The following is a 111326-nucleotide window of genomic DNA, read 5'->3' on the forward strand; positions in this document are numbered from 1 at the left end:
ATCAGGCCGGTCAGCCACCAGGCCTGCTCGGGGCCATCGGTGAGCCGGTCGGCCAGCACGGTGACCAGCAGGATGACGGGCGCGTCGTTGAGGCCGCTCTCGACCTCCAGCGCCGCGGCCATGCGGCGCGGCAGCGGGAGCCGGCGGAGGGTGGCGAAGACGGCGGCGGCGTCGGTGGAGCTGACCACCGCCGCGAGCAGCAGGGCCAGCTCCCAGGAGAAGTCGAGCAGCCAGACCGCGATCGCCGCGGTGGCGACGACGCTGACCGCGACGCCGACGGTGGACAGCGCCAGCCCCGGCCCGATCGCCCGGCGGACGTCGGCCCAGCGGGTGGTCAGCCCGCCCTCGGCGAGGATCACCACGAGCGCGGCGACACCGAGCGTCTGCGTCAGGGAGAAGTTCTCGAACGGGACGCCGACGCCGGCCTCCCCCAGGGCCACCCCGAGGGCGAGGTAGAGCAGCAGGCTGGGCAGGCCCAGGCGGTCGGCGAGGCGCAGCGCCACCGCGGCGACGAGGACGACGAGCGCGCCGACGGCGAGCCCGACGGTGACCGTCGTGTTCACCGCGCGCCCCGCCCCATGCGCGCAGTTTTCCGTACCGCGCGCTCCGGCCGGGAACGCACTCAGCCGCGCAGCGCGCCCGCCCACCGCCAGTCGCCGTCCGGACCGAGGAACTCGACCCGCTGCACCTCCGCCTCCCTGTCGTCGTCCCACTCCCCCGACACGGCCCACTCCAGGGCGTCCTCGTGCCGGTCGAACTCCCCCTCGGCCACCACGTCGCCCATGCCGTCGAGGAACCGGTAGCGCGTCACGGCGCGAGGCTAGGCGCCGGCCGACCCCGCCTGCGAGAACCCGGTTGTCGGCTCGGGGACAATGGGGGACGTGAGTGATCCGCGCGCCACCGGCCCCTTCTCGGCCCTCCCTCCGCAGGTCGACCTGCCCGCCCTGGAGCAGGAGATCCTGCAGCGCTGGGAGGCCGACAAGGTCTTCGCCCGGTCGATGGAGAGCACCGCGGGGTCGCCGCAGTGGAACTTCTACGAGGGCCCGCCCACGGCCAACGGCCGGCCGGGCACGCACCACATCGAGGCGCGGGCGTTCAAGGACGTCTTCCCCCGGTTCAAGACCATGCAGGGCTGGCACGTGCCGCGCCGCGCCGGCTGGGACTGCCACGGCCTGCCGGTGGAGATCGCGGTCGAGCAGGAGCTCGGCTTCGCCGGCAAGCCCGACATCGAGCGCTACGGCATCGCGGAGTTCAACGCCCGCTGCCGCGAGTCGGTCGAGCGGCACGTGGACGCGTTCACCGAGCTGACCCGGCGCATGGGCTACTGGGTCGACCTGTCCACCGCCTACTGGACGATGGACCCGGCCTACATCGAGAGCGTCTGGTGGTCGCTCAAGCAGGTGTTCGAGAAGGGCCTCCTGGTCGAGGACCACCGGGTCGCCCCGTACTGCCCGCGCTGCGGCACGGGCCTGTCCGACCACGAGGTCGCCCAGGGCTACGAGTCGATCACCGACCCGTCGGTGTACGTGCGGCTGCCGGTCACCAGCGGCGAGTGGGCCGGCAAGGCCGACCTGCTGATCTGGACGACGACGCCGTGGACGCTGCCGTCGAACACCGCCGTCGCCGTCCACCCGGACGTGACGTACGTGGTGGCGCGGACGGACGCGGGCACCTTCGTCGTCGCCGAGCCGCTGCTGACCGCGGTGCTGGGCGAGGACGCCGAGGTGCTGGCCCGCACGAGCGGCCGCGACTGGGAGCGGGTGCACTACCGGCGGCCGTTCGACGTGGTCGAGTTCCCCGACGGGGACTCCCACTACGTCGTCCTGGCCGACTACGTGACCACCGAGGACGGCACCGGCCTGGTGCACCAGTCCCCCGCGTTCGGCGCCGACGACCTCGCCGTGTGCCGGGCCTACGGGCTGCCGGTGGTCAACCCGATCGACCCGTCGGGGCACTTCCTGCCCGAGGTGGGGCTGGTCGGCGGGCACTTCTTCAAGGCTGCCGACCCGACCCTGCTCGAGGACCTGAAGAAGCGCGGCGTGCTCTTCCGGGAACAGCGCTACGAGCACAGCTATCCGCACTGCTGGCGCTGCCACACGCCGCTCATGTACTACGCGCAGCCCTCCTGGTACATCCGGACCAGCGCGGTCAAGGACCAGCTCCTCGCCGAGAACGAGCGCACGCGCTGGTACCCGCAGACCATCCAGTGGGGCCGCTACGGCGACTGGCTGCGCAACAACGTCGACTGGGCGCTCTCCCGCGACCGGTACTGGGGCACCCCGCTGCCGATCTGGCGCAACGACGCCGATCCCTCGCGGGTGGTCGCCGTCGGCTCGCTCACCGAGCTCTCGGAGCTGACCGGCCGCGACCTGTCCGACCTCGATCCGCACCGGCCGTTCATCGACGAGATCACCTTCACGCTGCCCGGTGAGGAGGGCACCTTCCGGCGGGTGCCGCAGGTCATCGACGCCTGGTACGACTCCGGGTCGATGCCGTTCGCCCAGTGGGGCGCGCCGTACCGCAACGCCGAGGAGTTCGAGGCGGCCTACCCGGCGCAGTTCATCTGCGAGGCGATCGACCAGACCCGCGGCTGGTTCTACTCGCTCATGGCCGTCGGCACGCTCGTGTTCGGGAAGAGCTCCTACGAGAACGTGCTGTGCCTGGGCCACATCCTCGCCGAGGACGGCCGCAAGATGAGCAAGCACCTCGGCAACATCCTCGAGCCGATCCCCCTGATGGACCGGCACGGCGCCGACGCCGTCCGCTGGTTCATGCTGGCCGGCGGCTCGCCGTGGTCGGCCCGCCGGGTGGGGCACGAGACGCTGTCCGAGGTGGTCCGGAAGGTGCTGCTCACCTATTGGAACACCGCCTCGTTCTTCACCCTCTACGCCGAGACCAACGGGTGGGACCCGGCCGTCTCGCCCGCCCCGCCGCGGGCCGGGCGGCCGCTGCTCGACCGCTGGGCGCTGGCGGAGCTGGCCCGCGTCACGGCCGGCGTGACCGACGCGCTGGAGGACTTCGACACCCAGGGCGCCGGCCGGCTGATCGCGCAGTTCGTCGACGACCTGTCCAACTGGTACGTCCGGCGCTCGCGCCGCCGGTTCTGGGACGGCGACCCGGCCGCGCTGGGCACGCTGCACGAGGTGCTCGACGGGCTGACCCGGCTCATGGCCCCGTTCACCCCCTTCGTCACCGAGGAGGTGTGGACCCGGGCCGTCGCCCCGGGGCTGGCCGACGCGGTGGACTCGGTGCACCTGGCCTCGTGGCCGGCCGTCGACGAGACCGCCCGCGACGAGCGGCTGGTCGAGCAGGTGGCCCTCGTGCGGCGGCTGGTCGAGCTGGGCCGCGCCGCGCGGACCTCGGCGAAGGTGCGCACCCGGCAGCCGCTGGCCCGCGCCGTCGTCGCGGCGCCGGGCTGGCGGGACCTGCCGCGCGACCTGGTGGCCGAGGTGGCCGACGAGCTCAACGTCGCCGAGCTCTCCGAGCTGGCCGCGGTCGGCGGCGACCTGGTCGACGTGAGCGTGAAGATCGACTTCCGCGCCGTCGGCCGGAGGCTCGGCAAGCAGGTCCAGGCGGTCGCGAAGGCGGTTGCCGCCGCCGACCCGGCGTCGCTCGTCGCCGCGTACCGGACGGGGACGGCGGCGGTCGAGGTCGACGGCGCGCCGGTGCCGCTGGAGGAGGGCGACCTGATCGTCACCGAGACCCCGCGCGAGGGCTGGACCGTGGCCAGCGGCGGGGGCCTCACCGTCGCCCTGGACCTCGAGCTGACCCCGGAACTGGAGCGCGCCGGCCTGGTGCGGGAGGCCGTCCGGCTGGTCCAGGAGGGCCGCAAGTCCAGCGGGCTGGCGGTCAGCGACCGGATCGAGCTGTGGTGGACGGCGGAGGGCAGCCTGGCCCAGGCCCTCACCGAGCACGCCGATCAGGTGGCCGGCGAGGTGCTCGCGGTCGCCGTCCACGCCGGCGAGCCCGGCCCTGGAACGGCGCTGGAGGGCCCCGACGGCTCCCGCTTCTGGCTGACCCGGGCCTGACCCCGCTGTCGGGGCTCTCGGTACAGAAAGCCCCGACAGCATCCCGGGCTTTCTGTACCGAAAGCCCGTCAGCTCACGGGGGCGCCGAGGGCGTCGGCGATGCGCGCAACGACCGCCGGCATGTTCCGCAGATCGGCCGCGCTCAGCCGGATGACCCGCCAGCCGGCCTCGATCAGGCGCCGGTACCGCTCGTCGTCGCGCGTGATCTGTACGCCCTCGAAGTGATAGGCGCCCTCGTACTCGACGACCAGCCGCTCGTCGGGCCACGCCAGATCGACCCTGCCGAGAAAGCTGCCGCCGTCCAGCACGACGAACTGCGGCACGGGAGCCGGCAGCCCCGCCCTCGCGCAGGCGACTCGAACCCACGATTCCGGCGGGCTCCCGCTGCGGCCGTCGACCAGCGGCACGACCTTGGCCACCCGCGCGGAACCCCAGCGGCCTCGGCCCGCCTCGGCCGCGCGTGCGAGAGCAGCCGGGTCCAGGTGTCCGGTCCGCACCATCCCGTCCAGCATCCCGACCGCATCCGCCATGGGCTCGAGGGCCGCGATGTCCCACGCCGTCCGGAGAGGGATTGTGCACCGGACGTCGTCGATCGACGTGGACTCACCCGGACGCAGCGCTGTCCTGTGCAGCCGGATCCCGCGAGGACCACGCCAGGTGCAGTCCGGCGGCACCACGACGAGCACGGGGTCGGTGACCGAGGCGAAGGCCGCCCCGAACCAGGTCGCGGCCGAGCGGCCCGCGAGCGCGGCCCCCGGCGGCATGAGGAGTGCGGCGCCGCGGGCAACGAGCTGGTGATCAGCCGCCAGCGAAGGATCCGCGTAGACATTGCGCAGCAATCTGCGATACAGCCCCGACTGGAGTTGCCGCTTCGTCACGAGGCCTTCCGCGACCGCGTGCGAGCCGACGAAGACACCGTGCAGAGACTGGCGACGGGACACCGCGCCAGCCTTGCCGACCGGCCGGTGCGCCGGATCCGTCGTCCACAGCCCACGACCTCGGGCTTTCGGTACAGAACGCCCGAAGGGCGGAGCCGATCCTTCTGTACCGAAAGCCCCGTCAGGCCTTGCGGCGGGCGCGCTCGCGCTCGGCGGTGGTGCGGTCGGGCGAGCAGACGCCGCAGGGGGTGAAGCCGTCGGCGCGGGCCTCGTCGATCGGCAGCGGGATCGCGGTCTGGCCGGCGAGGCGGCGGCAGTCGGCCAGGTGGTAGCGCGGGTGCTCGTCGACGACGAACACCTCGTCCTTGAGGTCGACGACGAGCAGCAGGTCGGTGACCTCGACGTCCTCGACCGGCGGCTCGCCCTTCTCCTCGGTGGCGGGCGCGTGCGGCGGGGCCGCGGGGGCGCGCTCGACGGGTGCCGGCTCGGCGGTTGCCCCGACCTCGCCGTCGGCGTCCCGCCCGGTGGGCGCGGCGGGCGTCTCCCGGGTGCTGCGCGCGACCGCCGCGTCGGAGGCCAGGTCGGCGGGGCGGCGTCCCTGCGCCGGCTCCGCGGACAGGCCGCGCCGGGAGAGCACCAGCAGGACGGCGGCCGCGGCGCAGACCGCCACGGTGGCCCAGTAGAGCACCGTCGTCCCCGTGGCCAGCCCGGCGACGAACAGGCCGACCCCCAGCAGCACGAGCAGACCCGCAGCCAAGATCACCGCTGCACGATAACCGCGGAGAACGACAGCGGCCCCCGGACACCAGGTCCGGGGGCCGCAGCCGTGAGGTCATGGAACGGCCCCGCTGCAGGGTCCCGCCCTGAGCCTGCGAGGGGCAGGGGGCAGCAGGGTCCTTCGTTACGCCCCGGCGTGCTGCGTCTGCCGGCTGTTGATCGCCGGCTCGGCCGAGCCGCGGCTGTCGAGATCGCGCAGGTGCGACTCGAGGTAGGAGCGCAGGCGGGTGCGGTACTCGCGCTCGAAGGTGCGCAGCTCCTCGATCTTGCGCTCGAGGCTGCTGCGCTTCTCCTCGAGCGTGCTGACCGCCTCGGCGTGCCGGCGCTCCGCGTCCTGCTCGAGCGCGGCGGCCTTGGCGCGCGCCTCGCGCTCCATCGTGTCGGCGCGGGTGCGGGCGTCGCTGACCATCGAGTCGGCGCGGTGCTTGGCCTCGCTGACCATCTGCTCGCTCTTGGCCCGCGCGTCGGACATCAGCCGCTCGCTGTTGGTCTTCGCGCTGACCAGCATCTGCTCGGCCTGGGTCTTGGCCTCGTTGACGTACCGGTCGGCGGTCTCGGTGGCCAGCGCCAGCATCCGGGAGGCCCGGGCGCTGTCGTCCTCGCGCGGGGCCGCGGCCGCCGGCGGCGGCGGGGGCGCCTGGACGACGGGGGCCGGCGCCGGCGGCTCGGGGCGCTCCTCGGCCCGCGGCGCGGCGGCACGTCCACCGCTGGCGCGCAGCTCGTTGTTCTCCTCGATCAGCCGGGCGAGCTCGGCCTCCACGACGTCGAGGAAGGCGTCCACCTCGTCCTCGTCGTAGCCCCGCTTGCCGATCGGCGGCTTCTTGAAGACGACGTTGTGCACGTCGGCAGGCGTCAGTGGCATCGGGTCACCTCGGGTCGGACGGCGGGAACAGGGTCGTTCTCGGGCGAGCGGCGGTGGACCACGCACCTGGTGCGGCCTGCGCCCCTGGGCTGTCGTTCGGTCACAGGGGGTTAGCGAGCGACAACGTGAAGCTGCGAAGGATGAGTACGGCGATGAGCAGCACCATAAACCCGAGGTCCAATCGGACCGACCCCAGGTTCAAGGGCGGGATCACCTTGCGGATGGCCTTCAGCGGGGGATCCGTCGTCGAGTAGACGACCTCCAGGCCCGCCGCGACCAGGCCCTGCGGGCGCCAGCTCCGCGCCAGCACCATCACCCAGTCGACGACGAACCGGGCGAACAGCAGCACGAGGAAGACGAGCAGCACCGAGGAGACGATCTGCCAGAAGAGAGCCACGGTCCTCGCTCGTTCGGGGCACCTCGCGTGCCGTTGTGTCCGCCAGCGCCTCAGGACTGGTTGAAGAACCCGCCCTCGCGGATCCGCGCCTTGTCCTCGGCGGTCACGTCGACGTCCCTCGGGCTGAGGAGGAACACCTTGGCCGTGACCCGCTCGATACTACCGCGAAGTCCGAAGATGAGACCCGCGGCGAAGTCGACCAGCCGCTTGGCGTCGGCGTCGTCGAGCTCGGTCAGGTTCATGATCACCGGGCAGCCCTCGCGGAACCGCTCGCCGATCTCACGCGCCTCGTTGTACGTGCGCGGGTGCACGGTCGTGATCCGGTAAGTCTTCGGAGGCGCGGGCGCCGGCTCCGGGGCCGCCACGACCGGCTCGCGGACGGCCAGCCCGGCCGCGCCGGCACCGGAGGACGAGCCGCTCCCGAGGCTGCCGCCGGTGCGGGCGGCGCCGGCGGTGGACCCGGAGGGGGCGAGGCCCAGCGGCGGGCGGGCGGTGCTCGGCCGGCGCACGGTCACCGGCTCGGGCTCACGGGCCGGCGGCAGCTCCTCGGCGTCGACGTCGTCGTCGGCGTAGCCGGCGCCGTAGTGCTCGTCGGCGAAGTTCTTGTCGGCGTACCGGTCGTCGGCGTAGTCGGCGGTCCCGTAGCGGGAGTCCTCGTACCGGCCGTAGCGACGGTCGTCGGCGCGCTCGGGATAGTCGGCCTGGCGGGCGTCGTACCGGCCGTAGGCCCGGGCGTCGTCGTCCTCGACGAGCCCGAGATAGATACCCATCCTGCGCATGGCTCCGGCCATCGGACCTCCCCCTCTACTGGTGTCCTCAGCGTCGCGGTCGTTTCGTCAACTTCGTCCAACGAGGCATCACACTCGTGGGTCGTCCGTGTCCCGTGTGACTGGTGTGACTCGTGTGGTCGGGATCCCCCGATCCTCACCGGAGGGTAGGGGGCGCGCGCCGAAGATCGCGGTTCCGACACGCACGAGCGTCGCGCCGGATGCGATCGCCGCCTCCAGGTCCTCGCTCATGCCGGCCGAGAGCTCGGTCGCCCCCGGGTGGTCGGCCCGCACCCGCTCGGCGAGCGCGGCCAGGCGGTCGAAAGCGGGGCCGGGTTCGGCGCCACGGGGCGCGACGGCCATGAGGCCCCGCAGCCGCAGCCCGCCCATCCCGGCGACCGCGTCGGCCAGGGCCGGGACGTCGGCCGGGTCGGCGCCGCCGCGGGCGGCCTCCTCCCCCGCCGGGCCGCCCAGGTCGACCTGCAGGAGGACGTCGACGGGTCGCCCGCCGGCCTCGCCGGCGCGGGCGAGCGTCTCGGCCAGCGGCAGCCGGTCCACCGAGTGCACGACCGCGCCGAGCCGGGCGACGGCAGCGGCCTTGTTGCGCTGCAGCTGGCCCACGAAGTGCCAGCGCACGGGGACGTCGGTCAGCTCGGCGGCCTTGGCGAGCAGCTCCTGGGCCCGGTTCTCGCCGAAGTCGGCCTGGCCGAGCGCGGCGACCGCGCGGACGTCGTCGGCCGGCCAGGTCTTGCTCACCGCGACCAGCCGCACCCCCGCCGGGTCCCGCCCGGCGGCGCGGGCGGCCGCGGCGATCCGCTCCCGCACGGCGCGCAGGTTCTCCTCGAGGCGGGTCGCGGGCACGGCAGCGATCCTCGCAGCCGGGTCCGCGACCGTGCTCATGACAACCAGACCAGGGCGGCCTGGCGGCCGGTGACGCCGTCGCGGCGGTGGGAGAAGAGGAAGCGGTCCTCGACGGTGCACCGCGGGTCGTGCACGACCTGGCCGACGCCGGCCCGGCCGAGCTGCTCGGCCACGCCGGCCCGCAGGTCGAGACCCGGTGTCCCCTGCCGGGTGCGGACCGCGGCGCCCGGGGCCACCCGCGCCACCTCGGCCTGCATCGCCGCGGGCACCTCGTAGCACCCGCCGCAGACGGCCGGCCCGAGCAGCGCGGTGACGTTACGCGGGCGGGCGCCGAGCCTGCCCATCGCGGCCAGCGCGGCGGGCACCACCTTCTGCCGCAGGCCCTCGCGCCCGGCGTGCACCGCGGCGACCACACCCGCGTCGGCGTCGCTGAGCAGCACCGGCACGCAGTCGGCGACCAGCACGCACAGCACCAGCCCGGGCTCCGCCGTCACCAGCGCGTCGGTGTCGGGCAGCGGCGCCTCCTGCGGCCCGTCGACGACGGCGACGCCGGCGCCGTGCACCTGGGTCATCCAGACCAGCCGCTCCGCCGGCACGCCCAGCTCCCGCGCCAGACGCTCGCGGTTGGCGGCGACGTCCGCCGGCCGGTCGCCGACGTGCGCGCCGAGGTTGAACGAGTCGTACGGGGACGCGGACCGGCCGCCCCGCCGGTCGGTGACGACCTTGCGGGGTCGCACCGAGGGCGAGGCGGCCGGGGACGTGCCGGGAGACTGCGTCATCAGTGGCGCAGGAACTCCGGGATGTCGAGCTCCTCCTCGAAGTCCTCGCTGGACAGCGGCCGCCGGCCGTTGACCGACCCGGAGACCGGCGGCAGCGGCGGGACGGTGAGCGGCGCGGCGGGCCGCGCGGCCACGGCGGGCGCCGGCGGGATGACCGGGGCCGGCGGGGTCACCGGCGCCGCGGCGGCGGCCGAAGCGGTCGCCCCCGAGGTCGTCGGCGAGCCGAGCAGCCGCTCCCCCGTGGCGACGGGAGCGGCGACCGGCGTGACCGGCGCGGCCGGGGTCCGGTGCGGCAGGCCCGGGGTGAAGGCACCCGCGGCGGAGGTGCCGGCCGGCACCGCGGCGACGCCGCCGTCCTTGCGGCTGCTGGGCCGCCCGCCGTCGAAGCCGGCGGCGATGACGGTCACCCGCACCTCGTCACCCAGGGCGTCGTCGATGACGGCGCCGAAGATGATGTTGGCGTCGGAGTGCGCCGCGTCGGAGACCAGCGAGGCGGCCTCGTTGATCTCGAACAGGCCGAGGTCCGAGCCGCCGGAGATCGACAGCAGCACGCCGTGCGCGCCCTCCATGGAGGCCTCGAGCAGCGGGCTGGCGATCGCCTGCTCGGCGGCGAGCAGCGCACGGTTGTCGCCGCGGGCGCTGCCGATGCCCATGAGCGCCGACCCGGCCCCGGACATGACCGACTTGACGTCGGCGAAGTCGAGGTTGATCAGGCCCGGGGTGGTGATCAGGTCGGTGATGCCCTGGACACCGGAGAGCAGCACCTGGTCGGCCGTGCGGAAGGCGTCCATGACGCTGACGTTGCGGTCGCCCAGCTGCAGCAGCCGGTCGTTCGGGATCACGATGAGCGTGTCGCACTCGTTGCGCAGCTCCTCGATGCCCGACTCGGCCTGCACCGCACGCCGCTTGCCCTCGAAGGCGAACGGGCGGGTGACGACGCCGATGGTCAGCGCGCCGAGCTTGCGCGCGATCGAGGCGACGACCGGCGCACCGCCGGTGCCGGTGCCACCGCCCTCGCCCGCGGTCACGAAGACCATGTCGGCGCCCTTGAGCACCTCCTCGATCTCCTCGCGGTGGTCCTCGGCGGCCTGGCGGCCCACGTCGGGCTGCGCTCCGGCGCCGAGGCCGCGGGTGAGCTCGCGGCCGACGTCGAGCTTGACGTCGGCGTCGCTCATCAGCAGCGCCTGGGCGTCGGTGTTGATGGCGATGAACTCGACCCCCTTGAGGCCGACCTCGATCATCCGGTTGACCGCGTTCACCCCGCCGCCGCCGATGCCGACGACCTTGATGACCGCTAGATAGTTGTGCGGAGGTGTCATGCGGCGCTCCCCAACGTGGACCCTCATCCTCAAGTACAGGCTTACAGTTATGTCAACTCGGTCGACGGAGAGGAAGTTAGGCAGGCCGGGGAGGCGGCACAAACACCCTGAGATGGTCGGCGTGTCGGTGGCACGAAACCTCACCGAACTCTCAGGACCCGTTCGTCACATGAGCATCACGAGCTGTGACGACCCGCCCTCGAAACGTCTCATGGCGGGCTCCAGGGTCCGGCGCGGCGTCGTCCGGACGCGTGGCAGATCTCTTCGGGGCCCGGGCGTGTCGCGCGTGTCGAGCGTGTCCCCCGGGGCGGGTGGGACGAACCCTGGATCACGCCTTCGGGATGCGTCCGAGCAGGTAGAACTCCCGGTTCGGCGGGATCGCCGCCCAGTGCGCCAGCCGGTTGGACAGCGCGAAGAGGGCGGCGATCGCGCCGACGTCCCACACGTCGTCCTCGGTGAGCCCGTGGCCGCGCAGCCGGTCCGCGTCCGCGGCGGTCACCGCGGCCGGCTCCACGGCGAGGCGGACCGCCACGTCCAGCACGTCGTGCATGCGCGGCGACAGCGGCGCCTTGCGCCAGTCCACGGCGACCTGGTCGGCGAGGTACGGGTCCCGGGTGCGGATGCGCGCGATGGCGCCGTGCGCGACGACGCAGTACAGGCAGTCGTTGGCCGCGCTGGTGGCGACGACGATCAGCTCGCGGTCGCCCTTGGACAGCCCCGGCGTCTCCTTGTCCATGAGCGCGTCGTGGTAGGCGAAGAACGCGGCGGCCTCGGCCGGGCGCCAGGACAGCGCGCCGAACACGTTCGGCAGGAACCCGGAGCGCTCCTCGACCTCGGCGTAGCGCTCGCGCAGCTCGTCGGGCAGCTGCTCGGTGGGGACGACGGGGAAACGGCTGATCGGCGCGGGATCGGACGGCGCGGCGTCGCTCATGCCGCCATGCTCCGACGGGAGCTAGCGGAGCACCACCGCGTCCGGCGCGCTGACGTCGATGGTGGCGGCCGGCTCGAGAATCCCCGCGGCGAGCTGGTCGAGCAGCGCGGAGAGGACCGCGCCCTTGGCGGCGCTGTCGCCGCCGTCCCCCCAGAGGACCGTCGTCCCGTCGGTCAGGGTGAGCGCGACGTCCTCGCCGCTGGTGGCGCTCGCGCCGACCACGTCGGAGCGGACGTCCCGGGGCAGCGAGGCCAGCGCGGCCAGCCCCGCCTCGGTGGCGCGGTCCCCCGGCCCGGGGTCCGGCACGTCCAGCGGCACCACGCCGGGCGGCGGGTCACCGGTGATGGTGTCGAACAGCACCGCCTCGTCGTCGACCAGGTAGCGCTGCCCGTCGGACTCGACGACGGCGAGGGCCACCCGCTCGGTCACCGTGATCACCACGCTGGAGGGCCAGCCGCGGGTCACCTGCACCGCCGCGACCTGCGGCAGCCGGGCCACGCGGGTGCGGGCGGCGTCGACGTCCACCCGGAGCAGCGGCGTCCCCGTGGTCACCCCCGCGGCGTCGCGGACCTCGGCCGCGGTCAGGGACACCGAGCCGTCCACCTGCACCGTCCGGACGGCGAGCAGCGGGCTGGCCCACAGCACCCAGGCCGCGGTGGCCAGCAGCGGGACCAGGAGCAGCGCCCGCAGCCGGCGCTGACGACGGCTGCGGACCCGGCGGCGGCGGTTGACGGCCGGCGCGGGCCGCTCGCCGCGGCTCGCCTCGGGCCGCGCCGCCGGCGTCCCCCGCGCGCGGTCGCGGGTGGTGGTGCCGGCGCGGTTCACCGCTCGACGTCCGCGGACTCGGGGAGGTCGGCCCGCCGCAGGGCCTCGAGCACCTCCGGTCCCACCATCGACACGTCGCCGGCGCCCATGGTGACCACCAGGTCGCCGGGACGGGCGCGGGCGGCCAGGGCGGGGGCGGCGGCCGACCAGGAGGGCTCGAACAGCACGCGGCCGGGCGGCAGCGGGACGGCGTCGGCGACCAGCGCGCCGGTGATCCCGGGGACGGGGTCCTCCCGGGCGCCGTAGACGTCCATCACCACGACCTCGTCGGCCAGGGCGAGCGCGTCGCCGAAGCCGTCGGCGAACTCGCGGGTCCGGCTGTAGAGGTGCGGCTGGAAGGCGACGACGAGCCGGCCGTCGCCGGCCACCGCGCGGGCCGCGGCGAGCTGGGCGCGGACCTCGGTCGGGTGGTGGGCGTAGTCGTCGTAGACGCGCACGCCGCCGGCCACGCCCTTGAGCTCGAACCGGCGGTGCACGCCGCCGAAGCGGCCGAGCCCCTCGACCAGCCCGGCGACCGGCAGGCCGAGCTCCAGGCCCGCGAGCAGGGCCGCCGCGCTGTTGCGGGCCATGTGCTCACCCGGCACCCGGATGCGCACCCGGCCGAGGTCGGTGCCGTCGAGCACGGCCGTGTAGCTCGTGCCGTCGCCGGCGACGTCGACGTCCACCAGGCGCAGGTCGGCGTCCCCGGCGGTGCCGTAGGTGCGCTTGCGCGCCGTGGCCGGGACCTCGATCAGCCGGGCCGCGCCGGGGTCGTCGGCGCAGAGCACCACGAAGCCGTCGGGGTGCACGGTCTGCACGAACCGGTCGAAGGCGGCCTCGACCGCCGCCAGGTCCCCGTAGTTGTCGAGGTGGTCGGCCTCGACGTTGGTGACGATCGCCGCGTGCGGGGCGAGCAGCAGGAACGACCGGTCGCTCTCGTCCGCCTCGGCGACGAACACGTCGCCGTGCCCCGCGTGCGCGTTGCTGCCGGACTCGTTGAGGTCGCCGCCGATGGCGAAGGACGGGTCGACCCCGCAGGCCTGCACGGCGACGGTGAGCATCGAGGTGGTGCTGGTCTTGCCGTGGGTGCCGGCGACGGCGACGCTGCGCCGCCCGGCCATGACCGCGGCGAGGGCGACGGCGCGCGGCAGCACCCGCAGGCCCCGCTCCCGGGCGGCGGCCAGCTCGGGGTTGTCGTCGCGGATCGCGGTGGACACGACGACGGTGTCGGCGTCGCCGAGGTGCGCCGGGTCGTGGCCCACCTCCACGCGCGCCCCGAGCGCGCGCAGCGCGAGCAGGGTCGGGGTGTCCCGCCGGTCGCTGCCCGACACCGCCACCCCGCGGGCGAGGAGGATCCGCGCGATGCCGCTCATTCCGGCCCCGCCGATCCCGACGAAGTGCACCGCGCCGAGCTCCCCCAGCGCGGGCACCGGCGCGTTCCAGGCGGCGACGTCAGCCGCGGGCACGGGCCACCTCCAGCACGATGTCGGCCAGCCGCTCGCCGGCGTCCGGCGCCCCGGCGGCCCTGGCACCCGCCGCGTACCCCGCCAGCGCGCCGGGATCGGTCAGCAGTGGCGTCAGGTGCTCGGTGATCCAGGCCGGGCTCAGGTCGGCGTCGTCCACCAGCAGCCCTCCCCCGGTCTCGACCAGCGGCAGGGCGTTGCGGCGCTGCTCGCCGTTGCCGATCGGCAGCGGCACGAAGGCCGCCGGCAGCCCGACGGCGGCCAGCTCGGCGACGGTGACCGCGCCGGCCCGGCACAGGGCGAGGTCGGCGGCGGCGTAGGCGAGGTCCATGCGTTCCAGGTAGTCGACCACGACGTACGGCGCGCCGCCCGCCGGGCGCGGGGGCACGGTCACGTCGGTGTTCTTCGGCCCGCGGGCGTGCAGCACCTGCACGCCGGCCGCGGTGAGCGCGTCGGCGGCGCCGACGGCGGCCCGGTTGAGCGAGGCGGCGCCCTGGGACCCCCCGAAGACGAGCAGGGTCGGGCGGTCGGCGTCCAGGCCGAACTGCGCGCGCGCCTCCGCCCGCCGCGCGGCGCGGTCCAGGCCGGTGATCGTGCGCCGCAGCGGCATGCCGACCTGCTCGCCCCGGTGCAGCGGCGTCCCCGGGACGGTGACCGCCACCCGTGCGGCCAGCCGGGCGCCGATCCGGTTGGCCAGGCCGGGCAGGGCGTTCTGCTCGTGCACCACGATCGGGACCTTCGCCCGCCGGGCGGCGAGGTAGGCCGGCAGGGCGACGTAGCCGCCGAAGCCGACGACGACGTCGGCGGCGACCTCGGTCAGCAGCGCCCGGGTCTCGCGGACGGCGCCGGCGACCCGGCCCGGCACCTTCAGCAGCTCCGGGGTCGGCTTGCGCGGCAGCGGGACCGGCGGGATGAGCCGCAGGTCGTAGCCGCGCGCCGGGACCAGCCGGGTCTCCATGCCGCGCGGGGTGCCCAGGCAGGTGAGGCGCAGGCCCTCGTCGCGGCGGCGCAGCGCGTCGGCCAGCGCCAGCATCGGCTCGATGTGCCCGCCGGTGCCGCCGCCGGCCAGCACGATGCTGAAGGGCCCGCTCACCGCGGCCTCCCCGGCCGGCGGGCGGGGCCGGGCACCGCCGGCCCCGGACCGGGCACCGGCCGGCGCGGCGCGGCGCGGCCGCGGTCCTCGGCGGGCGGGCGGGGGCGCGCGGGCCCGGGGACGCCGCGCTCCCTCGGGGCTCCCTCGGTCACCCGCGCCACGGTGCGGCGCCCGGCGACGACCGGACGGCCGGCCCGCTCCCCCGGGTCGGGGCGGCCGCCGCGCTCGCCGGGCGCGGGACGGCGGCGCGGCCGGACCGGGTCCACCGCGGCCGCCGGCACGGGCAGCAGCCAGCGGGCGAGCCGGCCGCGGGAGCGCCGCTGTTGCGACTCGATGGCGGCCGGCTCGGCCCGGGCGAAGCGCGCGAGCAGGCCGATGATGAACAGGGTGAGCACCAGCGACGTCCCCCCGGCGGAGACCAGGGGCAGGGTGACGCCGGTGACCGGCAGCAGCCCGACCACGTAACCCATGTTCATGGTCGCCTGGCCGACCAGCCAGGTGGTGATGGCGATGCTGGCCAGCTGCACGAACCGGTCGGTCGAGCGGCGGGCGATGCGGAAGCCGGCGTAGGCCAGGACCCCGTAGAGCGTCACCACGACCAGGCAGCCGAGGAAGCCGAGCTCCTCGCCGATGATCGCGAAGATGTAGTCCGACTCCCCGTAGGGCAGCAGGCCCCACTTCATCCGGCTGTTGCCGAGGCCGACGCCCCAGAAGCCGCCGGTCGCCAGGGCGTAGAGCCCGCGCACCGCCTGGTAGCCGGAGTTGGAGGCGTCGGCGAACGGGTCGAGGAACGAGGTGACCCGGGCCCACCGGTAGGGCTCGCTGACGAGGTAGGCGATCCCGGCCAGCCCGGCCGCGCCGAGCCCCAGCCAGACCTTGAGCCGGGCGCCGCCGGCCCACAGCAGGGCGACCAGGATGACCGCGAAGGTCATCACGCCGCCGAAGTCGGGCTCGGCCATCAGCAGCAGAGCGATCAGGAGGAAGGCCGGGACGAGGGGCAGCAGCAGCGACTTCGTGGTCAGGTAGCGGTCGCGCGTGGCCAGCATGTGCGCGCCCCAGAGCGCGAAGGCGAGCTTCGCGGGCTCGGAGGGCTGGAAGTGGGCGATCTTGAAGTCGAACCACTGACGGGCGCCGTTCAACTGGACGCCGAGGAAGAGCACGGCGAGCAGCAGCACGAGCATCCCGGCCATGAACCAGCCCGACCACCGGCGCAGGAAGCCCACCGGGATGCGCAGCGCCACGAGCAGGGCCACCGCGCCCAGCCCGGCCCAGGTGAGCTGCTCGACGCCGGGCCGCCAGGCCGACTGCTCGTCGAGGGCCGCCTTGACCGCCGAGGCCGAGAAGACCATCACCAGGCCGATCGCCAGGAGCAGGCCGGCCGCGCCCAGCAGCAGGTGGCAGCTGGTCATCGGGCCGTCCAGCCACGCCGGTCCCTGCAGCCGGCGGACCCGGTAGCGGCGGGCGGTGGAGCCGGCCGTGGACGGGCCGGTGGCGGCGGCGCGGGTGCGGGTGCTCGCGGTCATCGGGCGCTCAGCCCAGCTCGCGCACCGCGTCGGCGAAGGCGCGGCCGCGGTGCGCGTAGTCGGTGAACACGTCCATCGACGCCGCCGCGGGGGCCAGCAGGACGGTGTCGCCGGGGCGGGCCAGCCGGGCGGCCTCCGCCACGGCGAGCCGCATCGTCTCCTCCGCGGTGCGCGCCATCCCGTCATCGTCGCCGCTCGGCACCTCGACCCGCGGAACCGCGGGCGCGTGTCGCGCCAGTGAACGGACCAGTTCGGCCCGGTCACGGCCCAGCAGCACCGCCCCCGCCAGGCGGGGCGCGACCGCGGCGACCAGCGGGTCGACGTCGGCGCCCTTGAGCAGGCCGCCGGCGATCCAGACCACGCGGGGGTAGGCGGCCAGCGAGGCGCCGGCGGCGTGCGGGTTGGTCGCCTTGCTGTCGTCGACGTAGTCCACGCCGGCCACGGTGGCGATCCGCACGTTGCGGTGCGCGCCGCCGCGGAAGCCGGCCAGGCCGCGGCCGACCGCCTCGGCGGGCACCCCCGCGGCCCGCGCCAGCGCGGCGGCGGCCAGCGCGTTCACGGTGTTGTGCGGCCCGGGGACCTGCAGCGCCCCGCGCTCGAGCAGCACCTCCCCCGCCGGGTCGTCGGCGAAGGCACGGTCGACCAGTGCGCCGTCCCGGACGCCGAGCTGGCCGGGCGCCGGCTCCCCGAGGGTCACCGTCACCGGGCGCGGGTGGGCGGCGACCAGCGCGGCGGCGACCGGGTCGCCCGCGTCGGCGACGGCCACCCGCGCGCCGCGGAGGATGCGCGCCTTGGCGTCCCGGTAGGCGGCGAAGGAGCCGTGCCAGTCGGTGTGGTCGTCGGCCACGTTGAGGACGGCGGCCGCCTCGGGGGCCAGCGTGCTCGACCAGTGCAGCTGGAAGCTCGACAGCTCGACCGCGAGCGCGTCGTAGGCGGGGGCGCCGTCCGCGCCGGTCTCGGTCACCACCTCGACCAGGGGGCGGCCGACGTTGCCCGCCGCGACGGCCCGCCGTCCCCCCGCGAGCAGGATCGCCTCGAGCATGGTGACCGTCGTCGTCTTGCCGTTGGTGCCGGTGACCGCCAGCCACGGGGCGGCCGGCTCGACCCGCAGCCGCCAGGCGAGCTCGGGCTCGCCGATCACCTCGATCCCCCGCCGGGCCGCGTCGACCAGCAGCGGCGCGTCGGGCCGCCAGCCGGGCGAGGTGACCACCAGATCGGTGCCGGACGGGGTCTCGGCGAGCGCGCCGAGCCACTCGGCGCCGCCCTCCAGCAGCGGGTCGACCGCGGAGGGACGGGCGGCGTCGGCGAGCAGCACCCGCGCGCCGCGGGCGAGCAGCACCCGGGCCGCCGCGGCCCCGGACACGCCGAGGCCGGCGACGAGCACGGTCCGCCCGGAGAGATCCACCGCCTACAGCCCCACGAACGACAGCCAGTCGGCGTAGAACAGGCCGATCCCGAACGCCACGGCCATGCCGGTGACCAGCCAGAACCGGACGATGACCGTGTTCTCGGTCCAGCCGGCGAGCTCGAAGTGGTGGTGCAGCGGCGCCATCCGGAACACCCGCCGCCGGGTGGCGCGGAAGAACGCCACCTGGATGACCACCGACAGCGTCACCGCCACGAACAGCCCGCCGAGGACGACGAGCAGCAGCTCGGTGCGGGTGACGATGGCCAGCCCGGAGAGGAGCCCGCCGAGCGCGAGCGAGCCGGTGTCGCCCATGAAGATCCGCGCCGGGCTGGTGTTCCACCACAGGAAGCCCAGGCAGGCGCCGAGCGCCGCGGCGGCCACCAGCGTCACGTCGAGGGGGTCGCGGACCGCGTAGCAGCCGTCGACCAGCTCGTTGGTGCAGTCGTGGGTGAACTGCCAGAAGGAGATGAAGACGTAGGCGGCGAAGACCATGGCCGCGCAGCCCGAGGCCAGGCCGTCCAGGCCGTCGGTGAGGTTGACCGCGTTGGAGAAGCCGGCGATGAACAGGTAGGCCAGGATCACGAACCCGACCGCGCCGAGGCCCATCGGCGCGATGTCGCGGACGAAGGAGACGCTGGTCGACGCCGGCGCCATCCCGTCGCTCTCGAAGTTCAGCGCCAGGATCGCGAAGCTGACGCCGACGACGAGCTGCCCGACCAGCTTGGCGGTCTTGTTCAGGCCCAGGCTTCGGCGGAAGCGGATCTTCAGGTAGTCGTCCAGGAAGCCGACGGTGCCCATGCCGACCATGAGGTAGAGCAGCAGGATCCCGCTGGTGGTCACCCCGCGGCCGGGCTGGTCGAGGAGGAACAGGTGGGCGATGAGGTAGCCGCCGACCGTGGCGCCGACGATCACCGTGCCGCCCATCGTGGGCGTGCCCTTCTTGGACAGGTGGCTCTCGGGCCCGTCGTCCCGGATCTCCTGCCCCAGGCCGTGCCGGCGGAACGCGCGGATGGCCAGCGGGGTGAGCAGGATCGACATGATCAGGCCGAAACCGCCGGCGATGAGGACCGACTTCACGCGCCTGCCCCGGCCGTCAGCAGGTCCTCGGCGAGCAGCTCCAGCCCGTACGAGCGGCTGGCCTTCACCAGGACCACGTCCCCGGGGCGCAGCAGCTCCGACAGCAGGTGGCGGGCGGCAGCCCGGTCCGGCACGTGCACCGACTCCTCTCCTGGCCGCCGTCCGGCAGCCGCTGCCCCGCTCGCTATGCCTACCGCATCGGCACCGACGGCGACCACGAGGTCCACCCCCGCCGCCGCGGCGTCGCGGCCGAGCCGCTCGTGCTCGGCACCGCCGCCGGGGCCCAGCTCGGCCATCGCGCCGAGGACGGCGATCCGCCGCTGCCCCGGCAGCGCGGCGAGCGCGGCCAGCGCCGCGCGCATCGACTCGGGGTTGGCGTTGTAGGCGTCGTTGACGACCGTGACGCCGTCCGGACGGCGGGTGACCTCCATGCGCCACCGGCTGCGCGGCTCGGCGGCCGACAGGGCGGCGGCGACGTCGGCCGGCGGCAGGCCGAGCGCGAGCGCGGCGCCGGCGGCCGACAGCGCGTTGGCGACCTGGTGCTCGCCGACCACGCGCAGGGCGACGTCGTGCTCCTCCCCCGCGGCGGCGAGGGTGAACCGGGCCCGGCCGAGCTCGTCCAGGCGTACCCCGGTCGCGCGGACGTCGGCCGGCTCACGGATCCCGGTGGTCACCACGCGGGCGGAGGTGCGCGGGGCCATGCCGATCACCCGCGGGTCGTCGGCGTTGAGGACGGCGGTGCCGTGCTCGGGCAGCGCCTCCACCAGCTCGCCCTTGGCCTGCGCGATGACCTCGGCGGAGCCGAACTCGCCGAGGTGCGCGGAGCCGACGTTGAGGACGACGCCGACCTCGGGCCGGGCGACGCGGCACAGCCGGGCGATGTGCCCAGGCCCGCGCGCGCCCATCTCCAGCACGAGGAAGCGGGTGGCCTCGTCGGCGGACAGGACGGTCAGCGGCAGGCCGATGTCGTTGTTGTAGGACCCCGGCGGGCTGACCGTCGGTCCCGCGGCCGCGAGGACCTGGCCGAGCAGGTCCTTGGTCGAGGTCTTGCCGGAGGAGCCGGTGATGCCGACCGTGCGCAGGCCGGCGTCGGTCAGCCGGGCGTGCACCGCCGCGGCGAGCCGGCCCAGGGCGGCCACCGGGTCGTCGACGACCACGGTCGGCAGCGCCGGGTCCGGCCGGGTGGACAGGGCCGCGGCCGCGCCGGCCTGCGCAGCGGCGCTCACGAAGTCGGCGCCGTCCACCCGCTCGCCCGGCAGGGCGACGAACAGGTCGCCGGGGCCGACGGTGCGGGAGTCGACGGTGACGGTGCCGGTGACGACCGCGTCGGCGCCCGGCGGGACGGCGCCGGAGACCGCCGCGGCGATCTCGGCGAGGGTCAGCGCGATCATGCGGTCCCCGCCGGGGTGCCCAGCGCGGAGAGCGCCTCGCGGAGCACCTCGCGGTCGTCGAAGGGGGTGACCTCGCCGGCCACCTCCTGGCCGCTCTCGTGGCCCTTGCCCGCGACCAGCACGGTGTCCCCGGGCCGGGCGAGGCCGACCGCGGCGGCGATCGCCGCGCGGCGGTCGCCGACCTCGAGCACCTCGGCCCGCTTCTCCTGCGGCACCTCGCGGGTGCCGGCGAGCATCGCGGCCCGGATCGCGGCCGGGTCCTCCGAGCGGGGGTTGTCGTCGGTGACGACGAGGACGTCGCTGCCCTCGGCCGCCGCGGCCCCCATGCCGGCCCGCTTGCCGGGATCGCGGTCGCCGCCGCAGCCGAGCACGGTGATCAGCCGGCCGGAGCCCGCGGCCCGCAGCGCGTCCAGCGCCGTGCGGACGGCCTCGGGGGTGTGTGCGTAGTCGACGACGGCGACGAACGGCTGCCCGGCGTCCACCGGCTCCGTCCGGCCGGGGACGACGGTCCCGGCGAGGCCGTCGAGCGCCGTCCCCGGGTCGATGCCGACCGCGTCGAGAAGCGCGACCGCCAGCACCGCGTTGGCCACGTTGAACGCGCCGGGCAGCCGCAGCCGGGCCGGCCAGGTGCGCCCGCCGGGGCCGCGCAGCGTGAAGGTCGACCCGCCGTCGGGGGCGGTCGCGACGTCGGTGGCCGTCCAGTCGGCGTCCGCGCCGGTGCCCGAGACGGTCACCGTGCCGGCCTTGACCAGCCGCCGGCCGTAGGCGTCGTCGACGTCGACCACCTCGACCGCGGCCCGGCCGTCGAAGAGCAGCGCCTTGGCGCGGAAGTACGCCTCGAGGTCGCCGTGGAAGTCCAGGTGGTCCTGGCTCAGGTTGGTGAACCCGGCGGCGGCGAACCGCAGCCCGCCGACCCGGCCCTGCACGAGCGCGTGGCTGGAGACTTCCATGACCACGGCGGTGACGCCGGCCTCGACCATGCTCGCCAGCAGGGCGTGCAGCACCGGCGCCTCGGGGGTGGTCCGCACGCTCGGCAGGGCGGTGACCGCCTTGCCGCTGCGGGTGCGGGTCTGCACCGTGCCGATCAGCCCGGTGTCCCGGCCGGCCGCGGCGAAGCCGGCCTCGACCAGGTAGCTCGTCGTCGTCTTGCCGTTGGTGCCGGTGATGCCGATGACGGTCAGCCGGCTCCCGGGGTCGCCGTACACGCGGGCGGCGACGTCGCCGAGGACGGCGCGGGGGTCGTCGACGACGCAGACGGGCAGGCCGCTCGCCAGCGCCTCGTCCCGGCCGGTGGGGTCGGTGAGGACGGCGACCGCGCCGCGGGCGACGGCGTCGGGCAGGTAGCGGACGCCGTGGGTGCGCGCACCGGGCAGGGCGGCGTAGAGGTCGCCGGGGCGGACCTCGGCCGACGCGAGGGTCACGCCGCGCACCGCCGTCCCGGCCTCGTCGCCGCCGACGGGCCGGCCGATCAGGTCGGCCAGGTCGGGAAGCGGCACCGGTCGGTTCCCCGCGGGCCGGGGCGCCGACCCGGGATCGGTCGGGGTCACGGGGCTTCAATCTACCGGCGGGCGCTCCGTCACCCGATCATTCGCGCGGATCCGCGCGGGGCGCCGCCGCGATCGGGGCGGCGTCCGCGCAGGTCGGCGGGGCTCAGGGCCACGGCTCCGGACACGGCTCTGGGGGGCGACCTCCCGCTTCAGGAGTGCTGCGGGACTCCGGGAGGGTGAACTCGACCCCGGGAGCGGGCCGAGCTCAGGGCGCGGTGAGCTGGAAGTCCGGCCGCGGCGTGCCCGAGGGCACGATGCCGCCGGAGGTGAGGGCGTAGCGCATGACGTCGGCGAAGACCGGGGCCGCCACCTGCCCGCCCTCCTCGTCGCTCGACGGGCGCTCGAGGTCCACCGCGACGACGTACTGCGGGTCGTCGGCCGGCGCGAACCCGACGAAGGTGGTCACGTAGCCGCCGCCCTCGTAGCCGCCGGTCTCGGGGTTGGGCCGCTGCGCGGTGCCCGTCTTGCCGGCCACGCGGAAGCCCTCGATCTCGCCCAGCGGGGCGGTGCCGCCGGGCCCGACCACGGCCTCGAGCATGTAGGCCATCCGGTCGGCGGTGGACTCGCTGATCACGCGGGTGCCCTCGGGCGCCGCCGAGGTGTGCACGGCGCCGTCGGCGGCGGTGACGGACGCGACCACCCGGGGCGGGATCCGCACGCCGCCGTTGGCGATGGTCTGGTAGATCGAGGCCATCTGCAGGGTGGTCACGGAGACGCCCTGGCCGATCGGGACGTTCGCCGCGCGGCCGGGGTCCCAGTCGGCGGAGTCCTGCAGGATGCCGGCGCTCTCCCCCGGCAGCTCGATCCCGGTCTCGCTGCCGAGGCCGAAGGCGTGCAGGTAGCGCTCGAGCGTCGCGTCCCCGACCTCGCGGGCGAGCATGATCGTGCCGACGTTGCTGGACTTGGCGAGGATGCCGGTCACGGTCCAGTCGATCGGCTCGTGGTCGTGCGCGTCGGTGACGACGCGGTCGCCGGCCTGGATGTGCCCGTTGACGGTGAGCACGGTGTCGGGCGTGGCCACGCCCTCCTCCAGCGCGGCCGACAGGGTCACCGCCTTCATCACCGAGCCGGGCTCGAAGACGTCGGAGACCACCGGGTTGCCCAGCAGGTCGGGGTCGGTCTCGTTGTAGTGCGCGGGGTCGTAGCCGGGGCAGGTGGCCATGGCCCGCACCTGGCCGGTGTGCACGTCGAGGACGACGGCGGAGGCGCGGGTCGTGAAGCCGTCCGCGCACGCCTCGGCCAGCCGCTGCTCGGCCACGTACTGCAGGTCCTGGTCCAGGGTGAGCGTCACCGTGCTGCCGTCGACCGCCGGCGTCGACTCGTCGATGCCCGAGGGGATCGGGTTGCCGCCGCTGCCGACCTCGACCCGCCGCTGGCCGTCCGTGCCCGCGAGCTGCTCGTCGAAGCGCTGCTCGATGCCGGCCAGCCCGTCGCCGTCCCGGTTGACGAAGCCGACCACCTGCCCGCCGACCGTGCCGGCCGGGTAGAGCCGCACCGGGTCGTCCTCGAAGGAGACGCCGGCCAGCCCGAGGTCGTCGATGGCGTCGGTCGTCTGCGGGTCGACCTTGCGGGCCAGGACGACGTAGCGCCCGTCCGCGGACAGTTTGTCGGTGAGCTCGGAGACCGGGACGTCGAGCAGCGTCGTCAGCGCCAGCGCGGTCCGCGCCGGGTCGTCGACCACGGTGGGGTCGGCCACGACGCGGTAGGCGTCGACGGTGTAGGCCAGCGGATTGCCGTCGCGGTCGACGATCGCCCCGCGCAGCGCCGCGATGGGATAGGTGCGCAGCCGGTCCTGCTGGGCGGCGTTGGCGTAGTCGCTGCCGTCGACCCCCTGGACGAACACCAGCTTGATCAGGACGACGACCAGCAGCAGGACGAGCAGGACCAGTCCCACCTTCCCGCGACGGAGGCGCTGGTCGAGGCTCAGGCCGCCGCTGCTGCGCCGGCTGCCCGGCCGGCGGCGGGGCGTGAACGCCCCGGTCCTCGGGGGCGGCGGTGTGGCGCGACGGGCCGGGCCCGGGGGACGCAGAGTGCTCGACACCGTTCAGTTCCCCTCGTCCGGGTCGGGCGCGGCGGGGTCCGCGGCGGGCTGGGGCTCGCCCCGGACCGTCGAGCTGCCGTCCGGCTCGAGCACCAGGTAGGCCGGCGGCCCGGCGGGCACCAGGCCGGCGTCGGCGGCCTCCTGGGCCACCTCGGCCGGCGTGCTGCCGTCGACGACCTGCCGCTCCAGCCGCTGGACGTGCTCCACCCGCTGGGCGTTCTCCGTGCGCAGCTGGGTGGCCTTGAGCGAGTCGACCGCGATGGCCGTGTTGAGGAAGAGCAGCCCGAGCGTGGTGCTCACCAGCAGGCCGACCACGAGCAGCACGAACGGCGCACGGCGGCGCCGGGACGACCGGGGACGGCGGGCCGGCTCGCCGGCGGGCACCAGCCACAGGTCCGGGCGGATCGGCGTGCTGCGCGCGGCACCGGTCGACGGACGGATGTTGCCGGTGCGGATGACCCCGGTGCGGTGCGACCGCACGGACGTCGTCCGGACCGGGCCGGTCCCGGGGCGGCGGGCGGGGTTGGTCATGCCGCCCGCCGGATGCGCTCGGCGGCCCGGACGCGGGCGGAGGCGGCCCGCGGGTTGGCCGCGGTCTCGCTCGCGGACGGCGCCTCGCCGCCGCGGGTGAGCAGGCGCAGGACGGGCTGGTGCTCGGGCAGGGGCACGGGCAGCTCCGGCGGGGTCGAGTCGGTGGCGCCGGCCGCGAGGGTCTGCTTGACGATCCGGTCCTCGAGGGAGTGGAAGGTGATGACGGCGATCCGCCCGCCCACCGCCAGGGCCTCGATCGCCGCCGGGAGCGCGCGGGTGAGCGCCCCCAGCTCGTCGTTGACCTCGATCCGCAGCGCCTGGAAGGTGCGCTTCGCCGGGTGCCCGCCGGTGCGCCGGGTGGCCGCCGGGATCGCGTCACGGACCAGCTCGGCCAGCCTGCCCGTGCTGGTGAACGGCGCACGCGCCCGCTCGCGCTCGATGGCGGCGGCGATGCGCGAGGCGAAGCGCTCCTCGCCGTAGACCCGCAGGACGCGCGCGAGCTCCTTGGCGGAGTAGGTGTTGACGACGTCGGCGGCGGTGCGCGGCGCGGTGGGGTCCATGCGCATGTCCAGCGGGGCGTCGGCGGCGTAGCTGAAGCCGCGCTCGTTGCGGTCCAGCTGGAGCGAGGAGACGCCGAGGTCGAACAGGACGGCCCGGACCTCGGGCAGGCCGAGTGAGTCCAGGACGTCGGGCAGCTCGTCGAAGACGGCGGGGACGACGGTGGCGCGCTCGGCGAACCCGGCGGCCTCGATCCGGCGCGTGGCCTCGGCGCGGGCCTCGGGGTCGCGGTCCAGGCCGACCAGCCGCAGCCCGGGGTGCGCGCCGAGCAGGGCCAGGGAGTGGCCGGCCAGGCCCAGGGTCGCGTCGACCAGGACGGCGCCGTCGGCGGCGCAGGCGGGGCCGAGCAGCTCGGCGACCCGGTCGAGCAGCACGGGCACGTGCACCGGCTGCCCCTGGGGCGGCTCGGTGCGGCTCATCGTCGACTGCCTCTCGAACGGGTCGGACGGCGTCCCCCGATGGTGACGGAGGGACGCGGCGGACTGTGGGAGCCCGGCGGCGAGGCGCGCGGAAGCACCGCGACTGGCGCGGGGGGACGGAGGTGGGGCGGAGTGGGGGATGTGGGGCCGAGTGGAGTGGCGTCCCGGGACGGACGGGACCGGCGTCCCCCGCGGGGCCCGCCTGGCGCCGGGGAAGTGCGTCAGGTGGGACCCCGCGGGGACGGTGCGGTCCGCCGGGCCCCGGTCCTCCGCGCGGATGGACCGAGCCGCGGGGAAGGCGGTTCGGGCCGGTCCTGCTCTCGAGCCGCGGGGAAGACGGCTCGATCGCAGAGCGCGGGGGTCCGGGAAGTGGCGGACGAGGTTCCGGGGGTCACGACAGAGTCGGCATCCCCTCGCTCTCCATGTCGGCGAAGGCGGCCTCCTGCTCGGCCACGTAGGCCTCCCAGGTGGCGGCGTCCCAGATCTCGAAGCGGGTGTCGACGCCGACCACGACCACGTCGCGGTCGAGGTGGGCGTACTCGCGCAGGTTGGCCGGGATGGTGATGCGGCCGGTCTTGTCCGGCTCCACCTCGACCATCGAGCCGAAGCTCATGCGGGCGCGCATGCGCGCGGCGGCGGTGTCGGCGGGGGCCATCTGCTGCAGGGCGGTGCTCTGCTCGGCGACCCGGGCCATGGTGAGGCCGTAGATGCAGCGCTCCTGGCCCTTCTTGATCACCATGCCTCCCGCCACCTGGTCGCGGAAGCGGACAGGAAGGGCGAGCCGGCCTTTCTCGTCGAGCCGCAGCGGATAGCTGCCGACGAACACCGGATCACCCCCGTCACTGGTCCTCCCCCGGTTGCGCAGCTCCCCCTGGACCGGGAACTGCTCCCCACCGGCCGACACAGTAACCCACTGGCCCCCACCGGACACCACTCGTCGCCGTGTCGTGACCTTCCCGTCCCCCCGCAGGGCCCCAGGTCAGCGCGCCGGAGGGCCGGTGGGGAGCAGTGGGGGGCGAGAACGCCCCGAGACGCGCCGGGACACGTACCGTGGGCCGCGTGACGGAGGCGACACGGACCGCCGACGGAACGGCCGGGTCCTCGGTCGACGTCGCAGCGGAAGGGGCACGCATCGCGGCCAACATCAGCCGGGTGATCGAGGGCAAGCCGGACGTCGTCCGTCTCGCACTCGTGGTCCTGCTCGCGGAGGGCCACCTGCTCATCGAGGACGTGCCCGGGGTGGGCAAGACGACGCTGGCCAAGGCCCTCGCCGCATCGATCGACGCCAGCGTTCGGCGGATCCAGTTCACGCCGGACCTGCTGCCGAGCGACGTGACCGGGGTCAGCGTCTACGACCAGGAGACCCGCGAGTTCGAGTTCAAGCCCGGGGCGATCTTCGCCAACCTGGTCGTCGCCGACGAGATCAACCGCGCCTCGCCCAAGACGCAGTCCGCCCTCCTCGAGTGCATGGAGGAACGTCAGGTCACCGTGGACGGCGTCAGCTACGAGCTGGCCCGTCCGTTCCTCGTCATGGCCACGCAGAACCCCATCGAGATGGAGGGCACCTATCCCCTCCCCGAGGCGCAGCGGGACCGGTTCACCGCGCGGGTGTCGATGGGCTATCCCGACCGCGAGGCCGAGCTGGCCATGCTCGACGAGCGGGCCACCGCCGACCCGCTCGCCTCGCTGCCCGCCGTCGCCGACGCCGCGACCGTCCAGGAGCTGATCGGCGCGGTCGGCCGGCTGCACGTCGCCGAGGCGATCCGCCGCTACGTCGTGGCCCTGGTCGACGCCAGCCGCCGCTCCCCCGACCTGCGGGTGGGCGCCTCACCGCGCGCCGGCCTGCAGCTGCTGCGCGCCGCGCGGGCCGCCGCCGCCCTCGCCGGCCGCGACCACGTGCTACCCGACGACGTCCAGGCCCTCGCCGTCCCGGTGCTGGCCCACCGGCTGCTGCTCACCGCCGACGCCACCCTCGCCCGGCGCAGCGCCGAGCAGGTGGTCACGGACCTGCTCGCCACCGTGCCGGTCCCCCGCGGACGCTGACCGCCGTGCGCGGGCGGGTCGGGGCGGCGCTGTCCTCCCTCACGGTGCGCGGCCGGTGCCTGGTCGCGGCGGGCGGCACCCTGCTGTTCCTCGGCGCCCTCGTCGGCGAGCGCGCGCTGGTCCAGCTCGCGGTGTTCGTGCTGGCCCTGCCGCTGCTCTCGGCCGCGGCCGTGGCGCGGGAGCGGTTCCGGCTGGCCTCGCGGCGCACCGTCACGCCGTCCCGGGTGCCCCGGGGGCAGGACGCCGACGTGCTTCTGGAGGTCACCAACGCCGACAGCCGCACCGGCGGGCTGTGGCTGCTCTCCGAGCAGCTGCCGCCCGAGCTCGGCGCCTCGCCGGAGTTCGTGGTGGAGCGGCTGGCCGGCGGGGAGACCGCCGCGCTCGGCTACCGGGTGCACGGCACCCGCCGGGGCCGGCACACCCTCGGCCCGCTGCGGCTGCGCCTGGTCGACCCCTTCGGGCTGGTGCTGCGCACGGCCACGGGCGCGGACACCGTCCCGCTGGTCGTCGTCCCCCGGGTGCGCCCGCTCGGCCCGGGCGGCCCGGCCGGCGGGCACGGCGGCGGGGGCGACGGCAGCCGCCGGTCGATCGCCGTCCACGGTGAGGACGACGTCAGCGTCCGCGAGTACCGCCACGGCGACGATCTGCGCAAGGTGCACTGGCGGACGACGGCCCGCACCGGCGAGCTCATGGTCCGCCTCGAGGAGCGGCCCTGGCGGGCGCAGGCCACCCTCCTGCTCGACACCCGCGCCCGCGCGCACCTGCTGGCCCACCGCGACGCCGCGGCGCGCGGCGCCGTCCTCGCCGCCGGGCCGGCCGGGGACGACAGCCCGCCGCCGGACAGCCTCGAGTGGCTGATCGAGGCGGCGGCGAGCATCGGCGCCGCCCTCGGCCGCCGCGGCGCCACGCTGCGGGTGGTCACCGAGACCGGCGAGCTGGCCACGGCCGGCACGCGCGGCGGGCTGGACCCCGAGGAGCTGCTGGACGCGCTGGCCGGCGTGCGGCCGTCCAAGGCGTCCGGCCTGGGCACCGGCGTGGAGCTGCTCTCGCGGGCCGCGGGCGACGGTCCGGTCGTCTGCCTGCTCGGCGCGGCCGGCGCCGACGAGGCCGCCGACCTGGTGCGCGCGCGGTCGGGCCCGAGCACCGACTTCGCGGTCCTCGTCGACATCGGCAGCTGGGCCGACGCCGGGCTGCAGCGCGGCCGGCGCGCCCCCTCGGCGACCGCCCGCGCCGAGCTGGACCGGCAGCGCGACGACGCCGCCGCGCTCCTGCGCGCCGCCGGCTGGCACGTCGCCGTGGCCCGCGCCGACTCCACGGTCGAGCAGGTGTGGGCCGAGCTGACCGGCCCGGAGGCCGCCTCCCGCTCTGCTGCGGGGGTGCCGGCGTGAACCGCGAGGACATCGGCTCGGCGCTGGCCGCGGCCGCCGCCACACTGCTGGGTGCCTTCGCGCTCGAACCCGTCTACGCGACCGGCGGCTGGTTCGCCCCCGTCCTCGCCACCGTCGTCGTCGTCCTGGCCGGGGGGCTGCTGCTGCGCACCGCCGGCCCGGCGCTGTGGGTGCGGCTGGCCGGCGACCGGCCGGTGCCGTCCCGCCTCGCCGCGTTCGGCGTCCCGCTCGTCCCGATCGGCCAGCTCGCGCTGGTCTGCTGCCTGCTGACGGCGTTGTTCGCGCCCACCGACGCCTTCCTCGGCGTGGTGCCGACGCCGAGCAGCCTCACCGGGCTGTCCGAGGTGCTGGCCGACGGCTCCGCGGAGCTGCTCGAGCAGGCCACGCCGGCCCTGCCGCTGCGCGGCCTGCTGGCGCTGACGGTGATCCTCGTCGGGCTGGTCGCCGTCGCCGTCGACCTGGTCGCCGTGGCCGGCCGGCAACCGGCGCTGGCCGGGCTCGGGCTGCTGGTCCTCTACTGCGTGCCGGTCGGCACGATCATCGGCGGCATCGGCCTGACCGCCATCGCGGCGCCGGCCGCGGGGCTGGCCGTGCTGCTGTGGGCCGACCAGCGCCGCCGGCTCGCGCAGCGCGCCCGCTCCGGCCGCCGCACGCTGCTGGGCACCGGCACCCTGCTCGCGGTGCGCACCGGCGTGTTCGCCCTCGCCGCGGGCCTGGTCCTCGGCGCGCTCGTGCCGACCCTGCGCGAGGGGTCGCTGACCACCGGCCTCGGGGCGGGCAGCGGGAGCGGCAGCTCCACCGGGACGTCGCTGGACCCGGTCGCCGAGCTGCGCGGCGAGCTGACCCTGCCGGAGGCCATCAACCTGCTGCGCGTCGACGCCTCGGTCGAGGACCCCGGCTACCTGCGGGTCGTCTCGCTCGACCAGTACGACGGCGACGAGGGCTGGTCGCTGTCCAACCTCGACGGCGAGCAGTCGATCGCCGACGACGACCGGCTCGCCCCGCTGCCGGACGGCGAACCGGGCCGGCAGATGACCGCGACCATCACCTCGGTCGGGCACTCCGACCGGTTCCTGCCGCTGCTGACCTCACCGCTGACGGTGAGCGTCGCCGGCGACGGCGACCGCAACTGGCGCTTCGACCCGGCCACCGGCACGGTCTTCGGCCGCAACGTCACCACGGCCGGCCTGACCTACCGGGTCACCGCCCGCCAGCCGCAGCCCTCGGCCGAGCTGCTGGCGCAGTCGCCCGCGCTGCCCCGGAACAACCCGGTCCAGGCCCGCTACACCGACCTGCCGCTGCTCAACCCCACGGTCGTCGACCTGGTGCGGCAGCTGACCGCCGACGCGGTCACGCCGTACGAGCGGGTCCGGGCCATCCACGCCTTCCTGACCGACCGGTCCAACGGCTTCGTGTACAGCCTGTCGACCGCACCGGGCACCAGCGGCGACGACCTCGCCGACTTCCTGCGCCTGCGGCGCGGCTACTGCGAGCAGTACGCCGGGGCCATGGCGGTGATGGTGCGGTCGGCCGGCGTGCCCGCCCGCGTGGCCCTGGGCTACACCCCGGGCAGCGCGAACGGCGACGGCACCCGGGTCATCACCAGCGACGACGCACACGCCTGGGTGGAGGTCTACTTCGCCGGCCTCGGCTGGGTGCCGTTCGACCCGACGCCGATCTCCGTCGACCGCCGGGTCGAGCTGCCGTGGGCGCCGCGCGCCGACACCCCGCAGCCCAGCGACCCGGCGGCGAGCGCCTCGGCGCCCCTCCCCTCGGCCCCCGCGGCGCCCACCCGCGAGCTCGACCGCGACGACCAGTTCGTCCCGCTGAACCTGCCGCAGGAGCAGACCGCGCCCTGGCTGCGTCCGGTGCTGATCGGGGGCGGCGTCGCGGTGCTCGTGCTGGCGCTGCTGGCGACGCCGGCGGTGCTGCGCGCCCTGCAGCGGCGCCGGCGACTGGCCGACGGCGCCCCGGCGGCGCTGTGGGACGAGCTGGCGGCCACCGCGCGCGACCTCGGGGTGCCGCTGCACCCGGCGCAGACCCCGCGGCAGACCGCCCGGCAGCTGGCCGGCGTGATCACCCGCTCGGCCGGGGCCGCGGCCGGTCGCGCCGTGCGCCGTCCCGACTCGGCCGCCGAGGCCGAGGCCGCCGACGCCCTCCGGCGGCTGGCGCTGGCCGAGGAGGCCGCCAGCTACGCCCGGCCCGGCAGCGCCGCCGCCGACCCGCAGCTGGCGGCCGCGCTGCGCACCGCGCGGCGCGGGCTGGTCCGGGCGACCCCGCCCCGCGCCCGGCTGTTGGCGCTGCTGTGGCCGGGCTCGCTGCTCACCGGGGCCGGACGGCGCGCCGCGGACGCGGTGAGCCGCCGGGTGGCCACGCTCGTGCGGCGCCGGACGCGGACGGTCTGACCGCCGCTTCCCCGCTGGGATCAGCTGGGCTGATCCCAGCGGCTCCTGGCTCACGGTGGGACGTGAGCCAGGACCCGCTGCGCTGAGCCAGGAGGGCGCCGGCGCGGCCCGGACACGCGAGAGGCCGCCGTCCCTGGGGACGGCGGCCTCTCGACGGGTCTGTCGGGCTACTGGTCGTAGCGGCGGCGGAAGCGCTCCTCGAGGCGGTTCTTCAGCGGCTGGCGACCGCGGCGGCCACCCTTGCCGCGGCCACCGGCCGGGCCGCGGCCACCGCTCGCGGGGGCGCCGGCCTCGACGGCCCCGGTCGCGGACTTGTAGTTCAGGACGCCGAGGGCCGCCCCACCGAACATCACCAGGAAGCCGATGCCCCCGAGGATCACCGAGTGCGCGACCGCGCCGCCCGTCAGGACCGCGAGCCCGACGATGACGAGTGCGGCACCGAGCTGCAGCTTGCGGCGGGCCTTCAGCCGGCGGTCGCCGGTACGGACCGAGGAAGCGAACTTGGGATCGTCATCGACGAGGGCGCGCTCGATCTGCTCCAGCAGTCGCTGCTCGTGCTCGGAGAGCGGCACGTCGACCTCCACGTGGGCCTAGCCAGGTACCGCCGGTCGTTACCGCCGGCGGTGTCACCGAGGATACGAGCCGATTGCAGCGCGCGAAAGGCGAGTCGCCGCCGACCCGCCGGGATCGCTTCGTGATCACTCTCCCGGGTGCCCGGGGGCGGCCGAAGGAGCAGGTCCGAGCGCCGGCAGGCGGCGCCGGGGCCGGTCCGGGCGCGGGATCGGGACGGCGGCGGCCGGCCCGTCGTCGACTCCCCCGCGCCGCCAGCCGTCCCGGTGCAGCAGCGTCGCCGGGCGGACCGCGCCGGCCCCGAACCGGCGGGCGGCGCGGTCGGCGGCGAGCTCGGCCTCGCGGCGGCCGTGCTCGCGGGCGCCGAGCTCCAGCTGCCGCGGCGCGGACTCCGCGTCGACCAGCCGCTCCGCGCGCACGCCGACCAGGCGGATGCGGGCGCGGTCCAGCCCGAGGGCGTCGAACAGCGCCCGGGCGGTCTCGTAGAGCTCGTGGCCCACGTCGGTCGGGACGGCAAGGGTGCGGCTGCGGGTGATCGTCGCGAAGTCGGCGAAGCGCACCTTGATGCTCACCGTGCGCGCCAGCGCGCCGACCGACCGCAGCCGGCCGGCCGTGCGCTCGGCCAGCCGCAGCAGCTCGCGGTGGATGACCGCCGGGTCGTCGACGTCCGTGGCGAAGGTCTCCTCCGCCCCGGTCGACCGCTCCGGCTCGTCGGGGACGACGCGCCGCGGGTCGCGGCCCCACGCCAGCTCGTGCAGGTGCGATCCGGCGGCGGCGCCGACCGCCCGCTGCAGGGTGCGGGCCGGCACGTGCGCGAGGTCGCCGACGGTGCGCAGTCCGAGCCGCAGCAGCTGCTCCTCGGTCTTGGGGCCCACACCCCACAGCGCGCCGACCGGCAGCGGGTGCAGGAAGTCCATGACCTCGGCCGGGCGGACGACGAGCAGCCCGTCGGGCTTGCTGGCGGTGGAGGCCAGCTTGGCCACGAACTTGGTCGGCGCCACCCCGACCGAGCAGGTGATCCCCTGCTCGTCGAAGACCCGGGCACGCAGGTACTCGCCGATCTCGGCGGCGTCGCCCAGCCGGCGGCCGGCGCCGGCCACGTCGAGGAAGGCCTCGTCGAGCGAGAGCGGCTCCACCAGCGGGGTGATCGACCGGAACAGCGCCATGACCGCGCGGGACACCTCGGCGTAGAGCGCCATGTCCCCCGGCAGCACCGTGGCGTTCGGGCACAGCCGCAGCGCCCGCGCCGTCGGCATCGCGGCGTGCACGCCGTAGCGGCGGGCCTCGTAGGTGGCCGAGGTGACCACGCCCCGGTTGCCCGCCCCGCCGACGATCACCGGCGTCCCGGCGAGCTCGGGGTGCCGGCGGACCTCGACGCTGGCGAAGAAGGCGTCCATGTCGACGTGCAGGACGGTGCAGCCCTCCGCGCGGCCGGCCACGGCTCCTCCTTGTCCGAACACGTGTTCGATTCGCTGGGTGCACAGTAGCGCCCGGCGGGTGGGTCCGCGCCGTGGCGGGCGCCCGTGTCGCCGCGGTCGGCGTGTCTGTGAAGCCCCTGGTGAGGCCGCAGGTGTCAGGCCAGGATGGGCGAGGTAAGTGCAGCGAGGGGGCCGTCGTCCGGCGGCCCGCGCCACCACCCACGGGAAGCGGAGGAACACATGGCGCTCGACGACGACGACATGACCAGCACGGAGGGCCCCGCCGACGGCGGCGCATCCGGCACCCCGGGCCGGCACGACGGCGGCGCGGACGGCGGCGCCGACGGCGGCGCGGGCCGTGACGGCGGCGCCGATGGTGGTGCCGACGGCGGAGCGGACGGCGGCGCGGACGGCGGGGCCGACGGCGGCGCCGATGGTGGCGCCGATGGTGGCGCCGACGGCGGCGCGGACGGTGGTGCCGACGGCGGGGCCGACGGCGGCGCGGACGGTGGCGCCTGAGCGACGACCTCACCACCCGGGGCCGGACGGGGCAGCACGCCCGTCCGGCCCTGTGGCGGTGCACGCACACCGACCCGGACGCGTTCGCCCGGGAGCACTGGTCCCGGCGCCCGCTGCTCGCCCGCGCCGAGCACACCGGTGAGTCCTTCGCCGACCTGCTCACCCTCGACGACGTCGACGAGCTGCTGACCCGCCGCGGGCTGCGCACGCCGTTCCTGCGGATCGCCAAGGACGGCGCGGTCGTCGACGCCAAGCGGTTCACCACCTCGGGCGGCGCCGGCGCCGAGATCGCCGACCAGGTCTCCTCCGATGCGGTGCTGCGGCTGTTCGCCGAGGGCAGCACGGTCGTCCTGCAGGGGCTGCACCGGCTCTGGCCGCCGCTGATCGAGTTCGCCGACTCACTCGCCGCAGACCTCGGCCACCCGACGCAGGTCAACGCCTACATCACCCCGCCGTCCTCGCGCGGCTTCAGCCCGCACTACGACGTCCACGACGTCTTCGTGCTGCAGTTCGCCGGCGAGAAGCACTGGCGGATCCACGAGCCGGTGCTGACCGACCCACTGCGCACCCAGCCGTGGAACGACCGGGCCGCCGACGTGGCCGCCGCCGCCGAGCGCGAGCCGGTGATCGACACCGTGCTCCGGCCCGGCGACGCCCTCTACCTGCCCCGCGGCTACCTCCACTCGGCGACCGCGCTGGGCCGGATCAGCGGCCACCTGACCGTCGGCGTGCACCCGGTGACCCGCTGGTCGGCCGCCGAGGCGGCGCTGGACCTGGTGCGCACGCTCGCCGCCGAGGACCCCGAGCTGCGCCGCTCGCTGCCGCTGGGGCTGGACCTCGCCGATCCGTCGTCGGGAGCCGACGACGTCACGACCGTGATCACCGCGCTGCGGGACTGGCTCGGCCGGGTCGACCCCGCGGAGGTGGCCGACCGGGTGCGCGCGCGGACCTGGGCGCAGGTGCGCCCGGAACCGGTCGCCCCGCTCGCCCAGTCGGCCGCGGCGGCCGCGCTCACCCCCGGGACCGTGCTGCAGCTGCGCCGCCGGCTGCGCTGCAGCCTCCGGCCGGCCGCGGACGGCCGGGTCACCCTCGTCGCGGGACGGCGGACGCACGAGCTGCCCGCCGGGACGCGCCCGGCCCTCGCCGAGCTGCTGGCCGTCGGCGAGCTCAAGGTCGCCGACCTGCCCGGCCTGGACGGCGACGACCAGCTGACGCTTGCGAAGCGGCTGGTCACCGAGGGCATCGCGGTGGTGCCCGACGCCGTCGCCGGGACGGACGACGCGGGGCACGATGGGCCGCGTGCGGAGGAGCCCGGGACCCGACGGTGAGGGCCCGCTCCCCCGGGAGCCGGCCGTGACCGGCGCCGCCCGTCCGGCCGGCCGGCTGGACCCCTCCCGCTGCTCGGTGCAGGCCCTGGCCCGGAGGGATCCCCTGGTGGCCACCGCTTCCCTGGCGCAGCGCTGGGTGCTCATCGAGCAGCCGGGGCCGTGGGGCCGCGACGCCCTGGAGCAGTCGCGGTTCGATCCGGAGGTGGCGCCGCTGCTGGCCCGGCGGTCGCGGCGGGAGAACGTGCGGCTGCTGCTGATCCGGCGGCCCGGCGACCGGCTGACCGACACCGGCCGGCGGTGGGCCTACGTGGACTCCCGGCCCGGCCGCGAGGGGCTGTGGTGGTCGGTGCGCGAGGCGGACGCGGACCTGCTCGACGTCCCGTGGGACGGCTCGGTCGGCGAGCCCACGGCCGGCCCGGTCTACCTGGTGTGCACGCACGGCACGCACGACGCCTGCTGCGCCCTGCGCGGACGGCCGCTGGCGCGCAGCCTGCCGGCGCCCGGGCCCGCCGACGTGTGGGAGTGCAGCCACCTCGGCGGCGACCGGTTCGCCGCCAACGTCGTCGTCCTCCCGCACGGCTTCTACTACGGGCAGGTCCCGGGGGACGGCGGCGACCTGGTCGCGGCGCACACGCGGGGGCAGGTCGCGCTGCCGTGGCTGCGCGGCCGGGCGGGGCTGGCCCCGCCGGCGCAGGCGGCCCAGCAGCTGACCCGCACCGAGCTCGGGCTGGTGGGCGTCGACGACCTGCGGCCGCTGGGGATCCGGCAGCTCACCGCGCCGGGCGCGGAGGTCGAGCGCTGGACGGTGACCCTGGCCGGTCCCGACGGCGAGCTGACGGCGACCGTCGAGAGCTCCCCGTCGGCGCAGGCGGCGCACCTGACCTGCTCGGCCCTGCACCCCGCGCACATGCGGATCTGGCGGCTGGAGTCGCTCGGCTGAGCTCAGCCGAGGGCGCCGCCCCGGGCGGCGAGCAGCGGGATGGCCAGCTCGGTCGCGGTCAGCGAGCCGTGGTAGGCCGCCAGCCGGCTCGGCCCCGGCTCGTGCCGGCTCGCGGTCAGCGCCCAGGAACCGCGGGCCAGCGCGACGACGTCCCCGATGCGGGCGGCGACGCCGGCGTCCACCGGACCGAACACGCCGCTGGCGATGGCCTCCTCGCGGCCGACGACCCAGGCGCGGTGCCCGACGACGGCCCGCCAGCGGGCGAGGACGTCGTCCTCGGCCCCCGGGACGGTGTGCACGTAGCGGGCCCGGGGCTCGCCGGCCAGGACCCGGACGCCGTCGGCCAGGTCCGGCTCGTCGTCGATGTCCAGCCGGGTGTCGGGCGGCACGTCGAGCATCCCGTGGTCGGCCGTGACGAGCAGCGCGGCGTCGTCGGGCAGGCCGGCGACCAGCTGCTCGACGACCCGGTCGATGATCGCCAGCTGCGCCCGCCAGCTGTCGGAGTCGACGCCGCGGACGTGCCCGGTCAGGTCCAGCTCGGGGATGTAGGCGTAGACGAGCGCCCGCGGCACCGCCCGGAGCGCCTGCAGGGTCACCGCCGTCAGGTCGCCGGGGCTGACCACCCCCGCGTAGTCGGCGCCCCGGTAGGCCGCCTCGGACAGCCCCGACCCGCGGTAGGCGTAGGGGCCGACGGCGGTGACCGCGACCCCGGCGTCCCACGCCTGCTCGAAGACGGTGCGCTGGGCCTGCCAGACCAGCGGGTCGGGGTCGTCGCGCCACTGGGTGTGGTTGAGCAGGCGGTCCTCCCCCGGCACGTCGGTCACGAAGCCGAGGACGCCGTGGCTGCCCGGCGGCAGCCCGGTGCCCAGGGTGGTGAGGCTGACGGGGGTGGTGCTGGGGCACGGCGCCTGGAGGACGCCGACCGGGGAGGCGAGCGCCGCCAGGGTCGGGGCGAGGCCGGCGTGCGCGCGCAGCAGGTCGATGCCGAGCCCGTCGACCAGCAGGACGGCGACGCGGCGGGCGCCGGCCAGCGCCGCGGTGAGCCCGAGCGGATCGGCCGGCAGGTCGCCGCGGCGCACGTCCACCCCGATGGCCGCGGCGGCGCCGGGCAGGACGTCGGCGAGGGTGGCCGCGCCGTAGCGCGGGCGGACGAGGTCCGGCGGCAGCGTCATGCCCGGGTGGCCAGGACGTGCAGGCCGGTGGCAACGTCCCGGTAGGGCGAGGTCCCGGCGAGGGCGAGCTCCAGCGCGCGCACGTTGGCCGGGTCCGCCTCGGACGAGGCGTCGAGCAGGTCGGCGACGACCGAGACGCCGCGCCAGCTGTCCGCGCGCAGCCCGGCCCCCTCGACGAGGGCGAGCAGCTCATCGGGGGCGAACCGGCGCCGGGCGGGACGGGCCCGCCCGGGGGCGGGGTCGCGGTCCTCCACCAGTGCCAGGGCCTCGACCGGGTGGCCGGAGAGGGCGCGGGCGAGGACGGCGCCGGCGCGGTTGACCGTCGCCACGCTCACCTGACCACCCGGCCGCACCGCGCCGGCGATCTCGCGGAGGGTGACCGCGGGGTCGTCGACCACCTCGAGCACCGAGTGGCAGAGGGCGAGGTCGTAGCCGCCGTCGCCCAGAGCGGGCAGCACCTCGTGCAGCAGGTCGCCGTCCCCCTGGACACCGCGGACGGCGCCCCCCACCCCGGCGGTGTCGGCGCGCCGGCCGAGCGTGGCCAGGGCGTCGGCGCTCGGGTCGACGACGGTGACCGCGTGGCCGAGGCGGGCGAGCGGGACGGCGAAGATGCCGCTGCCGCCGCCGACGTCGAGGACCCGCAGCGCGGCGCCCGATCGGATCACCGGGTCGAGGGCGGCCCAGACGGCGGCGGTGCGAGCGGACTGCTGCTCCGCGGCGGTCGAGGAAGGGGCAGGCGGCACCCCGCCGAGCCTAGGCGGGGACGGCGTCGGCGGCGCTCTCGAGGTCGGCGATCACGATCTTCTTCATCTGGAACATCGCCTGGACCGCGCGCTGCCGGCGGGCCGGGTCGGGGTCGTTCTGCAGCTCCATCAGGCGGGTGGGCACGACCTGCCAGGAGACGCCGAAGCGGTCCTTGAGCCAGCCGCAGGGGGCCTCCTCGCCGCCGTCGGTGAGGGCGTTCCAGTAGTGGTCGACCTCGGCCTGGTCGGCGCACATGATCTGGAAGGAGATGGCCTCGCTGAACGCCCAGTTCTGCGGGCCGCCGTTGAGGCCGACGTACTCGGTGTCGCCGAGCCGCCAGTTCGCGGTCAGCACCGTGCCCTCGCGCTGCGGGTCCTCCGACCCGTAGCGCAGGACGCCGAGGATCTCGGAGTCCGGCCAGATCGAGGTGTAGTACTGCGCGGCCTCCTCGGCCTCGGTGTCGAACCACAGGCAGATCACGGTCCTGGGCATGGTGCGTCCTCTCTTCGGAGCCGGTCCGCAGCGCGGCCGTCGCAGGTAGAACGTTCCCCGCGCCCGGAACTCATCGATGCCCGCCCACGCGATCGGAGCGTCCCGCATGCCACCCCCTCCTCCGCGCGACGTACCCGCCGACCTCCCGGACGCGGTCCGGGAGGTGGCCGCCGAGCACGTCGCCCGCCACCGGATCCCCGGCCTGTCCCTCGCGGTCACCCGGACCGACCGCATGGTGGCCGCCGCGGGCCTCGGCTTCCGGGACCTGGCGACGCGGCAACCGGCGACCGCGGACACCGGTTACCTGTGGTTCTCGATGTCCAAGATCGTCACGGCCACCGCGGCGATGCGCCTGGCCGACGAGGGCCGGCTGGACCTCGACGCCCCGGTTACCTCGGTGCTGCCCGCCTACCGCCGCGCGGGCGCGACCGACCAGCCACGGATCGGTCAGCTCCTGAACCACACCGCGGGAGCCGGCAACCCGTTCCCGCTGCGCTGGGTGCTGCCGGCGGGGCGGACCGTCGAGGAGCAGCACGCCGCGGCCGCGGCACTGCTGGAGCGGCACGGCCGGCCGAGACGGACGGCGGGCGGACCGGCCAGCTACTCGAACGTGGGCTACCTCGTGCTGGCCGAGGTGATCAGCCGGGTGGCGCGCGAACCGTTCGAGGACTACGTGCAGGAGGCTGTGCTGACGCCGGCCGGGATGGCGGCGACGGGCTACGTGCACCGCCCCGGCGGCGAGTACGCCACCGGCTACGTGGCCGCCCCGCCCGGGTTCGCCCCGGTGCTGCGACGGGCGCTGCCGGCAGGTGTGGCCGGCGAGCGGTACGGCCGGCAGATGGCGCTGCGGCCGTTCCGGGTGGTCGGCGCGGGCTACGGCGGGCTCATCGGGCCGGTGGTGGACGTCGCCCGGCTGCTGCGCCTCCACCTCGGCGACGGGGCGATCGACGGCCGGCGGGTGCTGGCCCCGGAGACCGCGCAGGCGATGCGGGACATCCGGACCCCGGGCCGGCCGTTCGACCTGGGGCTCGGCTGGTTCCGGCGCGCGGCCGATCGGTCCGCGCGGCCGTCGTTCGTGGAGCACTGGGGCACCGGGGGCGGCTTCTGGAACGCCGTGCGCCTCTACCCGGACCTCGGCCTCGGGATCGCGCTCATGGCGAACACCAGCCGGCGCTACGACCACGACGCGCTCATGCGGGCTCTGGTCTCGATCGTCGGCCGGTGACTCGTCGGTGCCGGCCGGCGTCAGTGGCCCGAGCTGCCGGGGCTGGAGTGCCACAGCTTGCGCGGCGCGGCGGCCCGGCGGGCGGCGAGCTTGGTGTCCTCGCCGGCCGGCTTGATGTCGGCGTAGGGCGACATGCGGAAGCCGGTCGGGTGCACCAGCACCGGCCGCACCATGACCGGCCGCGAGCCGTGCGACGCCGCCGCGCCGGCGATCGCCCGCTCGGTGTACTCCCCCGGCGTGGCCATCTGCTCGGCGACCGCGGCCAGCCCGCCGGCCTCCCACGCCTCGTGCAGCGCCGGCAGCTCCCACGCCCCGGTCGCCCGCAGCGACACCCCGCGGGGGCCGGTGCGGCGCACCACCCCGCGGATGACCAGCAGCCACGAGTGGAACACCGTCGCGGCGTAGGGACCCTGCACGTCCTCGAAGAAGGTCGAGTCGGTGCAGCCGGTGCCGTCGTCGAGGGTCACGAAGACGACCCGGCGGCCGGAGCGGATCGGCGGGGTCTGCGTCGCCACCTTCACCCCGGCGACCAGCACCTCGGCCTCGCTGCGGCAGGTCAGCATCTGGCTCGCCGGCACCGCGCCGAGCTCGGCGAGGAACCGCCGGTAGAAGTCGATGACGTGCCGGCTGGCGTCCAGGCCCAGCACCTCGAGCTCAGCGCGCACCAGTTCGGCGTCGGTGAACTCGGGCAGCCCGCTGCTGTCGGCCCACCCGGGCGCCGCCTCCTCCTCGGGCAGCTCCAGCCCCATGAGGTCCATGCCCATGAGGTCCAGGCTGAGCTGGCCGCGGGCGCCGGCCCGGGCGCCGCTGCGGGTCCACCGGTCGAGCTCGCCGATCTGCAGCAGCAGGTCGCGCCGGTTCACCTGGTGACGGCGGCGGGTCGGCCGGCCGGCCTCGCGGTCGCGCAGCCCGAAGCCGTAGAGGGAGTCGAACCCGCCGGCCAGCACCAGCCGCTCCACCACCGGCCGGGACACCGACGCCCGCTGCCAGAAGTCGGCCAGCGACCGGAACGGCTGCCCGTCGACGATCCGGCCCACCTCGTCGGCGGAGATGCCCTTCACGTCGGTCAGCGACAGCCGGATGCCGTAGCGGGACGGGTCGGGCATCGACGCCGGCATCCACTCCGGCCGCAGCCGGCGCCCCTCGTCCGCCTCGTCCGGCTCCTCCTCGTCGCTGAGCCGCTCGACCCGGTAGGTGTCGGCCGAGGCGTTGACGTCGAGGCCCAGCACCCGGATGCCGAAGTTGCGGGCGTCGTCGAGGATCAGCCGCTTCGGGTACATGCCGGGGTCGTGGGTGAGCACCCCGGCGAGGAAGGCCGCCGGGTGGTGCGCCTTGAGCCAGGCCGACTGGTAGGTGGGCAGCGCGAAGGCCGCGGCGTGCGCCTTGCAGAAGCCGAACGAGCCGAAGGCGGCCAGCACCTCCCACACCCGCTCGGCGACCTCGACCGGGTAGCCGGCCTCGAGCACGGCAGGCATGAACCAGGCCCGGACCTCCGGATGGGCGTCCTTCTCCCCCAGCGCGCGGCGCACCTCGTCGGCCTCGGCCAGGGACACCCCGGTCATCCGGGCCACGATCTGCAGCACCTGCTCGTGGAAGACGACCACGCCGGCGGTCTGCTCGAGGCAGAACTCGAGGTCGGGGTGCGGGTAGACCACGTCCCGCCAGCCGTTCCGGGCCATGAGGAACGGGGTGACCATGTCGCTCTTCACCGGCCCGGGCCGGAACAGCGAGATGTCGATGACGATGTCCTCGAACGTCTCCGGCCCGAACTTGCCGACCAGCTCGCGCTGCCCCGGCGACTCGATCTGGAACATGCCGAGCGTGCGGGTGCTGCGGATCAGCTCGAACGTCGTCGGGTCGTCGCGCGGGATGGCGTCGATGTCCACCGTCTCGCCGTCGACCCGCTGGATCTCGTCGAGCGCGTGCGCGATCGCCGACTGCATCCGGATGCCGAGCAGGTCGAGCTTGAGCAGCCCGAGCTCCTCGACGTCGTCCTTGTCGAACTGGCTCATCGGATAGCCGAGGAAGCTGTTCTCCACCGGCGTGCGGTCCAGCAGCGTGGCGTCGGAGAGCAGCACCCCGCACGGGTGCAGGGCGATGTGCCGGGGCAGCCCGTCGAGCCGGGCGACCAGGTCGAACATCAGGTCGAGGTCGCCGGTGCCGCCGCCGCGCTTCGAGCCCATCCGGCTGGCCCGCAGCTCCGGCAGGTCGCGCAGCGCGGCGTGCACCTGGTTGGCCCGGATGTGCGGGAACGCCTTGGCGATGGCGTCGACCTCGGCGATCGGCATGCCCAGCGCGGCGCCGACGTCGCGGATCGCGTGCCGCACCCGGTAGGTGTCCATCATCGAGATGCAGCTGACCCGGTGCGCGCCGAAACGCTCGAGCACCGCGTCGTAGACCTCCATGCGCCGGGCGGACTCCACGTCGATGTCGACGTCGGGCAGCTGGTGGCGCAGCGGGGAGAGGAAGCGCTCCATCAGCAGCCCGTAGCGGATCGGGTCGACGTCGGAGATGCCGAGCAGGTAGGTGACCAGGCTGCCGGCGCCCGAGCCGCGCGCCGCCGCCCGGACCCGCAGGCTCTTGATCAGGTCGACCACGTCGGCGACGGTGAGGAAGTAGGAGGGGTAGCCGAGGGAGTCGATCACGCCCAGCTCCTCCTCCAGCCGGACGCGCACCCGCTCGGTCAGCGCCATCCCGCGGCGGCCGAGGCCGGCCTCGCAGCGGGCGCGCAGCACCTGCGACGGGCTCATCCCCCGCTCGGCGGCGGTGGTGACGACGTCGAGCTCGGGATAGCGGACCGTGCCGATGCCGAGGTCGGCGGTGACGTCGACGGCGCACTGCTCGGCCAGCCGGGCGGTGCCCTCGAGCAGCCGCAGCGCGGCGTCGCGGTCGGGGCCGACGAGGTCCTCGGCGACCTCGGCCATCTCCTTGCCCGACTTCAGGTAGCCCTCGGCGGTGCGCCGGTCGACGTGCCGCAGGTCGAGCGGGACCAGCCGGCGGGACGCGTCGAGCACGTCGGCGGTCGGCGCGTCGAGGGCGTCGACGTAGCGGACGGCGTTGGTCAGCACCACCGGCACCTGCTGCTCGGCGGCGAAGCGCAGCATGACTGCCGCCCGGGCCCGGTCGCCGCGGCCGCGGTGGTGGACCAGCTCGACCGCCAGCCGGCCGGGGCCGAACACCGACCGCCAGGCGGCCAGCACGGCGGCGGCGTCGTCGGCCCGGCCGTCGGCCAGCGCCCGCCCGACCGGGGAGTCGGGGCCGAGCAGCGCGACCAGGCCGGGCGCGTGCTCGGCGGCGAGCGCCAGCGAGCTGACCGGCTCGCCCCGCGTGCCGCGCAGGTGCGTCGCGCTGGTCAGCCGGCACAGCGAGCGCCAGCCTTCGCCGTCGCGGGCGAGGAAGGTGACCCGCGGCAGCCGCGGGTCGACGCTCGCGCCGCCCCGGGCGGGCACCCGCCGCCCGGCGGGCCGGCCGAGCCGGGCCGCCCCCGATCCGTCGCCCAGCGGCCGGGCCAGGGGGCGCGGGACGGCGGAGTCGACGGCCGGTGCCATCGCCAGGTCCACCCCGAAGATCGGTCGCACCCCGGCCGAGCGGCAGGCGAGCGCGAACTTGACCGCGCCGTAGAGGCCGTCGCGGTCGGTCAGCGCGAGCGCCGTCATGCCGTGCTCGGCGGCCCGGGCCACGAGGTCGGCGGGGTGGTTGGCGCCGTACCGCATCGAGTAGCCCGAGGCGACGTGGAGGTGGACGAAGGGGTCGGCGCTCACCTTCGGTGGTCGGACCCGCCGACCACCCGCGGGCGGGTGGAGGCGGTGCGGACCGGCTCGGGAGAGAGGGTGCCGAGGGTGTGCTCGACGACGGTGAGGAACGCCCGGACGTCGCGGACCAGGTCGTCGGCCTCCCGCTCGGTGACCGCGCGGGAGAGGCCGGCCTCGGCCGCGGCCCGCTTGGCGGCACCGGCGGCGAAGAAGGTGGCCCACTCCCCCAGCTCCGGCGCCACCTGACCGAGCAGCACCCACGCGCTGCGCGGCCGGCGCCGCCCGGCCTCGGGCCGGGTGCGGGCGGCGAGCACGGCGGCGGCTGCGCGCAGCGCACCCAGGTGGGCGGTGGCGTACCGGCGCCGGGGGTCGTCGGTGCAGCCCGCGGCCTCGGCCAGCGCGCGGTGGGCCTGGTCGAGGAGCGCGGCCGCCGCCGGGGGCAGAGGCGGCGGCAGCGGCAGCTGGTCGGCGGGCATGACTCGCGCGGCGCCCATCAGTCGTGCACCCGCACGAGCCACCAGCGGTTGCCGGCGGCGTCCCAGGACAGGTCGTAGACGCCGGCGAAGCTCATCCGCGACCGGCCGGCCCGCACCGCCTCCACCCGCCACACCTCCCGGGAGGCGACCAGCTCGGCCGAGGCACCGCCGGAGGAGCTCACGGCGTGCTGCTGCCACCAGGGGGCGGTCTCCACCCAGGAGTCGAGCAGCTCCCCCACGACGTAGCGCGACCCGCCGCGCCAGAACTGCACCGGACCCAGCGGGCCGCGCTCGACCTGCACCTCCTCGCCGACCCGACCGGCCGGCCCGCCGAGCACCCGGCTCATGGCACACTCCCCTGTCTCGCTCTCCCGCCAACGCCGTCCGGCCCACCGCCCCGGGCGGGGAAGGACCCGAGAGCGGCGGGTGTCGGCTGTGTCCGAAGCCTGCTGATCGAACGCATGTTCGAACACGGAGAAGTAGACCTGACGCGGCCGCGCCCGTCAAGTGGTGCGCCGCCCGTGTCCCGCCGCCGACCGCGCCGGATCGGGGCGCGCGGGCCGCGGGGCCGGTGGCAGGATTCCCCCATGACCCGTCCCGCGCACCCACGGGTCGCCGAGGTCGCCGAGCTCCTCGCCGCCTCCGGAGCAGCCGGGCAGGTGCGCGAGCTGCCGGGCAGCGCCCGCACCGCCGCGGCGGCCGCGGCCCAGCTCGGCGTCCCCGTCGGCGCGATCGCCAACAGCCTGCTGTTCGACGTCGACGGCGAGCCCCTGCTCGTCCTCACCAGCGGCGGGCACCGCGTCGACGAGGTGCAGGTGGCCGGGCTGCTCGGCGTCCCGCACGTCCGGCGGGCCTCGCCCGACTTCGTCCGGGAGCACACCGGGCAGCCCATCGGCGGGGTGGCCCCCATCGGCCACCCCGAGCCGATCGGCACGCTGGTCGACGTGGAGCTGGCCCGCTACGAGCGCGTGTGGGCCTCGGCGGGGCATCCCTCGGCGGTCTTCCCCACCACCTACGAGGAGCTGCTCCGGCTCACCGCCGGCACGGCCGCGGAGGTGGCCGGGGGCATGCTCGATCCCGACGTCGAGGAGGCGGTCGGCCCATGACCGGCACCCGGCCCACCGCACGGGTCACCGAGCTGCCCGTCTCGTGGATCCGCGAGCACATGCACGAGGCCCTGGCCATCTACGGGCTGGCCATGGGCTACGACCCCTCGGTCGTCGCCGGCCGCTACGGCTACGCGATGCAGCACACCGAGCGCCCGGGCTTCCGCGCCGTCGGCGCGTTCGCCGAGACGCCGGAGGGCGAGCAGCTCGTCGGCTTCGGCTACGGCTACCTGGTCGCCCCCGGCCAGTGGTGGCACGACCAGGTGCGCGCCGCGCTCGACCGCCGGACGGCGAAGCGCTGGCTGCCCGGCGCCTTCGAGGTGTGCGAGCTGCACGTCCACCCCGAACACCAGAGCCGCGGGCTGGGCCGGCAGCTGCTGCACGCCCTGGTGGCCGGCCTGCCGCATCCGGCCGCACTGCTGTCCACCCCCGACGCCGACACCAAGGCCTTCCGGCTCTACCACGCCGACGGCTTCGTCGACCTGGCCCGCGGCCACCACTTCCCCGGGGACTCGCGGCCGTTCGCCATCCTCGGCGCGCGGCTGCCGCTGCGCGCGCCGGCCCCCGACGCCTGACCCGCGTGCCGGACCGCCGCCCCGACGACGTCGCCGACGCCGTCGTCGTCGGCTCGGGCCACAACGGGCTGGTCGCGGCCTGCTACCTGGCCCGCGCCGGCCTGTCGGTCGAGGTCCTCGAGCGCGACGCCGTCCTCGGGGGCGCGGCCTCGACGGTGGAGCGCTGGCCGGGCGTGCGGGTCGACCGCGGCTCCAGCGCGCACGTGATCATCCGGCACAGCGGGATCGTCGAGGAGCTCGACCTGGCCGCGCACGGGCTGCGCTACGTCGACTGCGACCCGTGGGGCTTCGCGCCGGGTGACCCGCCCCTGGTCTTCCGGAGAGACCTCGACGCCACCTGCGCCTCGATCGCGGCCGCCTGCGGTCCGGACGACGCCACGGCCTACCGGCGCTTCGTCGAGGTCTGGGCGCCGCGCAGCCGCGCCGTGGTCGCCGCGTTCGGCGGCCGGCCCGCGGCGGGGAACCTGCTGCGCGCCTTCTGGCCGCTCGGCGCCCCGCGCAACGGCCGGCCCCGGACGCCGGGCGGCGAGCTAGCCGTCGACTTCCTCGGCTCGGGCGACGCGCTGCTCGACCGCTGGTTCACCAGCGAGCGGCTGAAGGCGGCGCTGGCCTGGTTCGGCGCGCAGTCCGGCCCGGCGATGTCCGAGCCGGGGACGGCGGCGATGGTCGGCTGGGTGGCGCTCCTGCACGCGGTCCCGCCCGGTCATCCGGTGGGCGGCTCGGGCGCGCTCACCGCGGCGCTGCGCCGCCGGCTCGAGGCCGACGGCGGCCGGGTCGCCCTGGGCGACGCCGCCACGCGGCTGCTGGTAGAGGACGGTCGCGTCACCGGCGTGGCGACGGCGTCCGGACGGCGGATCGCGGCCGGCACCGTCGTCGCGGCCTGCCACGTCCTGGCCACCCGCGAGCTGGCCGGCGACGCCGCTCCCCCTGCGCTCGCGGACGCCCGGCCGCCGCTGGGCAACGGCTTCGGCCTCGTCGTCCGCGCGCTCACCGACGCACCGCCGTCCTACCCCGGCGCGGGCCCCGAGGCGCAGGGCGGCCTGCAGCTGCTGTGCACCGACCGCGCCGAGCTGGCCGCCGCGCACGGCGACTGGCAGGCCGGCCGGCTGCCCCGCGTCCCGGTCCCGCTCGCGATGTGCTTCTCCGCGTCCGATCGCACCCTCGCGCCGGAAGGACGGCACGTGGTCACGCTGTGGGGTCAGTGGTACCCGTACGAGCTGAAGGACGGCGGCGACTGGGACGCCCTCGCCGACGCCGAGGCCGACCGGCTGATCGCGGCCGTGGACCGGTTCGCGCCGGGCTTCGCCGCCTCGGTGCTCGACCGCTACGTGCAGACCCCGCTGCGGCTGGAGCAGGAGCTGTCACTGCCCCGTGGCAACGTGATGCACGTGGAGATGGGGCTGGCCAGCATGTTCGCGTTCCGGCCGACGCCGGCGCTGGCCGGCCACCGGGTGCCGGGGCTGGCCGGGCTGTACCTGGCCGGCGCGTCCACGCACCCCGGCGGCGGGGTGTCCGGCAACTCCGGCCGGACGGCGGCCCGGCTGGTGCTGGCCGACCGCAGGAGGCGCCGGTTCGCGCGGTGGCCCCGGTGACGACCGCGACCGCGCCGGGGGTGGTCGGACGGCGGGTCCCCCTCGTGCTCGCCGTGCTCCTGGTCCTGACCGCGATCGCCTACCCGCTCACCGACGGCGGGGCGCGCGACGCGGTGACCTGGGCGATCGTGCTGCTGGGGTCGGCGGTGTCCGTGACCCACGCCGGCATCTCCCGCGGCCGGCGCACCGGCCTCGGCGTCGCCGGTCTCGTCGTGGTCACGGCGATCGCGGTCGAGGCGGTGGGCCTGGCCACCGGCTTCCCCTACGGCCGGTACACCTACGGCGACGTGCTCGGGCCCCGGCTGCTCGGCGTACCGTTCCTCGTGCCGCTGGCCTGGCTGATGATGGCCTGGCCGAGCTGGGTGCTGGCCGCCCGGCTGGCCCGCCGCCGACTGGCCCGCGTCGCCGTCGCCGCCGGCGTGTTCGCCGCGTGGGACGTCGTCCTGGATCCGCAGATGGTGCAGGCCGGGTACTGGACGTGGGCCGATCCGGAGCCCGGGCTGCCGGGCATCGACACCGTGCCGCTGACCAACCTCGGCGGCTGGCTGCTGGCCGGGCTGGTGCTCATGGGCCTGCTCGACGCGCTGGTCGCCCCCACCGCGACGGCGCGCCGGACCGGTGACGCCGCGCCGCTGCTCGCCCTGGGCTGGATGACGCTGGGCGGCGCACTCGCGCACGCCGGCTGGCTGGGGCTGCCGGGATCGGCGGCGTGGGGCGCGGTCCTCGCCGTCCCGGTGCTGGTGGCGCTCGCCCGGCAGCGGATCCGGTCGTGAGCCGCCTGGTCAGGGTCCTCGCGGGGATGTCGGCCGCGGGCGCGGTGCACGCGGCGGTCAACATGGCCCTGCTGCGCCGGCCGCCGGCCGTGCCGCCGCTGGTGCGCCGCCCGGTGACCGTCGTCCTGCCGGTGCGCGACGAGGCGCGGCAGGTCGGCGCGTGCCTGGCCGGGGTGCTCGACCAGCGCGGCGTCCCCGGCCTGCGGGTGGTGGTGGTCGACGACGGCTCCACCGACGGCACCGCCGAGATCGTCCGGGCGGTCGCCGACCCGCGGGTCCACCTCATCGAGACGAAGGGGCCGCCGGCCGGCTGGCTCGGCAAGCCGCACGCCTGCGCCGTCGGCGCGGCCGAGGCCGGACCGGACGACGACGGCGTGCTCGTCTTCCTCGACGCCGACGTGCGGCTGTGGCCGGACGCCGTCGCGGCAGCCGTCGCCCTGCTCGACGCGCACGGGCTGGACCTCGTGTCGCCGTGGCCGCGGCCGCTGGCCGGCACGCTCGCCGAGCGGGTGGTCCAGCCGCTCTCGCCGTGGCTGTGGGCGACCACGCTCCCGCTGCGGCTGGCCGAGCGCTCGGCGCGCCCGTCGCTGGCGGCAGCCAACGGGCAGTTCCTCGTCGTGCGGGCCGGCAGCTACCGCCGGGCCGGCGGGCACGCGGCGGTCCGCGGCGAGGTGCTCGAGGACCTCGCGCTGCTGCGCGCGGTGAAGCGGGCCGGGGGCCGGGGCGTGCCGGTCGACGGCTCGCGGCTGGCCGCCTGCCGGATGTACGAGGGCTGGCCGGCGCTGCGCGACGGCTACACGAAGTCGCTGTGGGGCACGGTCGGCGGCTCCCCGGCCGCGAGCCTGGCCGCGGCGGCGGTGCTCACCGCGGGGGGCGTCGTCCCCGCGGTCGCTGCGCTGCGCGGCTCGCGCGCCGGGCTGGCCGGCTACCTCGCGGGCGTGGCCGGGCGGGCCGTGGTCGCCGTCCGCACCGGCGGACGGGTGTGGCCCGACGCGCTGGCCCACCCGGTCTCGCTGCTGGTGCTCGACGCGCTGCTGGTGCGGTCGGTCCGCGGCCGCCGCCGCGGCACGCTGACCTGGCGCGGGCGGCCGATCGGTGCGGTCGCTACCGGACCTCGAACATCTCGTAGTTGAGCCGGCCGTCCTCGAACCGGCCCTGGCCGACCGCCAGCACGCTGTTGAGCCAGGCGTAGCGCTCGTCGGAGGTCTCGAACGTCGGCGCGACCGTGTACGTCCCCCGGGAGCGGTCGCACCGGCCCGAGTAGCTGACGTAGATGATCGCCCCGTCGTCGGTCTCGATGACCTGGCGCACGTCGAGCAGCATGGCGTCGCCGGGGCCGGGCTTCGCCCAGTCGCCGCCCGCACCCACGATCCGTCCGGCGAGCCGCTCGCCGTCCCAGCGACCCTCGCTGATCGACGCGATGATCCGGCTGCCGAACGGCCCGCCGTCGATCCGGTGCATCTCGCCGGCCGCGACGGACACCCGCGCGAGCGGCACGAGCTGGAGGCCGGTGCCCGTGGATGCGTCCACCTGAGACATGGCAGGGGTCCCCTTCCGGGAGCCGTGCGGGTTGCCCAGTTACTTGGCGGACCATACAGTTACTGCCTCTCGCCAACAAGCCCTGGAGGCGGTCCGCCGATGAGCGCCGACGTGTCCACCGTTCCTCCGCTCGGAGCCGGAGCGCTGATCCTCGCCAACGGTTCGATCGGGCCGGTGCCCTTCGAGGAGCGGGTGTCCGCCGCCGCGGCCGGCGGGTTCGACGGGATCGGCCTGTCCGTCTGGGAGTACACGCGGCTGCGCGGGGAGGGCCTCGAGATCGCGCAGATGCGCGACGCGCTGGACCGGCACGGGCTGCGGCTGGCCGAGCTCGAGGTCTTCCTGGGCTTCTCCGTGTCCGGCGCGGCGGCGCAGAGCGAGCCGATCCCCGGCGTCCGCTACACGGATCCGGGCACCGAGGCCATCTTCTTCGAGATCGCGGACGCCTTCGGCGTGCGGCACCTGCAGGCCGTCGGCACGTTCGGCACGGACGTCCTGGAGGACGACGCGGCGGAGGCGTTCGCCGCGCTGTGCGACCGCGCCGCGGACCACGGCCTGCTGGTGGCCCTGGAGTTCGTCCCCACCACCAACGTCCCGGACGCCGGCGTCGGGCAGCGGATCGTGGCGGAGGCCGGGCGGCCCAACGGCGGGCTGTGCGTCGACAGCTGGCACCACTTCCGCGGCCGCGCGGACGACGACCTGCTGCGGGCGATGAGTCCCGACCGCGTCTTCATGATCCAGCTGGACGACGGACCGGCGTCCCCCCGCGACCCCGACTTCGTCACCGACACCATGCAGCACCGGCTGCCGCCGGGCGACGGGGACTTCGACCTGGTGCACTTCCTGCGCCTGCTCGCAGGAATGGGCGTCGCGGCGCCGATCTCCGTCGAGGTCCTCTCCGCCGAGCTCGCGACCAAGCCGGCGGCCGAGGTCGCCACGATCCTCGGTACGGCCACGAAGCGGGTCGTGAACGCGAGCAGGTGAGGTCAGGACGGCCGGCGGATGTCGACCCGGATCCAGGTGACCTGGATCCGGGTGGCGCCGGTGGGCGGTGGCAGGCTGCGACCGGCGAGCTGCCTCCCGGCCACGCGGCCCACCGCCTCGATCGCCTTCGCGGCCGCGAGCGCGGTCACGGCGACCGCGGACGCGGCGAGCACCGGCCCGGCGGTGGCCGCACGCGCCAGTGCCGGGACGAGGGCGCGCGGCGCCAGCGACCTCCCGGTGCGACGAGCGACGACGCCGTCCCTCCCGATGACATCGACCCGGTCGGCCATGGCGTCCTCCGTCTGTCGCGGCGGTTCCCGCCCAGTGTCCGCCCAGGGGAGCACCGCGCGCCCGCGCAGCCGGGGTGGACGACGATGACGGCGTGACCTCGGCCGACTCGCCGCCCCGCACGCAGTTCGACCCCGCCGAGATGGAGTCCCGGGCGTTCTACCGGGTCCTCAACTCGGTCGTGGTGCCGCGCCCGATCGCCTGGGTGTGCAGCCGTTCGGCGGACGGCGTGGACAACCTGGCGCCGCACTCCTTCTACACCGTGGCCTGCGTCGAGCCGCCGATCGTGCAGTTCACCTCGGTGGGCCGCAAGGACTCGCTGAGCAACGTCGAGGCGACCGGCGAGTTCACCGTGAACCTCACCCCGCGGGCGCTGTTCGAGCAGATCAACGCCACCGGGACCGACTTCCCGCCGGACCAGAGCGAGGCCGAGCACACCGGCGTCCGGCTGGAACCCAGCGACCGGGTGGCGGCGAAGCGGGTGGCCGAGTCGCCGGTCAGCATCGAGTGCACGCTGCACTCGACGGTGAAGCTGGGCGACTGCTGGGTGGTCTTCGGCCGGGTGCTGGCGGTCAGCGTCTGGGAGCACGCGGTGCGCGACGGGCGGCCGCGGATCGAGCACCTCGACCCCGTCGCCCGGCTCGGCGGCAACGAGTGGACGACGCTCGGCGAGGTCCTGGAGATCCCGCGGATCCCGTACAAGAGGTGGTCGGGCGACCCGTCGATCGGCGAACGCCTCCGCGGCGGCTGACCCGGGCTTTCTGTACCGAAAGCCCGCTCAGGCGGGGAGATGCGTCGCGATCTCCGCGGCGGCGGCGGTGCCGAAGGCGTCGGCGAAGCGCTCGAGGAACGGCTCGCGGACGATCGAGTACTCCTGCGTGCCCACCACCTCGACCGCCTCGGTGGCGACGGCGGAGCCGAGCTGGGTGGACCGCTCGAGGGAGAGCCCCCAGGTCCGGCCGGCGATGAAGCCCGCCCGCAGCGCGTCGCCGCCGCCGGTCGGCTCCACCGGCTTGGTCTCGGGCACCGCGCGCACGCGGAGCGGCTCCTCGCCGGCCCGGCGCACGAGCACGCCGTCGGCCGCGCGGGTGGTCACCCAGGTACCGACCCGGGCGAGCACCTCCCCCTCGGTCCAGCCGGTCTTCTGCAGCAGCAGCGCGGCCTCGTACTCGTTGGTGAACAGCACGTCGGCGTCCTCGACCAGCGAGCGGATCATGTCGCCGTCGGCCCAGGCCAGCTGCTGGCTGGGGTCGGCGGCGAAGGCGTACCCGCGCTGCCGGCACTCCTCGGTGTGGCGAACCATCGCGGTCGGGTCGTTCGGCCCGACGACGACCAGGTCCAGCGGGCCCACCCGCCGCTCGACCGGCGCCAGCTCGATCTGCGCCGCCTCCGCCATCGCGCCCGAGTAGAACGAGGCGATCTGGTTGTTCTTCGCGTCGGTGGTGCACACGAACCGGGCGGTGTGCTTGAGCTCCGACCAGCGCACGCTGCCCGTGTCCACGCCGTGCCGCGACAGCCAGGCCTCGTAGTCGGCGAAGTCGCTGCCGACGGCGCCGACCAGCACCGGCCCCAGCCCCAGCAGGCCCAGCCCGTAGGCGATGTTCGCCCCGGCGCCGCCGCGGTGCTGGACCAGGTCGTCGACGAGGAACGACAGCGACACGTTCTCCATCTGGCCCTCGACGAACTGCTCGGTGAACGTGCCCGGGAAGGTCATCAGGTGGTCGGTGGCGATCGAGCCGGTGACGGCGACGGGCACGGGCAGACGCTCCTCTGGAGACGGTGAACGACGCGCGACGTCGCGCGAAACAGCACCTCAGGGTAGGTGTGCCCCCGCGGACCCGCCCGCCGGTGGCCCGGTGCGGTCACCGAGCGCGCGGCGCAGGGCGACGCCGAGCTGGGCCACGGCCACCGCGCCGAGGACCGCGCCGGCCGCCGTCCCCGCGGTGACGACGGTCGCCGCGGCCCCGCCGACGACCCCCGCCCCGCCGAGAGTCAACCCGGCCATCGCCACCCGCGTCGGCCGCTCCCACACCGACAGCGCCCCGGTCTCGGCCACCCCCGCCTGACCGGCCCGCGCCCGCAGGTAGTCCGGCAGCCAGCACAGCGCGCCGAACGCGGCGGCCAGCCAGCCGGGCGCGCCCGCCGCCCACAGCGCGCCCGCGTAGGCGGCCTCGGTCAGCCGGTCGACGGCGGAGTCGAGCACGAAGCCGCGCCGCGACGCCCGGCCGGTGCCGATCGCCAGCGCCCCGTCGAGGCTGTCGAGCAGGCCGGAGAGCCCCACCAGCAACCCGGCGGCGACCAGCCACCCGCCGCCCGCGACGGCCGCGCCGACCGCGGCCACCGACACCAGCAGCCCGAGCGCCGTGACGAGCACCGGCGGGAGGCCGGCCAGCGGGCGGGCCAGGCCGTAGGCCAGCGACAGCCAGCCGCGGACCAGCCCGGCCGGCCGCGTGCCGCCGTGCCAGCGCGACCACGCGGCCAGGTACTCGTCGCGGCTCATCACGGGCCGCAGTCCACCAGCCGGTGGCGCGGACGGCGAGACCAGGGACAGTGGGAGGGTGCTCGCCGGCCTCTCCCCCGCCCGCCGACGCGTCGTCCTGGCCGTGCTGGCGCTGGTGGGCGTCGCGGTGGTCGCGCTGGCCGCCGTCCTGCTCGTCCCCCACGGGGCCGGCCGCGGCGACGAGCCGGTCTCGCAGGAGGAGCCGGGACCGGTGCTGCTCGTGCCCGGCTACGGCGGGTCGACGGCGTCGCTGCGGGAGCTCGCCGACCGGCTCACCGCCGCGGGCCGCGACGCCACGGTGGTCGCCGTCCCGGGCGACGGGACCGGGGACCTGGGCGCCTCCGCCGACGCGCTCGGCGCCGCCGCCGCCGACGCGCTGGAGCGGACCGGCGCCGACAGCGTCGACGTCGTCGGGTACTCCGCGGGCGGGGTCATCGCCCGGCTCTGGATCGCCGACGGCGGGGCCGCCGTCGCCCGGCGGGTGGTCACCCTCGGCGCCCCGCACCACGGCACGACCCTGGCCGACCTCGCCGGGCGGGTCGCCCCCGGCCGCTGCCCGGAGGGCTGCCGGCAGCTCGCCACCGGCAGCGCTCTGCTGGCGCAGCTCAACGCCGGCGACGAGACCCCGGCCGGGCCGACCTGGGTCTCCATCTGGACGACGCAGGACGAGACGGTCACCCCGCCGGACTCCGCCCGCCTGGACGGCGCCCTGAACCTGACCGTCCAGTCGGTGTGCGCCGACGCGCAGGTGGGCCACGGCGGGCTGCCGCGGTCGCCGCTGGTGCAGGCGATGGTCGAGGCCGAATTGGCCGCCGGCGACCCGGTCGCGCTGACCCCGGCCGACTGCGCGCGGCTGGGCGGCGGCTAGGCCGACGCGCCGTGCTCGGCGAAGCGCCGCCGGGCCTGCTCCAGGGCCTGCACGGCCTCCTTGCTGCGCTCCCAGTGGCCGGACTCGGTCGACTTGTGCGGCTCGATCCGCTTGTAGATGTCGAAGAAGTGCCAGATCTCGGCGATCTGGTGCATCGGCACGTCCTCGAGCTCCCTGAGGTGCGCGTGCCGCGGGTCCTCGGCCGGCACGCCCAGCAGCTTGGCGTCCGGGCCGGCCTCGTCGCGCATCCAGTACACGGCGATGATCCGCGCGTGGACCAGGCAGCCGGGGAAGGTCGGCTCGTCGAGCAGCAGGAGGACGTCGATCGGGTCGTCGTCCTCGGCGAGGGTGTCCGGCACGAACCCGTAGTCGCCGGGATAGCCGGTCGCGGTGAACAGCATCCGGTCCAGCCGGATGCGGCCCCACTCCGGGTCGTACTCGTACTTGTTCCGCGATCCCTTGGGGATCTCGACCATCACGTCGACGTCCACGGACCACCCCTCCCGGCGAGAGCGACCTTCGCCCGGTAGCGCGGGCGCGTCAACTCGGGACCGATGACTTCGCGGCCGCGGCCGAGTCGTCAGGGACGAGACCGGGACGAGGAGGACGCCATGCCGAAGCTGCGGGTCCACAACATGTCGATGTCGCTCGACGGCTACGCCGCCGGGCCGGACCAGAGCCTCGAGGAGCCGCTGGGCGTCGGTGGCGAGCGGCTGCACGAGTGGATGTTCCAGACCGCGTTCTGGCACGACATGGTCGGTGAGCCCGGTGGGTCGACCGGGCGGGACGACGACTTCGCGCGCCGCGGCGACGAGAACATTGGCGCGACGATCATGGGCCGCAACATGTTCGGCCCCGTGCGCGGCGAGTGGGGCGACACCGACTGGAAGGGCTGGTGGGGGCCCGAGCCGCCCTACCACCACCCGGTCTTCGTCCTGACCCACTTTCCGCACGAGCCGATCGAGATGGCCGGCGGGACGACGTTCTTCTTCGTCACCGACGGCATCGAGTCGGCGCTGGAGCAGGCGTTCGCCGCGGCCGGCGGGCAGGACGTGCGGCTCGGCGGTGGGGCGTCCGTCGTCCGCGAGTACCTGCGCGCCGGCCTGCTCGACGAGCTCCACGTGGCCGTCGTCCCGCTGCTGCTGGGGGCCGGCGAGCGGCTGCTCGGCGACGGCGTCGGCACGGACCTGGAGCTGGCCGAGTTCGTCCCCTCGGAGACCGTGACGCACGTCCGCCTGGTGCGCGGCTAGCTCGTGACGTCCTTGGTCGTGAAGTTCGCCCAGGCGGCGGCGAGCAGCACCCCGACGTAGACGCCCTGCAGCGCCAGTCCGCGGGTGATGTCGCGCCAGTGGATCGGGTCGCGGAAGAAGTCGACGAACGCCAGCCAGTACCGCGTGGGCAGGTAGGGCGCGATCGGCGACGCGGCGTCGAGAGTGAACAGCAGCGACGAGGCGACGAGCACCGCCAGGGCGCCGAGGGTCGCGCCCAGCGGCGAGTCGGTGAACGTGGAGAAGAACAGCGCGAACGCGGCCACCCCGCACATCGACACGGTCACGTAGCCGATGGAGAGCAGCGTGCGGCCGGTCAGCTCCTCCGCGGTCAGCGAGGTGCCCGACACCGACGTCCCGCCGACCGGCTGGGCGTCGAACAGCGTCGTCCCGAGCAGGTAGCCGACGGCGGCCACCACGACGACCGTCACCAGCACGAACGCCAGGACGGCGACCAGCTTGGCCACCAGCAGCCGGGTGCGGCCGGCCGGGCGGGCCAGCAGGTAGCGCAGCGTGCCGGCCTGCGCCTCGCCGGCCACCGCGTCACCGGCCACGACGGCCACCGCGATCGGCAGGAACAGCGGCAGCACGATCGCCAGCGCGGCCAGCGGGAACAGCGCGCCGTTGGTGAGGACGGCGGAGAGGAACGGCGGCCCCTCCCCCGGCCGGGGCGCCAGGTCGGTGATCAGCAGGAGGACGGCGACGGTGATCGGCAGCGCGTTGAGGACGGCGATCGTCGCCCACGTCCGCGGCCGGCGGAACAGCTTGCGCAGCTCGACTGTGATCATCGGACCGATCCCCGCGCGTCCACCCGGTCCGGGCTGGTGCCGGCCGCGTGCAGCACGACCTGCTCCAGCGTCGGGCGCTCCAGGGCCAGCCCGGTCACGGGCACGCCGGCCCGCACGAGCAGGGCGTTCACCTCGGCCGGGTCCGCGCCGCGCACGACCACCCGCCGACCGTCGACCGCGGTGACCCGCCCGTCCAGCGTGGCCCGCACCCGGTCGGGGTCGGGCGTGTGCACGACCGTCGAGCCGGTGGGCGCGGTCAGCACGGCCAGCTCCTCCTGCAGCACCAGCCGGCCGCGGTCGAGGACGCCGACCCGGGTCGCCATCTGCTCGACCTCGGCCAGCAGGTGGCTGGAGAGGAAGATCGTCGTCCCGCCGCGGTGCAGCTCCAGCAGCAGCGTGCGGACCTCGTGGATGCCCTGCGGGTCCAGCCCGTTGGTCGGCTCGTCGAGCACGAGCAGCTCCGGGCGCCGCAGCAGCGCCCCGGCCAGGCCCAGCCGCTGGCGCATGCCCAGCGAATACGCCTTGACCGGACGGCGGCCGACGCCGGCCAGCCCGACCTGCTCGAGCACCTCGTCGATCCGCCGCCGCCGGGTGCGCCAGCCGCCGCCCGCGCCGGAGGCGTCGAGCAGCGCGAGGTTCTCCCGGCCGGAGAGGTGCCCGTAGTGCGCCGGGCCCTCGATCAGCGCGCCGACCCGCGGCAGCACCCGGCGTCCGGCCCGCGGCATCCGCCCGCCAAGCAGCTGCACCTCGCCGCTGGTCGGCAGGACGAGCCCCAGCAGCATGCGCACCGTCGTCGTCTTGCCCGACCCGTTGGCGCCGAGGAAGCCGTAGACGTCGCCCTCGCGGACGTCGAGGTCGATGCCGTCGACGGCCCGCACCCGGCCGAAGCGCTTGACCAGGCCGCGCGTGGCGATCACCGCGGTCATCCGCGGCTCCGGAGGTCCGGGAGCTCCCGCGCGGCGGCCTCGAGCGCGTCGAGGGTGACCGTGCCGGTGAGCACGTAGGTCTGCTCCCCCGGGGCCCCGACCAGCATGATCCCGAGCGGGCCGGCGGTCAGCCGGGTGCCGAGCTCGTCGTCGACCGCGGTCGGGCTGGCCGCGGCCGCCCGGCGCAGGTCCCCGGCGAAGCGCCGCGGCACCGGGACGACGGCCAGCAGCGTCACCCCGCGGCCGTACAGGCCGATCGCGTCCGGCGCGCCCTCGATCGACCGGCGCGGCAGCCCGGCGAGGACGGCGGGCAGGCCGACCCGCCGCAGCCGTCGGTCGGCCGTGTCCAGCACGCCGTTCTCCACGTCCCGGCCGAACACGACCCCGGAGGGCGGGGTGAATGCGACCACCTCCGGCGACGGGCGGCGCAGGTCCAGGTCGAGGAAGCGGGTGTCCAGCGCCGGGTTGCGGGCGCCCTTGCCGAACACCTGCAGCTTCAGCGGCAGCCCGGTCGACCCGTCCACCCAGACCTCGACCCGCGCGACCGACGCCGCGGCCTCGGCCGGCACCAGCCGCAGGCCGAGGGCATCCCGGCCGGCGATGCGGGCGGCGCCGATGCGGGTGAGCTCGTCCGGCGCCGCCTCGGAGAGCAGCCGCCGGCCGAGCGTGGTCGGCAGCAGATCGGGCGCGGCGGGCAGGCTGAGCGGCGCGGCCGCGGTACGGGTGACCCGGTTCGCCTCGTACTCCCAGATCCAGCTCCCCTGGCGGTCGCGGTGGACGTCGGTCTCCCCGGCGGCGCTGACCACGTCGACGCGGTGCTCGTCGGCGCCGCGCCACCAGACGCGCATCGTCGTCCGGTCGCTGAACAGGTCGGCCAGGCTCGGCAGCTCGTCGGACACCGGCAGCGCCAGTCCGCCGGCGGACTCGGCGTACCCGGAGAAGCCGACGTCCTCGCTGGCGAGCACCGCGGCGCGCAGGTCGCCGGCCGAGACGTCGGAGTCCTCGGCCGGCAGCGCCCCGATCACCGCGGGCAGCGCGGCGAGGACGGCGACCAGCGCGGCCACGAGCGACCAGCGCCGGGCCGCGCCGTACCGCTCCCGCACCACGCCGACGACGGTACGACGCCGACCGCGCGCGCACCGTCCTGTGCGGCGGCGGTGAGGGCGCGCACCGTGCGTTGATCAAGCCGTGGTGGAGTGGTCGACCAAGACCGCCTCGGGTCCACCGGTGTCTCGCGAGGGCTGAGGCACCGCTGAACGCGAGGTGATCTTGGGCGCGGTCACGCGTGAGGGCCGGCGGAACGGGGCACGCAGGACGGCATGGCTCCGATCAGCGATGCGGTCGTCGTCGACGTGCTGCGCCGGGTGGACCGGCTGGTCACCCCGCTGGTGCGCCGGCTCGGGCGCCGCCCCGCCCGCCCCCAGGACGAGCGCGACCGCTGGTGGGCCGAGCGGGTCCCCGTCGTGGCGGCCGTCGTCGCCGCGGTGCCCCGGTTCGCGGGCAAGCTGGCCGACCTGCTGCCGCTGCAGAACACCGTCGGCACCGCCGTCCAGTCGATCGTCGTCCTCGGCGTGGCCGGTGAGCACAAGGTGACCGACCCGGCCGAGCGGGTGTGCCTGCTGGCGCGGGTGCTGCTCGGCCGCGACCTGACGGCGGAGACGGTCAGGCCGCTGCTGACCCACGTCGCCGGCACCTACCGGGAGGAGGCCTTCGGCACGCGGCGGGGCGGCCTGCTCGGCACGCTCCGCACGGTGTGGCGGGTGTCCCGGCTGCTGGGCCGCATCGACGACGCGCTCGACGCCCGCCCCAAGGGCAGGCTGCACCACCGCGCGCTCGCCAACCTGCCGGTGGTCGGGGTGGCCGGGGGCTACGCCGCCGAGCGCGAGGGCCTGCGGCTGGCGGCCGAGCGCGCGAGCGCGGCGCTCGGCGCTACGCCGTAGGGGCGAGGGCGGCGAGGTTGGCGTAGATCTCCCGCGTCGCGGTCGACCGGTTCATCGTGATGAAGTGGATGCCGGGCACGCCCTCGGCGAGCAGCCGGCGGCACAGCTCGGTGGCCACCTCGACGCCGAGCGCGCGGACGGCGGCCTTCGCCTCCGGCGTCTCCCCGTCCAGCGCGGCGAAGCGGGCCGCCAGCTCCTCCGGGAACGCCTGCCCCGAGAGCTGCACGATCCGGTTGATCATCTTCACGTTCGTCACCGGCATGACCCCGGCGATGATCGGGACGTCGCAGCCGCGGCCGCTCACCCGGTCGCGCAGCCGCAGGTAGTCCTCGGGGCGGAAGAACATCTGGGTGATGGCGAAGTCTGCGCCGGCGCGGCACTTGGCCACGAACATGTCGGCGTCGGTCTCGAAGTCCGGCGAGCGCGGGTGCCGCTCGGGAAAGGCCGCGACCCCCACGGAGAAGTCGCCCATCGACTTGATCAGCTCGACCAGCTCGGCGGCGTAGCGGAAGCCGTCGGGGTGCGCGACCCACTCCGCCTGCGGGTCGGCGCCGGGCGGGTCGCCGCGCAGCGCGAGCAGGTTGCGCACCCCCGCGGCGGCCAGCCGGCTGACCACCTGCCGCAGCTCGGCGACGCTGTGGTCGACGGCCGTGAGGTGCGCCAGCGGGGTCATCGTGGTGTCGGTGGCGATCCGCTCGGTCACCGACACGGTGCCCTCGCGGGTGGTGCCGCCGGCCCCGTAGGTGACCGAGACGAAGGACGGGTGCAGCCGCTCCAGCTCCCGCAGCGCCGTCCACAGCTGGCGCTCGGCCTCGGGCGTGCGGGGCGGGAAGAACTCGAACGACCACGTGGGCCGCTCCTGCCGGAGCAGCTCGCGCACGGTCCGGGTCACGGGGGGACAGGGTACGGGTCGTCCGGAAATTTCCGGCGGACCGCATCCGCGCGGCGGCGTCCGGGAGAAGTCCTTCCGTAGCGCACCCGTACCAGCAGGAGGAGACGCCAGTGACCGTCGACGGGAGTCCCTGGAGGACCGTGCTCCGCGAATGGCGCCCCGCCGGGTCGAGCAATACTGATCCCGTGACCGCCGGGACGCAGCACCTCGACGCCGCCGACCGGCTGGCCGCCGTCGACCTCGACCGCGTGCGCACGGCCGTCGCCGCGGCGCTCGACGACTTCCTCGACCTGCAGCACCGCACGCTCGCCGGCATGGACCCCGCGCTCGCCCCGGTCGCCGACGAGGTGCGCGCCCTCGCCCGCGGCGGCAAGCGGCTGCGCCCGGCGTTCGCCTACTGGGGCTGGCGCGGCGCCGCGGCCGGCACCCCGGGCCCGGGCGAGGACGACGCCGCCGTCCTCCGGGCGGTCGCCGCGCTGGAGTTCGTGCACGTCAGCGCGCTGGTGCACGACGACGTGATGGACGGCGCCAGCACCCGGCGCGGCCGCCCGGCCACGCACCACGGCTTCGCCACCCGGCACGGCGCGGACGCCCTGGCCGGCGACCCCGCCGCGTTCGGCGTCGGCGCGGCGATCCTCGTCGGCGACCTCGCGCTGGTCTGGTCCGACGAGCTGCTGCGCTGCTCCGGCCTGAGCGACGCCACGCTGACCCGGGCGCGCGGTGTCTGGGACACCATGCGCACCGAGGTGACCGCCGGGCAGTACCTCGACCTGCTGCGCGCGGCCGGCGGCCTGCCCGGCCCGGAGGGGGCGCTCACCGTCGCCCGGTACAAGAGCGCCGGCTACACGGTGCAGCGGCCGCTGCAGCTCGGCGCGGCGATCGCCGGCGCCGGCCCCCGGCTGTTCGAGGCCTACAGCGCGATCGGGCTGCCCCTCGGGGAGGCGTTCCAGCTGCGCGACGACGTCCTCGGGGTGTTCGGCGACCCCGCCGTGACCGGCAAGTCCGCCGACGACGACCTGCGCGAGGGCAAGCGGACGCTGCTCATCGCGCTGGCCGAGCTGGAGGCCGACGAGCCCGGGCGGACGCTGCTGCGCGAGTCGCTCGGCGACCCCGACGCCGGCCCCGACCAGTTCGACGCGCTGCGCCACCTCATCGAGACCACCGGCGCCCGGGCCCGCGTCGAGGAGCGGATCGCCGAGCGCACCGCCCGCGCCCGCGCCGCCATCGCGGCCGCGCCGATCACCGAGGACGCCCGCGCGGCGCTGGACGCGCTGGCCGTCGCCGCCACCTCGCGCACCGCGTGAGAACCGTCCCCGGTCGCACCGACCACGTCGTCGTCGTCGGCGCCGGGCTGGCCGGGCTGGCGGCCGCGCTGCGTCTGCGCGGCGCCGGCCGGGAGGTGACCGTCGTCGAGCGCGGCGCGGGCCCCGGCGGCCGGGCCGGCCGGGTGGCGCGGGACGGATACGTCCTGGACACGGGGCCGTCGGTGTTCACCGCACCGGAGATCCTGGCCGACACCCTCGCCGCCGTCGACGACAAGCTCGCCGACCGGCTGGGCCTGGTGCCGCTGGAGACCACCTACCGCGCGCAGTTCGCCGACGGTTCCTCCCTCGACGTGCAAGCCGACCCCCACGCCTTCGCCGCCGAGGTCGAGGCGCTGTGCGGACCGGCCGAGGCGACGGCGCTGCGCCGCTACCTGGCCGACCTCGCCGGCCTGTACCGGCTGCAGCTGACCACGTTCATCGACCGCAACCTCGACTCGCCGCTGGACCTGCTGGGGGCACCGCTGGTCGAGCTGGTCCGCCGTGGCGGGTTCCGCCGACTCTCGGCGCACGTCGGTCGGGCGTTCACCGACGAGCGGCTGCGCCGGCTGTTCAGCTTCCAGGCGCTCTACGCGGGGGTCTCGCCGTTCCGAGCGATCGCCGCGTACGCCGTCATCGCCCAGCTCGACATCGGCGCCGGGGTGTGGCACCCGGTGGGCGGGGTCGGCGCCGTCCCGCGGGCGCTGGCCGACGCGGCGGCCGACGCAGGGGTGGCGTTCCGCTACGGCGCATCGGTCCGCGAGCTGCCGACGTCCGGACGGCGGGTCACCGGCGTGCGGCTCGCGGACGGCGAGCTGCTGCCGGCCGACGCCGTCGTGGTCACCGCCGACGCGCCGCACCGGCTGGTGCCGGGGCTGCGCGGGCCGCGCCGGCCGGTGTACTCGCCGTCCTGCGTGGCGCTGCACCTGGGCGTGCGCGCGGAGCTGCCCGGGCAGGCGCACCACACCATCAGCTTCGGCGCGGCCTGGCGGGAGGTGTTCGACGAGCTGACCCGCGACGGCCGGCCGATGAGCGACCCGAGCCTGCTGGTCAGCATGCCCTCGGTCACCGACCGCACGCTGGCCCCCGAGGGCGGGCAGGTGCTCAGCGTCGTGGCGCCCACCCCCAACCTGGACCCGAAGAGCGGCGGCAGCCCGTCGATCGACTGGACGGCGCTGGCCCCCCGCTACCGCGACGAGCTGCTGGCCACGCTGGAGGCCCGTGGCTGGACCGGGGTCTCCGACGCCATCGAGGTCGAGGAGCTGGCCACCCCCCGCGACTGGGCCGCGCAGGGCATGGCCGCCGGCACGCCGTTCGCGCTGGCGCACACCTTCGGCCAGACCGGCCCGTTCCGCCCGCCGACGCTGCCGCGTTCCGGTCCGGAGAACGTCGTCCTCGCCGGGTCGTCGGTGCAGCCGGGGGTCGGGGTGCCGATGGTGCTGATCAGCGGCCGGCTGGCCGCGCAGCGGATCACCGGATGACCGCGGTGGCCGACCGGCAGGCGCAGCTGGACGCCGCCTACCGGCACTGCGCCGTGATCGCCGCCCGGCACGGCAAGAGCTACCACCTGGCCACCCGGCTGCTCAGCCCCGACCGGCGGCCGGCGGTGCACGCGCTCTACGCCGCGGCCCGCACCGCCGACGACCTGGTCGACGTCCCCGGGGCCGACCCGGCCGGCGACCTCGCCGACTGGTCCCGCGCCGTCCTCACCGAGCTGGAGGAGGGCTGGTCCGACGACCCGGTCCGGCTGGCGCTGGTGCACACCTATCGCCGCTACGGCATCCCCGTCGAGCACCTGGTCGACTTCCTCGCCGCGATGACCAGCGACCTCACCGTTGCCGGTTACGCCGACCTCCCCGCGCTGGACCGCTACATGTGGGGGTCGGCCGCCGTCATCGGGCTCATGGTCCTGCCGGTGCTCGGCACGGCGCCCGGGGTGTCCCGCGAGGAGGCGGCACCGTACGCGATCGCGCTGGGCGAGGCGTTCCAGCTGACCAACTTCTGCCGCGACGTCGCCGAGGACGCCGACCGAGGCCGGGTCTACCTGCCGGAGGACCTCATGGCCGCGCACGGCGTGACCCGCGAGCAGCTGGCGGCCCGGCGGCACGACGACCGGTTCGAGGCGCTGATGCGGGAGATGGTGGCGATCGTCCGCCGCCGCTACGACGACGCCGCCCCCGGCACGCCGCTGCTCGCCCGCGAGTCCCGCGACTGCGTGCGGGCGGCCACCGCGCTCTACGGCGGCATCCTCACCGAGATCGAGAAGGCCGGCTACCGGGTGCTCGACCGCCGCGTGCGGGTGTCGAAGCCGCGCCGCCTGGCCGTGTTCGCCCGCCGGTTGACCGCCGCCCAGCTGGCCAGGGTGAGCGTCACGAGGGCGAAGCCGAACAGCAGGTCCTCGACCGGGGCGTAGGCGATCCGCGGCCCCCAGACCGCACCCGGGTCGTAGACGACCACGTCGAGGCCGGTGAGGACGCCGTTCATCAGCAGCTGGAAGAACAGCACGATCGCGTAGGCGACCCAGAACACCCGGCGGGTCACCAGGCGGGTGCGCAGCACGGCCAGGTCGACCACGAGGACGGCGACGACGGCGGTGACCGCGAGAGCGCTGTAGCTCATTGCTCGTCGTACCCCGCGTTCCAGCCGGTGACCGTGCGGACCGCCTCGAACGCCAGCACCGCGCAGACCGGGACGACGAGGAAGAACAGCACCTCCTCGACCGGGATGCCGCCGGGCAGCCGCAGGCCGAGGGTCCGGGTGTCGCTGTAGTCCCAGTGCCCGGCCGCGATCGCGTAGAGCACCCAGACCACGAAGACGACGAACTCCGGCACCAGCGCCAGCAGCAGCCGCCGCCAGCGGGCGTAGACCCGGACCCGGAGCACGATCTCCAGCGGCGCCGTCACCACCAGGCAGCCGGCGAGCAGCGCCAGGTAGGTCAGGTGCTCCACGCCCGGGCTTTCTGTACCGAAAGCCCCACTACAGCGCCAGGGCCTGGGCGCGGCGGGTGACCTCGGTGTGCCGGTCGCCCCGCAGCGCCTCCACCGGCGTCCCCGGCAGCGAGTCGTCGCTGCGGAACAGCCACTCGAAGGCCTCCTCGTCGCTGAACCCGCCGTCGCGCAGCACGGTGAGCAGCCCGGGCAGGTGCTTGAGGATCGCGCCGTTCTGCACGAAATCCGCGGGGATCCTGCTGTTGCCGCTACCGGGCACCGCCATCAGCTTGCCGTCGCGGATGAGCTGACGGACCCGGTTCGGTGAGACCCCGAGCGTCTGGGCGACCTCGGCGGGGGTGAGCGTCTCCACGCCCGCGAGCCTATGTCGCTGCGCCGCCGGTCAGGGACGGGTTCGCACCAGGACGCGCTGGTCCTTCTCCGTCCGCAGCACGGCGTCCTCGCCGCGGTAGAGCCGGGCGAGCGCGGCCGGGCCGATGCCGAGCTCGCGCGCCGCCTGGTGCAGCTCGAGCTTGTGCATCCGCCCGCCGTTGGCCGCCACCCGGCCGAGCAGCTCGGCGACCTTCCGCGGGTCCGGCTCGTCCTCCGGCCGCTCGTCGAGGCCCTCGGCGAGGATCGCGTCGATCTGCCGCTGCAGCCCGCGCAGCGCCAGCCGCAGCCGGGTCGCCTCGTCGACCACCCCGCCGGCCTCCCCCGAGCCCTGCCAGGTGCGCTTGGGATAGCGCCGCAGGTACTCCTGCTCCAGCTCGAGCATCCGCTCGGTGTGCCGCTGGTACTGCTCGGCGGTGCCGTGCAGGAAGACCCAGTTGCGGGTCGCGTGGGCGTGGGTGCCCTGCTGCTCCAGCTCCTCGTCGGAGAGGTCGCGTGCCGGCCGGCCCTCCACCTCAGCCCTCCCAGTTCGCGACGAGCGGGGTGTCCACGCCGAGCTCGCCGACCTTGCGCGCGCCGCCCGGTGCGCCCAGCGGCGCGTCGCGGCCGGGCAGGATCTCGGTGAAGAACGCCCGGTTGTCGGCGATGAACGGCTCCCACTCGTCGGGCACCCGGCGGTCCTGCGTGATCGCCTCCACCGGGCAGACCGGCTCGCACGCGCCGCAGTCGATGCACTCCTTGGGGTTGATGTAGCTCTTGCGCTCCCCCTCGTAGATGCAGTCGACCGGGCACTCGTCCACGCAGGCCTTGTCGTTGACGTCGATGCACGGCTCGGCGATGACGTACGGCACGGGATCCTCCTAGGCAGGGACCGGGACGGGGGCGTTGTCGGTCGAGTGGCCGGGGAACAGCTGCGCGGCCGGGTCGAGCTCGACGGCGGCGTTGTTGACCGCCGTCGCCACCTCGCCGAAGCCGACGCTGATCAGCCGCACCTTGCCGTCGTAGTCGACGATGTCGCCGGCGGCGTAGATGCCCGGCGCGGTGGTGCGCATCCGGGTGTCGACGACGACGTGCCGGTTGTCGTGCAGCTCCAGGCCCCACTCGCGCACCGGGCCGAGGTCGGCGAGGAAGCCCAGCGCGGCCACCACGGTCTGCGCCGGGAAGACGAGCGGCTCCGCCTCGCCCTTGACCGTGACCTCGACCGCGTCGACCCGGTCGGCGCCGAGCACGCGGCTGACCTCGGCGTCGGTGAGCACCGTGGCCGTCGAGGCCTGCACCGCCGCGACCGACGCGGCGTGCGCGCGGAAGGCGCGGCGCCGGTGGACCAGCGTCACGCTGCGCGCGATCGGCAGCAGCGCGAGAGTCCAGTCGCAGGCGCTGTCGCCGCCGCCGACGATGACGACGTCCTTGTCCGCGTGCTCCGCCAGCGCGGGGACGAAGTAGGCCAGCCCGCGGCCGAGGAACTCCTCCCCCGCCGGCAGCGGCCGCGGCGTGAAGGTGCCGATGCCGCCGGTGACGACCACGGCGCCGCAGCGCACCGTCGTGCCGGCGTCGGTGCGGACGGCGAACCGGCCGTCGTCCCCCCGGTGCACCGACACCGCCGACTCCCCGAGCACGTACGTCGGGTCGTACTGGGCGGCCTGCGCGACGAGGTTGTCGACCAGGTCGCGGCCGCGGACGCTCGGGAAGCCGGCCACGTCGAAGATCGGCTTCTCCGGGTACATGGCGGTGATCTGCCCGCCCGGCTCCGGCAGCGAGTCGACGACGACGGTGGACAGGCCGCGGACGCCGGCGTAGTAGGCGCCGTAGAGGCCCACCGGGCCGGCGCCGACGAGCAGCAGGTCGACGTCGTGGTCGGCCATCAGACGCGCACCCGGTCGAAGGCGGCGCGGGTGCCGCTGCCGAACCGGCGCAGCGCGCCGTCCGGGCCGCTGGCGTTGGGCCGGATGAAGATCCAGTTCTGCCAGGCGGTGAGCCGGCCGAAGATCTTGGTCTCCAGGGTCTCCGGGCCGACGAAGCGGTGGTTGGCCTCCATGCCGGTCAGGGCGTCCGGGGAGAGCGAGGCGCGCTCCTCCAGCGCGATCCGCAGCTCCTCCTCCCAGTCCAGGTCGTCGGGCGCGAGGGTGACCAGGCCGAGCTCCATCGCGTCGGCGGCCTCCAGCGGCTCGCCGATCCGGTCGAGGACGGCGGTGAGCTCGTCGTCGTGACCCCAGTAGCGTGACTGCAGCCGGGTCAGGCCGTTGCCCATCGGGTAGCGGCCGGTGTTGGCCGGCCCGAGGACGATCCGCGCCGGCCCGTCGGCCGGGTCGATGCCCTCGAGCTCCTCCTCGGGGACGCCGTCGAGCATGTACTGCCGGTCGCAGGCCAGCGCCAGCTCGAACAGGGTGCCGGCGAAGCAGCTGCCCGGCTCGATGACCGCGATGAGGCTGCGGCTGGTGACGTCGAGCCGCTTGAGCACCCGCTTGAGGTAGTGGGTGACCTCGCCCGCGAACCAGTCGTCCGCGAGCTCCTCGAGCTGCGCGTCGTAGGCGAGGACGGCGTCGGCGTCGCCGCGGGTGCGGATCACCCAGGTGCCGAGCTCGAGCTCGTTGGTGCGCAGGTGCAGCACCAGGTGGTCGAGCTCGCGGGCGAGCGCCATCGGCCAGTAGTCCACGCCCTGCTCCAGCACGCCGGCGGCGTCGGCCGGCGGCGGGGCGTCGGGGCCGTGCACGGTGAGGTCCACCCGGCGGGCCGCGCGGTCCAGGCGCGCCTCGACGTGCGGGTAGCGGATCGTGTCGCCGTCCTCGGTGCGCCGCAGCGGGGTCAGCGCGACACCCCGCTCGCCGCTGCGGGTCGAGCGGGCCACCGCCGCCTCGGCGCGGGCGCGGACGGCGTCGGCGAAGCGGCTCATCGGCACGCTCTCGTCGACCAGCCCCCACGCGACGGCGGTGCGGCCCTTGATGCCCTCGTTCTTGGTCGCGAAGACGTCGGCGCGGTCCTTGCGCACGAACCGCTTGTCGACCACCCGGGTCAGCCCGCCGGTGCCGGGCAGCACGCCGAGCAGCGGCACCTCGGGCAGCGACACCGCCGACGACCCGTCGTCCACCAGGACGATCTCGTCGCAGGCCAGCGCGAGCTCGTAGCCGCCGCCGGCCGCGGTGCCGTTGAGCGCGGCGAGGTAGGTCTGGCCGCTGTGCGCGGTGGCGTCCTCGATGCCGTTGCGGGTCTCGTTGGTGAACTTGCAGAAGTTCACCTTCCAGGCGTGCGAGCTCTGGGCCAGCATCCGGATGTTCGCGCCGGCGCAGAACATCCGGTCCAGGCCGCCGGTGATCACGACGGCCTTGACCTCGGGGTGCTCGAAGCGCAGCCGCTGCACCGCGTCGTAGAGCTCGATGTCGACGCCGAGGTCGTAGCTGTTCATCTTCAGCTCGTAGCCGGGGACCAGGCCGCCCTGCTCGTCGACGGCCAGGGTCAGCGTGGCGACCGGCCCGTCGAACGACAGCCGCCAGTGGCGGTAGCGCTCGGGCGAGGTCTCGAACTCCACGCGCACCGGAACCGGGTTCTCGGTGGGGGTGTCGGCGAGCAGCGTCATCGCGGGACCTCCGGGGCCGTCGACGTGTCGCCAAACACACTACTGACTCTTGGCGTGGCGTCAAGACGACGTAGCAGGAATGCCGGGGCTACCGTCCCGACCGGCAACAGGACGAGAGGGGGCCGCCGTGGCCGACCCCGCGACGATCCGCCGGCCCGGGGCGGTGCAGCGGATCGGCGGCCCGACGCTGTTCGTGCTGCTGTGGAGCACCGGCTTCGTGGGCGCCAAGTACGGCCTCCCGGACGCGCCGCCGTTCACCTTCCTGGCGCTGCGCCTGGCCATCGCGGCGGGACTGCTGGCCGTCCTGGCGGGAGCGCTGCGCTCGGCGCGGCTCGCCACGCGCGCCCAGTACGGCCACGCCGCCGTCGTCGGGGCACTGCTGCACGCCGGGTACCTCGGCGGCGTGTTCTACGGCATCTCCGTCGGGGTCCCGGCCGGCGTCTCGGCGGTCGTGGTGAGCCTGCAGCCCGTGCTCACCGCCGTCCTCGCCGGCCGCGTGCTCGGCGAGCGGCTGGCCCCCAGGCAATGGGCCGGCCTCGTCCTGGGCATCGCCGGGGTGGCCCTGGTCGTCGGTCCGGGGATCGCCGCATCGTCGGCCGCGGCGGGCCAGCTGCCGGCCGCCGGGCTGCTCGCCACGCTCGTCGCCCTCGGCTCGGGCACCGCCGCCACGCTGTACCAGAAGCGGCACGGCGACGGCATCCCGCTGGTGTGGGGCACGGCGGTGCAGTACGTCGCCGCGTCGGGGCTGCTGTTCGTCGTCGCGGCGGCCACGGAGCCGCTGCGGGTGCACTGGACTCCTCGCTTCGTCGGCGCGCTCGTGTGGCTGGTGCTCGGCCTCTCGCTGGGTGCGGTGCTCCTGCTGCTCGCGCTGCTGCGCCGCGGCACGGCGGCCGGCGTGTCGAGCCTGATGTACCTGGTCCCGCCGGCCGTGGCCGTGGAGGCCTACCTCGTGTTCGGGGAACGGCTGACCGGCCCCTCCCTCGCGGGCGTGGGCGTCACCGCGCTCGGGGTGGCGCTCGTCGTCGTCCCGCCCCGGCGGGGGACGGCGGCTCAGCGCGCCGGATCGAGCCCGGCGTAGACCCGCAGGGCGTTCCCGCCGAGGACGAGCGGGACGACGTCCTCGGGCAGGCCCAGGCCCGCGACCACCCGCGCGTTGGCCGCCTGGCCGGGGACGCCGGGCCAGTCGGTGCCGTAGATCCACTTCCGCGCCAGGCGGCCGAGGTCGTAGCGGGCGTAGTACTCCGGCAGCCGCTTGGGCGGCAGGCCGGACAGCTCCAGCCAGACGTGCTCGCGGGACAGCGCGAGGAACGCCGCGGCGTCGTACCACCAGCCGCGCCCGCCGTGGGCGAGGACGACGTCGAGGTCGGGGAAGTCGCGCAGCACCGCGTCCAGCAGCAGCGGGTCGGCGTAGGCGTTGGTCGAGCCGGGGAACGTGCTCGTCCCGCAGTGCACGATCAGCGGGACTCCCCGCTCCACGAGCAGCGCGTAGGCCGGGTAGAGCGCCGCGTCGTCGGGGCGGAAGCCGCCGTGCACCGGGTGGATCTTCAGCGCCGCGGCGCCGGCGTCGAGCTGGCGGGCCAGCTCGCGCGCGATCGGGAAGTGCAGGTGCGGGTTGACGTTGGCCACCGGGCGGAACCGGCGCGGGTTGTGCTCGACGATCGGCAGCAGGTCGTCGAAGAGCTGGTAGCCGGTCGCCTTGGGGCTGTACTCGCAGAACAGCAGGGCGACGTCCACCCCCTGCTCGGCGAACAGCGCGTCCAGCCGCGCCGGGTCGGGGGTGCCGTCGTCCCGCCAGACCGCCTCGAGGATGCCGGGCGGCCCGAACTCGCGAGCCCAGTCGATCCAGGCCGGCGCCAGCGACGCGAGGTGCGGGACGTGGACGTGCGCGTCCACCAGGACGTGGCCGTCGAGCACGGACTCAGACGGTAGCCGGGAGCGCCGGGGCCTCCGTCGACGGCCGCCCCTGCGGCTGCGGCGGCACCAGCTCGCGGGCGCTCTCCCGCAGCTTGAACCGCTGGATCTTGCCGGTCGCGGTCTTGGGCAGCTCCTCGACGACGAGGACGGCGCGCGGCCGCTTGAACGCGGCCAGGCCCTCGCGGCACCAGGTGATCAGCTCGTCCGGCGTCACGGTGGCGCCCGCGGCGAGGACGACGCAGGCCACCGGCTTGTCGAGCTCGTTGCTGTCGGGGACGCCGACCACCGCGACCTCGGCGACCGCCGGGTGCTGCAGCAGCCGCTCCTCGACCTCGGCCGGGGAGACCCAGATGCCGCCGGCCTTGAGCAGGTCGTTCGACCGCCCCATGCAGGTGTAGTAGCCGTCGGCGGAGCGGACGTAGGTGTCCCCGGTGCGCAGCCACTCCCCCTGGAAGACCGCGCGGGTGGCGTCGGTGCGGCACCAGTAGCCGTTGGCGATCGACTCGCCGCGGACGAACAGCGCCCCCGGCGTCCCGTCGGGCACCGGGCGCCCCTCCTCGTCGCGCAGCGCGATGTCGTAGCCGGGCACCGGCGTGCCGGAGGTCCCGGGGCGGACGGCGCCCTCGGTGTTGGACAGGAAGATGTGCAGCGCCTCGGTCGAGCCGATGCCGTCGAGGATGTCCACGCCGAAGCGCCCGGTGAACCGCCGGTAGAGCGCCGCGGGCAGCGCCTCACCGGCCGAGACGCACAGCCGCACCGAGCGGAAGGTGTCCTCCGGCAGCTCGGCCGCCAGCAGCGCCGCGTAGAAGGTGGGCCCGGCGAAGAAGAGGGTGGGCCGGTCCTCTGCCATGCGCTCGGCCACCACCGCGGGCGAGGGCCGCCGCGGCTCGAGCACCGTCGTCGCGCCGACCGACAGCGGGAACAGCGCGGAGTTGCCCAGGCCGTAGGCGAAGAACAGCTTCGCCACCGAGTAGCAGACGTCCTCCGGGCCGATGCGCAGCACCTCGCGCGCGTAGGTCTCGCAGACCCAGCGCAGGTTGGCGTGCCGGTGCATGGCGCCCTTGGGCGTGCCGGTGGTGCCGGAGGTGTAGAGCCACAGCGCCGGGGTCTCGTCGGTGGTGGCCGCGACGACGTCGTCCCGGTCCGCGCCCGCGGCCAGGACGGCGTCCCACGACAGCACGCCGGCCGTCGCGGTCGGCGCCAGCTCGGCGCCGTCGACGGCGACGAGGTGGGCCAGCTCCGGGGCGGCCTCGGCGGCCGGCTGCGCCGCCGCGGCGAACTCGGGGGTGGCCACGAGCACGCGGGCGCCGGAGTCGGTGACCACCTTGGTCAGCTCCGGGCCGGTGAGCATGGTGGACACGGGCACCGCCACCGCGCCGCGCCGCCAGCAGCCCAGCAGCCCGGCCAGCAGCTCGGGCCGGTCGGAGCAGACGAACAGGACCCGCTCCCCCTGCCGGACGTCCAGCGCCCGCAGGCCGTTCGCGAAGCCGGCCGCCAGGTCGCGCAGCTCGGCGTAGGTGAGCGTGCGGCCCCCGCTGCGAACGGCGGTCCGCCCGCCGGCGCCGGCGTCGACGTGCCGGTCGAGGAAGTACTGGGCGGCGTTGAAGGGCTGGCTCACGGTCGTTCCTCCGGCGGCGCGGGCGGGACGTGGCGGGGCGTGGCGCAGAACACACTACGCACAACCGCCATACCGTCAAGGGGGTGTAGAAGGTTGACAGATCTTGGTCGCCCCGCACCGCTGTGGTGTCATGACCGGGTGACCCCGGAGGCCGGTGCCCGCCGGCGCGAGACCGGCGCGGCGAGCGCACGCTCGCTGCTGCTCACCCTGCTCGGCGAGTTCGTGCTGCCCACCGGCGCCGCCGCCTGGACCGGCGCCCTGGTCGCGGGGCTGGCCGAGGTCGGCGTCGAGGAGAAGGCCGCCCGCCAGGCCCTGTCGCGCACCGCGGCCGAGGAGCTGATCGTCGCCGAGCGGGAGGGCCGCCGGGTCCGCTGGCGGCTGACGCCGGCCGGGCACACGCTGCTGTCCGAGGGCGCCGAGCGGATCTACACCTTCGGCCGCGGCCTGGCCGACTGGGACGGCTGCTGGCTGGTCCTCGCCGTCAGCGTGCCCGAGACCCACCGACGGCTGCGCCACCAGCTGCGCACCCGCCTGACCTGGGCCGGGCTGGGCTCGCCGATGCCGGGCCTGTGGGTCACGCCGGACGTGGAGAAGGAGAAGGAGGTCGCCGCCGTCGTCGCCGACCTCGGCGTCGAGGCGTTCTCGTTCACCGGGCCGTTCGGGCAGGTCGGCGACGAGCAGCGGGTGGTCGCCGAGGCGTGGGGGCTCGCCGACGTCGAGGAGCGCTACCGGGCCTTCCTCGACGAGGTGGCCGCGCAGCACGTGCGGACGCCGGCCGACGCGTTCGCCGCGCAGGTGCGGCTGGTGCAGGAGTGGCGCCGGTTCCCGTTCCTCGACCCCGCGCTGCCGCCGTCCCTGCTGCCGGAGACCTGGCCCGGCCCGGCGGCCGCGGACCTCTTCCACCGCCGCCACGACGAGTGGCACGAGGGGGCCCAGCAGCACTGGACCGACCTCGCCACCACCGCCGCCGCCCGCATCTGACCGGCCACAGTGGCCACTTCGGCCCCCCGGGTCACTCGTCCAGGTGCTCGAAGCGGACGTAGTCGAACTCGACCGGCATGTTGTTGATCCCCTGCGGCGGCGGGGCGATCCAGCCGGCGAAGTCGCCCTCGTCGTAGTGCGGCACCATCAGCTCGGCGACCCGCGCGCGGTCCTCCGGCGTCGGCACCCACTCCCCCTTGCGGGCCTCCCAGGTCGCCTCGTCGAGCACTTCGCCCTCGGGGCTGATGTGGTGCCCGGCGTAGGCGCCGACCTTCCGGTAGAACCCCTCGTGCGGCAGCGTCAGCCGGTGCGGCAGCCCGGCGTCCTCGAGCGCCTGGTTCCAGCGGCGGACGCCGTTCTCGCAGTCGGCGACGTACTCGTCGCGCAGGTCGAGGTTGAGCGCGTTCAGCAGCGGCACGGTCTGCTGCACGATCCTGCCGTCGCGGACGACGTTCATCCGCCGCTCGAGGCCGATGAGCACGTGGTCGTCCTTGCGGCGGGTCTCCTGCCAGCGGCCCTTGAGGCCGGAGGAGAAGTAGTTGCCCGCGTTGGTCGACTGCTCGGAGCCGAAGAGGTCCATCGAGACGGCGAACTGGAAGTTCAGGTACTTCTGGATGACCGACAGCGGGATCGCGCCGTGCTCGAAGGTGTCCTCGGTGTCGTGCTCCTTCATCACCTGGGCGGTGCGCTCCACGGTGCGCTGCACGCCGGTGGTGCCCACGAACATGTGGTGGGCCTCCTCCTTGAGCATGAACTCGCAGGTGCGCGCCAGCGGGTCGAAGCCGGACTCCTTCAGCGTCCCGAGCTGGTACTTGCCGTCCCGGTCGGTGAAGTACGTGAACATGAAGAACTGCAGCCAGTCGGTGGTGTCCTCGTTGAACGCGCCGAGGATGCGCGGGGCGTCGACGTCGCCGGAGTTCCGCTTGAGCAGCTGCTCGGCCTCCTCGCGTCCCTCCCGGCCGAAGTAGGCGTGCAGCAGGTAGACCATCGCCCAGAGGTGGCGGCCCTCCTCCACGTTGACCTGGAAGAGGTTGCGCAGGTCGTAGAGGGACGGCGCGGTCATGCCCAGCTGCCGCTGCTGCTCCACCGACGCGGGTTCGGTGTCGCCCTGGACGACGATCAGCCGCTGCAGGTCGGCGCGGTACTCACCGGGCACCGTCTGCCAGGCGAGCTCGCCCTTGTGCCGGCCGAAGGCGATCCGCCGCTCGGGGTCGCGCTCGGCGAGGAAGATCCCCCAGCGGTAGTCCTGCATGGGCACGCGGTCGAAGTGCGCCCAGCCGTCGCGGCCGACCGCGATCGCGGTGCGCAGGTAGACGTCCTTGTGCTCCAGCTGCGGGCCGAGCGTCTTCCACCAGTCGAGGAACTTCGGCTGCCAGCCCTCGAGCGCGCGCTGCAGCCGGCGGTCGTTGGCCAGGTCGACGTTGTTGGGGATCCGCTGCGAGTAGTCGACGGGGCTCAGCGGCCCGGTCGGCTCGGGAGCGTTGCCGGTCTGCGTCGTCGATGCCGTCATGGCTGTCCCCTCCGGGTGCGCCTACGTCCTACGTCGGATTGTCGCGGCGTCAGAAGTGTGTAGCACTTCAGGAGGGTGGCGCAACCCCTAGGGTCGGGTCGTGGCGGCCATGGAGCGCGAACCGGGACTGCGCCACCGGACGCCCGAGGACCCCGGCGCCCGGCCCTCCTTCCTCGACCTCGCCGCCCTCGAGGAGCGGTCCCGCGCCCTGCTGCCACCGGCGGTGTACGACTTCTACGCCGGCGGCGCCGAGCGGGAGACGACGCTGGCCGAGGCGACCGCCGCCTGGCGCTCCTGGCGGCTGCGCCCGAGGGTGCTGCGCGGGATGGCCACGGCGGACCTCCGGACGACGCTGCTCGGCACGGACGTCGCGACACCGGTCGGCGTGGCCCCCTGGGGCTACCAGGCCATGGCGCACCCGGACGGCGAGCGGGCAACGGCCCGGGGCGCGGCCGTTGCCGGAGCGCTCATGACCGTGTCGACCGCGGCCAACACCGCGCTCGCCGACGTGGCGGCGGTCGAGCCGGCGGCGCCCAAGTGGTTCCAGCTCTACCGGCTGCACTCTCCCGCCTACACCGACGACCTGGCCCGCCGCGCGGGAGGGGCCGGCTACGCCGCCCTGGTCCTCACCGTGGACCTGCCGGTGTACGGACGCCGGCTGCGCGACGTGGCCAACGACTTCGCCCTGCCCGCGGACGTCCCGATGGCCAACCGGCCCACCGATCCCGGGATCCCGCCCGAGCCCAGCCCGGTCTGGACGTTCGACGACATCGCCCGCTTCGGCGAGCTCTCCGGCCTGCCGGTCGTGGTCAAGGGCGTGCTGCGCGGGGACGACGCCGCCCGCTGTGTGCAGGCCGGCGCCGCGGCCGTGTGGGTCTCCACCCACGGCGGCCGGCAGGCCGACCCGGTGGTCGCGACCGCGCAGGCGCTGCCCGAGGTCGTCGCCGCGGTCGGCGACGAGGCCGAGGTCTACGCCGACGGCGGCCTGCGCGCGGGATCCGACGTCCTCACCGCCCTCGCCCTCGGCGCCCGCGCCGTCTTCGTGGGCCGCCCCGCCGTCTGGGGGCTGGCGACCGGCGGCGCGGACGGCGTGGCGCGCGTCCTCGCCGGGCTGTCGGAGGAGCTGGCGCACACCATGGTGCTGTGCGGGCTCGGCTCGGTCGGCGAGGTGACGCGGGACACGGTCGCCGCCGCGGGCTGAGCGAACCCGTTCGTCCCAGCCGCCCCGGCCACCCCGTTCACCGCGTGGTTCGCCTGGCCGGGCCCCCGTCGCTCCTACACTCGCCAGGGTGGACACCGTCGTGACCGACCCCGTGGTCGGCGCCGTCCTCGAGGGGCGCTACCGCCTCGAGGAGCGCGTGGCGCGCGGCGGCATGTCCACCGTCTACTCGGCGACCGACCTCCGGCTGCACCGCACCGTCGCGGTCAAGATCATGGCCGACCACCTGGTCCACGACCCCACGTTCGTCGACCGGTTCACCCGCGAGGCCCGCGCCGCGGCGATGCTCAGCCACACCAACGTCGTGTCGGTCAGCGACCAGGGCAGCGACCGCGGGCTGGTCTACCTGGTCATGGAGCTCGTCCGCGGCCGCACGCTGCGCGACCTGCTGCAGGCCCGGGGCCGGCTGACCGTCGCGGAGGCCTTCGCCGTCCTCGAGCCGGTGCTGGCGGGGCTGACCGCCGCCCACCGGGCCGGCATCGTGCACCGCGACATCAAGCCGGAGAACGTGCTCATCGGCGTCGACGGCGTGGTCAAGGTGGCCGACTTCGGCCTGGCCCGCGCCGTCGAGGGCAGCGGGCAGAGCGTCGCCACCGGCGGCGTGCTCATCGGCACGGTCGCCTACCTCTCCCCCGAGCAGCTCGAGCGCGGCCGCGCCGACGCCCGCAGCGACGTCTACGCCGCCGGTGTCGTGCTCTACGAGATGCTCACCGGGCACCCGCCGTACGGGGGCGACACCCCGCTGGCGGTGGCCTACCAGCACGTGCACCACGACATGCCGGTGCCGTCGGAGGAGGTCCCCGGCATCCCGTGGCAGGTCGACGAGCTCGTCGCCCGGGTCACCCGCCGCGATCCCGCCGTCCGCCCCATCGACGCCGGCGCCTTCCTCGCCGAGCTGGCCGACCTGCGCACCGACCTCGGCATCGAGCGGGTGCCGGTGCCCACCGGCCGCGCGAGCACCAACACCGACGTCCTGCGGCCGACCAACCGCCCGCAGTCGACGCGCCCGCGGCACCCGAGCAACCCGGGCACCCGCGACATCCGCCCCGGCACCGAGGTGCTCGGGCCCGGACGGCACGCCAACGGGCGGACCAGCGTCCTCGGCGCCGGCCCGACCGCGAACGTCTCCAGCCGTCCACCGGTGCGCCCGCGGCCGGGCACCGTCCCCGAGCACGTCCGCCGGCGCCGGGCGCGGCTGATCATCGCGATCATCGCGCTGCTGGGGATCACCATCGGCGCCGTCGGCTGGTGGCTGGGCTCCGGCCGGTGGACCACCATCCCCGACCTGGTCGGCAAGCCCAAGGACACCGCGATCGGCCTGCTGCAGGAGGCGGACCTCGACCCCGACTGCTGCCAGGAGCAGTGGAGCGAGGACGTCCCCGCCGGCGTCGTCCTCTCCGCCGATCCGGCGGGGGGCGACGCGATCCGCGGCTCCGACGTCCGGCTGGTCGTCAGCAAGGGGCAGGAGCGGTTCACCGTCCGCGCCGACCTCGCGGGCCGGCCCGAGGACGACGTCGTCGCCGCCCTGCAGGAGGACCTGCCCGACGTGCAGGTGACGACGGAGGAGCAGTACGACAACGACGTGGACGCCGGCCTGGTCATCGGGTTCGATCCGCCGGCCGGGACGCCGATCAAGCGCGGCGAGGTCGTCACCGTGCTGGTCAGCCTGGGCCACGAGCCGGTCGACATCCCCAACGTCATCGGATCCACCCCCGAGGCGGCGACCGCGACGCTGGAGGAGCTCGGGTTCACCGTGGAGCAGGGCGACGACGGCCGCAGCCGCGACGTCGCGCCGGGCCAGGTCATGGCGGTGACCCCTGACCCGGCCGCGGGCCCGGTCGACTACGGCAGCACGGTGACCATCCAGGTCTCGGCCGGCGTGCCCCAGGTGGAGGTGCCCGACGTGCGCGGCAAGAGCGCCGCCGAGGCCAAGCAGATCCTCGAGGGCATGCACCTGAAGGTGAAGATCAACACGTTCATCGCCGGCGACCGCGTCTACCAGCAGAGCCCCAAGGCGGGCGAGACCGTCGACGAGGGCTCGACCGTCCAGCTCGCGGTGAGCTTCGGCTAGTGCACCACCCAGCGAACGCGACGCCGATCGGCGCGCAGATCCAGATCAAGGGCGGCCTGGCCAAGGGCGGCCTGGCCTACACCGACGCCGTCGGCGCCCGCGCCGTCCAGGTCTTCGTGGGCAACCCGCGCGGCTGGAAGCTGACCGACGGCGACCCGAGGCAGGACGCCGCCTTCACCGCCGGCTGCGCCGAGCGGGGCGTGCCCTCGTTCGTGCACACGCCGTACCTGGTCAACGTCGGCTCCCCCACCGAGGCCACCGTCGAGCAGTCGATCGCCACGATCCGGCACAACCTGCTCCGCGGCGCGCGGCTCGGCTGCCGCGGGGTGGTCGTCCACGCCGGGTCCGCCGTCGGCGAGGACCGCTACGACGACGCCCTGACGCAGCTGCACGAGCGGCTGCTGCCGGTGCTGGAGTCCCTCCCGGACGACGGGCCGCGGCTGCTGATCGAGCCGACCGCCGGCGGCGGCAGGTCGCTGGCCGCGACCGTCGAGGACCTCGGGCCGTACCTGGCCGCGCTGGAGCACCACCCGCTGGTCGGCGTCTGCTTCGACACCTGCCACGCCTGGGCTGCGGGCCACGACCTGTCCGCGCCGGGCGGCATGACCGCGACCCTCGACGCGCTCGAGGCCACGGTGGGCCCCGGCCGGCTCGGGCTGGTGCACGCCAACGATTCCCTCGACGCGTGCGGCTCCAAACGCGACCGGCACACCACGATCGGCGCCGGCTCGATCGGCGTGGAGCCGTTCCGGGAGCTGCTCGCCCACCCCTCGCTGGCCGGCGTCCCGGTCGTCATCGAGACCCCCAGCGAGCTCGACGGGTCGCCGTCGGCCGGGCACGCCCGCGACATCGCGCTGCTGTGCTCGCTGCGCGACGGCGTCGCCGAGGGCGCCGCCGCGGCCTGATGTTCCAGGTCGTCCCCGCGTCGTACGTCGTCCTCCGGCGGTCCGAGGACGGCGGCGAGCGGGTGCTGCTGCAGCTGCGCCGGGGCACCGGCTTCATGGACGGGCACTGGGCGGTGTCGGCGGCCGGGCACGTCGAGCCGGGCGAGGACGCCGTGGCCGCCGCCGTCCGCGAGACCGAGGAGGAGCTCGGCCTCCGGCTCGACCCCGCTGACCTCGTGCCGCTGTGCACCATCCACCGCACCGCGCCGCCGCACGAGCGCGGCGACGAGCGGGTCGACTTCTTCTTCGAGTGCCGGCGCTGGACCGGCGAGCCGGAGCGGCGCGAGCCGCACCGGGCCGCGGCGCTGCGCTGGTTCGACCTCGCGGCCCTGCCCGAGCCGGTCGTGCCCCACGAGCTGCGGGTCCTCGAAGGACTGCGCCAGGGTGGCGTGCCGGCGATCCTGACGCACGGCTTCGAGGTGAGCTGAAGCACATCCCGGCGCGGTGCGCAAGGGACACGGTGCACCGGATCGTGTGCACCCCGACCTCTTGGCACGTAGGTGAGGCTCGGCTAACTTAGGTGTGCCTTGCTTCCCCGCACCACCCGGAGCGCACCGCCGTGTACGTCTGCATCTGCTTCGCCGTCAGCGAGTCCCAGCTCGCGGACGTCATCGCCGACGGCGCGCGCACCGAGGAGGAGGTCGGCGACGCCTGTGCCGCCGGCACCGGCTGCGGCAACTGCCTCGAGCGGATCTGCGACCGGCTGCGCGCGGTCGATCCGCTGCACGGGATCGAGATCCCGGCCGTCGCCTGAGCACCGCTGCCGATAGCCTCGGCCGCAACCCGGACCGAGGAGGACCCATGCAGGGTGACGCGCGCGTGATCGAGCTGCTCAACGAGCAGCTGACCAGCGAGCTGACCGCGATCAACCAGTACTTCCTGCACGCCAAGATGCAGGAGAACTGGGGCTACACCAAGCTCGCGTCGCACACCCGCGCGGAGTCCATCGAGGAGATGACCCACGCCGAGAAGCTCACCGACCGCATCCTGTTCCTCGAGGGCCTGCCCAACTACCAGCGGCTGCTGGCCCTGCGGGTCGGCCAGACCGTCCGCGAGCAGTTCGAGTCGGACATGGCCATCGAGGTCGAGGTGATCGACCGGCTGCGCCCGGCCATCGCGTACTGCGAGGAGGTCGGCGACCACACCAGCAAGCGGCTGTTCGAGGAGATCCTCGCCGACGAGGAGCACCACATCGACTACCTCGAGACCCAGCTGTCGCTGATGGACCACCTCGGCGAGCAGCTCTACCTCGCCGGCCAGGTGGAGCACCCCTCCGGCGACTGACCGCCGCTACGCTGCGGTCCCCTCCGGCGCGCGACCCGCGCGCACGACGAGGGGACGGCGGCGATGGCGCTCTACCTGTCGAAGTTCAGCTACACCCCGGAGACGTGGGCGCGGCTGATCGCCCACCCGGAGGACCGGCGCGAGGCGGCCCGCACGTACATCGAGTCGGTCGGCGGCACGCTGCACGGGTTCTGGTACGCCTTCGGCACGCACGACGGGTACAACCTCTGGGAGGCCCCCGACCACGTGTCGATGGCGACCGTCGCGATCGCGCTGAGCAGCGGCGGGGCGATCAGCTCGCTGGAGACGACGGTGCTGCTGACCGTCGACGAGACCCTCGAGGCCCTGAGCCGGGCCGGCCAGGTGGGGTACCGCCCGCCCGGCGCCTGACGAGATCCCGGGTCCACTCGCCGCGCCGCTGTCCGTGTACCCCACGTGGGCTACGCGGTGCAGCCGCGTGGTGACTTCGCGCTGTCGTCCTCGCCAGGTTCACTTCCGGCGCCCGCATGCGACCGAGCGTGCCGCGAACGAAAGACGAGGCGCCCGTGCTCTCCCGCCGCTCCCTGGCCGCCGCCGCGACCGCGGCCCTGACCGCCACCGGCATCGGCCTGACCGCCGCTCCGGCGTCGGCCGCTCCCGCCGCCCCTGTCCTGCAGTCCTACATCGTCACCCTGACGCCGGGCAGCCCGGCCGCGGCCGTCGCCGAGCGCGCCCGCGCGCTCGGCGGCCGGATCAGCCACGTCTACACCGCCGCACTCGACGGCTTCGCCGTCACCCTGCCGACCACGGTCGCCGACCGGCTCGGCCGCCTGCCGGGCGTGCAGGCCGTCGAGACCGACGCGCCGGTCACGGCCACCGCGACCCAGGACGGTGCCACCTGGGGTCTCGACCGGATCGACCAGCGGACCCGCTCGCTGAGCACCACCTACAGCTACTCGGCCACCGGCGCCGGCGTCACCGCGTACGTCATCGACACCGGCATCCGGTTCGACCACGTCGAGTTCGACGGCCGCGCCGTCTCCGGCTACGACGCGGTGGACGGCGGCAGCGCCGACGACTGCAACGGCCACGGCACGCACGTCGCCGGCACCGTCGGGAGCGCGGCCTACGGCGTCGCCAAGAACGTGACGCTGGTCGCCGTCCGGGTGCTCGACTGCGCCGGCAGCGGCAGCACGTCCGGTGTCATCGCCGGGATCGACTGGGTCACCGCCCACCACGCCGCCGGCGCCCCCGCGGTCGCCAACATGAGCCTCGGCGGCAGCACCAGCACCGCGCTGGACAACGCCGTGAGCCGGTCGATCGCCGACGGCGTCACCTACGCCGTGGCCGCCGGCAACGGCAACTCGGTCGGCGTGCCGCAGGACGCCTGCAAGTCCTCCCCCGCCCGCGTCGGCGGTGCGCTCACGGTCGGCGCCAGCGACCAGAGCGACAAGCCGGCGTCGTTCAGCAACTACGGCTCCTGCGTCGACCTGTTCGCGCCCGGGGTGGGCATCACCAGCTCCTGGGTCTCGGGCAGCACGGCGACGAACACGATCAGCGGGACGTCGATGGCGACCCCGCACGTGGCCGGTGTCGCGGCGCTCTACCTGGAGACCCACCGGACGGCGAGCCCCGCGTCGGTCGGCACCGCCGTCAAGGCGGCGACCAGCAAGGACGCCGTGACGACGAGCCGCACCGCCAACAACGACCTGCTGTTCACGAACTACTGAGCCCGGGCTCAGCGCTCCAGGAGCCCTGCCAGGACGTCGGCCGCCCGCTCCACCGCGGCGCGGTCGACGTCCAGGTGGGTGACCAGCCGCAGCCGGCGCGCGCCTACCTGGCTGACCAGCACGCCCTGCGCCTTCGCCGCCTCGGCGAGCATCGGCGCCGGGACGTCGTCGAGCACGACCATGTTCGTCTCGACGGTGGCCGGGTCCACGCCGAGCCGCTTGGCCAGCAGCTGCGCGTGCTCGTGGTCCTCGGCCAGCCGCTCGACGTTGTGCTCCAGCGCGTACAGCCCGGCCGCGGCGAGGACGCCGGCCTGGCGCATGCCGCCGCCGAGGCGCTTGCGCCACAGCCGGGCGACGGCGATCCGCTCCGCCGAGGCGACCAGCACCGAGCCGACCGGGGCGCCCAGCCCCTTCGACAGGCACACCGACGCGGTGTCGGCCAGCCGGCCGTAGGTGGCCAGGTCGACGCCGGAGGCGACGTGCGCGTTGAACAGCCGGGCGCCGTCCAGGTGGACGGCGACGCCGGCCCCCCGCGACCAGTCCCACAGCCTCCGCAGCTCGGCGAGCGGCTGCACGATCCCGCCGCCGCGGTTGTGCGTGTTCTCCACGGCGATGGCCGCGGTCGAGGTCAGGTGCCAGTCGTCCTTGGGCCGGACCTGCGCGATCAGCGCGTCGGCGTCCAGCCGGCCACCGGCGGAGACGACCGTGCGCGTCGAGATGCCGAAGACCGCGGCGGCGGCGCCCATCTCGTAGGTGACCACGTGCGCGTCCGCGTCGCAGAGCACCTCCTGGCCGGGCTCGGCGACCAGGCGCATGCCGATCTGGTTGCCCATGGTCCCGGACGGCACGAACAGCGCCGCCTCGTGGCCCATCAGCGCCGCGACCCGCTCCTCGAGCGCGTTGATCGTGGGGTCCTCGCCGTAGACGTCATCGCCGACCTCGGCCTCGACCATGGCACGGCGCATCGCCTCCGTGGGACGCGTGACGGTGTCCGAGCGGAGGTCGATCAACTCAGCCACGCAGCATCTCCGCGATGAGGAACGCCAGCTCCAGCGACTGGCCGGTGTTCAGCCGGGGGTCGCAGGCGGTCTCGTAGCGGCTGTTGAGGTCCTCGTCGCTGATCTCCATGGCGCCGCCGAGGCACTCGGTGACGTCCTCGCCGGTCAGCTCGACGTGGATGCCGCCCGGCCAGGTGCCCAGCGCCCGGTGGACGTCGAAGAACCCGAGCACCTCGTCGACGATCCGGTCGAAGTGCCGGGTCTTGTAGCCGGTCGAGGACTCGTGGGTGTTGCCGTGCATCGGGTCGCACTGCCAGACGACCAGGTGGCCGCTGGCGGTGACCTTCTCGACGATGCCGGGCAGGACGTCGCGGATCCTGCCGTTGCCCATCCGGCTGATCAGCGTGAGCCGGCCGGGGATCCCCTCGGGGTCGAGCCGCTCGACCAGCTCCACGGCCTGCTCCGGCGTGGTGGTCGGGCCGATCTTGACGCCGATCGGGTTGGCGATCCGCGAGGCGAACTCGATGTGCGCGCCGTCCATCTGCCGGGTGCGCTCGCCGACCCAGACGAAGTGCGCCGACAGGTCGTAGGCCCGGCCCTCGTGCACGCGGGAGAGCGCCCGCTCGTAGTCGAGGATGAGCGCCTCGTGGCTGTTGTAGAGCTCGACGGAGCGCATCGCGGCGTGGTCGATGCCGCAGGCCTTCATGAACGCCAGCGCGCGGTCGATCTCGCGGGCGATGACCTCGTAGCGCACGCCGGCCGGCGAGTTGGCCACGAAGTCCTTGTTCCAGTCGTGGACGGCGTGCAGGTCGGCCAGCCCGCCGCGGGCGTAGGCGCGGATCATGTTCATGGCCGCGGCGGAGTTCGCGTAGGCGCGCACCAGCCGGGTCGGGTCGGGGACGCGCTTCTCGAGCACCGGGTCCAGCGAGTTGACCATGTCGCCGCGGTAGGACGGCAGGCCCAGGGCGTCGGTGTCCGACGAGCGCGGCTTGGCGTACTGCCCGGCCACCCGCCCGACCTTCACCACGGGCACGCTCGCGCCGTAGGTCAGGACGACGGCCATCTGCAGCAGCGTGCGCGTGGTGCTCTGCAGGTGCGGCTCGGTGTTGAGGTCGAAGGTCTCCGCGCAGTCCCCGCCCTGCAGCAGGAAGGCCCTGCCCCGCGCCACGTCGGCGAGCTGGGCGCGCAGCTGGTCGACCTCGGCCGGGGCCACGATCGGCGGCACGGTGGACAGCGTCTCGAGGACGGTGTCCAGCGCGCCGCGGTCGGGCCACGTCGGCTGCTGGGCGGCGGGCAGCTCCCGCCACCGGTCCAGACCCGGAACCAGATCGGCGGGTTCGGTGAGACTCACACGATTGAGGGTACGGGGCCCCGGTTCAGCCGAAGAACACCTCGGCCTCGGCGTACCGGTCGATCGGCACCAGCTTCAGCTGCGCCGTCGCGGCCGTGAGCGGCACACGCACGATGTCGGTGCCGCGCAGCGCCACCATCACCCCGGACTCGCCGTCGTGGATCGCCTCCATCGCGGCCAGCCCGAACCGGGTGGCGAGCACCCGGTCGAACGCCGACGGAGTGCCGCCGCGCTGGATGTGCCCGAGGACGACGGCGCGCGCCTCGCGGCCGGTGCGCTCCTCGATCAGCGAGGCCAGCGCCGCGCCGATGCCGCCGAGGCGGACGTGCCCGAAGGCGTCCGTCTGCCCCGTCGACAGCGACAGCTCGCCGCCCTTGGGCGCCGCGCCCTCCGAGACGACGACGATCGGCGAGTAGCCGGAGGCGAACCGGTGCTGGCAGTGCGCGACGACGGCGTCGACGTCGAACGGGTGCTCGGGGATGAGGATGACGTTGGCGCCCCCGGCCATGCCGGCGTGCAGCGCGATCCAGCCGGCGTGCCGGCCCATGACCTCGACGACGAGGGTGCGGTGGTGGCTGTCGCCGGTGGTGTGCAGCCGGTCGATGGCCTCCATGGCGACGCCGACGGCGGTGTCGAAGCCGAACGTGTAGTCGGTGGCGTCCAGGTCGTTGTCGATGGTCTTCGGGACGCCGACGACGCGGATGCCGGCCTCGGACAGCTTGGTGGCCACGCCGAGGGTGTCCTCACCGCCGATCGGGATGAGCGCCTCGATGCCGAGCCGCTCCAGGTTGGCCAGCAGCCGGTCGGGACCGCCCTCGACGCCGTAGGGGTTGGTGCGGGAGGTGCCCAGCACCGTGCCGCCGCGCGGCAGGATCCCGCGGACGGCGGAGAGCTCCATCGGCACCGTGTCGGCCTCGAGCACGCCCCGCCAGCCGTCGCGGAAGCCGACGATCTCGTCGCCGTGCTCGGTGACGCCCTTGCGGACGACCGCGCGGATGACCGCGTTGAGGCCGGGGCAGTCGCCGCCGCCGGTGAGGATGCCGATGCGCATGAGCTGTCCTTAGGGAAGCAACGGAGGTGCTGGCGGGTTGTCCGGCGTCATGATGCCGCAGGTGGGGCCGGGGCACGCATGACCAGGGTGATCGCGGTCACGGGCGCCACGGGAGCTCTCGGCCGGCGCGTGGCCGAACGGGTGGCCGCCGGCGCGGCCGCGGCCGACGCGACGGTCCGCCTCGTCGTCCGCGACGCCGCCCGCGTGCCGCGCCTGCCGGGCGCCGCGGTGACCGAGTTCCCGCGCGGCTACGCCGACGGGCCCGGCTTCGCGGCGGCCCTCCAGGGCGTGCACACCCTCTACCTGGTGTCCGCGGCCGAGGCCGAGGACCGGCTGCGGCAGCACCTCACCGCCGTCCAGGCGGCCGCGGCCGCCGGGGTGGAGCGGATCGTCTACACGTCCTTCCTCAACGCGCGGCCCGACGCCGTCTTCACCCTCGTGCGCCAGCACTGGGCCACCGAGCAGGCGCTCGCCGCCACCGGCGTGCGCTGGACCGCGCTGCGGCACTCGATGTACGCCGACTTCGTGCCGTTCTTCGCCGTGCCGGAGGGCGACGGTGCGGTGATCGCGGCGCCGGCCGGGGAGGGCCGCACCAGCTTCGTGTCCCGCGACGACTGCGCCGACGTCGGCGCCGCCGTCCTGCTCGACGACTCCCGGGCCCACGACGGGCGGGCGCTGGACGTCACCGGGCCCGAGGCGCTGTCGATGACCGAGGCCGCGGCCGTGCTCACGGAGGTCCTCGGCCGGCCGGTCGAGTACCGGCAGCAGACGGTCGAGGAGGCGTGGGCCACCCGCCGGCCGTCGGGGCACCCGGACTGGGAGATCGAGGGCTGGGTGACCAGCTACCTGGCCATCGCCGCCGGCGAGCTGGCCACCGTCGGCGACGCGGTCCCCCGGCTGACCGGGCACCCGGCCCGGACGGTCGCCGAGCACCTGCGCGCGCACCCCGAGGACTGGGCGCCGCTCGTGCGGTGATCCGGTCACGCCCTCGGCGACGTATGCCGGACCGACGACTGCGGTTACGGTCGTCGCCCGCCGACCGATCGGGAGCCCGCCATGACCGGCACCCCGTGCTCGCCCGGCCTCACGGCCGACCTCGTGGCCACCGCGCTGGCCGGCTACCCGGCGCCCGGCGGTCGCACGGTGGCCGAGATCGGCGGGGCAGCCCTGGTGAGCGCGGTGCTCGCGCACGACCCCGACCCGCGGCGGCTGGGGATCGTCTTCGACCGGCCGCACGTGGTCCCCGCCACGCGCGCGCGTCTCGTCGGCTCGCCGCTGGCCGACCGGATCGGCGTCATCGGCGGCGACTACCTCGCCGTCGTCCCCGCCGCGGACACCTACCTGCTCTCGCTGCTCCGGAGCGACTGGGACGACGAGGCGTGCCGCCTGATCCTCGGCACGATCGCCGCCGCGGCGCGGCCGGGCGCCCGGCTGGTCGCGCTGGAGGTGGTCGACCCGCCCGGCGAGGACCCGCTCCCCGGGCGCGGGCGCTCCACGGAGGCCCTGGAGAGGCTGCTGGGCGCGGCGGGTTTCCGCGTCGACGCGATCCGGCCGACCGCCTCCCCGGTGTCGATCGTGGAGGCGACGCTGACCTGACCCGCGCGGCAGGATGCCGCCGTGACCGCCGACCTGCTCGCGCTGATGCCCTTCGCCGTCGCCTCCGGGATCGAGCTGGACCGCGCCGGTCCGGAGGAGGTCGCCGGCCGGCTGGCGTGGGCGCCGGAGCGGTGCACCGCCGGCGGGCTGATGCACGGGGGCGCGCTGATGACGCTGGCCGACTCGGTCGGCGCCGTCTGCGCCTTCCTGAACCTGCCGGCCGGCGCGTCGACGTCCACCGTCTCGTCGACGACGTCCCTGGTGCGTGGCGTGCGGTCGGGCACGGCACACGCCGTGGCGCGCCCGGTGCACGTCGGGCGCTCGTTCATCCTCGTCGGCGTCGAGGTCACCGACGACGACGGCCGGCTGGTCGCGCAGACGACGCAGACCCAGGCGGTGCTCAGCGGCTGAGGTCGGTCGCCATCGCCCACACCGTCGGGCCGCCGGCGGCGAGCCGGAGCTCCGCCCGGACCGCGAACCCGTGCGCCTCGTAGAACGGCACGTTGGCCGGGTTCATCGTCTCCAGGCAGGCGACCAGGCCGGCCGCGCGGGCGGCGGCCAGCCCCGGCGCCAGCACCTCGCCGCCGAGGCCCCGGCCGCGCAGCTCCGGGTCGACGGCGAGCAGGTGCAGGTAGGCGTGCGGCTCCGGGGGCCGCATCTCGCCGATGACCGACATCGCGCGACCGCGTTCGGCGGCGGCCGGCCCCATCAGGGCGGTCATCAGGCCCGACGCCGTCGGCAGGACGTCCTCGGGCGGGTTGCCGGTGCCGGGCAGGCGCCACATCGCGACGGCCACCGGCGAGGCCCGGCGCAGGACGTCGACCCGGCCGGCGCGCAGGTAGTGCTCGGCGAACAGCCCGAACATCGCCGCGCATGCGTGCAGCCGGGAGCCGTCGTCCGGGAAGAACCACACCATCAGCGGGTCGTCGACGAAGGCCCGGGCGAGCAGCGTGCGCGCCTCGGCCACGGTCAGTTCCACGGGCGCCGGCCTGCCGCGCACGGAGGCGTTCACCGCCGCGCCCCCTCCATCGCCCGCCAGCGGGCCAGGTTGTAGCGGGCGTCGACCAGGGCGTCGTGCGCGCCGCCGGGCTTGGGCGGCAGCGGCGGCCGGCCCAGGTCGTCCCAGCGCTGGCGCAGCTCCCGGGTGAACCGCGGGATCGGCCGGGGCAGCGCCGTCATCGGGCCCCACAGCTGGGCCAGCGCCACGTGGTCGTAGGCGGCGAACCAGGCCCAGAGCTCGATCTCCTCGCCCGGTCCGGTGAGGAAGGCCAGCAGGTCGTCGCGGATCCGCTCGCGGCTGCGCCAGGCGCGGTCGGCCGGCGGCGGCAGCTTGTCGAGCACGTTGCGCCGCACCCACGGGATCGCCTTGCGGTCGTCGAACTCGGTGCTGACGGCGTAGAACTCGCGGCCGGTCTCGTCGACGACGCCGATGGAGACGAGGTCGATCGTCGTCCCGTCCTCGATGAACTCGGTGTCGTAGAAGAACCGGCGCACGCCGCCCACCGTAGGTGGCGTCCCTCAGTCGATGCCGAAGCTGTTGACCTTCCCCGGGTGGAGGCGGATGAAGGCCTCCCCGAAGCCGGGCCCGAGGTGCGCACCGCCGGTCGGGACGGCCTCCGCGTGGCCGCGGATCTCGAGCATCCGGGCCCGCCACGGGTCGACCGACACCAGGTCGTCGACGACGAGCGCCGCCCAGCCGTTGGCCTGGACGTCCCGGTACTTCTTGGTGGACGCGACGTGCAGGCCGCCCATGTCGACGGTGCCGAGCTCCGGGTTGTAGCGGAAGGAGGTGGGTGTGACGTGCGGCTTGGCGTCGGCGCCGGCCGTGGCGAGGCGCCCCAGCCGCTGGCTCGCGAGGTACTCGACGTGCGTGGTGCTCAGGTTCGTCATGCCTTCAGTGGACGAGTTCAAGTCCACCTGAGGTCAAGGCCCGTGGGCTAGCGTGCGGCCATGCCGGTTCTGGCCATCGACGCAGGCACGACCGGGGTGACCGCGCTGGTCGTGGGCGAGGACGGCGGCGTCCTGGCGAAGGGCTACCGCGAGTTCGCCCAGCTGTTCCCCCGCCCTGGCTGGGTCGAGCACGAGCCCGACGACATCTGGACGGCGACCGTGGCCGCCTGCCGCGAGGCGCTCGCCCGCACCGACGCCGCGCCGACCTGCGTGGGGATCACCGACCAGCGGGAGACCGCGGTCGTCTGGGACCGCCGCACGCTGCGCGCGCCGCGGCCGGCGATCGTCTGGCAGGACCGGCGCACCAGCGGCATCTGCGACCGGCTGCGTGACGCCGGCTCCGAGGAGCGGGTCGCGGCGCTGACCGGGCTGCGGTTGGACCCCTACTTCACCGGCACCAAGTTCGCCTGGCTGGCCGCCGAGGAGCCCACCGTCTGGAACGGCGTCCGCGGCGGCGCGCTCGCCCTGGGCACCGTCGACTCCTACGTCGTCGCCCGGCTGACCGGCGGCGCCCGGCACGTCACCGACCCGAGCAACGCCAGCCGCACGCTGTTGTTCGACCTGGAGAAGGGCGCCTGGTCCGACGAGCTGTGCGACCTGTTCGACGTCCCCCGCGACGCGCTGCCCGAGCTCGTGCCCAACTCCGGCGTCGTCGGCACCACCGACCCCGACTCGTTCCTCGGCCTGGAACTGCCGATCGCCGGGCTGGCCGGTGACCAGCAGGCCGCGCTGTTCGGGCAGGCCTGCTACTCCCCCGGCGACACCAAGTGCACGTACGGCACCGGATCGTTCGTGCTCACCAACACCGGGTCCTCCCCGGTCCGCTCCGACGCCGGCCTGCTGACCACCGTCGCCTGGGACCTCGGCGACGGGCTGGTCTACGCGCTGGAGGGCTCGATCTTCGTCACCGGCGCCGCGGTGCAGTGGCTGCGCGACGGGCTCGGGCTGATCGACTCGGCCGCCGAGACCGAGGGGCTGGCCCGGACGGTGCCCGACTCGGGCGAGGTCGTCTTCGTGCCGGCGCTGACCGGGCTGGGCGCCCCGCACTGGGACCCGCACGCGCGCGGCGCCGTCCTCGGGATCACCCGCGGGACGACGCGGGCGCACCTGGTGCGGGCCACGCTGGAGGCGATCGCCTTCCAGGTGCGCGACGTCGTCGACGTGATGGTGTCCGAGGCGGGGCTGTCGGTGCCAGAGCTGTCGGCGGACGGCGGCGCCAGCGCCAACGGGCTGCTCATGCAGCTGCAGGCCGACCAGCTCGGCGTGCCGGTGCGCCGCCCGGTGGTCGCGGAGACCACGGCGCTCGGCGCGGCCTTCCTCGCCGGGCTCGGCACCGGGGTGTGGGCCTCGACCGACGAGCTGGCCGCCACCTGGACCCTCGACGCGCGCTGGGAACCCACGCCCGGCCGGCGGGACGACGGCCGCTACGACCGCTGGCGCGACGCCGTCCGCCGCGCGGGGGGCTGGACCGCGGGGAGTTGACGGCGACCACCCTCGGCTCGCTGGGGGCGGGCACGCTCCTCCTTCTCGTGCTCGCCGCCTTCGCCGCGGGCTGGATCGACGCGGTGGTCGGCGGCGGCGGGCTGGTCCAGCTGCCCGCGCTGCTGCTCGTGCCCGGGATGGAGACCGTGCAGGCGCTGGCCACCAACAAGATCTCCAGCGCCATGGGCACGGGCACGAGCGCGGTCACCTACTACCGCCGGGTGCGGCCGGGGCTGGCGACGGCGCTGCCCATGGCCGCGGTGGCCGCGGTCGGCTCGGCCGGTGGCGCGCTGTCGGCCGCGGCGGTACCCGACGGCGTGCTGGAGCCGATCGTGCTGGTCGCCCTGGTGGTGGTGGCGGTCTACACGCTGCTGCGGCCGAGCCTCGGCGGCGTCACCGACCTGCGGTTCCGCGGCCACCGGCACACCGTGGTCGCGGCAGCGGTCGGGGCGGTGATCGGGTTCTACGACGGCATCGCCGGCCCCGGCACCGGCGCGTTCCTGGTCTTCGCCCTGGTGGGGCTGCTCGGCTACGCGTTCCTGGAGGCCAGCGCCACCGCCAAGATCGTCAACCTGGCGACCAACGTCGGCGCGCTGGTCGTGTTCACCCTCCACGGGTCGGTGCTGTGGGGGCTGGGACTGCTCATGGGCGTGGCCAACCTGGCGGGCGGCTACCTCGGGGCCCGGACGGCGGTCGGCGCGGGGAGCCGCTTCGTCCGGGTCGTCTTCCTGCTCGTCGTCGGGGCGCTGATCGTCCGCCTGGCCTGGCAGGTGCTGCGCGGCTGAGCCCCTAGGGTGCGGGCATGACGGTCGAGCTCTTCGCCGGCATCCCGGTCGGCGACCTCGCGCGGGCCAAGGACTGGTACGAGCGGCTGCTCGGGACCGGACCGGCGTTCCTGCCGAACGACGTCGAGGCCGTGTGGGAGGTCGCCGAGCACCGGTTCGTCTACATCGAGCTGCTGCCCGAGCACGCCGGCCACGCGCGGCACACCCTGTTCGTCGACGACCTGGACGCGCGGGTGGAGGCGATGGCCGCCCGGGGCCTCGAGCCGGCGCAGCGGGAGACGTACGGGAACGGCGTCCGCAAGATCACCTACCGCGACCCCGACGGCAACGAGATCGGCTTCGGCGGCGGCCCGGGCGGGGACGACGACGGAGCTCAGCGATAGGCGACCTGATCGGTGATCATCGGCGAGTGGCTGCCCGACACGCCGCCGAGGGCAGCCACCTGCCGATGATCATCTCTTCTCAGCCGGCGAGGGTGTCGAGGCGGTCGGTGGACTCGTCCGTCGGGGGCTGCAGCCGGCGGAGCACCTCGGCGGCGCTGGCGCCGGTGGCGTCCATCGACTTCTTCACGGTCGCGCCGTAGACGTCGACGTACTCCTGCCCGGACAGGGTCATGATCTCGTACATGATCTCGTCGGTGATCGACCGCTCGACGAACCGGTCACCGGCCATGCCCTCGTAGCGGGAGAAGTCCAGCGGCTTGCCGAACTTCACGCACACGCGCACCAGCTTCTTCCCGAAGGGCAGCTTCCGGGAGCGGTAGATCATCGCCACGGGGACGACGGGGGCGCCGGTCTCCAGCGCCATGCGGGCGACGCCGATCTTGCCCCGGTAGAGACGGCGGCCGTCGGGCGAGCGGGTGCCCTCGGGGTAGATGCCCAGCAGGTTGCCCCTGCGCAGGATGCCGATGCCGGTGCGGATCGCGTCCTCGGCGGCGCTGGCGCTCGTCCGGTCGATGGGCACCTGCCCGCTGCCGGCGAAGAAGACGCGCTGCGCCCAGCCCTTGAGGCCCTTCCCGGTGAAGTACTCCTGCTTCGCCAGGAAGGTGACCCGCCGCCGAAGGGAGAGCGGCATGAAGATCCAGTCGGCGGCCGACAGGTGGTTGCTCGCCAGGATGGCGGCACCCTCGGCGGGCACGTTCTCCGTGCCCTCCGCCTGCGGTCGGATGACCAGCTTCACCGCCGGGCCGATCGCGACGAACTTGAGGAACCAGTAGAACAACACGCCTCCCTCGTGAGCTGCCAGACTAGGGACGTCGGCGGCCCGTGAACAATCGGCGGGCGCTGTGACCTGTATCCGCTGGTCGGCGCGGCCGCCCGGCACCGAGGAGGAGCCACCGTGCCGCAGCCCCCCGCGCCCGACGAGGTGCTCGCCGGTGCCGAGCCGTTCGCCTTCCCGGGCGGGGACGGCCCGGAGGGGCGCACCGGCGTGCTGCTGGTGCACGGTTTCACCGGCTCGCCGATGAGCATGCGGCCGTGGGGCGAGCACCTGGCGGCCGCGGGGTTCGCCGTCCGCTGCCCGCTGCTGCCGGGGCACGGCACCCGGTGGCAGGACTGCAACCTGGTCACCGAGGACGACTGGACGACGGCGGTCGAGGAGGCCTTCGACGCGCTGGCCCGGGACGTCGACCGCGTCGTCGTGGCCGGCCTGTCGATGGGCGGCACCCTGGCGATCCGGCTGGCCGAGCTCCGCCCGGACGACGTCGCCGCGCTGGTGCTGGTCAACCCCTCGCTGCTCACCCAGCGGCTGGACGCCAAGCTGCTGCCGCTGCTGGCCCGGCTGACCACGAGCTGGGCGCCGATCGCCAGCGACATCAAGAAGCCCGGCGTCACCGAGCTCGCCTATCCCCGGCTGCCGCTGCGCGCCATGCTCGGCCTGCGCCGGCTCTGGACGGCGACCCGCGCCGACCTGGCCCGGGTCACCGCCCCGGTGCTGCTCTACCGCAGCGCCACCGACCACGTCGTCGAGCCGGAGTCGAGCCGGGTGCTGCTGGCCGGCGTCGCCAGCTCCGACGTCACCGAGGTCGTGCTGCAGGACAGCTTCCACGTGGCGACGCTGGACAACGACGCCCCGGCGATCTTCGCCGGCTCCGTGGACTGGATCCGCGCCCGCACGGGTGCGACCGCGCCGGAGACGACATGAGCGGCCGCGGACGACGGGACAACGGGCTGGACGCCGCCCTCTGGAGCCCGCTGCGGGACGTGGACCCGCGGGTCGGCGAGCACCTGCTCGACGTCCTCTACGCCGCAGGCATCGCCGCCTACCTGGAGCCGGCCGCCGACGTCGGCCCCTACACCCGCACCGTCTTCCTGCCCAGCCCGCCGTCGGACCGCCTCTACGTCGACCGCGCCCGCCGCGCCGAGGCCCGCGCGCTGGTGGACACGCAGGCCGACGAGCACGCCCGCGGGCAGGTGCCCGAGCGCGCGCGGATCCGCCGGGACCTCGACGAGGACGCCGAGTGGGCGCGGATCGTGGCCGCCTTCGAGGCCGAGCACGGCCACACCGTCGTCGAGGACGCGCCCGCCGACGCCCCGCTCCCGCCGCCCCCGCCGCCGGCCGAGCCCGAGGTCCTCGACCGGCCCGAGGAGCACTTCGAGCCGCCGCCGGCCCCGCCCGTGCCGCTGCCCTCCCCCCATTCGCTGTACGCGTTCCTGCTGATCGCCGCCGGTGTGCTGCTGGTCTGGGCGCCGGGCGTGATCGGCCTGTCGTCGGACGTCGGGCTGGTCCTCGGCGTGACCGCGGTCGCCGCCGGGGTGTTCACCGCGGTCTCGCGCATGCGGGACCGGTCGACCGACGACGGCGACGACGGCGCCGTCGTCTAGGCCCCCTGCAGGGGCCCGCCGCGAGCGTGCGAGCGGTGGGGGGCAGGGGGTCCTTCCTCGGTTACGTTCGGCCGGTGAGCAGCGCATCGCCCTCCGCCACCGTCGCCCTGACCGGGCATCTCATGGACACCGGCATCCTGGCCAAGGTCCTCGACGACGTCCTCGAGTACGGCGGCGACTACCGCATCGAGAGCCTGGAGCTCGGCCGCGAGCACGAGGACGAGTCGCGCGCCGTCATCTCGCTGCGCGCCTCCGACGGGGACCTGCTCGACCGGATCGTCATGCGGCTGCAGACCCACGGGGCCAACGCCGTCGACCCCGGGACGGCGACGCTGCGCCCGGCGCCGGCCGACGGCGTCTTCCCCGACGACTTCTACTCGACGACCAATCTCGACACCTTCGTCCGGCTGGACCGCGACTGGGTGCCGGTCGACCGCGCCGAGATGGACTGCGGGCTCGTGGTGACGGAGGAGGGCGGGCGTCCCGTCGTCCGGACCGTCCCGGTCAGCGACGTGAAGGCCGGCGAGCAGGTGGTCTGCGGCGCGCACGGCGTCCGCGTGGAGATGCCGCCGGCGCCGCCCCGCGGCGAGGAGGAGGCCTTCGGGTTCATGTCCTCGATCGCCTCGAGCGAGAAGCCGCAGGCGCTGCTGGTCCGCCAGATCGCCGAGCGGATGCGCGAGGTGAAGCAGGCCGGCCAGAAGGTGCTGTGGGTCGGCGGCCCGGCGATCGTGCACACCGGCGCCTCCCCGGCGATGGTGCGCCTGGTCCGCGCCGGCTACGTCGACGTCCTGTTCGCGGGCAACGCGCTGGCCACCCACGACATCGAGGCGGCGCTCTTCGGCACCTCGCTCGGCGTCGACCTGGCCAAGGGCTCGGGCGTGCCGCACGGGCACGAGCACCACATCCGCGCGATCAACACGATCCGCGCCGCCGGCTCGATCCGGGCGGCCGTCGAGAAGGGCGTGCTGACCGGCGGGGTCATGCACGCGATGGTGGAGGCCGGCAAGCCGTTCGTGCTGGTCGGCTCGGTGCGCGACGACGGCCCCCTGCCCGACGTGTACACCGACGTGATCGAGGGTCAGCGGGCGATGCGCGCGCAGCTGCCCGGCGTCGGCTTCGCGATCATGGTGGCGACGATGCTGCACGCCATCGCGACCGGGAACATCCTCCCGGCGTCGGTGCCGCTGGTGTGCGTCGACATCAACCCGGCCACGGTCACCAAGCTGGCCGACCGCGGCAGCGCCCAGGCGATGGGCATCGTCACCGACATCGGCCTGTTCCTCGAGCAGCTGGCGCGCGAGCTCACCTGAGCGGAGGAGATCCGTGCGCGTGACGCGCACCGATCTCCTCCGCTACCCGTCCTGGCGGACCAGGTCGGCGGCGCCGACGAGGCCGGCCTGCGGGCCGAGCTCGGCGGCGACCACCCGCGGGCCGGGGCGGAAGCCGCGGCCGGGCAGCGCGTGGTCCAGCCGGTCGCGCGCGGGGCCGAGCACCAGCTCGCCCAGCTTGCTCACCCCGCCGCCGATGACCACGACCTCCGGGTCGAGGACGGCGGCCAGGTCGGCGATGCCCTGGCCCAGCCAGCTGCCGACCTCGGTGACCAGCTCCAGGGCGAGCGCGTCGCCGTCCGCGGCGGCCGCGGCCACGTCCTCCCCGGTGAGCCGCTCGGCGTCGCCGTCCACCCGCTCCAGCAACCGGGCCGCGGCGGCCGGCGACCGGGTCGCCACCTCCCGCGCGGTCTGGCCCAGCGCGGTGCCGCTGGCGTACTGCTCCCAGCAGCCGCGGTTGCCGCAGGCGCACAGCCGGCCGTCGGGGACGACGCGCATGTGCCCCCACTCCCCCGCGACCCCGTGCGAGCCGCGCCGCAGCCGGCCGTCGAGGACGATCCCGCCGCCGATCCCGGTGCCGAGGGTGATCATCAGGGCGAGGTCGGCGCCGCGCGCCGCGCCGTAGCGGTACTCGGCCCAGGCGGCGGCGTCGGCGTCGTTGCCCACCCACAGCGGCAGCTGCAGCCGGGCCGCGAGGTCCTTGCGCAGGGTCGAGTGCCGCCAGGCCAGGTGCGGGCTGAACAGCACGGTGTCACCGGTGCGGTCGAACCAGCCGGCCGCGCCGACCCCGGCGCCGACCACCGGACCCTCGTGCCGACCGAGCAGCTCGGCCACCACGCCCACGATGGCGTCCTCGGTCTCGGTGACCGAGGCACCCGGGGTCGCCCGCCGCGCCGTGTCGAGGATCCGGCCGTCCGGCGCGACCAGGCCGCCGGCGACCTTGGTACCGCCGATGTCGATGCCGACCGCGGGCAGCTCCGCGCCGCCTGCGCTCACGCGAGATCGATCCGCTGGACCACCGGGGCGGGATCACGGTGCGACGGCTCCTCCGCGTGGCCCGCGGGCTCCTCGGCCGGCGCCTGCTCGGCGAAGGACCGCAGCGCGGCCGACGCGGTGGCGAGCACGTCGTTGACCGCCGCGGTCAGCTCGGGCCGGTCGCCGCGCAGCACCGCCAGCAGCTGGCAGTGCGGGCACCACCTGCACTCGGCGGTGGGGTCGTGCGCCTCGGCGGCGGACTTCGCCGCCTCGAGCAGGCGGCGGGCCTGATCGGCCCAGTCGGCTCCGGTGGTCATGACGCACCCTCCTCGGCGGGCAGCAGATCGGCCGGCCACAGCCGGGGGTCGGGGGCGAAGGTGACCTCGAGCCGCGCGCCGGCGGTCCCGGGGTCGGCCAGCCGGCCGCCGGTCACCGCGCAGCGGCGCAGCAGGGCGTCGAGCCGCACCGACCGGCGCAGGCCCCCGGCGGTCAGCACCAGGTCGTCGCCCCAGCGGGTCAGCTCGACCTGGTCGCGCTCGGCGAACGGCAGCGGCAGGGCCAGCCGCCAGCTGCCGTCGAGCCGCTCGGGCGCGGGAGCCGCGACCGGCGCCGGCTCGGGCAGGTCCAGCCCGTCGGCCAGCGCGGCGAGCTCCTCGACGCCGGACGGCGTCCCCGCGGACTCCGGCACCCGGCGCAGCTCGGCGACCTCACGCAGCCCGGCCAGCACGGCCTCCTGCTCGGCCAGCCGCCGCGCCCACCAGTCCCCGGAACCGCCCTCGGGCAGCACCCGGACGGCGACCGCCACCGGCCGCTGGCCGAGCAGCCCGAGCGTGGTGGCGGCCGACCGCAGCGCCGGGACGGCGCCCGGGCGGGCCGCGGCGGTGAGGACCACGGCGGTGGCCTCGGGGTCGGCGAGCGGCACCCGGCCCAGCAGCGCCTCGATCGCCGGGACGGCGCCGAGCAGCGCGTCGACCGGCCCCGAGCGGGCGGCACCGGAGCGGACGGCGGCCGTGCGGATCGCGGCGAGCGCGCGCACCCGCGGCGGCAGCGCGACGTCCAGCCACCAGCGCAGGGTGGTGGGCAGGGCCACCAGCGCGGTGCCGGCCTCGAGCGGGCCGGCGTCCAGGACGACGACGTCGGCCTCGGCCCGCCCGAGGGCGGCGAGCACGGCGAGCTCCGCGGCGCCCGGCAGCGGGACGACCGAGGTGGCCGGCGGCAGGTCGACCTGCGGGAGCAGCCCCGCCAGCGTGCCGGCGTGGGCCTGCCAGGTCTGCTCGGCGGCGGCCTGCGCGTCGACGGTCACCACCACGAGTCCCGGGACGGCGTCGAGCCCGGCGACGGCCGGGCGCTGGCGCGAGAGCAGCACGGTGCGCGCTCCCGAGCGGGCGGCCCGCACCGCCGCGGCCGCGGCCAGCGTCGTCGTCCCGGCGCCACCGGGGCCGGTGAACAGCAGCGTGCGCATCAGCCCGCTGCTCAGCTCTCCACGCGCTTCTTGAGCTCCTTGAGCGCCGTGTCGAGGATGACCTTCTCGGCCTTGCGCTTGATCATCCCCAGCATCGGGATCGAGAGGTCGATCGTGATGGAGTAGGTGACCTCGGTGCGGCCCCCGGACTCCACCAACGTGTACGAGCCGTCCTGGCGCTTCTGCATCTGGCCCTTGACCAGCGTCCAGGAGACCTTGCGGTCGCCGTCCCACGTGTAGTCGAGGACGTAGTCGTCCTTGACCGCGCCGGCGTCCAGCACGAAGTGCACCCGGCGGGCACGGCCGTCCTCGCCCGCCTTCACGACCTCGACCTTCTTGGCGGCGGCGACCCACTGCGGGTAGGACGGGAAGTCCGCGATGACCGCCATCACGTCGGCGGCCGGCGCGTCGACGACGATCGACTGGGTGGACTGGTCGGCCATGGGAGGCAGGCTAACCGCTGGGGACCCACCCTTCCGGGCGGGGAGGCCCGTCCTCAGCTACTCGCGGGTAGGAGATGACCGACCCAGCAGCTAGATTGATCGTGACCCGGACCGGGAGCCGCGAGCGAGGGTGCTCGGCGGACGGTCGGGCGGAGAGGACCAGGCGTGCGCGAGTTCAGCGTTCCCGCGACGACCGAGGTGGGCCCGGACGAGGCCATCCCGGACCTGCTGGCCACGAACGTCGCCGAGCACGGCGACGAGGTGGGCTTGCGCGTGCACCGCGACGGCCAGTGGCGGGACGTGACCTGGAAGGAGTTCGGCGCCCAGGTCGCCGGCGTCGCGAAGGGCCTCATCGCCTCCGGCGTCGCCCCGGGTGACCGGGTGGCGCTGCAGGCCCGCACCCGCTACGAGTGGACCGTCTGCGACTTCGCCATCTGGGCCGCCGGCGCGGTGACCGTGCCGGTGTACGAGACCTCCAGCGCCGACCAGGTGGCCTGGATCCTGTCCGACTCCGGCGCCACCGCCGCGATCGTCGAGCGCGCCGAGCACGCCGAGGCCATGGAGTCGGTGCGTGACCAGGCGCCCGAGCTCGGACCGGTCTGGGTCATGGACGACGACGCCGTCGGCACCCTGGCCGCCGCGGGCACCGACGTCCCCGACGCCGAGCTCGACGCCCGCCGCGCGACGCTCACGGCCGACAGCCTGGCCACGCTGATCTACACCAGCGGCACGACCGGCCGGCCCAAGGGCTGCGAGCTCACGCACAGCAACTTCCTGTTCGAGATCGGCAACGGCATGAGCCTGCTCGGCCGCTTCCTCAACGTCGAGGGCTCGCTGCTGCTGTTCATCCCGCTCGCGCACGTGCTGGCCCGCGTGCTGCAGGTGGGCGCGGTCAAGACCCGCACGGTCATCGGGCACACCCCGGACGTGAAGAACCTGGTGGCCGACCTCGGCGAGTTCAAGCCGACGTTCGTCCTCGCCGTCCCCCGGGTGTTCGAGAAGGTCTTCAACCAGGCCAAGGCGAAGGCCGACGCCGGCGGCAAGGGCAAGATCTTCGACCGGGCCGCCCAGGTCGCCATCGAGTGGTCGAGGGCGCAGGACACCGGCGGCCCCGGCATCGCGCTGCGCGCCCAGCACGCAATGTTCGACCGGCTCGTCTACGGCAAGCTGCGCGCCGCGCTGGGCGGCCGCTGCATCGGCGCGGTCTCCGGCGGCGCGCCCCTCGGCGAGCGGCTCGGCCACTTCTACCGGGGCATCGGCGTCACCGTCTACGAGGGCTACGGGCTCACCGAGACCACCGCGGCCGCCGCGGTCAACCACGACGAGGCCTTCCGCATCGGCACCGTCGGCCGCCCGCTACCCGGCGTCTCCGCCGCGATCGCCGACGACGGCGAGATCCTCATCAAGGGCGGCATCGTCATGCGCGGCTACTGGAAGAACGAGGACGCCACCCGGGAGGCGATCGACGGCGAGGGCTGGTTCCACTCCGGCGACCTCGGCGAGATCGACGGCGACGGCTTCCTCAAGATCACCGGCCGCAAGAAGGAGATCCTGGTGACCGCGGGCGGCAAGAACGTCGCCCCCGCCGTCCTCGAGGACCGGCTGCGCGCCCACGCCCTGGTCAGCCAGACCATCGTCGTCGGCGACCAGCGGCCGTTCATCGGCGCGCTGATCACCCTCGACGAGGAGGCGCTGCCCGCCTGGCTGGAGTCCAAGGGCAAGCCGAAGGACACCCCCGTGGAGAAGCTCCGGGACGACGAGGACCTGATCAAGGAGCTCGACGCGGCGGTGGCCGACGCCAACAAGGCGGTCTCGCACGCCGAGGCGATCAAGAAGTACCGCGTCCTCGGCTCGGACTTCACCGAGGAGAACGGGATGCTGACGCCGAGCCTGAAGCTCAAGCGCGCCGCCGTCCTCAAGGAGTTCGGCGACGAGGTCGAGGCCCTCTACTCCCGCTAGCCCTCCAGCAGGCCGGCGAACGTCGCGGCGATCGTCGTCCACGACCACCGCTCCTCGACCCAGGCACGGCCGGCCGCGCCCATGGCCTGCGCCTTGGCAGGGTCGTCGAGCAGGCCGCTGATCGCCGCGGCCACGGCCTCGGGCGACCGCGGCTCGACGACGTGCCCGGTGACGCCGTCCCGCACGGCTTCCGGGGCGCCGCCGGAGGTTCCGGCCACCACGGGCCGTCCGCACGCGGCGGCCTCGAGGAACACCATGCCGAGGCCCTCGACGTCCAGGCCCGCGCGGCGGGTCCGGCACGGCATCGCGAAGACGTCGCCCGCGGCGTAGTGCGCCGGCAGCTCGGCGGCCGGCACGCCCCCGGTGAGGACGACGGAGCCGCCGAGGCCGCCGGCGTCGATCGCCCGGCGCAGCAAGGCCTCGGCCGGACCGCCGCCGACCAGCAGCAGCCGGGCGCCGGGATGCCGGGCCAGGACCCGCGGCCAGGCGGCGACCAGCACGTCCTGCCCCTTGCGCGCCACGAGCCGGGACACGCAGACCACGACCGGCGCCTCCCCCAGGCCGTACCGGCGGCGGACGGCGGCCCCGTCGGCCGCCGGCGTGAACGCCTCCACGTCCACGCCGGGCGAGAGCTGGGCCATGGCGACCCGGTCGGCGAGCGCCGGGGCGAGCCGGCCGTGCGTGTACGCGCTGATGTAGGTGACCAGGTCCAGGCCCGCGGCGATCCGCTGCATCAGCTGCCGCGCGCCGGGCAGTGCCACCCAACCGGTCTCGTGCCCGTGGGTGGCGCCCACCAGCCGACGCACCCCGGCCGCGCGCAGCGCCGGGGCGAGCATGCCCAGCGGGGCGGCGGCACCGAAGAACGCCGTGTCACAGCCGTGCTCGCGGGCCAGCGCCACGGCGGCGCGCGCGGTGGCCCGGGTCGGCAGCAGCACCGACGTCGGCCGCCGCACCACCGGGTACGGCAGGGCCGCGTCGTGGGCCTCCCAGCCGGGTGAGCGGGAGGCGAGCACGACCAGCGAGTCCGGCGGGCGGCGCTCGAGCAGCGCGGCGACGAAGGTCTGGATGCCGCCCTGCCGCGGCGGGAAGTCGTTGGTGACGACGAGGGTCTTCATCGCCGGTCCAGCGCCACCCAGTCCGCGGCCATGGCCACCCGCTCGGCCGTGGTCGGGTGGCTGCCGAAGAACCACTGCCACGCCGCCGGCGGGTCCGGCTGGGCGAGGTTGGTCTCGGCCAGCCTCTGCTGCATGGACACGAACGCGTCCGGATCCGCGGTGAGGTCCAGCGCGTGGACGTCGGCGCGGGCCTCGATGTGCCGCGACACGAGGTTCTGCACCGGCGTCGTCAGCAGCATCCCGACGCCGACCAGCAGCAGCACCAGCGGGATCACGCGGGGGTCCCCCAGCCCGTCGGCGCCGGCCCGGCGCAGCAGCGGGGCCCAGGACAGCAGCCAGCCGAGGAGGGCGACGCCGGCGGCGGCTCCGAGCGCGCCGAGCAGCGTCCCGGTGAGGACGTCGTCGGTGGAGACGTGACCGAGCTCGTGGGCGACGATCGACTCGATCTCGTCGTCCGGCAGCGTCTGCAGCACCGTGTCGTAGAGGACGACGCGGCGGGTGGAACCGAACCCGGAGACGTAGGCGTTCAGCCCCGTCGTCCGCCGCGAGGCGTCGGAGACCAGCACGTCCTCGACCGGCGTGCCGTTCTCCTCGGCCAGCGCCAGGATCTGCGTGCGCAGCTGCCCGGCCTGCAGGGAGTCGAAGCGGTTGAACGCCGGCTCGATGACCACCGGGTAGAGGAACGAGCCGACGACGACCAGCAGCGCGGCGGCGGCCGCGGCCCAGGCCCACCAGAACCGCGGCATCCGGCGGGCGAGGACGACGAGCACGAGGACGGTGAGCGCGGTCAGGCCGGCGTCGATCGCCGTCGAGACGCCGACGTCGCGCAGGAACAGTGGCCAGATGCGGGTGGACAGCCCGTAGCGGTGCCGGACCACCTCGCCGTAGACCGCCAGCGGCAGCGTGACCAGCCGGCCGATGACGGTGAGCGCGAACGTGCCCAGGACCACCTGCCAGAACCAGCCGCCGCCGAGCGGAGCGGCCACCGCGCGGACCAGCCGGCTGCCCAGCCGGGTCAGCCCCAGCCCCGCGGACACCGCCAGGCCGAGGACCAGGTTGGCCAGCGAGGCCGGCCGCAGCGCGGCGGCGAAGGAGTCGGCGCGGTCGACGACGGCCGCCGGCAGGCCCGCGGTCGGGTCGACCGGCACGTGGCCGCCCGGCGGTGCGGGCAGCACGGTCCACGGCGTGCGGAGGACCACCACCAGCACGAACGCGGCGCCCAGGACGACCGCCGCGGCCAGCGCGACGCGGGCACTCCCCCGCCCCGCCCAGCTCACGCCGTCGATCCTAGGGGCGGGCACAGCGAGGGCCGGTGACCCGTGCGGGTCACCGGCGCTCGCCGGATCCTCGTCTCAGCCGATGCGGCGGGCGCTGTTGTAGCCCGGCATCGCGTCGACGCTCACGACCTTGACCGGCTGGCCGGAGGTCGAGGCGTGGACCATCTGCCCGTTGCCGATGTACATCGCCACGTGGCTGACCGGGCTGTAGAAGAAGATCAGGTCACCCGGCTGCAGCTCCGAGCGCGAGACGGGCGTGCCCATCCGCGACTGCATGCTGCTCGAGTGCGGCAGGCTGATGCCCGCCGCCGCGTAGGCGTACTGAGTCAGGCCCGAGCAGTCGAAGCTGTTCGGACCGCCCGCGCCCCACACGTACGGGTCGCCGACCTGGGCCAGGGCGGTGTTCACCGCGGTCTGCGCGGCGGCGCTGCCGCCGCCCGCGGGCGCCGGTGCGGCCGCCGGGGCGACCGCCGCCGCGGCGACCGCCTGGCCACCGTGGGACTCCGCCACCTGCTGCCGCTGCGCCGCGCTCAGCCGGTCGTACTGCTCCTGGAAGTCGGCGATCTGCGACTTCAGGTCGGCTTCCTGGGCCTCGATGCCGTCGAGCGTCCGCTGCGCCTTGGCGGCGGCCTCGTCGGCGTCGACCCGGGCGGCCTCGGCGGCGTCGGCCGCCTCCGAGACCTGGTCGACCACCTGGTTGGTGTGGCCGGCGATCGCGTTCAGCGTGCCCAGCGACGAGACGAAGTCGTCGGCCGAGTCGCTGGTCAGCAGCGCGTTGAGGGTGGTGACGTCGTCGCCCCCCGTGGTGTAGGCGCTGCGGGCGATCTCGCGGATCTGCCCCTCGAGCTCCTCGAGCTGCTGCTGCGCCTCCTCGGCGGCCTCGTCGGCGGCCTCGGCGGCGTCCTGCTGCTGCTCGAGCTCCTCGCGGGCGGTGTTGACCCGCTCCTGCACCACCTCGAGTTGGTGGCTGGCGTCGGCGACCAGCTGGGCCGCCTGCTCGGGCGTGGTGGCCCGGCCGGGTTCGGCGGTCGCCGTGCCGGGTAGGAGGGTCACGGTCAGCGCCGTGGTGGCACCCACCAGGAGCCCGGAGCGGAGCCAGGCGGAGCGGCGGGTGCGGGCGGGATGGCTGTTGTCGTTTCGTTCGCGTGCATGCCCCAGGGCAGGGCGAGGCGTCGCCACGTGCGGCGGCTCTCCTTCTTCCTCAGCTACCGCCTACCGAGTTAGCTGACGGGTTCGGGCTGGGAAGATGGCGCCCTATCTCCGTGCCCCGGCGAGCCGGCGCACGCTGAATTCACCCCAGTGCTGCGGTGGGTCCCCGGTTCCTCCTCGGGCACAGGAACGTGCCGTCGGACGATTCGGCGGTGCTCGACCGAGGCCACCCCGGTGGGGCGACGACCACCCGGTCGAACTCGGCCACCGTACGGGCGTGATGCAGTTGTGACAAACCGACCCCCCTGTGATTGTCGTGATCGTCACTGCGAGCAGCATCACTGGCGCGCCGCGTGAGGTCCGCAGGTCCGACGCCAGGCGTGCCGGCTCAGCCGATCCGGCGGCCGCTCGCTCCGCCGGACCGGTGGCGCAGCGGGGGCACCAGGCCGACGTCGGCCAGCGCGCGAACGGCGCGGCGCTCCACGTCGTCGAAGTCCACGACGACGCCCGGCCTCGGGACGACGACGTCCTCTGCGACCGGCTCTGCGCCGGCACGGGCGGTGGTGGGTGCGCGGTCGGGCAGCGCCACGACCACCGGGTCGTCGGTCTGCCAGCCGGGGGGCGCGCCGAGCAGCACGGTGACGACGCAGTCGGCGCAGCCGGTGCCGCGGGCGGTGCAGGTGTCGCAGTCGATGAGCATCGCTTCTCTCCTCCGTGAGTCGTCCGCACGGTAGGAGGGGCCACCGACAATTCCGGTGCGTTCTCGCGTCCGGGGGTTGACACGGACGCCGATCAGGTGCCCGCGTACTCCCAGTGCCAGGGCTCCTCGCGGCCGTTGCCGGGATCGGCCCAGGTGGGGTGCAGCCAGCCGAACCGGCCGGCGTTGGCCACCATCCAGGTGTACTGCGGCGTCCCGTACGTCTGGATGCCCCCGCAGAGGTCGGTCGCCAGACCCCAGCCGTGGTTGCTGGTGCCGGGGACCGCCGCGAGCGCGGGCTTCTCCCCGTAGAGCTTCACCTGGCTGGCGTAGCTGCGGTAGGAGTCGGTGATGCAGATCGGCGACCCGAAGGCGTCGGCGAACGCCGCGGACATCGCCTTCCACGCCGCCGCGGCGTCGCAGCGCAGCTGGTGCCCGCCGACGCCGATCGGGCACATCGCGCTGGGCGGGATCAGCCCGTTCGGGTAGCCGCCCCACGCCCGCGCGCCGTCGTAGCTCGGCGGGTAGACGGTGTTGCCGCACTCGACCTTCAGAGCCCCGCCGGTGGGCCCGGGCGCGTCGACCGGCGCGCGCTGGCCGAGGCTCGGCCGGCCGATGCCCAGCACCTGGTCGGCCGGCAGCTTGCGGACGACGACCGCGCCCGCCCGCGCGTCGGCGGCCAGCATGGTCTGCGGGTCCAGGGCGATGCCGACGTGCCCGAGGCCGGACTCGGCGGTGCCGAGGAAGACCAGGTCGCCGGGGAGCACGTCGGCGGGGTCGACCGGCGTGGTCACGGCGAACAGCCCGGCCTGGTCGCCCGGCAGCTGGATCCCGGCCGACCGGTACACCGTCTGGACGAGCGTGCCGCAAGCCCAGGAGTCCGGCCCGGCGGTGCCGGGGGCGTAGGGCTTGCCGAGCGCGTCCATCGCGGCCGTGACCGCGTTCAGGGTCTCGGCGGGCAGCACCAGCAGCGAGGTGGGCTGGCGCGGCATCTGGGCCGCACCCCGCTGCGCCCCGCCGGCCTGCGAGGCGACGGGCTCGAGGCCCGGGGGCAGTGAGGACTCGGGGTCGCGCAGGGCCGCCGCGGCCGGCGCGACGATCCCGGCGTCGGCCAGCTGCTTGAGGTAGACCCGCCAGTTGGCCGCCGTCCGCGAGTTGACGTCGAGCTGCTCGCGCTGCAGCTGGGTGAGCTGGTCGTCGACGACGTCGAGGGCCCGGCCCAGGTCGTCGGTCACCGCCTCGGCCTGCGCCTCGAGCTCGTCGATCTGCTCCTGCACCTCGCCGGCCCGCCGCTTCGCCTCGTCCAGCGCGGCCTGCGCGGCGGACTGGTCGGCCAGCGCCGCCTGGCGCTGCTGCTCCGCGGCGGCCAGCACGTCGGCGGTGTAGCGGTCGACGGCCTCCAGGTAGCCCATCGCGGAGACGATGTCGCCGGGGTCGCCCCCGCTGAGCAGGACGGTGAGCGGGGTCAGCGAGCCGCCGTCCCGGTAGGCCGCCGCCGCGTACTGGGCCACCACGGCCTGGCGCTCGGCCAGCACGCCCTCGGTGTCGTCCAGCACCGCCTGGGCGGCGTCCACGTCCTGCTGGGCGGCGGCGAGCTCCTCCTGCGCCTGGACGATCTCGACCTGGCGCTCCTGCAGCCCCACCTGGACCTCGGCCGCGCGCTGCTGCAACTCGTCCAGCGCCGAGGAGTCGAGGACGCCGGAGGTGCCGCCCGGCTGGTCGCTGGGGTCGGCGCCGGCGGGGACGGCGAGCGGGAAGACCACGGCCAGCACGAGCGCCGCCACGACCGCCAGGAGGGACGCCGACGAGCGGCGTCGGGTGCGCCACCGGGAGCGCACGGGCATCGGACCACCTCTGGGCTGTCTGGCCTGCTCTGAGCGGCGAGGGGGATCCTGTCCCGGGCCCCCGCGTCCCGCCAGGTGAGAAGCAAGTTTCCCCCACGCGGGCGACCTGCGGCACCCACGAATGTCCGCTCGCGGCCCCCAAATCGGGTGGGCCGGGAGCCCTGACCGACCGGCGCGCGTCCCCGGGACTGTCGTTGCCCCCACCTACCGTCCGCCCCGTGCCCGCCTTCCCCGGACTCTTCCCCGCTCCCCGGGCCGGCGCCGCGGTCTTCGACCCGCCGGGCTACGTGCAGGGGACGATCGACGAACTGGGCACGCCGCTGTCGGGGGTCACCTTCGTCGTCGTCGACCTCGAGACCACCGGCGGCTCCCCGGCCGACAGCGCGATCACCGAGATCGGCGCGGTCAAGGTCCGCGGCGGCGAGGTGCTCGGCGAGTTCCAGACCCTCGTCGACCCGGGCAGGGAGATCCCGCCCTACATCAGCGTGCTCACCGGGATCACCACGTCGATGGTCGCCGCGGCCCCGCGGATCGGCGCCGTCCTCCCGGCCTTCCTGGAGTTCGCGCAGGGCGCGGTGCTCGTGGCCCACAACGCGCCGTTCGACATCGGGTTCCTCAAGGCCGCCTGCGCCGAGAACGGCTTCGCGTGGCCCGCGGCCGCCTCCGTCGACACCGCCGTCCTCGCCCGGCGGCTGCTCACCCGCGACGAGGTGCCCAACTGCAAGCTGGCCACCCTCGCTCCCTACTTCTCCACCAGCACCCAGCCCTGCCACCGCGCCCTCGCCGACGCCCGGGCCACCGTCGACGTGCTGCACGGGCTCTTCGAGCGGCTCGGCCCGCTCGGGATCACCTCGCTGGAGGAGCTCACCGGCCTCACCCGGCAGATCGACCCCGAGCGGCGGCGCAAGCGGCACCTGGCCGACGACGTGCCGCACGGCCCGGGCGTCTACGTCTTCCGCGGCCCGCGCGACGAGCCGCTCTACGTCGGGACGTCGAACGACCTGCGCAGCCGGGTGCGCAGCTACTTCACCTCCGGCGAGCAGCGCAGCCGGATCACCGAGATGGTCGGCCTCGCCACGCGGGTCGAGGCGCTGCCCTGCGCGCACGACCTGGAGGCGGCGGTGCGCGAGCTGCGGCTGATCGCCGAGCACAAGCCCCGCTACAACCGGCGGTCCCGGTTCCCGGAGCGGGCGCTGTGGCTGCGGCTGACCGAGGAGCCGTTCCCCCGGCTGTCGGTGGTCCGCCGGGTGCGGCCCGGCGCCGGGGTGTTCCTCGGGCCGTTCCCCGACCGGCGGGCCGCCGACGCCGCGGCCGCCGCCGTCCACGAGGCCCTGCCGCTGCGGCAGTGCACCTCGCGGCTGTCCCCGCGGGTGCTGGGCACCGCCTGCGCGCTGGCCGGCATGGGCCGCTGCGGCGCGCCGTGCACCGGCGCCCAGTCGGTCGAGGAGTACGCCCGGATCACCGCCGTGTTCCGCGCGGCCGTCGCCTCGGACCCGCGCGAGCTGATCGCGCCGCTGCTGCTGCGGGTCGACCGGCTGGCCGCCGCGGAGCGCTACGAGGACGCCGCGGTGCTCCGCGACCGGGTCGCCGTCCTCGTCCGCGCCGTCCGCCGTCGGCAGCGGCTGGAGTCGCTGGCCGCCGTCCCCGAGCTGGTGCTGGCCCGCCCCGACGGCGACGGCGGCTGGCAGCTGTCCGTCGTCCGCCGGGGGCGGCTGGTGGCGGCGGGCAACGCGCCCCGCGGCACCTCGGTGCGCGGCACGCTGCCCGGCCTGCTCGCCACGGCGGAGACGCCCACCGGCCCGGCCGACGAGCCGGCGGCCTCGGTCGACGAGACCGAGCTGGTGATGCGGTGGATCGAGAAACCCGGCACCCGGCTGGTCCAGGTGGAGGGCACGCTCGCCTGCCCCGCTCCGGGCACCGGCGCGTACAGCGGCTTCCTCGCCCGCGTCGACGCCGGCCGGATCGAGCGCGACCCGTTCGCCGACGCGCGCTCGCTCGGCACCCGCGCCCGCCCCGAACGCGTCACGCCGGGTCCGGGCGGCCGGGGTGCGGCCCGGCTAGGCTCCCCGGCGTGATCACCGCCATCGTGATGATCGACGCGGCCACCGACTCCATCGGCGAGGTCGCCCAGGCGGTCGCCGACCTCGACGGGGTCAGCGAGGTCTACTCCGTCGCCGGCGACACCGACCTCATCGCGATCGTGCGGGTGCGCGAGTTCGAGCAGGTCGCCGAGGTCATCGCCGGCCGCATCAACAAGGTCCCCGGCGTCGTCGACACCGACACCCACATCGCCTTCCGGGCCTACTCGCGGCACGACCTCGAGGCGGCGTTCTCGATCGGCTTCGAGACGGCGGACTAACGGTCCGCGGCCGCCAGCGCGCGGCTGACGGACACCCAGCGGTCGAGCAGCGCCGCCGCCCGCCCGTCGTCGACCGCGGCGGCCGCCCGGGCCATCCCGGTGGCCAGTGCGTCGTGCAGCCGTTCGGCGCGGGTCTCGAAGGCCGACAGTGCGGCGGCGGCGTTGAGCAGCACGGCGTCGCGCACCGGGCCGGGCTCGCCGTCGACCACCCGCCGGAAGACCGCCGCGTTGAACGCCGGGTCGCCGCCGCGCAGCGCGTCCGGCGCCGGCGGGGCGATGCCGAGGGCAGAGGGGTCCACCCGGTCGGGCTCGACCTCGCCGTCGCGCACCACCCACACCGAGGACGTCGTGGCGGTGGTGAGCTCGTCGAGGCCGTCGTCCCCCCGGAACACCACGGCGCGGGTGCCGCGGCCGGCGAGGACCGCGGCGAGCACGGGGGCCATGCGCAGGTCGGCGCAGCCGATGGCGGCCGCCACCGGGCGGGCCGGGTTGGTCAGCGGCCCGAGGAAGTTGAAGACGGTGCCGATGCCCATCTCCCGCCGCGGGACCGCGGTGTGCCGGAAGCCGGGGTGGAAGACAGGCGCGAAGAAGAAGCCGATGCCGGCCTCCTGCACGCACCGGGCCACCCCGGGCGCGGGCAGGTCGATCACGACGCCGAGCGCCTCGAGCACGTCGGCCGACCCCGAGGACGACGACGCCGCCCGGTTGCCGTGCTTGGCGACCGGCACCCCCGCCGCGGCGGCCACGACGGAGGCCATGGAGGAGATGTTGACCGTGTGCGCCCCGTCGCCGCCGGTGCCGACGATGTCGACGCAGTCCAGCGGCAGGTCCACCGGCGTGGCCCGGTCGCGCATGGTGTCCGCGAGGCCGGCGACCTCCTCGGGCGCCTCCCCCTTGGCGCGCAGTGCGACGACGAAGGCGGCGATCTGCGCGGGAGTCGCCTCCCCGCTCATGATCTCGCCCATCGCCCACGCCGTGTCGGCCGAGGACAGGTCCTGCCGGGCCAGCAGCCGGCCGAGCAGCCCCGGCCAGGTCGGCGCGCTCATCGGCGGCTAGCGGCGGGCGGCCGGCGGCCGGGCCGCGTGCTCGCGCACCAGCTCGGCGACGACGCCGGGGGCGGTCAGCGGGTCGACCGGGAACGGCAGGGTGCCGTCGGCGAGGGACCAGTGGGCCAGCCAGCGGTCGGGCTGGCGGGCGATGAGCACGCACAGCGCCGGGCAGTCGACCAGCTCCTCCTTGAGCTGGCGGGCCAGCGCCAGGCCGCCGGTGGGCTGCGCCTCGCCGTCGAGGATGCACAGGTCGATGCCGCCGAGGTCGACGGCGGTGACCACCTCGTCGCCCGTCTCGCACTCCACCCAGGTGAGCGGTCCGACGTCGGCGGCCGGTCGTCGCCCGACCGCCGTCCGGACGGCGTCGCGGACCTCGGGGCGGTGGCTGTAGACGAGCACGGTGGCCGGTACGGCGTCAGTCACGGGCCGGAGCCTAGTGCCCACCGGCGATGATCCACGGCAAGCGGCGAAGGGCTGCGTATCGAGGAGGTCACGGTGGCCGCCACGCCATCGCACCCGCAGTCGTGACCACCCTGTGCCGATGCCATGATGACCTCGTGACAACGGCCCCCGTTGCGAGCAGCGCCTTCGACACCACGCGGGTGCACTCCCTGACCCGACCGAACATGGTCAGCGTCGGCACGATCATCTGGCTCGCCAGCGAGCTGATGTTCTTCGCCGGGCTGTTCGCCATGTACTTCACCGCGCGCGCCCGGTCCACCGAAGGGTGGCCGCCGGAGCCCACCGAGCTGAACGTGCCGTACGCGCTGGTGGTCACGATCATCCTGGTCGCCTCGTCGGTGACCTGTCAGATGGGCGTCTTCGCGGCGGAGCAGGGCAACGTCTACGGGCTGCGCCGGTGGTACTCCCTCACCTTCCTCATGGGCCTGGCCTTCGTGCTGGGCCAGGGCTACGAGTACATCCAGCTGGTCGAGGAGGGCACCACGATCTCCTCGAGCACGTACGGCTCGGTCTTCTACCTGGCCACCGGCTTCCACGGCCTGCACGTCATCGGTGGCCTCGTGGCCTTCGTCTTCATGCTCATCCGGTCCACCATGGGCCGCTTCACGCCGGCACAGGCGACCTCGGCGATCGTGGTCTCCTACTACTGGCACTTCGTCGACGTCGTGTGGATCGGGCTGTTCAGCACGATCTACTTCATCCGCTAGGAAGCCGGTGTCCACCACGAACCCGAAGTCCGAGGCCACCCCGACCGACCGGGCCCGCGCGCGCCGCCGTTCCAAGTCACGCCGCCGGCTGGCCAACGTCGCCGGCCTGATGGCCGCGCTCGTACTGACCGGCGCCCTGTACTCCGTCTTCGCCCCGGCCAACGCCGCCGACGACGGCACCATCTCGGCGTCCACCGCCGAGGAGGCCGGCCGGGCCCTCTACGAGCGCAGTTGCATCACCTGCCACGGCGACAACCTCGAGGGCGTCCCGCGCCGCGGCCCGTCGTTGATCGGCGTCGGCGAGGCGGCGGTCTACTTCCAGGTGCACACCGGCCGCATGCCGCTCGTGCGCCAGGAGGCCGACGCGCAGAACAAGCCGCCGGTGTTCTCCGACGAGGAGATCGACCAGCTGTCGGCCTACGTCCAGGCCAACGGCGGCGGCCCCACCCTCCCCTCCGGCGACCTGCGCGCCGGTGACCTCGCCGCGGGCGGTGAGCTGTTCCGGCTCAACTGCGCCTCCTGCCACAACTTCGTCGGCAAGGGCGGCGCCCTCTCGTCCGGCAAGGCCGCGCCGAGCCTGAACGACACCACCGACCTCGAGCTCTACGCCGCGATGCTCACCGGCCCCGAGAACATGCCGGTGTTCGGTGACAACCAGCTCACGCCGGAAGAGAAGCGCTCGATCATCAACTACGTCCAGACGATCAAGGAGCAGGCCGATCCCGGTGGCGCCGGCGTCGGGCGGATCGGTCCGGTCGCCGAGGGTCTCGTGATCTGGGTCGTCGGCGTCGGCTCATTGTTGTTCGGAGTCTTCTGGATGGGGAGCAAGGCGTGAGTGCGCGTGACGAGCGCCCGGGCAGCACGGGCGGCGTGGAGCACGGCGGGCTGGACGCGGAGTACAGCCGCGAGCGGCTGGCCACGATGAGCCGCGAGGACCTCGACCGGCTCGGTGCCGAGCAGGACGGCGTCGAGGTCGTCCACGTCGACCCGGGGCCGGAGCCGGGCTCGCGGCTCGAGCAGCGCGCCGTCCGCCAGGTCGGGACGCTGTTCTTCCTCGCCGGCCT

Annotated in this window: 113 protein-coding genes, 1 pseudogene and 1 riboswitch (2 of these 115 only partly in view); of the genes and pseudogenes, 46 read left to right on the forward strand and 68 right to left on the reverse strand. The window is 75.3% G+C overall.

The features are described 5' to 3' along the window. Together ACWIYF_RS16135 and ACWIYF_RS16140 are read right to left on the reverse strand one after the other, a co-directional pair. Positions 1 to 563: the start of a potassium/proton antiporter gene (locus tag ACWIYF_RS16135; RefSeq protein ID WP_448623838.1), read on the reverse strand. The gene continues 949 nt to the left of window position 1, outside the view; the window shows 563 of its 1512 coding nt (coding positions 1-563); the start codon lies at positions 561 to 563; the stop codon falls past the left edge of the window. A 59-nt stretch (positions 564 to 622) separates the two neighbouring features. Beyond that, entirely contained in the window at positions 623 to 811 is a 189-nt protein-coding gene (locus tag ACWIYF_RS16140) for a hypothetical protein (RefSeq protein ID WP_448623839.1), read from the reverse strand. A 70-nt stretch (positions 812 to 881) separates the two neighbouring features. On the opposite strand from ACWIYF_RS16140, the gene ileS reads away from it, so the two are divergent. Further along, positions 882 to 4028, forward strand: coding sequence for an isoleucine--tRNA ligase (ileS, locus tag ACWIYF_RS16145; protein ID WP_448623840.1), 3147 nt, complete (start codon positions 882 to 884; stop codon positions 4026 to 4028). A gap of 68 nt (positions 4029 to 4096) precedes the next feature. On the opposite strand, the gene ACWIYF_RS16150 is transcribed toward ileS, so the two are convergent. From ACWIYF_RS16150 to mraZ, 21 genes are all read right to left on the reverse strand, one after another. After that, positions 4097 to 4969, reverse strand: coding sequence for an endonuclease domain-containing protein (locus tag ACWIYF_RS16150; RefSeq protein WP_448623841.1), 873 nt, complete (start codon positions 4967 to 4969; stop codon positions 4097 to 4099). A 118-nt stretch (positions 4970 to 5087) separates the two neighbouring features. Next, a complete protein-coding gene (locus tag ACWIYF_RS16155; protein ID WP_448623842.1) occupies positions 5088 to 5669 on the reverse strand; it encodes a hypothetical protein in 582 nt (193 codons plus the stop codon). 138 nt (positions 5670 to 5807) lie between these two features. Further along, positions 5808 to 6545 (reverse strand): DivIVA-like cell division protein Wag31, encoded by a 738-nt coding sequence (gene wag31 / locus ACWIYF_RS16160; protein ID WP_448623843.1) that lies wholly within the window; start codon positions 6543 to 6545, stop codon positions 5808 to 5810. Positions 6546 to 6645: 100 nt separating this feature from the next. Next, positions 6646 to 6942, reverse strand: a complete 297-nt coding sequence (locus tag ACWIYF_RS16165; RefSeq protein ID WP_448623844.1) for a YggT family protein — start codon at positions 6940 to 6942, stop codon at positions 6646 to 6648. Between the two features lie 50 nt (positions 6943 to 6992). Continuing rightward, the gene (locus tag ACWIYF_RS16170) at positions 6993 to 7712 is read right to left on the reverse strand and encodes a cell division protein SepF (RefSeq protein ID WP_448623845.1); all 720 of its coding nucleotides are present in this window, start codon (positions 7710 to 7712) and stop codon (positions 6993 to 6995) included. An 87-nt stretch (positions 7713 to 7799) separates the two neighbouring features. Further along, positions 7800 to 8570 (reverse strand): YggS family pyridoxal phosphate-dependent enzyme, encoded by a 771-nt coding sequence (locus tag ACWIYF_RS16175; protein ID WP_448623846.1) that lies wholly within the window; start codon positions 8568 to 8570, stop codon positions 7800 to 7802. Between the two features lie 35 nt (positions 8571 to 8605). Beyond that, entirely contained in the window at positions 8606 to 9349 is a 744-nt protein-coding gene (pgeF, locus tag ACWIYF_RS16180) for a peptidoglycan editing factor PgeF (protein WP_448623847.1), read from the reverse strand. Then, positions 9349 to 10668: a cell division protein FtsZ gene (ftsZ, locus tag ACWIYF_RS16185; RefSeq protein ID WP_448623848.1), complete on the reverse strand. Its 1320-nt coding sequence runs from the start codon at positions 10666 to 10668 to the stop codon at positions 9349 to 9351. The genes pgeF and ftsZ overlap by 1 nt, the downstream gene beginning before the upstream one ends. Positions 10669 to 10996: 328 nt before the next feature. Continuing rightward, on the reverse strand, positions 10997 to 11599 hold the full coding sequence (locus ACWIYF_RS16190) for a peroxidase-related enzyme (RefSeq protein ID WP_448623849.1): 603 nt from the start codon (positions 11597 to 11599) through the stop codon (positions 10997 to 10999). A 21-nt stretch (positions 11600 to 11620) separates the two neighbouring features. Continuing rightward, positions 11621 to 12424, reverse strand: a complete 804-nt coding sequence (locus tag ACWIYF_RS16195) for a cell division protein FtsQ/DivIB (RefSeq protein WP_448623850.1) — start codon at positions 12422 to 12424, stop codon at positions 11621 to 11623. Further along, the gene (murC, locus tag ACWIYF_RS16200; RefSeq protein ID WP_448623851.1) at positions 12421 to 13869 is read right to left on the reverse strand and encodes a UDP-N-acetylmuramate--L-alanine ligase; all 1449 of its coding nucleotides are present in this window, start codon (positions 13867 to 13869) and stop codon (positions 12421 to 12423) included. The genes ACWIYF_RS16195 and murC overlap by 4 nt, the downstream gene beginning before the upstream one ends. Continuing rightward, complete coding sequence (gene murG, locus ACWIYF_RS16205; RefSeq protein WP_448623852.1) at positions 13856 to 14959, reverse strand: undecaprenyldiphospho-muramoylpentapeptide beta-N-acetylglucosaminyltransferase; 1104 nt, start codon at positions 14957 to 14959, stop codon at positions 13856 to 13858. Before murG ends, murC begins: the two co-directional genes overlap by 14 nt. Beyond that, entirely contained in the window at positions 14956 to 16482 is a 1527-nt protein-coding gene (ftsW, locus tag ACWIYF_RS16210) for a putative lipid II flippase FtsW (RefSeq protein WP_448623853.1), read from the reverse strand. The genes murG and ftsW overlap by 4 nt, the downstream gene beginning before the upstream one ends. Before the next feature lie 7 nt (positions 16483 to 16489). Further along, on the reverse strand, positions 16490 to 17887 hold the full coding sequence (gene murD, locus ACWIYF_RS16215) for a UDP-N-acetylmuramoyl-L-alanine--D-glutamate ligase (protein WP_448623854.1): 1398 nt from the start codon (positions 17885 to 17887) through the stop codon (positions 16490 to 16492). A 3-nt stretch (positions 17888 to 17890) separates the two neighbouring features. Further along, complete coding sequence (gene mraY, locus ACWIYF_RS16220) at positions 17891 to 18967, reverse strand: phospho-N-acetylmuramoyl-pentapeptide-transferase (RefSeq protein ID WP_448623855.1); 1077 nt, start codon at positions 18965 to 18967, stop codon at positions 17891 to 17893. Beyond that, positions 18964 to 20358, reverse strand: a complete 1395-nt coding sequence (locus tag ACWIYF_RS16225) for a UDP-N-acetylmuramoyl-tripeptide--D-alanyl-D-alanine ligase (protein ID WP_448623856.1) — start codon at positions 20356 to 20358, stop codon at positions 18964 to 18966. Before ACWIYF_RS16225 ends, mraY begins: the two co-directional genes overlap by 4 nt. Further along, positions 20355 to 21854 carry a UDP-N-acetylmuramoyl-L-alanyl-D-glutamate--2,6-diaminopimelate ligase gene (locus tag ACWIYF_RS16230; protein ID WP_448623857.1) on the reverse strand — a complete coding sequence of 500 codons (1500 nt, stop codon included), beginning with the start codon at positions 21852 to 21854 and terminating at the stop codon, positions 20355 to 20357. The genes ACWIYF_RS16225 and ACWIYF_RS16230 overlap by 4 nt, the downstream gene beginning before the upstream one ends. A gap of 256 nt (positions 21855 to 22110) precedes the next feature. Next, entirely contained in the window at positions 22111 to 23799 is a 1689-nt protein-coding gene (locus ACWIYF_RS16235; protein ID WP_448623858.1) for a peptidoglycan D,D-transpeptidase FtsI family protein, read from the reverse strand. 150 nt (positions 23800 to 23949) lie between these two features. Beyond that, on the reverse strand, positions 23950 to 24477 hold the full coding sequence (locus tag ACWIYF_RS16240; protein WP_448623859.1) for a hypothetical protein: 528 nt from the start codon (positions 24475 to 24477) through the stop codon (positions 23950 to 23952). After that, positions 24474 to 25454 (reverse strand): 16S rRNA (cytosine(1402)-N(4))-methyltransferase RsmH, encoded by a 981-nt coding sequence (rsmH, locus tag ACWIYF_RS16245; protein ID WP_448623860.1) that lies wholly within the window; start codon positions 25452 to 25454, stop codon positions 24474 to 24476. The genes ACWIYF_RS16240 and rsmH overlap by 4 nt, the downstream gene beginning before the upstream one ends. Before the next feature lie 391 nt (positions 25455 to 25845). Beyond that, positions 25846 to 26280, reverse strand: a complete 435-nt coding sequence (gene mraZ, locus ACWIYF_RS16250) for a division/cell wall cluster transcriptional repressor MraZ (RefSeq protein ID WP_448623861.1) — start codon at positions 26278 to 26280, stop codon at positions 25846 to 25848. 233 nt (positions 26281 to 26513) lie between these two features. On the opposite strand from mraZ, the gene ACWIYF_RS16255 reads away from it, so the two are divergent. From ACWIYF_RS16255 to ACWIYF_RS16265, 3 genes are read left to right on the forward strand one after another with little or no spacing between them, the layout of a single operon-like run. Continuing rightward, the gene (locus ACWIYF_RS16255) at positions 26514 to 27497 is read left to right on the forward strand and encodes an AAA family ATPase (RefSeq protein WP_448623862.1); all 984 of its coding nucleotides are present in this window, start codon (positions 26514 to 26516) and stop codon (positions 27495 to 27497) included. Positions 27498 to 27502: 5 nt separating this feature from the next. Further along, the gene (locus ACWIYF_RS16260) at positions 27503 to 28885 is read left to right on the forward strand and encodes a DUF58 domain-containing protein (RefSeq protein ID WP_448623863.1); all 1383 of its coding nucleotides are present in this window, start codon (positions 27503 to 27505) and stop codon (positions 28883 to 28885) included. Further along, the gene (locus ACWIYF_RS16265; protein ID WP_448623864.1) at positions 28882 to 31290 is read left to right on the forward strand and encodes a transglutaminase family protein; all 2409 of its coding nucleotides are present in this window, start codon (positions 28882 to 28884) and stop codon (positions 31288 to 31290) included. The genes ACWIYF_RS16260 and ACWIYF_RS16265 overlap by 4 nt, the downstream gene beginning before the upstream one ends. 167 nt (positions 31291 to 31457) lie before the next feature. On the opposite strand, the gene ACWIYF_RS16270 is transcribed toward ACWIYF_RS16265, so the two are convergent. Both ACWIYF_RS16270 and dinB read right to left on the reverse strand, forming a co-directional pair. After that, positions 31458 to 31862: a DUF3040 domain-containing protein gene (locus ACWIYF_RS16270; protein ID WP_448623865.1), complete on the reverse strand. Its 405-nt coding sequence runs from the start codon at positions 31860 to 31862 to the stop codon at positions 31458 to 31460. Positions 31863 to 31988: 126 nt separating this feature from the next. Continuing rightward, positions 31989 to 33299, reverse strand: coding sequence for a DNA polymerase IV (gene dinB, locus ACWIYF_RS16275; protein WP_448623866.1), 1311 nt, complete (start codon positions 33297 to 33299; stop codon positions 31989 to 31991). 219 nt (positions 33300 to 33518) lie between these two features. Between dinB and ACWIYF_RS16280 the strand changes: the two genes are divergently transcribed. The 3 genes from ACWIYF_RS16280 to ACWIYF_RS16290 all read left to right on the forward strand — a co-directional run bounded on the left by ACWIYF_RS16280 (position 33519) and on the right by ACWIYF_RS16290 (position 36065). Then, positions 33519 to 33797: a BatC protein gene (locus tag ACWIYF_RS16280; RefSeq protein WP_448623867.1), complete on the forward strand. Its 279-nt coding sequence runs from the start codon at positions 33519 to 33521 to the stop codon at positions 33795 to 33797. Positions 33798 to 34111: 314 nt separating this feature from the next. Further along, positions 34112 to 35125 (forward strand): cupin domain-containing protein, encoded by a 1014-nt coding sequence (locus ACWIYF_RS16285; protein ID WP_448623868.1) that lies wholly within the window; start codon positions 34112 to 34114, stop codon positions 35123 to 35125. A gap of 25 nt (positions 35126 to 35150) precedes the next feature. Beyond that, complete coding sequence (locus ACWIYF_RS16290) at positions 35151 to 36065, forward strand: sucrase ferredoxin (protein WP_448623869.1); 915 nt, start codon at positions 35151 to 35153, stop codon at positions 36063 to 36065. A 2-nt stretch (positions 36066 to 36067) separates the two neighbouring features. Here ACWIYF_RS16290 and ACWIYF_RS16295 read toward each other — a convergent pair whose 3' ends face one another. From ACWIYF_RS16295 to ACWIYF_RS16305, 3 genes are read right to left on the reverse strand one after another with little or no spacing between them, the layout of a single operon-like run. Continuing rightward, complete coding sequence (locus ACWIYF_RS16295; RefSeq protein WP_448623870.1) at positions 36068 to 37237, reverse strand: alkaline phosphatase family protein; 1170 nt, start codon at positions 37235 to 37237, stop codon at positions 36068 to 36070. Next, complete coding sequence (locus tag ACWIYF_RS16300) at positions 37234 to 37980, reverse strand: class I SAM-dependent methyltransferase (RefSeq protein ID WP_448623871.1); 747 nt, start codon at positions 37978 to 37980, stop codon at positions 37234 to 37236. The genes ACWIYF_RS16295 and ACWIYF_RS16300 overlap by 4 nt, the downstream gene beginning before the upstream one ends. 10 nt (positions 37981 to 37990) lie before the next feature. Next, on the reverse strand, positions 37991 to 38473 hold the full coding sequence (locus tag ACWIYF_RS16305; protein WP_448623872.1) for a VOC family protein: 483 nt from the start codon (positions 38471 to 38473) through the stop codon (positions 37991 to 37993). A gap of 106 nt (positions 38474 to 38579) precedes the next feature. Here ACWIYF_RS16305 and ACWIYF_RS16310 point away from each other — a divergent pair, with 106 nt between their 5' ends. Next, positions 38580 to 39698: a serine hydrolase domain-containing protein gene (locus ACWIYF_RS16310; protein ID WP_448623873.1), complete on the forward strand. Its 1119-nt coding sequence runs from the start codon at positions 38580 to 38582 to the stop codon at positions 39696 to 39698. Positions 39699 to 39718: 20 nt separating this feature from the next. On the opposite strand, the gene ACWIYF_RS16315 is transcribed toward ACWIYF_RS16310, so the two are convergent. Genes ACWIYF_RS16315 through ACWIYF_RS16325 form a run of 3 tightly spaced genes read right to left on the reverse strand, consistent with a single transcriptional unit; the run spans position 39719 to position 44273 of the window. Beyond that, a complete protein-coding gene (locus ACWIYF_RS16315; RefSeq protein WP_448623874.1) occupies positions 39719 to 43459 on the reverse strand; it encodes a DNA polymerase III subunit alpha in 3741 nt (1246 codons plus the stop codon). After that, the gene (locus ACWIYF_RS16320) at positions 43456 to 43944 is read right to left on the reverse strand and encodes an SAV_6107 family HEPN domain-containing protein (protein WP_448623875.1); all 489 of its coding nucleotides are present in this window, start codon (positions 43942 to 43944) and stop codon (positions 43456 to 43458) included. Before ACWIYF_RS16320 ends, ACWIYF_RS16315 begins: the two co-directional genes overlap by 4 nt. Further along, positions 43944 to 44273 carry a DUF6504 family protein gene (locus ACWIYF_RS16325; protein WP_448623876.1) on the reverse strand — a complete coding sequence of 110 codons (330 nt, stop codon included), beginning with the start codon at positions 44271 to 44273 and terminating at the stop codon, positions 43944 to 43946. The genes ACWIYF_RS16320 and ACWIYF_RS16325 overlap by 1 nt, the downstream gene beginning before the upstream one ends. A gap of 240 nt (positions 44274 to 44513) precedes the next feature. On the opposite strand from ACWIYF_RS16325, the gene ACWIYF_RS16330 reads away from it, so the two are divergent. The 5 genes from ACWIYF_RS16330 to ACWIYF_RS16350 are packed head-to-tail and all read left to right on the forward strand — an operon-like array spanning position 44514 to position 49105. Further along, positions 44514 to 45032 (forward strand): YbaK/EbsC family protein, encoded by a 519-nt coding sequence (locus ACWIYF_RS16330; RefSeq protein ID WP_448623877.1) that lies wholly within the window; start codon positions 44514 to 44516, stop codon positions 45030 to 45032. Beyond that, positions 45029 to 45607, forward strand: coding sequence for a GNAT family N-acetyltransferase (locus tag ACWIYF_RS16335; protein WP_448623878.1), 579 nt, complete (start codon positions 45029 to 45031; stop codon positions 45605 to 45607). The genes ACWIYF_RS16330 and ACWIYF_RS16335 overlap by 4 nt, the downstream gene beginning before the upstream one ends. A gap of 5 nt (positions 45608 to 45612) precedes the next feature. Further along, the gene (locus ACWIYF_RS16340) at positions 45613 to 47199 is read left to right on the forward strand and encodes a phytoene desaturase family protein (protein ID WP_448623879.1); all 1587 of its coding nucleotides are present in this window, start codon (positions 45613 to 45615) and stop codon (positions 47197 to 47199) included. After that, entirely contained in the window at positions 47196 to 47972 is a 777-nt protein-coding gene (locus ACWIYF_RS16345; RefSeq protein ID WP_448623880.1) for a carotenoid biosynthesis protein, read from the forward strand. Before ACWIYF_RS16340 ends, ACWIYF_RS16345 begins: the two co-directional genes overlap by 4 nt. Then, positions 47969 to 49105: a glycosyltransferase gene (locus ACWIYF_RS16350; protein WP_448623881.1), complete on the forward strand. Its 1137-nt coding sequence runs from the start codon at positions 47969 to 47971 to the stop codon at positions 49103 to 49105. Before ACWIYF_RS16345 ends, ACWIYF_RS16350 begins: the two co-directional genes overlap by 4 nt. Here the strand turns inward: ACWIYF_RS16350 and ACWIYF_RS16355 are convergent. After that, the gene (locus ACWIYF_RS16355; protein ID WP_448623882.1) at positions 49077 to 49502 is read right to left on the reverse strand and encodes a DUF3237 domain-containing protein; all 426 of its coding nucleotides are present in this window, start codon (positions 49500 to 49502) and stop codon (positions 49077 to 49079) included. The genes ACWIYF_RS16350 and ACWIYF_RS16355 overlap by 29 nt on opposite strands. A gap of 108 nt (positions 49503 to 49610) precedes the next feature. On the opposite strand from ACWIYF_RS16355, the gene ACWIYF_RS16360 reads away from it, so the two are divergent. Continuing rightward, positions 49611 to 50492, forward strand: a complete 882-nt coding sequence (locus tag ACWIYF_RS16360) for a sugar phosphate isomerase/epimerase family protein (protein ID WP_448623883.1) — start codon at positions 49611 to 49613, stop codon at positions 50490 to 50492. A 2-nt stretch (positions 50493 to 50494) separates the two neighbouring features. Here ACWIYF_RS16360 and ACWIYF_RS16365 read toward each other — a convergent pair whose 3' ends face one another. After that, positions 50495 to 50782, reverse strand: coding sequence for a hypothetical protein (locus ACWIYF_RS16365; protein WP_448623884.1), 288 nt, complete (start codon positions 50780 to 50782; stop codon positions 50495 to 50497). A gap of 92 nt (positions 50783 to 50874) precedes the next feature. Here ACWIYF_RS16365 and ACWIYF_RS16370 point away from each other — a divergent pair, with 92 nt between their 5' ends. Continuing rightward, on the forward strand, positions 50875 to 51531 hold the full coding sequence (locus tag ACWIYF_RS16370) for a flavin reductase family protein (RefSeq protein ID WP_448623885.1): 657 nt from the start codon (positions 50875 to 50877) through the stop codon (positions 51529 to 51531). Between the two features lie 27 nt (positions 51532 to 51558). On the opposite strand, the gene ACWIYF_RS16375 is transcribed toward ACWIYF_RS16370, so the two are convergent. Then, positions 51559 to 52536: a carbohydrate kinase family protein gene (locus ACWIYF_RS16375; protein WP_448623886.1), complete on the reverse strand. Its 978-nt coding sequence runs from the start codon at positions 52534 to 52536 to the stop codon at positions 51559 to 51561. 57 nt (positions 52537 to 52593) lie between these two features. Next, positions 52594 to 53280 carry a CDP-alcohol phosphatidyltransferase family protein gene (locus ACWIYF_RS16380; RefSeq protein ID WP_448623887.1) on the reverse strand — a complete coding sequence of 229 codons (687 nt, stop codon included), beginning with the start codon at positions 53278 to 53280 and terminating at the stop codon, positions 52594 to 52596. A gap of 58 nt (positions 53281 to 53338) precedes the next feature. Between ACWIYF_RS16380 and ACWIYF_RS16385 the strand changes: the two genes are divergently transcribed. Continuing rightward, the gene (locus tag ACWIYF_RS16385) at positions 53339 to 54148 is read left to right on the forward strand and encodes a lipase family alpha/beta hydrolase (RefSeq protein WP_448623888.1); all 810 of its coding nucleotides are present in this window, start codon (positions 53339 to 53341) and stop codon (positions 54146 to 54148) included. Here the strand turns inward: ACWIYF_RS16385 and ACWIYF_RS16390 are convergent. Next, complete coding sequence (locus tag ACWIYF_RS16390; RefSeq protein WP_448623889.1) at positions 54145 to 54639, reverse strand: inorganic diphosphatase; 495 nt, start codon at positions 54637 to 54639, stop codon at positions 54145 to 54147. The genes ACWIYF_RS16385 and ACWIYF_RS16390 overlap by 4 nt on opposite strands. A 120-nt stretch (positions 54640 to 54759) precedes the next feature. Between ACWIYF_RS16390 and ACWIYF_RS16395 the strand changes: the two genes are divergently transcribed. Beyond that, positions 54760 to 55398 carry a dihydrofolate reductase family protein gene (locus ACWIYF_RS16395; protein ID WP_448623890.1) on the forward strand — a complete coding sequence of 213 codons (639 nt, stop codon included), beginning with the start codon at positions 54760 to 54762 and terminating at the stop codon, positions 55396 to 55398. Here ACWIYF_RS16395 and ACWIYF_RS16400 read toward each other — a convergent pair. The 3 genes from ACWIYF_RS16400 to ACWIYF_RS16410 are packed head-to-tail and all read right to left on the reverse strand — an operon-like array spanning position 55395 to position 58236. Then, positions 55395 to 56204 (reverse strand): ABC transporter permease, encoded by an 810-nt coding sequence (locus ACWIYF_RS16400; RefSeq protein ID WP_448623891.1) that lies wholly within the window; start codon positions 56202 to 56204, stop codon positions 55395 to 55397. The two genes, ACWIYF_RS16395 and ACWIYF_RS16400, sit on opposite strands and share 4 nt — an antisense overlap. Further along, the gene (locus ACWIYF_RS16405; RefSeq protein ID WP_448623892.1) at positions 56201 to 57130 is read right to left on the reverse strand and encodes an ABC transporter ATP-binding protein; all 930 of its coding nucleotides are present in this window, start codon (positions 57128 to 57130) and stop codon (positions 56201 to 56203) included. Before ACWIYF_RS16405 ends, ACWIYF_RS16400 begins: the two co-directional genes overlap by 4 nt. Further along, complete coding sequence (locus ACWIYF_RS16410; RefSeq protein WP_448623893.1) at positions 57127 to 58236, reverse strand: sigma-E factor regulatory protein RseB domain-containing protein; 1110 nt, start codon at positions 58234 to 58236, stop codon at positions 57127 to 57129. The genes ACWIYF_RS16405 and ACWIYF_RS16410 overlap by 4 nt, the downstream gene beginning before the upstream one ends. A 213-nt stretch (positions 58237 to 58449) precedes the next feature. Between ACWIYF_RS16410 and ACWIYF_RS16415 the strand changes: the two genes are divergently transcribed. Continuing rightward, complete coding sequence (locus ACWIYF_RS16415; RefSeq protein WP_448623894.1) at positions 58450 to 59070, forward strand: hypothetical protein; 621 nt, start codon at positions 58450 to 58452, stop codon at positions 59068 to 59070. Here the strand turns inward: ACWIYF_RS16415 and metF are convergent. Further along, entirely contained in the window at positions 59060 to 59962 is a 903-nt protein-coding gene (gene metF, locus ACWIYF_RS16420) for a methylenetetrahydrofolate reductase [NAD(P)H] (protein ID WP_448623895.1), read from the reverse strand. The two genes, ACWIYF_RS16415 and metF, sit on opposite strands and share 11 nt — an antisense overlap. A gap of 185 nt (positions 59963 to 60147) precedes the next feature. Between metF and ACWIYF_RS16425 the strand changes: the two genes are divergently transcribed. Genes ACWIYF_RS16425 through ACWIYF_RS16435 form a run of 3 tightly spaced genes read left to right on the forward strand, consistent with a single transcriptional unit; the run spans position 60148 to position 63676 of the window. Continuing rightward, positions 60148 to 61266 carry a polyprenyl synthetase family protein gene (locus ACWIYF_RS16425; protein ID WP_448623896.1) on the forward strand — a complete coding sequence of 373 codons (1119 nt, stop codon included), beginning with the start codon at positions 60148 to 60150 and terminating at the stop codon, positions 61264 to 61266. After that, on the forward strand, positions 61263 to 62744 hold the full coding sequence (gene crtI, locus ACWIYF_RS16430; RefSeq protein ID WP_448623897.1) for a phytoene desaturase family protein: 1482 nt from the start codon (positions 61263 to 61265) through the stop codon (positions 62742 to 62744). Before ACWIYF_RS16425 ends, crtI begins: the two co-directional genes overlap by 4 nt. After that, positions 62741 to 63676 (forward strand): phytoene/squalene synthase family protein, encoded by a 936-nt coding sequence (locus tag ACWIYF_RS16435; protein ID WP_448623898.1) that lies wholly within the window; start codon positions 62741 to 62743, stop codon positions 63674 to 63676. The genes crtI and ACWIYF_RS16435 overlap by 4 nt, the downstream gene beginning before the upstream one ends. Here the strand turns inward: ACWIYF_RS16435 and ACWIYF_RS16440 are convergent. The 7 genes and pseudogenes from ACWIYF_RS16440 to boxC form a co-directional block, all read right to left on the reverse strand. Next, a pseudogene (locus tag ACWIYF_RS16440) lies at positions 63673 to 63882 on the reverse strand (lycopene cyclase domain-containing protein); the annotation flags it as partial. The gene ACWIYF_RS16435 and the pseudogene ACWIYF_RS16440 sit on opposite strands and share 4 nt — an antisense overlap. After that, on the reverse strand, positions 63879 to 64211 hold the full coding sequence (locus tag ACWIYF_RS16445) for a lycopene cyclase domain-containing protein (RefSeq protein WP_448623899.1): 333 nt from the start codon (positions 64209 to 64211) through the stop codon (positions 63879 to 63881). The pseudogene ACWIYF_RS16440 and the gene ACWIYF_RS16445, both read right to left, overlap by 4 nt. A 28-nt stretch (positions 64212 to 64239) precedes the next feature. After that, positions 64240 to 64563, reverse strand: coding sequence for an Rv2175c family DNA-binding protein (locus ACWIYF_RS16450; RefSeq protein ID WP_448623900.1), 324 nt, complete (start codon positions 64561 to 64563; stop codon positions 64240 to 64242). A gap of 30 nt (positions 64564 to 64593) precedes the next feature. Further along, positions 64594 to 65094, reverse strand: a complete 501-nt coding sequence (locus tag ACWIYF_RS16455; RefSeq protein ID WP_448623901.1) for a DUF6158 family protein — start codon at positions 65092 to 65094, stop codon at positions 64594 to 64596. A gap of 1 nt (position 65095) precedes the next feature. After that, positions 65096 to 65431, reverse strand: coding sequence for a ferredoxin (fdxA, locus tag ACWIYF_RS16460; RefSeq protein WP_448623902.1), 336 nt, complete (start codon positions 65429 to 65431; stop codon positions 65096 to 65098). Between the two features lie 9 nt (positions 65432 to 65440). Further along, positions 65441 to 66442, reverse strand: coding sequence for an NAD(P)/FAD-dependent oxidoreductase (locus ACWIYF_RS16465; RefSeq protein WP_448623903.1), 1002 nt, complete (start codon positions 66440 to 66442; stop codon positions 65441 to 65443). After that, positions 66442 to 68151 (reverse strand): 2,3-epoxybenzoyl-CoA dihydrolase, encoded by a 1710-nt coding sequence (gene boxC, locus ACWIYF_RS16470; RefSeq protein ID WP_448623904.1) that lies wholly within the window; start codon positions 68149 to 68151, stop codon positions 66442 to 66444. The genes ACWIYF_RS16465 and boxC overlap by 1 nt, the downstream gene beginning before the upstream one ends. A gap of 127 nt (positions 68152 to 68278) precedes the next feature. On the opposite strand from boxC, the gene ACWIYF_RS16475 reads away from it, so the two are divergent. Beyond that, positions 68279 to 69229, forward strand: a complete 951-nt coding sequence (locus ACWIYF_RS16475; RefSeq protein WP_448623905.1) for a DMT family transporter — start codon at positions 68279 to 68281, stop codon at positions 69227 to 69229. Here ACWIYF_RS16475 and ACWIYF_RS16480 read toward each other — a convergent pair. Together ACWIYF_RS16480 and ACWIYF_RS16485 are read right to left on the reverse strand one after the other, a co-directional pair. Further along, positions 69202 to 70065 carry an amidohydrolase family protein gene (locus ACWIYF_RS16480; protein ID WP_448623906.1) on the reverse strand — a complete coding sequence of 288 codons (864 nt, stop codon included), beginning with the start codon at positions 70063 to 70065 and terminating at the stop codon, positions 69202 to 69204. The genes ACWIYF_RS16475 and ACWIYF_RS16480 overlap by 28 nt on opposite strands. Before the next feature lie 4 nt (positions 70066 to 70069). After that, the gene (locus ACWIYF_RS16485) at positions 70070 to 71683 is read right to left on the reverse strand and encodes a benzoate-CoA ligase family protein (protein WP_448623907.1); all 1614 of its coding nucleotides are present in this window, start codon (positions 71681 to 71683) and stop codon (positions 70070 to 70072) included. Positions 71684 to 71821: 138 nt separating this feature from the next. Here ACWIYF_RS16485 and ACWIYF_RS16490 point away from each other — a divergent pair, with 138 nt between their 5' ends. Then, positions 71822 to 72664, forward strand: a complete 843-nt coding sequence (locus tag ACWIYF_RS16490) for a PaaX family transcriptional regulator (protein ID WP_448623908.1) — start codon at positions 71822 to 71824, stop codon at positions 72662 to 72664. Between the two features lie 31 nt (positions 72665 to 72695). On the opposite strand, the gene boxB is transcribed toward ACWIYF_RS16490, so the two are convergent. Further along, entirely contained in the window at positions 72696 to 74174 is a 1479-nt protein-coding gene (gene boxB / locus ACWIYF_RS16495) for a benzoyl-CoA 2,3-epoxidase subunit BoxB (protein WP_448623909.1), read from the reverse strand. Positions 74175 to 74283: 109 nt separating this feature from the next. On the opposite strand from boxB, the gene ACWIYF_RS16500 reads away from it, so the two are divergent. The 8 genes from ACWIYF_RS16500 to ACWIYF_RS16535 all read left to right on the forward strand — a co-directional run bounded on the left by ACWIYF_RS16500 (position 74284) and on the right by ACWIYF_RS16535 (position 81401). Continuing rightward, entirely contained in the window at positions 74284 to 75375 is a 1092-nt protein-coding gene (locus ACWIYF_RS16500) for an alpha-hydroxy acid oxidase (RefSeq protein ID WP_448628763.1), read from the forward strand. An 88-nt stretch (positions 75376 to 75463) separates the two neighbouring features. Next, complete coding sequence (gene pknB, locus ACWIYF_RS16505) at positions 75464 to 77464, forward strand: Stk1 family PASTA domain-containing Ser/Thr kinase (RefSeq protein WP_448623910.1); 2001 nt, start codon at positions 75464 to 75466, stop codon at positions 77462 to 77464. Beyond that, a complete protein-coding gene (locus tag ACWIYF_RS16510) occupies positions 77464 to 78369 on the forward strand; it encodes a deoxyribonuclease IV (protein ID WP_448623911.1) in 906 nt (301 codons plus the stop codon). Before pknB ends, ACWIYF_RS16510 begins: the two co-directional genes overlap by 1 nt. Then, a complete protein-coding gene (locus ACWIYF_RS16515; protein ID WP_448623912.1) occupies positions 78369 to 78836 on the forward strand; it encodes an NUDIX hydrolase in 468 nt (155 codons plus the stop codon). Before ACWIYF_RS16510 ends, ACWIYF_RS16515 begins: the two co-directional genes overlap by 1 nt. Positions 78837 to 78928: 92 nt before the next feature. Beyond that, positions 78929 to 79162: a (2Fe-2S)-binding protein gene (locus tag ACWIYF_RS16520; RefSeq protein WP_448623913.1), complete on the forward strand. Its 234-nt coding sequence runs from the start codon at positions 78929 to 78931 to the stop codon at positions 79160 to 79162. Between the two features lie 47 nt (positions 79163 to 79209). Then, complete coding sequence (bfr, locus tag ACWIYF_RS16525) at positions 79210 to 79692, forward strand: bacterioferritin (protein ID WP_448623914.1); 483 nt, start codon at positions 79210 to 79212, stop codon at positions 79690 to 79692. A gap of 63 nt (positions 79693 to 79755) precedes the next feature. Next, a complete protein-coding gene (locus ACWIYF_RS16530) occupies positions 79756 to 80082 on the forward strand; it encodes a GYD domain-containing protein (protein ID WP_448623915.1) in 327 nt (108 codons plus the stop codon). A 155-nt stretch (positions 80083 to 80237) separates the two neighbouring features. After that, entirely contained in the window at positions 80238 to 81401 is a 1164-nt protein-coding gene (locus ACWIYF_RS16535) for a S8 family serine peptidase (protein WP_448623916.1), read from the forward strand. Positions 81402 to 81409: 8 nt separating this feature from the next. Here the strand turns inward: ACWIYF_RS16535 and ltaE are convergent, their stop codons facing one another. Genes ltaE through ACWIYF_RS16550 form a run of 3 tightly spaced genes read right to left on the reverse strand, consistent with a single transcriptional unit; the run spans position 81410 to position 84801 of the window. After that, on the reverse strand, positions 81410 to 82420 hold the full coding sequence (gene ltaE / locus ACWIYF_RS16540) for a low-specificity L-threonine aldolase (protein WP_448623917.1): 1011 nt from the start codon (positions 82418 to 82420) through the stop codon (positions 81410 to 81412). Beyond that, a complete protein-coding gene (locus ACWIYF_RS16545; RefSeq protein ID WP_448623918.1) occupies positions 82413 to 83750 on the reverse strand; it encodes a class II 3-deoxy-7-phosphoheptulonate synthase in 1338 nt (445 codons plus the stop codon). Before ACWIYF_RS16545 ends, ltaE begins: the two co-directional genes overlap by 8 nt. Before the next feature lie 25 nt (positions 83751 to 83775). Continuing rightward, complete coding sequence (locus ACWIYF_RS16550; protein WP_448623919.1) at positions 83776 to 84801, reverse strand: 6-phosphofructokinase; 1026 nt, start codon at positions 84799 to 84801, stop codon at positions 83776 to 83778. 78 nt (positions 84802 to 84879) lie between these two features. Between ACWIYF_RS16550 and ACWIYF_RS16555 the strand changes: the two genes are divergently transcribed. From ACWIYF_RS16555 to ACWIYF_RS16565, 3 genes are all read left to right on the forward strand, one after another. Continuing rightward, positions 84880 to 85776 carry an SDR family oxidoreductase gene (locus tag ACWIYF_RS16555; RefSeq protein WP_448623920.1) on the forward strand — a complete coding sequence of 299 codons (897 nt, stop codon included), beginning with the start codon at positions 84880 to 84882 and terminating at the stop codon, positions 85774 to 85776. A gap of 81 nt (positions 85777 to 85857) precedes the next feature. Then, positions 85858 to 86397 carry a methyltransferase gene (locus tag ACWIYF_RS16560; RefSeq protein ID WP_448623921.1) on the forward strand — a complete coding sequence of 180 codons (540 nt, stop codon included), beginning with the start codon at positions 85858 to 85860 and terminating at the stop codon, positions 86395 to 86397. Positions 86398 to 86418: 21 nt separating this feature from the next. Further along, positions 86419 to 86808, forward strand: a complete 390-nt coding sequence (locus ACWIYF_RS16565; protein ID WP_448623922.1) for a PaaI family thioesterase — start codon at positions 86419 to 86421, stop codon at positions 86806 to 86808. On the opposite strand, the gene ACWIYF_RS16570 is transcribed toward ACWIYF_RS16565, so the two are convergent. Genes ACWIYF_RS16570 through ACWIYF_RS16580 form a run of 3 tightly spaced genes read right to left on the reverse strand, consistent with a single transcriptional unit; the run spans position 86798 to position 88287 of the window. After that, complete coding sequence (locus ACWIYF_RS16570) at positions 86798 to 87409, reverse strand: GNAT family N-acetyltransferase (protein ID WP_448623923.1); 612 nt, start codon at positions 87407 to 87409, stop codon at positions 86798 to 86800. The genes ACWIYF_RS16565 and ACWIYF_RS16570 overlap by 11 nt on opposite strands. Continuing rightward, the gene (locus ACWIYF_RS16575; protein ID WP_448623924.1) at positions 87406 to 87891 is read right to left on the reverse strand and encodes a polyadenylate-specific 3'-exoribonuclease AS; all 486 of its coding nucleotides are present in this window, start codon (positions 87889 to 87891) and stop codon (positions 87406 to 87408) included. Before ACWIYF_RS16575 ends, ACWIYF_RS16570 begins: the two co-directional genes overlap by 4 nt. A 24-nt stretch (positions 87892 to 87915) precedes the next feature. Next, complete coding sequence (locus tag ACWIYF_RS16580) at positions 87916 to 88287, reverse strand: PPOX class F420-dependent oxidoreductase (RefSeq protein WP_448623925.1); 372 nt, start codon at positions 88285 to 88287, stop codon at positions 87916 to 87918. Positions 88288 to 88347: 60 nt separating this feature from the next. Here ACWIYF_RS16580 and glpK point away from each other — a divergent pair, with 60 nt between their 5' ends. Genes glpK through ACWIYF_RS16595 form a run of 3 tightly spaced genes read left to right on the forward strand, consistent with a single transcriptional unit; the run spans position 88348 to position 90997 of the window. Next, a complete protein-coding gene (gene glpK, locus ACWIYF_RS16585) occupies positions 88348 to 89829 on the forward strand; it encodes a glycerol kinase GlpK (RefSeq protein ID WP_448623926.1) in 1482 nt (493 codons plus the stop codon). Next, positions 89826 to 90614, forward strand: coding sequence for a sulfite exporter TauE/SafE family protein (locus ACWIYF_RS16590; RefSeq protein WP_448623927.1), 789 nt, complete (start codon positions 89826 to 89828; stop codon positions 90612 to 90614). Before glpK ends, ACWIYF_RS16590 begins: the two co-directional genes overlap by 4 nt. A gap of 17 nt (positions 90615 to 90631) precedes the next feature. Beyond that, positions 90632 to 90997 (forward strand): VOC family protein, encoded by a 366-nt coding sequence (locus tag ACWIYF_RS16595; RefSeq protein ID WP_448623928.1) that lies wholly within the window; start codon positions 90632 to 90634, stop codon positions 90995 to 90997. Between the two features lie 79 nt (positions 90998 to 91076). Here ACWIYF_RS16595 and ACWIYF_RS16600 read toward each other — a convergent pair whose 3' ends face one another. Next, positions 91077 to 91838 carry a lysophospholipid acyltransferase family protein gene (locus tag ACWIYF_RS16600; RefSeq protein ID WP_448623929.1) on the reverse strand — a complete coding sequence of 254 codons (762 nt, stop codon included), beginning with the start codon at positions 91836 to 91838 and terminating at the stop codon, positions 91077 to 91079. A 114-nt stretch (positions 91839 to 91952) separates the two neighbouring features. On the opposite strand from ACWIYF_RS16600, the gene ACWIYF_RS16605 reads away from it, so the two are divergent. The 3 genes from ACWIYF_RS16605 to ACWIYF_RS16615 all read left to right on the forward strand — a co-directional run bounded on the left by ACWIYF_RS16605 (position 91953) and on the right by ACWIYF_RS16615 (position 94746). Continuing rightward, positions 91953 to 92756, forward strand: coding sequence for an alpha/beta hydrolase (locus ACWIYF_RS16605; protein WP_448623930.1), 804 nt, complete (start codon positions 91953 to 91955; stop codon positions 92754 to 92756). Beyond that, positions 92753 to 93436 (forward strand): hypothetical protein, encoded by a 684-nt coding sequence (locus tag ACWIYF_RS16610; protein ID WP_448623931.1) that lies wholly within the window; start codon positions 92753 to 92755, stop codon positions 93434 to 93436. Before ACWIYF_RS16605 ends, ACWIYF_RS16610 begins: the two co-directional genes overlap by 4 nt. Positions 93437 to 93510: 74 nt before the next feature. Next, on the forward strand, positions 93511 to 94746 hold the full coding sequence (locus ACWIYF_RS16615; RefSeq protein WP_448623932.1) for an ornithine cyclodeaminase: 1236 nt from the start codon (positions 93511 to 93513) through the stop codon (positions 94744 to 94746). A 42-nt stretch (positions 94747 to 94788) separates the two neighbouring features. Here ACWIYF_RS16615 and ACWIYF_RS16620 read toward each other — a convergent pair whose 3' ends face one another. From ACWIYF_RS16620 to ACWIYF_RS16635, 4 genes are read right to left on the reverse strand one after another with little or no spacing between them, the layout of a single operon-like run. Then, a complete protein-coding gene (locus ACWIYF_RS16620) occupies positions 94789 to 95760 on the reverse strand; it encodes an ROK family glucokinase (protein ID WP_448623933.1) in 972 nt (323 codons plus the stop codon). Continuing rightward, positions 95757 to 96056: a hypothetical protein gene (locus ACWIYF_RS16625; protein WP_448623934.1), complete on the reverse strand. Its 300-nt coding sequence runs from the start codon at positions 96054 to 96056 to the stop codon at positions 95757 to 95759. The genes ACWIYF_RS16620 and ACWIYF_RS16625 overlap by 4 nt, the downstream gene beginning before the upstream one ends. After that, a complete protein-coding gene (locus tag ACWIYF_RS16630) occupies positions 96053 to 97201 on the reverse strand; it encodes an ArsA-related P-loop ATPase (RefSeq protein ID WP_448623935.1) in 1149 nt (382 codons plus the stop codon). The genes ACWIYF_RS16625 and ACWIYF_RS16630 overlap by 4 nt, the downstream gene beginning before the upstream one ends. Before the next feature lie 11 nt (positions 97202 to 97212). Further along, positions 97213 to 97644 (reverse strand): SRPBCC family protein, encoded by a 432-nt coding sequence (locus tag ACWIYF_RS16635; protein WP_448623936.1) that lies wholly within the window; start codon positions 97642 to 97644, stop codon positions 97213 to 97215. A 165-nt stretch (positions 97645 to 97809) separates the two neighbouring features. On the opposite strand from ACWIYF_RS16635, the gene ACWIYF_RS16640 reads away from it, so the two are divergent. Further along, positions 97810 to 99603 carry an AMP-dependent synthetase/ligase gene (locus ACWIYF_RS16640; protein WP_448623937.1) on the forward strand — a complete coding sequence of 598 codons (1794 nt, stop codon included), beginning with the start codon at positions 97810 to 97812 and terminating at the stop codon, positions 99601 to 99603. Here ACWIYF_RS16640 and ACWIYF_RS16645 read toward each other — a convergent pair. The 5 genes from ACWIYF_RS16645 to ACWIYF_RS16665 all read right to left on the reverse strand — a co-directional run bounded on the left by ACWIYF_RS16645 (position 99600) and on the right by ACWIYF_RS16665 (position 105685). Then, positions 99600 to 100718: a glycosyltransferase family 4 protein gene (locus ACWIYF_RS16645; protein WP_448623938.1), complete on the reverse strand. Its 1119-nt coding sequence runs from the start codon at positions 100716 to 100718 to the stop codon at positions 99600 to 99602. The genes ACWIYF_RS16640 and ACWIYF_RS16645 overlap by 4 nt on opposite strands. Continuing rightward, on the reverse strand, positions 100715 to 101995 hold the full coding sequence (locus ACWIYF_RS16650) for a M48 family metallopeptidase (protein WP_448623939.1): 1281 nt from the start codon (positions 101993 to 101995) through the stop codon (positions 100715 to 100717). Before ACWIYF_RS16650 ends, ACWIYF_RS16645 begins: the two co-directional genes overlap by 4 nt. Before the next feature lie 75 nt (positions 101996 to 102070). Then, positions 102071 to 103048, reverse strand: a complete 978-nt coding sequence (locus ACWIYF_RS16655) for an NlpC/P60 family protein (RefSeq protein ID WP_448623940.1) — start codon at positions 103046 to 103048, stop codon at positions 102071 to 102073. Between the two features lie 141 nt (positions 103049 to 103189). Next, positions 103190 to 103366, reverse strand: a riboswitch (cyclic di-AMP (ydaO/yuaA leader). Positions 103367 to 103532: 166 nt separating this feature from the next. Next, a complete protein-coding gene (locus tag ACWIYF_RS16660; RefSeq protein ID WP_448623941.1) occupies positions 103533 to 103844 on the reverse strand; it encodes a hypothetical protein in 312 nt (103 codons plus the stop codon). Positions 103845 to 103936: 92 nt separating this feature from the next. Next, on the reverse strand, positions 103937 to 105685 hold the full coding sequence (locus ACWIYF_RS16665) for a D-alanyl-D-alanine carboxypeptidase family protein (protein WP_448623942.1): 1749 nt from the start codon (positions 105683 to 105685) through the stop codon (positions 103937 to 103939). Positions 105686 to 105903: 218 nt separating this feature from the next. On the opposite strand from ACWIYF_RS16665, the gene ACWIYF_RS16670 reads away from it, so the two are divergent. Together ACWIYF_RS16670 and ACWIYF_RS16675 are read left to right on the forward strand one after the other, a co-directional pair. Further along, positions 105904 to 107760 (forward strand): DEDD exonuclease domain-containing protein, encoded by a 1857-nt coding sequence (locus ACWIYF_RS16670; RefSeq protein ID WP_448623943.1) that lies wholly within the window; start codon positions 105904 to 105906, stop codon positions 107758 to 107760. Further along, positions 107757 to 108044 (forward strand): Lrp/AsnC family transcriptional regulator, encoded by a 288-nt coding sequence (locus ACWIYF_RS16675; RefSeq protein ID WP_448623944.1) that lies wholly within the window; start codon positions 107757 to 107759, stop codon positions 108042 to 108044. The genes ACWIYF_RS16670 and ACWIYF_RS16675 overlap by 4 nt, the downstream gene beginning before the upstream one ends. Here ACWIYF_RS16675 and trpD read toward each other — a convergent pair. Together trpD and ACWIYF_RS16685 are read right to left on the reverse strand one after the other, a co-directional pair. Further along, positions 108041 to 109090 (reverse strand): anthranilate phosphoribosyltransferase, encoded by a 1050-nt coding sequence (trpD, locus tag ACWIYF_RS16680; RefSeq protein ID WP_448623945.1) that lies wholly within the window; start codon positions 109088 to 109090, stop codon positions 108041 to 108043. The genes ACWIYF_RS16675 and trpD overlap by 4 nt on opposite strands. A 6-nt stretch (positions 109091 to 109096) precedes the next feature. Then, a complete protein-coding gene (locus ACWIYF_RS16685; RefSeq protein WP_448623946.1) occupies positions 109097 to 109516 on the reverse strand; it encodes a hypothetical protein in 420 nt (139 codons plus the stop codon). A 134-nt stretch (positions 109517 to 109650) separates the two neighbouring features. On the opposite strand from ACWIYF_RS16685, the gene ctaE reads away from it, so the two are divergent. The 3 genes in view from ctaE to qcrA are tightly spaced (at most 7 nt apart) and all read left to right on the forward strand, a layout consistent with a single transcriptional unit that may run on beyond the window. After that, on the forward strand, positions 109651 to 110262 hold the full coding sequence (gene ctaE / locus ACWIYF_RS16690) for an aa3-type cytochrome oxidase subunit III (protein ID WP_448623947.1): 612 nt from the start codon (positions 109651 to 109653) through the stop codon (positions 110260 to 110262). 7 nt (positions 110263 to 110269) lie between these two features. Beyond that, positions 110270 to 111097: a cytochrome bc1 complex diheme cytochrome c subunit gene (gene qcrC / locus ACWIYF_RS16695; RefSeq protein ID WP_448623948.1), complete on the forward strand. Its 828-nt coding sequence runs from the start codon at positions 110270 to 110272 to the stop codon at positions 111095 to 111097. Then, positions 111094 to 111326 carry the beginning of a cytochrome bc1 complex Rieske iron-sulfur subunit gene (qcrA, locus tag ACWIYF_RS16700; RefSeq protein WP_448623949.1) on the forward strand. Its footprint extends 865 nt past the window's final position, so the window shows 233 of its 1098 coding nt (coding positions 1-233); the start codon lies at positions 111094 to 111096; the stop codon falls past the right edge of the window. Before qcrC ends, qcrA begins: the two co-directional genes overlap by 4 nt.

It is taken from the genome of Geodermatophilus sp. URMC 64, from assembly GCF_053502555.1.

Bases quoted from the DNA above. Each gene is read 5' to 3' on its own strand.
- wag31 (WP_448623843.1), bottom strand. From the start codon at position 6,545: ATGCCACTGACGCCTGCCGACGTGCACAACGTCGTCTTCAAGAAGCCG.
- ACWIYF_RS16170 (WP_448623845.1), bottom strand. From the start codon at position 7,712: ATGGGTATCTATCTCGGGCTCGTCGAGGACGACGACGCCCGGGCCTAC.
- pgeF (WP_448623847.1), bottom strand. From the start codon at position 9,349: ATGACGCAGTCTCCCGGCACGTCCCCGGCCGCCTCGCCCTCGGTGCGA.
- ftsZ (WP_448623848.1), bottom strand. From the start codon at position 10,668: ATGACACCTCCGCACAACTATCTAGCGGTCATCAAGGTCGTCGGCATC.
- ACWIYF_RS16190 (WP_448623849.1), bottom strand. From the start codon at position 11,599: ATGAGCGACGCCGCGCCGTCCGATCCCGCGCCGATCAGCCGTTTCCCC.
- ftsW (WP_448623853.1), bottom strand. From the start codon at position 16,482: ATGACCGCGAGCACCCGCACCCGCGCCGCCGCCACCGGCCCGTCCACG.
- ACWIYF_RS16225 (WP_448623856.1), bottom strand. From the start codon at position 20,358: ATGATCGCGCTGACCCTCGCCGAGATCGCCGCGGCGGTCTCCGGCGCC.
- ACWIYF_RS16240 (WP_448623859.1), bottom strand. From the start codon at position 24,477: ATGACCAACCCCGCCCGCCGCCCCGGGACCGGCCCGGTCCGGACGACG.
- rsmH (WP_448623860.1), bottom strand. From the start codon at position 25,454: ATGAGCCGCACCGAGCCGCCCCAGGGGCAGCCGGTGCACGTGCCCGTG.
- ACWIYF_RS16280 (WP_448623867.1), top strand. From the start codon at position 33,519: ATGGCGCTCGACGACGACGACATGACCAGCACGGAGGGCCCCGCCGAC.
- ACWIYF_RS16295 (WP_448623870.1), bottom strand. From the start codon at position 37,237: ATGACGCTGCCGCCGGACCTCGTCCGCCCGCGCTACGGCGCGGCCACC.
- ACWIYF_RS16305 (WP_448623872.1), bottom strand. From the start codon at position 38,473: ATGCCCAGGACCGTGATCTGCCTGTGGTTCGACACCGAGGCCGAGGAG.
- ACWIYF_RS16310 (WP_448623873.1), top strand. From the start codon at position 38,580: ATGCCACCCCCTCCTCCGCGCGACGTACCCGCCGACCTCCCGGACGCG.
- ACWIYF_RS16320 (WP_448623875.1), bottom strand. From the start codon at position 43,944: ATGGGCGCCGCGCGAGTCATGCCCGCCGACCAGCTGCCGCTGCCGCCG.
- ACWIYF_RS16325 (WP_448623876.1), bottom strand. From the start codon at position 44,273: ATGAGCCGGGTGCTCGGCGGGCCGGCCGGTCGGGTCGGCGAGGAGGTG.
- ACWIYF_RS16330 (WP_448623877.1), top strand. From the start codon at position 44,514: ATGACCCGTCCCGCGCACCCACGGGTCGCCGAGGTCGCCGAGCTCCTC.
- ACWIYF_RS16335 (WP_448623878.1), top strand. From the start codon at position 45,029: ATGACCGGCACCCGGCCCACCGCACGGGTCACCGAGCTGCCCGTCTCG.
- ACWIYF_RS16360 (WP_448623883.1), top strand. From the start codon at position 49,611: ATGAGCGCCGACGTGTCCACCGTTCCTCCGCTCGGAGCCGGAGCGCTG.
- ACWIYF_RS16365 (WP_448623884.1), bottom strand. From the start codon at position 50,782: ATGGCCGACCGGGTCGATGTCATCGGGAGGGACGGCGTCGTCGCTCGT.
- ACWIYF_RS16380 (WP_448623887.1), bottom strand. From the start codon at position 53,280: ATGAGCCGCGACGAGTACCTGGCCGCGTGGTCGCGCTGGCACGGCGGC.
- ACWIYF_RS16395 (WP_448623890.1), top strand. From the start codon at position 54,760: ATGCCGAAGCTGCGGGTCCACAACATGTCGATGTCGCTCGACGGCTAC.
- ACWIYF_RS16400 (WP_448623891.1), bottom strand. From the start codon at position 56,204: ATGATCACAGTCGAGCTGCGCAAGCTGTTCCGCCGGCCGCGGACGTGG.
- ACWIYF_RS16405 (WP_448623892.1), bottom strand. From the start codon at position 57,130: ATGACCGCGGTGATCGCCACGCGCGGCCTGGTCAAGCGCTTCGGCCGG.
- ACWIYF_RS16415 (WP_448623894.1), top strand. From the start codon at position 58,450: ATGGCTCCGATCAGCGATGCGGTCGTCGTCGACGTGCTGCGCCGGGTG.
- ACWIYF_RS16435 (WP_448623898.1), top strand. From the start codon at position 62,741: ATGACCGCGGTGGCCGACCGGCAGGCGCAGCTGGACGCCGCCTACCGG.
- ACWIYF_RS16465 (WP_448623903.1), bottom strand. From the start codon at position 66,442: ATGGCCGACCACGACGTCGACCTGCTGCTCGTCGGCGCCGGCCCGGTG.
- boxC (WP_448623904.1), bottom strand. From the start codon at position 68,151: ATGACGCTGCTCGCCGACACCCCCACCGAGAACCCGGTTCCGGTGCGC.
- boxB (WP_448623909.1), bottom strand. From the start codon at position 74,174: ATGACGGCATCGACGACGCAGACCGGCAACGCTCCCGAGCCGACCGGG.
- ACWIYF_RS16500 (WP_448628763.1), top strand. From the start codon at position 74,284: ATGGAGCGCGAACCGGGACTGCGCCACCGGACGCCCGAGGACCCCGGC.
- ACWIYF_RS16515 (WP_448623912.1), top strand. From the start codon at position 78,369: ATGTTCCAGGTCGTCCCCGCGTCGTACGTCGTCCTCCGGCGGTCCGAG.
- bfr (WP_448623914.1), top strand. From the start codon at position 79,210: ATGCAGGGTGACGCGCGCGTGATCGAGCTGCTCAACGAGCAGCTGACC.
- ACWIYF_RS16530 (WP_448623915.1), top strand. From the start codon at position 79,756: ATGGCGCTCTACCTGTCGAAGTTCAGCTACACCCCGGAGACGTGGGCG.
- ACWIYF_RS16550 (WP_448623919.1), bottom strand. From the start codon at position 84,801: ATGCGCATCGGCATCCTCACCGGCGGCGGCGACTGCCCCGGCCTCAAC.
- ACWIYF_RS16555 (WP_448623920.1), top strand. From the start codon at position 84,880: ATGACCAGGGTGATCGCGGTCACGGGCGCCACGGGAGCTCTCGGCCGG.
- ACWIYF_RS16560 (WP_448623921.1), top strand. From the start codon at position 85,858: ATGACCGGCACCCCGTGCTCGCCCGGCCTCACGGCCGACCTCGTGGCC.
- ACWIYF_RS16580 (WP_448623925.1), bottom strand. From the start codon at position 88,287: ATGACGAACCTGAGCACCACGCACGTCGAGTACCTCGCGAGCCAGCGG.
- glpK (WP_448623926.1), top strand. From the start codon at position 88,348: ATGCCGGTTCTGGCCATCGACGCAGGCACGACCGGGGTGACCGCGCTG.
- ACWIYF_RS16595 (WP_448623928.1), top strand. From the start codon at position 90,632: ATGACGGTCGAGCTCTTCGCCGGCATCCCGGTCGGCGACCTCGCGCGG.
- ACWIYF_RS16610 (WP_448623931.1), top strand. From the start codon at position 92,753: ATGAGCGGCCGCGGACGACGGGACAACGGGCTGGACGCCGCCCTCTGG.
- ACWIYF_RS16625 (WP_448623934.1), bottom strand. From the start codon at position 96,056: ATGACCACCGGAGCCGACTGGGCCGATCAGGCCCGCCGCCTGCTCGAG.
- ACWIYF_RS16630 (WP_448623935.1), bottom strand. From the start codon at position 97,201: ATGCGCACGCTGCTGTTCACCGGCCCCGGTGGCGCCGGGACGACGACG.
- ACWIYF_RS16635 (WP_448623936.1), bottom strand. From the start codon at position 97,644: ATGGCCGACCAGTCCACCCAGTCGATCGTCGTCGACGCGCCGGCCGCC.
- ACWIYF_RS16645 (WP_448623938.1), bottom strand. From the start codon at position 100,718: ATGAAGACCCTCGTCGTCACCAACGACTTCCCGCCGCGGCAGGGCGGC.
- ACWIYF_RS16660 (WP_448623941.1), bottom strand. From the start codon at position 103,844: ATGCTCATCGACTGCGACACCTGCACCGCCCGCGGCACCGGCTGCGCC.
- ACWIYF_RS16665 (WP_448623942.1), bottom strand. From the start codon at position 105,685: ATGCCCGTGCGCTCCCGGTGGCGCACCCGACGCCGCTCGTCGGCGTCC.
- trpD (WP_448623945.1), bottom strand. From the start codon at position 109,090: ATGAGCGCGCCGACCTGGCCGGGGCTGCTCGGCCGGCTGCTGGCCCGG.